The sequence below is a fragment of the Sulfitobacter sp. R18_1 genome (assembly GCF_017743915.1).
Taxonomy (GTDB): Bacteria; Pseudomonadota; Alphaproteobacteria; order Rhodobacterales; family Rhodobacteraceae; genus Sulfitobacter; species Sulfitobacter faviae.
In genome coordinates, this window is sequence record NZ_JAGHRG010000008.1 from 112,871 (window position 1) to 222,504 (window position 109,634).

Annotated in this window: 116 protein-coding genes and 2 tRNA genes (1 of these 118 cut by a window edge); 61 read left to right on the forward strand and 57 right to left on the reverse strand. The window is 64.1% G+C overall.

The window, feature by feature from the left end:
- Positions 1-17 precede the first annotated feature (17 nt).
- Positions 18-599, reverse strand: a complete 582-nt coding sequence (locus J7392_RS16135) for a hypothetical protein (RefSeq protein WP_209218488.1) — start codon at positions 597-599, stop codon at positions 18-20.
- 217 nt (positions 600-816) lie between these two features.
- On the opposite strand from J7392_RS16135, the gene J7392_RS16140 reads away from it, so the two are divergent.
- The 3 genes from J7392_RS16140 (at position 817) to J7392_RS16150 (ending at position 2,917) form a co-directional block, all read left to right on the forward strand.
- Positions 817-1,110, forward strand: a complete 294-nt coding sequence (locus J7392_RS16140; RefSeq protein ID WP_067265999.1) for a hypothetical protein — start codon at positions 817-819, stop codon at positions 1,108-1,110.
- A gap of 1 nt (position 1,111) precedes the next feature.
- Complete coding sequence (locus tag J7392_RS16145) at positions 1,112-1,786, forward strand: hypothetical protein (RefSeq protein WP_209218599.1); 675 nt, start codon at positions 1,112-1,114, stop codon at positions 1,784-1,786.
- Positions 1,787-1,894: 108 nt separating this feature from the next.
- Complete coding sequence (locus J7392_RS16150; protein ID WP_067266005.1) at positions 1,895-2,917, forward strand: aspartate-semialdehyde dehydrogenase; 1,023 nt, start codon at positions 1,895-1,897, stop codon at positions 2,915-2,917.
- 78 nt (positions 2,918-2,995) lie between these two features.
- Here the strand turns inward: J7392_RS16150 and J7392_RS16155 are convergent, their stop codons facing one another.
- On the reverse strand, positions 2,996-3,646 hold the full coding sequence (locus tag J7392_RS16155; protein ID WP_209218489.1) for a carbonic anhydrase: 651 nt from the start codon (positions 3,644-3,646) through the stop codon (positions 2,996-2,998).
- A 154-nt stretch (positions 3,647-3,800) separates the two neighbouring features.
- On the opposite strand from J7392_RS16155, the gene J7392_RS16160 reads away from it, so the two are divergent.
- The 3 genes from J7392_RS16160 (at position 3,801) to J7392_RS16170 (ending at position 6,403) form a co-directional block, all read left to right on the forward strand.
- Positions 3,801-4,178: a hypothetical protein gene (locus J7392_RS16160; protein WP_209218490.1), complete on the forward strand. Its 378-nt coding sequence runs from the start codon at positions 3,801-3,803 to the stop codon at positions 4,176-4,178.
- 63 nt (positions 4,179-4,241) lie between these two features.
- Positions 4,242-5,624, forward strand: a complete 1,383-nt coding sequence (locus J7392_RS16165; RefSeq protein WP_209218491.1) for a leucyl aminopeptidase family protein — start codon at positions 4,242-4,244, stop codon at positions 5,622-5,624.
- Complete coding sequence (locus J7392_RS16170; protein ID WP_209218492.1) at positions 5,621-6,403, forward strand: NlpC/P60 family protein; 783 nt, start codon at positions 5,621-5,623, stop codon at positions 6,401-6,403. The genes J7392_RS16165 and J7392_RS16170 overlap by 4 nt, the downstream gene beginning before the upstream one ends.
- Here J7392_RS16170 and J7392_RS16175 read toward each other — a convergent pair.
- Complete coding sequence (locus J7392_RS16175) at positions 6,400-6,747, reverse strand: DUF2794 domain-containing protein (protein WP_209218493.1); 348 nt, start codon at positions 6,745-6,747, stop codon at positions 6,400-6,402. The genes J7392_RS16170 and J7392_RS16175 overlap by 4 nt on opposite strands.
- A 130-nt stretch (positions 6,748-6,877) precedes the next feature.
- Between J7392_RS16175 and paaI the strand changes: the two genes are divergently transcribed.
- The gene (gene paaI, locus J7392_RS16180; protein ID WP_067266022.1) at positions 6,878-7,315 is read left to right on the forward strand and encodes a hydroxyphenylacetyl-CoA thioesterase PaaI; all 438 of its coding nucleotides are present in this window, start codon (positions 6,878-6,880) and stop codon (positions 7,313-7,315) included.
- On the forward strand, positions 7,315-8,625 hold the full coding sequence (gene paaK / locus J7392_RS16185) for a phenylacetate--CoA ligase PaaK (RefSeq protein ID WP_209218494.1): 1,311 nt from the start codon (positions 7,315-7,317) through the stop codon (positions 8,623-8,625). The genes paaI and paaK overlap by 1 nt, the downstream gene beginning before the upstream one ends.
- 9 nt (positions 8,626-8,634) lie before the next feature.
- Here the strand turns inward: paaK and J7392_RS16190 are convergent, their stop codons facing one another.
- Positions 8,635-9,102, reverse strand: a complete 468-nt coding sequence (locus J7392_RS16190; RefSeq protein WP_209218495.1) for an I78 family peptidase inhibitor — start codon at positions 9,100-9,102, stop codon at positions 8,635-8,637.
- Between the two features lie 254 nt (positions 9,103-9,356).
- On the opposite strand from J7392_RS16190, the gene J7392_RS16195 reads away from it, so the two are divergent.
- Genes J7392_RS16195 through J7392_RS16215 form a run of 5 tightly spaced genes read left to right on the forward strand, consistent with a single transcriptional unit; the run spans position 9,357 to position 13,168 of the window.
- Positions 9,357-10,286, forward strand: coding sequence for an AEC family transporter (locus tag J7392_RS16195; RefSeq protein WP_209218496.1), 930 nt, complete (start codon positions 9,357-9,359; stop codon positions 10,284-10,286).
- A gap of 28 nt (positions 10,287-10,314) precedes the next feature.
- Positions 10,315-11,148 (forward strand): S-formylglutathione hydrolase, encoded by an 834-nt coding sequence (fghA, locus tag J7392_RS16200; protein ID WP_209218497.1) that lies wholly within the window; start codon positions 10,315-10,317, stop codon positions 11,146-11,148.
- Between the two features lie 3 nt (positions 11,149-11,151).
- Positions 11,152-11,604 (forward strand): YaiI/YqxD family protein, encoded by a 453-nt coding sequence (locus tag J7392_RS16205; RefSeq protein WP_209218498.1) that lies wholly within the window; start codon positions 11,152-11,154, stop codon positions 11,602-11,604.
- Positions 11,605-11,636: 32 nt separating this feature from the next.
- Positions 11,637-12,257 carry an HAD family phosphatase gene (locus tag J7392_RS16210; protein WP_209218499.1) on the forward strand — a complete coding sequence of 207 codons (621 nt, stop codon included), beginning with the start codon at positions 11,637-11,639 and terminating at the stop codon, positions 12,255-12,257.
- Positions 12,254-13,168, forward strand: coding sequence for an NAD(P)-binding domain-containing protein (locus J7392_RS16215; protein WP_209218500.1), 915 nt, complete (start codon positions 12,254-12,256; stop codon positions 13,166-13,168). Before J7392_RS16210 ends, J7392_RS16215 begins: the two co-directional genes overlap by 4 nt.
- Here J7392_RS16215 and J7392_RS16220 read toward each other — a convergent pair.
- A complete protein-coding gene (locus tag J7392_RS16220) occupies positions 13,165-14,406 on the reverse strand; it encodes an MFS transporter (protein WP_209218501.1) in 1,242 nt (413 codons plus the stop codon). The genes J7392_RS16215 and J7392_RS16220 overlap by 4 nt on opposite strands.
- Positions 14,407-14,529: 123 nt before the next feature.
- Here J7392_RS16220 and J7392_RS16225 point away from each other — a divergent pair, with 123 nt between their 5' ends.
- Positions 14,530-14,961 carry an Lrp/AsnC family transcriptional regulator gene (locus tag J7392_RS16225; RefSeq protein ID WP_067262523.1) on the forward strand — a complete coding sequence of 144 codons (432 nt, stop codon included), beginning with the start codon at positions 14,530-14,532 and terminating at the stop codon, positions 14,959-14,961.
- Position 14,962: 1 nt separating this feature from the next.
- On the opposite strand, the gene J7392_RS16230 is transcribed toward J7392_RS16225, so the two are convergent.
- Genes J7392_RS16230 through J7392_RS16245 form a run of 4 tightly spaced genes read right to left on the reverse strand, consistent with a single transcriptional unit; the run spans position 14,963 to position 17,926 of the window.
- Positions 14,963-15,916, reverse strand: coding sequence for an OmpA family protein (locus J7392_RS16230; RefSeq protein WP_209218502.1), 954 nt, complete (start codon positions 15,914-15,916; stop codon positions 14,963-14,965).
- Positions 15,913-16,482, reverse strand: coding sequence for a peroxidase-related enzyme (locus J7392_RS16235; protein ID WP_209218503.1), 570 nt, complete (start codon positions 16,480-16,482; stop codon positions 15,913-15,915). Before J7392_RS16235 ends, J7392_RS16230 begins: the two co-directional genes overlap by 4 nt.
- Before the next feature lie 11 nt (positions 16,483-16,493).
- Positions 16,494-17,210 (reverse strand): GNAT family N-acetyltransferase, encoded by a 717-nt coding sequence (locus J7392_RS16240; protein ID WP_209218504.1) that lies wholly within the window; start codon positions 17,208-17,210, stop codon positions 16,494-16,496.
- The gene (locus J7392_RS16245; protein WP_209218505.1) at positions 17,207-17,926 is read right to left on the reverse strand and encodes a molybdopterin-binding protein; all 720 of its coding nucleotides are present in this window, start codon (positions 17,924-17,926) and stop codon (positions 17,207-17,209) included. Before J7392_RS16245 ends, J7392_RS16240 begins: the two co-directional genes overlap by 4 nt.
- Positions 17,927-17,973: 47 nt before the next feature.
- On the opposite strand from J7392_RS16245, the gene sfsA reads away from it, so the two are divergent.
- Both sfsA and map read left to right on the forward strand, forming a co-directional pair.
- On the forward strand, positions 17,974-18,681 hold the full coding sequence (sfsA, locus tag J7392_RS16250; RefSeq protein WP_209218506.1) for a DNA/RNA nuclease SfsA: 708 nt from the start codon (positions 17,974-17,976) through the stop codon (positions 18,679-18,681).
- Between the two features lie 51 nt (positions 18,682-18,732).
- Entirely contained in the window at positions 18,733-19,563 is an 831-nt protein-coding gene (gene map / locus J7392_RS16255) for a type I methionyl aminopeptidase (RefSeq protein WP_067262503.1), read from the forward strand.
- A gap of 29 nt (positions 19,564-19,592) precedes the next feature.
- Here the strand turns inward: map and J7392_RS16260 are convergent, their stop codons facing one another.
- From J7392_RS16260 to J7392_RS16295, 8 genes are all read right to left on the reverse strand, one after another.
- Positions 19,593-20,669 (reverse strand): DUF1513 domain-containing protein, encoded by a 1,077-nt coding sequence (locus tag J7392_RS16260; RefSeq protein ID WP_209218507.1) that lies wholly within the window; start codon positions 20,667-20,669, stop codon positions 19,593-19,595.
- Entirely contained in the window at positions 20,669-21,655 is a 987-nt protein-coding gene (locus J7392_RS16265) for an imelysin family protein (RefSeq protein WP_209218508.1), read from the reverse strand. The genes J7392_RS16260 and J7392_RS16265 overlap by 1 nt, the downstream gene beginning before the upstream one ends.
- A complete protein-coding gene (locus tag J7392_RS16270) occupies positions 21,655-23,178 on the reverse strand; it encodes a di-heme oxidoredictase family protein (RefSeq protein WP_247744615.1) in 1,524 nt (507 codons plus the stop codon). Before J7392_RS16270 ends, J7392_RS16265 begins: the two co-directional genes overlap by 1 nt.
- A 70-nt stretch (positions 23,179-23,248) precedes the next feature.
- Entirely contained in the window at positions 23,249-23,734 is a 486-nt protein-coding gene (bfr, locus tag J7392_RS16275) for a bacterioferritin (protein ID WP_136720255.1), read from the reverse strand.
- Positions 23,731-23,979 carry a (2Fe-2S)-binding protein gene (locus J7392_RS16280; RefSeq protein WP_067266845.1) on the reverse strand — a complete coding sequence of 83 codons (249 nt, stop codon included), beginning with the start codon at positions 23,977-23,979 and terminating at the stop codon, positions 23,731-23,733. Before J7392_RS16280 ends, bfr begins: the two co-directional genes overlap by 4 nt.
- 63 nt (positions 23,980-24,042) lie before the next feature.
- Positions 24,043-25,305 (reverse strand): imelysin family protein, encoded by a 1,263-nt coding sequence (locus J7392_RS16285; RefSeq protein WP_209218510.1) that lies wholly within the window; start codon positions 25,303-25,305, stop codon positions 24,043-24,045.
- A 128-nt stretch (positions 25,306-25,433) separates the two neighbouring features.
- Positions 25,434-25,991, reverse strand: coding sequence for a 16S rRNA (guanine(966)-N(2))-methyltransferase RsmD (rsmD, locus tag J7392_RS16290; protein WP_209218511.1), 558 nt, complete (start codon positions 25,989-25,991; stop codon positions 25,434-25,436).
- A complete protein-coding gene (locus J7392_RS16295) occupies positions 25,988-27,193 on the reverse strand; it encodes an FAD/NAD(P)-binding oxidoreductase (RefSeq protein WP_209218512.1) in 1,206 nt (401 codons plus the stop codon). Before J7392_RS16295 ends, rsmD begins: the two co-directional genes overlap by 4 nt.
- 88 nt (positions 27,194-27,281) lie before the next feature.
- On the opposite strand from J7392_RS16295, the gene J7392_RS16300 reads away from it, so the two are divergent.
- On the forward strand, positions 27,282-27,770 hold the full coding sequence (locus J7392_RS16300) for a peroxiredoxin (RefSeq protein ID WP_209218513.1): 489 nt from the start codon (positions 27,282-27,284) through the stop codon (positions 27,768-27,770).
- A 132-nt stretch (positions 27,771-27,902) separates the two neighbouring features.
- Here J7392_RS16300 and J7392_RS16305 read toward each other — a convergent pair whose 3' ends face one another.
- The 8 genes from J7392_RS16305 to J7392_RS16340 all read right to left on the reverse strand — a co-directional run bounded on the left by J7392_RS16305 (position 27,903) and on the right by J7392_RS16340 (position 37,008).
- Positions 27,903-28,748 (reverse strand): mechanosensitive ion channel domain-containing protein, encoded by an 846-nt coding sequence (locus J7392_RS16305; RefSeq protein ID WP_209218514.1) that lies wholly within the window; start codon positions 28,746-28,748, stop codon positions 27,903-27,905.
- Between the two features lie 12 nt (positions 28,749-28,760).
- The gene (locus tag J7392_RS16310) at positions 28,761-29,069 is read right to left on the reverse strand and encodes a 4a-hydroxytetrahydrobiopterin dehydratase (RefSeq protein ID WP_209218515.1); all 309 of its coding nucleotides are present in this window, start codon (positions 29,067-29,069) and stop codon (positions 28,761-28,763) included.
- Positions 29,066-30,253 (reverse strand): GNAT family N-acetyltransferase, encoded by a 1,188-nt coding sequence (locus J7392_RS16315; protein WP_209218516.1) that lies wholly within the window; start codon positions 30,251-30,253, stop codon positions 29,066-29,068. The genes J7392_RS16310 and J7392_RS16315 overlap by 4 nt, the downstream gene beginning before the upstream one ends.
- 48 nt (positions 30,254-30,301) lie before the next feature.
- Entirely contained in the window at positions 30,302-31,063 is a 762-nt protein-coding gene (locus tag J7392_RS16320; RefSeq protein WP_209218517.1) for a glycerophosphodiester phosphodiesterase family protein, read from the reverse strand.
- A complete protein-coding gene (locus tag J7392_RS16325; protein ID WP_209218518.1) occupies positions 31,060-31,518 on the reverse strand; it encodes a RidA family protein in 459 nt (152 codons plus the stop codon). Before J7392_RS16325 ends, J7392_RS16320 begins: the two co-directional genes overlap by 4 nt.
- Before the next feature lie 84 nt (positions 31,519-31,602).
- Positions 31,603-32,913, reverse strand: a complete 1,311-nt coding sequence (locus J7392_RS16330) for an HlyD family type I secretion periplasmic adaptor subunit (protein ID WP_209218519.1) — start codon at positions 32,911-32,913, stop codon at positions 31,603-31,605.
- Positions 32,910-34,646: a type I secretion system permease/ATPase gene (locus tag J7392_RS16335; RefSeq protein ID WP_209218520.1), complete on the reverse strand. Its 1,737-nt coding sequence runs from the start codon at positions 34,644-34,646 to the stop codon at positions 32,910-32,912. The genes J7392_RS16330 and J7392_RS16335 overlap by 4 nt, the downstream gene beginning before the upstream one ends.
- A 112-nt stretch (positions 34,647-34,758) precedes the next feature.
- Positions 34,759-37,008 carry a PBP1A family penicillin-binding protein gene (locus tag J7392_RS16340; protein ID WP_209218521.1) on the reverse strand — a complete coding sequence of 750 codons (2,250 nt, stop codon included), beginning with the start codon at positions 37,006-37,008 and terminating at the stop codon, positions 34,759-34,761.
- A gap of 271 nt (positions 37,009-37,279) precedes the next feature.
- On the opposite strand from J7392_RS16340, the gene J7392_RS16345 reads away from it, so the two are divergent.
- The gene (locus tag J7392_RS16345) at positions 37,280-38,587 is read left to right on the forward strand and encodes an ammonium transporter (protein ID WP_209218522.1); all 1,308 of its coding nucleotides are present in this window, start codon (positions 37,280-37,282) and stop codon (positions 38,585-38,587) included.
- A 59-nt stretch (positions 38,588-38,646) separates the two neighbouring features.
- Here J7392_RS16345 and J7392_RS16350 read toward each other — a convergent pair whose 3' ends face one another.
- From J7392_RS16350 to J7392_RS16370, 5 genes are all read right to left on the reverse strand, one after another.
- On the reverse strand, positions 38,647-40,371 hold the full coding sequence (locus J7392_RS16350) for a histidine kinase N-terminal 7TM domain-containing protein (protein WP_209218523.1): 1,725 nt from the start codon (positions 40,369-40,371) through the stop codon (positions 38,647-38,649).
- Between the two features lie 192 nt (positions 40,372-40,563).
- Positions 40,564-41,745 carry an amino acid aminotransferase gene (locus tag J7392_RS16355; protein WP_067266822.1) on the reverse strand — a complete coding sequence of 394 codons (1,182 nt, stop codon included), beginning with the start codon at positions 41,743-41,745 and terminating at the stop codon, positions 40,564-40,566.
- Between the two features lie 33 nt (positions 41,746-41,778).
- On the reverse strand, positions 41,779-42,633 hold the full coding sequence (gene sseA, locus J7392_RS16360; protein WP_067266820.1) for a 3-mercaptopyruvate sulfurtransferase: 855 nt from the start codon (positions 42,631-42,633) through the stop codon (positions 41,779-41,781).
- Positions 42,634-42,880: 247 nt separating this feature from the next.
- A complete protein-coding gene (gene smpB / locus J7392_RS16365) occupies positions 42,881-43,369 on the reverse strand; it encodes an SsrA-binding protein SmpB (protein ID WP_209218524.1) in 489 nt (162 codons plus the stop codon).
- A gap of 47 nt (positions 43,370-43,416) precedes the next feature.
- The gene (locus J7392_RS16370; protein WP_209218525.1) at positions 43,417-44,235 is read right to left on the reverse strand and encodes a sulfotransferase family protein; all 819 of its coding nucleotides are present in this window, start codon (positions 44,233-44,235) and stop codon (positions 43,417-43,419) included.
- A gap of 170 nt (positions 44,236-44,405) precedes the next feature.
- Here J7392_RS16370 and J7392_RS16375 point away from each other — a divergent pair, with 170 nt between their 5' ends.
- Both J7392_RS16375 and J7392_RS16380 read left to right on the forward strand, forming a co-directional pair.
- On the forward strand, positions 44,406-45,983 hold the full coding sequence (locus J7392_RS16375) for a DUF5928 domain-containing protein (protein WP_209218526.1): 1,578 nt from the start codon (positions 44,406-44,408) through the stop codon (positions 45,981-45,983).
- A 100-nt stretch (positions 45,984-46,083) separates the two neighbouring features.
- Positions 46,084-46,596, forward strand: coding sequence for a PepSY domain-containing protein (locus J7392_RS16380; RefSeq protein ID WP_209218527.1), 513 nt, complete (start codon positions 46,084-46,086; stop codon positions 46,594-46,596).
- A 114-nt stretch (positions 46,597-46,710) separates the two neighbouring features.
- On the opposite strand, the gene J7392_RS16385 is transcribed toward J7392_RS16380, so the two are convergent.
- The 3 genes from J7392_RS16385 to J7392_RS16395 form a co-directional block, all read right to left on the reverse strand.
- Positions 46,711-49,218 (reverse strand): cation:proton antiporter, encoded by a 2,508-nt coding sequence (locus J7392_RS16385; protein WP_209218528.1) that lies wholly within the window; start codon positions 49,216-49,218, stop codon positions 46,711-46,713.
- Between the two features lie 76 nt (positions 49,219-49,294).
- Positions 49,295-49,924, reverse strand: a complete 630-nt coding sequence (locus J7392_RS16390; RefSeq protein WP_209218529.1) for a DUF1523 family protein — start codon at positions 49,922-49,924, stop codon at positions 49,295-49,297.
- A 128-nt stretch (positions 49,925-50,052) separates the two neighbouring features.
- Positions 50,053-50,841 (reverse strand): alpha/beta hydrolase, encoded by a 789-nt coding sequence (locus J7392_RS16395; protein ID WP_209218530.1) that lies wholly within the window; start codon positions 50,839-50,841, stop codon positions 50,053-50,055.
- 91 nt (positions 50,842-50,932) lie between these two features.
- On the opposite strand from J7392_RS16395, the gene J7392_RS16400 reads away from it, so the two are divergent.
- Positions 50,933-52,408, forward strand: coding sequence for an NAD-dependent succinate-semialdehyde dehydrogenase (locus J7392_RS16400; RefSeq protein ID WP_067266799.1), 1,476 nt, complete (start codon positions 50,933-50,935; stop codon positions 52,406-52,408).
- A 58-nt stretch (positions 52,409-52,466) separates the two neighbouring features.
- Here the strand turns inward: J7392_RS16400 and J7392_RS16405 are convergent, their stop codons facing one another.
- From J7392_RS16405 to J7392_RS16445, 9 genes are all read right to left on the reverse strand, one after another.
- Positions 52,467-52,724: a DUF6525 family protein gene (locus tag J7392_RS16405; protein WP_209218531.1), complete on the reverse strand. Its 258-nt coding sequence runs from the start codon at positions 52,722-52,724 to the stop codon at positions 52,467-52,469.
- Between the two features lie 14 nt (positions 52,725-52,738).
- Positions 52,739-53,413 carry a metal-binding protein ZinT gene (locus J7392_RS16410; RefSeq protein ID WP_209218532.1) on the reverse strand — a complete coding sequence of 225 codons (675 nt, stop codon included), beginning with the start codon at positions 53,411-53,413 and terminating at the stop codon, positions 52,739-52,741.
- A 181-nt stretch (positions 53,414-53,594) separates the two neighbouring features.
- Positions 53,595-54,101 (reverse strand): hypothetical protein, encoded by a 507-nt coding sequence (locus J7392_RS16415; protein ID WP_209218533.1) that lies wholly within the window; start codon positions 54,099-54,101, stop codon positions 53,595-53,597.
- A gap of 246 nt (positions 54,102-54,347) precedes the next feature.
- Complete coding sequence (locus J7392_RS16420) at positions 54,348-54,818, reverse strand: Hsp20 family protein (RefSeq protein WP_067268529.1); 471 nt, start codon at positions 54,816-54,818, stop codon at positions 54,348-54,350.
- 149 nt (positions 54,819-54,967) lie between these two features.
- On the reverse strand, positions 54,968-55,771 hold the full coding sequence (locus tag J7392_RS16425) for a trypsin-like serine protease (protein WP_231886460.1): 804 nt from the start codon (positions 55,769-55,771) through the stop codon (positions 54,968-54,970).
- Positions 55,772-55,846: 75 nt separating this feature from the next.
- A complete protein-coding gene (gene glcF / locus J7392_RS16430) occupies positions 55,847-57,175 on the reverse strand; it encodes a glycolate oxidase subunit GlcF (RefSeq protein WP_209218534.1) in 1,329 nt (442 codons plus the stop codon).
- A 13-nt stretch (positions 57,176-57,188) separates the two neighbouring features.
- Positions 57,189-57,557: a hypothetical protein gene (locus J7392_RS16435; protein WP_209218535.1), complete on the reverse strand. Its 369-nt coding sequence runs from the start codon at positions 57,555-57,557 to the stop codon at positions 57,189-57,191.
- Positions 57,554-58,666 (reverse strand): FAD-binding protein, encoded by a 1,113-nt coding sequence (locus J7392_RS16440; protein WP_209218536.1) that lies wholly within the window; start codon positions 58,664-58,666, stop codon positions 57,554-57,556. Before J7392_RS16440 ends, J7392_RS16435 begins: the two co-directional genes overlap by 4 nt.
- Entirely contained in the window at positions 58,663-60,114 is a 1,452-nt protein-coding gene (locus tag J7392_RS16445) for an FAD-linked oxidase C-terminal domain-containing protein (protein ID WP_209218537.1), read from the reverse strand. Before J7392_RS16445 ends, J7392_RS16440 begins: the two co-directional genes overlap by 4 nt.
- Positions 60,115-60,299: 185 nt before the next feature.
- Between J7392_RS16445 and J7392_RS16450 the strand changes: the two genes are divergently transcribed.
- A complete protein-coding gene (locus tag J7392_RS16450) occupies positions 60,300-60,656 on the forward strand; it encodes a hypothetical protein (protein WP_209218538.1) in 357 nt (118 codons plus the stop codon).
- A gap of 11 nt (positions 60,657-60,667) precedes the next feature.
- On the opposite strand, the gene rlmH is transcribed toward J7392_RS16450, so the two are convergent.
- From rlmH to J7392_RS16465, 3 genes are all read right to left on the reverse strand, one after another.
- A complete protein-coding gene (rlmH, locus tag J7392_RS16455) occupies positions 60,668-61,138 on the reverse strand; it encodes a 23S rRNA (pseudouridine(1915)-N(3))-methyltransferase RlmH (RefSeq protein ID WP_209218539.1) in 471 nt (156 codons plus the stop codon).
- A gap of 22 nt (positions 61,139-61,160) precedes the next feature.
- Positions 61,161-61,532, reverse strand: coding sequence for a ribosome silencing factor (rsfS, locus tag J7392_RS16460; RefSeq protein ID WP_067268516.1), 372 nt, complete (start codon positions 61,530-61,532; stop codon positions 61,161-61,163).
- 186 nt (positions 61,533-61,718) lie between these two features.
- Complete coding sequence (locus tag J7392_RS16465; RefSeq protein ID WP_209218540.1) at positions 61,719-63,074, reverse strand: mechanosensitive ion channel domain-containing protein; 1,356 nt, start codon at positions 63,072-63,074, stop codon at positions 61,719-61,721.
- Positions 63,075-63,352: 278 nt separating this feature from the next.
- On the opposite strand from J7392_RS16465, the gene leuC reads away from it, so the two are divergent.
- The gene (gene leuC, locus J7392_RS16470; protein WP_067268511.1) at positions 63,353-64,759 is read left to right on the forward strand and encodes a 3-isopropylmalate dehydratase large subunit; all 1,407 of its coding nucleotides are present in this window, start codon (positions 63,353-63,355) and stop codon (positions 64,757-64,759) included.
- A gap of 38 nt (positions 64,760-64,797) precedes the next feature.
- On the opposite strand, the gene J7392_RS16475 is transcribed toward leuC, so the two are convergent.
- Entirely contained in the window at positions 64,798-65,013 is a 216-nt protein-coding gene (locus tag J7392_RS16475) for a DUF2945 domain-containing protein (RefSeq protein ID WP_067268510.1), read from the reverse strand.
- An 80-nt stretch (positions 65,014-65,093) separates the two neighbouring features.
- On the opposite strand from J7392_RS16475, the gene leuD reads away from it, so the two are divergent.
- From leuD to J7392_RS16500, 5 genes are all read left to right on the forward strand, one after another.
- A complete protein-coding gene (gene leuD, locus J7392_RS16480) occupies positions 65,094-65,699 on the forward strand; it encodes a 3-isopropylmalate dehydratase small subunit (RefSeq protein WP_067268508.1) in 606 nt (201 codons plus the stop codon).
- 277 nt (positions 65,700-65,976) lie between these two features.
- A complete protein-coding gene (locus J7392_RS16485) occupies positions 65,977-66,807 on the forward strand; it encodes a hypothetical protein (protein ID WP_348540707.1) in 831 nt (276 codons plus the stop codon).
- Complete coding sequence (locus tag J7392_RS16490) at positions 66,690-67,796, forward strand: endonuclease/exonuclease/phosphatase family protein (RefSeq protein WP_209218541.1); 1,107 nt, start codon at positions 66,690-66,692, stop codon at positions 67,794-67,796. The genes J7392_RS16485 and J7392_RS16490 overlap by 118 nt, the downstream gene beginning before the upstream one ends.
- A 72-nt stretch (positions 67,797-67,868) precedes the next feature.
- On the forward strand, positions 67,869-68,975 hold the full coding sequence (gene leuB, locus J7392_RS16495; RefSeq protein ID WP_209218542.1) for a 3-isopropylmalate dehydrogenase: 1,107 nt from the start codon (positions 67,869-67,871) through the stop codon (positions 68,973-68,975).
- A gap of 189 nt (positions 68,976-69,164) precedes the next feature.
- Positions 69,165-69,241 (forward strand) — tRNA-Pro (locus J7392_RS16500).
- 43 nt (positions 69,242-69,284) lie between these two features.
- Here the strand turns inward: J7392_RS16500 and J7392_RS16505 are convergent.
- Together J7392_RS16505 and J7392_RS16510 are read right to left on the reverse strand one after the other, a co-directional pair.
- On the reverse strand, positions 69,285-70,043 hold the full coding sequence (locus J7392_RS16505) for a glutaredoxin (RefSeq protein ID WP_209218543.1): 759 nt from the start codon (positions 70,041-70,043) through the stop codon (positions 69,285-69,287).
- A 128-nt stretch (positions 70,044-70,171) separates the two neighbouring features.
- On the reverse strand, positions 70,172-71,569 hold the full coding sequence (locus J7392_RS16510; RefSeq protein ID WP_209218544.1) for a PAS domain S-box protein: 1,398 nt from the start codon (positions 71,567-71,569) through the stop codon (positions 70,172-70,174).
- Between the two features lie 217 nt (positions 71,570-71,786).
- Here J7392_RS16510 and queC point away from each other — a divergent pair, with 217 nt between their 5' ends.
- The 5 genes from queC (at position 71,787) to J7392_RS16535 (ending at position 74,902) form a co-directional block, all read left to right on the forward strand.
- Positions 71,787-72,488, forward strand: a complete 702-nt coding sequence (queC, locus tag J7392_RS16515; RefSeq protein ID WP_209218545.1) for a 7-cyano-7-deazaguanine synthase QueC — start codon at positions 71,787-71,789, stop codon at positions 72,486-72,488.
- Entirely contained in the window at positions 72,488-72,841 is a 354-nt protein-coding gene (gene queD / locus J7392_RS16520) for a 6-carboxytetrahydropterin synthase QueD (RefSeq protein ID WP_209218546.1), read from the forward strand. The genes queC and queD overlap by 1 nt, the downstream gene beginning before the upstream one ends.
- Positions 72,838-73,545 (forward strand): 7-carboxy-7-deazaguanine synthase QueE, encoded by a 708-nt coding sequence (queE, locus tag J7392_RS16525; protein WP_209218547.1) that lies wholly within the window; start codon positions 72,838-72,840, stop codon positions 73,543-73,545. The genes queD and queE overlap by 4 nt, the downstream gene beginning before the upstream one ends.
- Positions 73,546-73,560: 15 nt before the next feature.
- Positions 73,561-74,025: a preQ(1) synthase gene (queF, locus tag J7392_RS16530; RefSeq protein ID WP_067268534.1), complete on the forward strand. Its 465-nt coding sequence runs from the start codon at positions 73,561-73,563 to the stop codon at positions 74,023-74,025.
- 211 nt (positions 74,026-74,236) lie between these two features.
- Entirely contained in the window at positions 74,237-74,902 is a 666-nt protein-coding gene (locus J7392_RS16535; protein WP_209218548.1) for a L,D-transpeptidase, read from the forward strand.
- Positions 74,903-74,947: 45 nt separating this feature from the next.
- Here J7392_RS16535 and J7392_RS16540 read toward each other — a convergent pair whose 3' ends face one another.
- Complete coding sequence (locus J7392_RS16540) at positions 74,948-75,220, reverse strand: hypothetical protein (protein ID WP_067268532.1); 273 nt, start codon at positions 75,218-75,220, stop codon at positions 74,948-74,950.
- A 316-nt stretch (positions 75,221-75,536) separates the two neighbouring features.
- Here J7392_RS16540 and J7392_RS16545 point away from each other — a divergent pair, with 316 nt between their 5' ends.
- The 12 genes from J7392_RS16545 (at position 75,537) to J7392_RS16600 (ending at position 86,754) form a co-directional block, all read left to right on the forward strand.
- The gene (locus J7392_RS16545) at positions 75,537-76,757 is read left to right on the forward strand and encodes an integrase family protein (protein ID WP_209218549.1); all 1,221 of its coding nucleotides are present in this window, start codon (positions 75,537-75,539) and stop codon (positions 76,755-76,757) included.
- A gap of 212 nt (positions 76,758-76,969) precedes the next feature.
- Positions 76,970-77,230, forward strand: a complete 261-nt coding sequence (locus J7392_RS16550; RefSeq protein WP_074836601.1) for a helix-turn-helix domain-containing protein — start codon at positions 76,970-76,972, stop codon at positions 77,228-77,230.
- 5 nt (positions 77,231-77,235) lie between these two features.
- Positions 77,236-79,728: a phage/plasmid primase, P4 family gene (locus J7392_RS16555; RefSeq protein ID WP_247744618.1), complete on the forward strand. Its 2,493-nt coding sequence runs from the start codon at positions 77,236-77,238 to the stop codon at positions 79,726-79,728.
- A gap of 538 nt (positions 79,729-80,266) precedes the next feature.
- On the forward strand, positions 80,267-80,866 hold the full coding sequence (locus J7392_RS16560) for a recombinase family protein (protein ID WP_167687433.1): 600 nt from the start codon (positions 80,267-80,269) through the stop codon (positions 80,864-80,866).
- A complete protein-coding gene (locus tag J7392_RS16565) occupies positions 80,863-81,357 on the forward strand; it encodes a hypothetical protein (protein ID WP_209218551.1) in 495 nt (164 codons plus the stop codon). The genes J7392_RS16560 and J7392_RS16565 overlap by 4 nt, the downstream gene beginning before the upstream one ends.
- A 52-nt stretch (positions 81,358-81,409) precedes the next feature.
- Positions 81,410-81,703, forward strand: coding sequence for a hypothetical protein (locus J7392_RS16570; RefSeq protein WP_209218552.1), 294 nt, complete (start codon positions 81,410-81,412; stop codon positions 81,701-81,703).
- 115 nt (positions 81,704-81,818) lie between these two features.
- Complete coding sequence (locus J7392_RS16575) at positions 81,819-82,544, forward strand: hypothetical protein (protein WP_209218553.1); 726 nt, start codon at positions 81,819-81,821, stop codon at positions 82,542-82,544.
- Positions 82,544-82,804, forward strand: coding sequence for a hypothetical protein (locus J7392_RS16580; protein WP_209218554.1), 261 nt, complete (start codon positions 82,544-82,546; stop codon positions 82,802-82,804). Before J7392_RS16575 ends, J7392_RS16580 begins: the two co-directional genes overlap by 1 nt.
- The gene (locus J7392_RS16585) at positions 82,804-83,172 is read left to right on the forward strand and encodes a hypothetical protein (protein WP_209218555.1); all 369 of its coding nucleotides are present in this window, start codon (positions 82,804-82,806) and stop codon (positions 83,170-83,172) included. Before J7392_RS16580 ends, J7392_RS16585 begins: the two co-directional genes overlap by 1 nt.
- 13 nt (positions 83,173-83,185) lie before the next feature.
- Entirely contained in the window at positions 83,186-85,588 is a 2,403-nt protein-coding gene (locus tag J7392_RS16590) for a tape measure protein (RefSeq protein ID WP_209218556.1), read from the forward strand.
- A 252-nt stretch (positions 85,589-85,840) separates the two neighbouring features.
- Entirely contained in the window at positions 85,841-86,209 is a 369-nt protein-coding gene (locus J7392_RS16595) for a hypothetical protein (protein ID WP_209218557.1), read from the forward strand.
- A complete protein-coding gene (locus J7392_RS16600; protein ID WP_209218558.1) occupies positions 86,209-86,754 on the forward strand; it encodes an ImmA/IrrE family metallo-endopeptidase in 546 nt (181 codons plus the stop codon). The genes J7392_RS16595 and J7392_RS16600 overlap by 1 nt, the downstream gene beginning before the upstream one ends.
- Positions 86,755-87,193: 439 nt before the next feature.
- Here J7392_RS16600 and J7392_RS16605 read toward each other — a convergent pair.
- Positions 87,194-87,270, reverse strand: a tRNA-Arg gene (locus J7392_RS16605).
- Between the two features lie 285 nt (positions 87,271-87,555).
- Between J7392_RS16605 and J7392_RS16610 the strand changes: the two genes are divergently transcribed.
- Complete coding sequence (locus tag J7392_RS16610) at positions 87,556-88,593, forward strand: LacI family DNA-binding transcriptional regulator (RefSeq protein ID WP_209218559.1); 1,038 nt, start codon at positions 87,556-87,558, stop codon at positions 88,591-88,593.
- Positions 88,590-89,804: a crosslink repair DNA glycosylase YcaQ family protein gene (locus tag J7392_RS16615; RefSeq protein ID WP_209218560.1), complete on the forward strand. Its 1,215-nt coding sequence runs from the start codon at positions 88,590-88,592 to the stop codon at positions 89,802-89,804. The genes J7392_RS16610 and J7392_RS16615 overlap by 4 nt, the downstream gene beginning before the upstream one ends.
- On the opposite strand, the gene J7392_RS16620 is transcribed toward J7392_RS16615, so the two are convergent.
- Positions 89,801-90,496 carry an aspartate/glutamate racemase family protein gene (locus tag J7392_RS16620; RefSeq protein WP_209218561.1) on the reverse strand — a complete coding sequence of 232 codons (696 nt, stop codon included), beginning with the start codon at positions 90,494-90,496 and terminating at the stop codon, positions 89,801-89,803. The genes J7392_RS16615 and J7392_RS16620 overlap by 4 nt on opposite strands.
- 164 nt (positions 90,497-90,660) lie before the next feature.
- Between J7392_RS16620 and J7392_RS16625 the strand changes: the two genes are divergently transcribed.
- From J7392_RS16625 to J7392_RS16660, 8 genes are all read left to right on the forward strand, one after another.
- Positions 90,661-91,902 carry an FAD-binding oxidoreductase gene (locus tag J7392_RS16625; RefSeq protein WP_209218562.1) on the forward strand — a complete coding sequence of 414 codons (1,242 nt, stop codon included), beginning with the start codon at positions 90,661-90,663 and terminating at the stop codon, positions 91,900-91,902.
- A gap of 38 nt (positions 91,903-91,940) precedes the next feature.
- Positions 91,941-92,930, forward strand: a complete 990-nt coding sequence (locus J7392_RS16630; RefSeq protein WP_209218563.1) for a TRAP transporter substrate-binding protein — start codon at positions 91,941-91,943, stop codon at positions 92,928-92,930.
- Between the two features lie 76 nt (positions 92,931-93,006).
- Positions 93,007-93,531, forward strand: coding sequence for a TRAP transporter small permease (locus J7392_RS16635; RefSeq protein WP_067264971.1), 525 nt, complete (start codon positions 93,007-93,009; stop codon positions 93,529-93,531).
- Positions 93,532-93,535: 4 nt separating this feature from the next.
- Complete coding sequence (locus J7392_RS16640; RefSeq protein WP_209218564.1) at positions 93,536-94,846, forward strand: TRAP transporter large permease subunit; 1,311 nt, start codon at positions 93,536-93,538, stop codon at positions 94,844-94,846.
- Positions 94,847-94,858: 12 nt separating this feature from the next.
- On the forward strand, positions 94,859-95,794 hold the full coding sequence (locus J7392_RS16645; protein ID WP_209218565.1) for a hypothetical protein: 936 nt from the start codon (positions 94,859-94,861) through the stop codon (positions 95,792-95,794).
- Entirely contained in the window at positions 95,787-96,515 is a 729-nt protein-coding gene (locus J7392_RS16650; protein WP_209218566.1) for a carboxyltransferase domain-containing protein, read from the forward strand. Before J7392_RS16645 ends, J7392_RS16650 begins: the two co-directional genes overlap by 8 nt.
- Positions 96,512-97,543 carry a biotin-dependent carboxyltransferase family protein gene (locus tag J7392_RS16655; RefSeq protein ID WP_209218567.1) on the forward strand — a complete coding sequence of 344 codons (1,032 nt, stop codon included), beginning with the start codon at positions 96,512-96,514 and terminating at the stop codon, positions 97,541-97,543. The genes J7392_RS16650 and J7392_RS16655 overlap by 4 nt, the downstream gene beginning before the upstream one ends.
- Entirely contained in the window at positions 97,540-98,307 is a 768-nt protein-coding gene (locus J7392_RS16660) for a 5-oxoprolinase subunit PxpA (protein WP_209218568.1), read from the forward strand. The genes J7392_RS16655 and J7392_RS16660 overlap by 4 nt, the downstream gene beginning before the upstream one ends.
- Here J7392_RS16660 and J7392_RS16665 read toward each other — a convergent pair.
- Positions 98,304-99,173, reverse strand: a complete 870-nt coding sequence (locus J7392_RS16665; RefSeq protein ID WP_209218569.1) for a branched-chain amino acid aminotransferase — start codon at positions 99,171-99,173, stop codon at positions 98,304-98,306. The genes J7392_RS16660 and J7392_RS16665 overlap by 4 nt on opposite strands.
- A gap of 171 nt (positions 99,174-99,344) precedes the next feature.
- On the opposite strand from J7392_RS16665, the gene J7392_RS16670 reads away from it, so the two are divergent.
- The 5 genes from J7392_RS16670 to dxs all read left to right on the forward strand — a co-directional run bounded on the left by J7392_RS16670 (position 99,345) and on the right by dxs (position 103,767).
- Positions 99,345-99,857, forward strand: coding sequence for a MarR family transcriptional regulator (locus J7392_RS16670; protein ID WP_067264985.1), 513 nt, complete (start codon positions 99,345-99,347; stop codon positions 99,855-99,857).
- On the forward strand, positions 99,854-100,555 hold the full coding sequence (locus tag J7392_RS16675) for a response regulator (RefSeq protein ID WP_209218570.1): 702 nt from the start codon (positions 99,854-99,856) through the stop codon (positions 100,553-100,555). The genes J7392_RS16670 and J7392_RS16675 overlap by 4 nt, the downstream gene beginning before the upstream one ends.
- Before the next feature lie 109 nt (positions 100,556-100,664).
- Positions 100,665-100,907 carry an exodeoxyribonuclease VII small subunit gene (locus tag J7392_RS16680; protein ID WP_067264990.1) on the forward strand — a complete coding sequence of 81 codons (243 nt, stop codon included), beginning with the start codon at positions 100,665-100,667 and terminating at the stop codon, positions 100,905-100,907.
- An 8-nt stretch (positions 100,908-100,915) separates the two neighbouring features.
- Positions 100,916-101,797 (forward strand): farnesyl diphosphate synthase, encoded by an 882-nt coding sequence (locus J7392_RS16685; protein WP_209218571.1) that lies wholly within the window; start codon positions 100,916-100,918, stop codon positions 101,795-101,797.
- Between the two features lie 41 nt (positions 101,798-101,838).
- Positions 101,839-103,767, forward strand: coding sequence for a 1-deoxy-D-xylulose-5-phosphate synthase (gene dxs / locus J7392_RS16690; protein WP_209218572.1), 1,929 nt, complete (start codon positions 101,839-101,841; stop codon positions 103,765-103,767).
- Here the strand turns inward: dxs and J7392_RS16695 are convergent.
- The 5 genes from J7392_RS16695 to J7392_RS16715 form a co-directional block, all read right to left on the reverse strand.
- Positions 103,764-104,357 (reverse strand): exopolysaccharide biosynthesis protein, encoded by a 594-nt coding sequence (locus tag J7392_RS16695; protein ID WP_209218573.1) that lies wholly within the window; start codon positions 104,355-104,357, stop codon positions 103,764-103,766. The two genes, dxs and J7392_RS16695, sit on opposite strands and share 4 nt — an antisense overlap.
- Before the next feature lie 26 nt (positions 104,358-104,383).
- The gene (locus J7392_RS16700; protein ID WP_209218601.1) at positions 104,384-105,238 is read right to left on the reverse strand and encodes an SDR family oxidoreductase; all 855 of its coding nucleotides are present in this window, start codon (positions 105,236-105,238) and stop codon (positions 104,384-104,386) included.
- A gap of 106 nt (positions 105,239-105,344) precedes the next feature.
- Entirely contained in the window at positions 105,345-107,228 is a 1,884-nt protein-coding gene (locus J7392_RS16705; RefSeq protein WP_209218574.1) for a nucleoside-diphosphate sugar epimerase/dehydratase, read from the reverse strand.
- Between the two features lie 240 nt (positions 107,229-107,468).
- Positions 107,469-108,080: a sugar transferase gene (locus J7392_RS16710; RefSeq protein WP_209218575.1), complete on the reverse strand. Its 612-nt coding sequence runs from the start codon at positions 108,078-108,080 to the stop codon at positions 107,469-107,471.
- A 10-nt stretch (positions 108,081-108,090) separates the two neighbouring features.
- Positions 108,091-108,996, reverse strand: coding sequence for an NAD-dependent epimerase/dehydratase family protein (locus J7392_RS16715; protein ID WP_209218576.1), 906 nt, complete (start codon positions 108,994-108,996; stop codon positions 108,091-108,093).
- A 129-nt stretch (positions 108,997-109,125) separates the two neighbouring features.
- Between J7392_RS16715 and J7392_RS16720 the strand changes: the two genes are divergently transcribed.
- On the forward strand, positions 109,126-109,634 hold the 5' end (the start) of the coding sequence (locus J7392_RS16720; RefSeq protein WP_209218577.1) for a polysaccharide biosynthesis/export family protein. 610 nt of this gene lie beyond the right edge of the window; 509 of the gene's 1,119 nt are visible here — the first part of the coding sequence; the start codon lies at positions 109,126-109,128; its stop codon lies off the right edge, out of view.

The window sequence follows — 109,634 nt, forward strand, 5'->3', positions numbered from 1 at the left end:
GTCAAGGCACGTCGGATTTACCGACGCGCCAAGCTGTAACCCGAGTCGCGCAGACAGCGGGCGTCATAGCCGTAGCGCGCGCCCTCGGCGGTACTGACGCGTTTGGCGCAGTAGCGGGGCAGGCGATCGGCATAGGCGTAATTCTTTTCAAGGCAGGGCTCGCCAAACATCATGACCTTGCCCTCATCGCCCTCATAGCTGCGGAAACACTGCTGCGGCAGCAGCTTGCGGTCCACGCGCTCAGGCAGGGGGCGCACTTCGCGCTCTGGGTAAGTGGCACGGTCGCGCTCAGGGCGGGTCCAATCGCCGCGGCGCGGCGTGGGGCGCGGGTCAACATAGGGGCGCGGATGGGGCCGCTTCGAAACCGTCGGGTAATACCGGGGCGCCTCATAGACCGGCGCAGCACGGCGACGGGTCACGGTCTCGCGCTCTTTGCGCTCTTTGTTGTTGTCGTAGATCATCTTGCCCACGATCGCGACACCCGCAATCGCGGCGAGTGTGCGCAGCACCTCTTTTTCATCGGCAGCAGCCGGGCGGGCGCCAAAGGCAGTGATGGCAACCGACAGGGCGGCGATGGTAGCAATGAACTTGCGGTACATGGGTCTGGTCCCTTCTCGTTATCGGCGCGTTTCGCTGCGCCCTTGATCCTCTGCGGCCATAACTCGGGGGCCGCGTATCGGTTCGTGTGTCTGTTGGTGCCACCAAATTGGGAGGAGGGCCAAAGACAGGCAATAACAGGGGGCCGTTATCCAATAACAAGGCGCTCAAAACGCCTTGGTTATTGAATATCAGCGGGTGAAAGCGCATTAAAAACATATGAAAAACCCATGTCTCTCCTTGCTGACCGCGCTGGCGGTCATTCTGGCCCTGCCCGCCGCGGCAACAGCCGGATGCTTTGCCGATTACAAGGCCAAGCAAGACAATCCGCTGCGCCTTCACTATGGGGTGGCGCAGATCTCCGGGGCCTGTGAGCCAGCCTCCGCCGAAACCGAACTCACGCCGCGTCTTGCAGCGGAGGGCTGGACATTGTTGAATGTGCTGTCTGTTTTCGGTGACGAAGGCTTGGATCAAAGGAAAGACAGTGCAGGAACATTCTACCTCCGCTTCTGACATGCGCAGATTTGGCGGGCGTTTCGTGATCGGCGGCATCGCTGCCGTGGTCGCCGTGCTTTTGGTCGGGGCGCTTGTGCTGCTCTGGGCGCTGCCCGATGCGAACGTCTTTAACGCCCGGGTCGAGCGGATCTTTATCGAGAACGACGATCTGACCACCCAGGCCGAGATCAAGCTGCTGGAAATCCTCGCCCAGTCCGGCACCGCCTTTTCCGAGACTTTGGCCAGCTATCGCATCGTGATCGTGGTGCTCTTGGTCTTTGCCAGCGCCATGCTGATAGCGGCGATGGTGTTTCTGTTCATGCTGATCGGCTTCAACCGCCGCATGGCCCAGATCGAGCGGACGGGCATTCAAGTGAACTCTCTGCTGATCAGCCGGGAAGAGAATACCGTCTATCTCAACAACCTCGGCTTCAAACTGACCGCAGCTGCGATGGAGACGATGTCGGTCCTTGCCGAGGCGCGGATGGATGACGACGTGCTGTCGGGCTCTGAGATCGAAGGCATGATCTCGGGCCGCAGCCCCGCCGACTGTGATGAGGCCGCGGGCGCCACGCGGATCAAACGCCTGCGCGACACGCTGGGCAATCAACTGGTGTCGGAATTGCTGGTCAAGAACATCGCCCGGCGCGGCTATATGCTGGCGATCAACAAGGACGTGATCAAGGTTCTCTGACCCCGGCAAAGCACCGCCCTGCCCCGCCCGCGCGCGGCTGGCCCTAGCCAATGCCCCGCAGGCACGTTAAATGGCGTCAAATTAAATTGGACAGACTGGAGTAATCAAATGGGTTATCGCGTCGCCGTCGTCGGTGCCACAGGCAATGTGGGCCGTGAAATGTTGAACATCCTTGCGGAGCGTCAGTTCCCCGTGGACGAGATCGTGGCCCTTGCCAGCCGCCGTTCGCTCGGGACCGAGATCACCTTCGGGGACAAGACCCTGAAGACCAAAGACCTCGACACTTTCGATTTCACCGGCTGGGACATGGCGCTTTTCGCCGTGGGCTCCGAGGCGACCAAGAAATACGCCCCTGCCGCTGCCAAAGCGGGCTGCGTGGTGATCGACAACTCCTCGCTCTACCGCTACGACAACGAAGTGCCGCTGATCGTGCCGGAAGTGAACCCCGAAGACGTGCACGGTTATTCCAAGAAGAACATCATCGCCAACCCCAACTGCTCTACCGCGCAGATGGTCGTGGCGCTGAAGCCGCTGCATGACCGCGCCAAGATCAAGCGCGTCGTGGTCAGCACCTACCAGTCGGTTTCCGGCTCGGGCAAAGAGGCCATCGACGAGCTCTGGGACCAGACCAAATCGGTCTACAACCCGACCGACAATTACGAGGCCAAGGTCTATCCCAAGCAGATCGCCTTTAACGTGATTCCGCATATCGACGTCTTCCTCGAAGACGGTTCGACCAAGGAAGAATGGAAGATGGTCGCCGAGACCAAGAAGATCGTCGACCCGTCGATCAAGGTCACCGCGACCTGCGTGCGCGTGCCGGTTTTCGTGGGCCATGCGGAATCGATCAACATCGAATTCGAAGACCACCTCGATGAGGCCGAAGCCCGCGACATCCTGCGCGAAGCGCCCGGCATCATGGTAATCGACAAGCGCGAAGACGGCGGCTACGTCACGCCGGTGGAATGCGTCGGCGATTTCGCCACCTTCATCAGCCGCATCCGTCAGGACAGCACCATCGACAACGGCATCAACCTGTGGTGCGTCAGCGACAACCTGCGCAAGGGTGCCGCCCTGAACGCCGTACAGATCGCCGAGCTGCTGGGCCGCGAAGTGCTGAAAAAGGGCTGAGGTTCAGCCACAGCCTAGGAACAAGAAAGGGGGCCAAGCGGCCCCCTTTTTCATCTCTGCCATCTGTCTGCGCGAGCGTCAGACCGGCTCGAATTTCTGCGCCTTGGCGTCGTAATATTCCAAGCTGCCCTCGCCGATGTCGGTCCACAGGCCGTGTAGGCTCAGCGTGCCGTCTTCGACCTTTTCCTTGATCCACGGGAAGGTCATCAGGTTTTCGAGCGAGGTCAGCACCGCCTGACGCTCCAGCAAAAGCTGCTGCTCTGCCGGGTCTTCGACCTTTTCCACCGTCTCGTATTTCGGGCGCAGCAGGTCCATCCAGCGGCCCACGAAACTGTCTTGGTTCTCAAGCTCGGGCGCGTTGCCTTTGCACATTTCGATGCAGCCCGCCACGCCGCCGCAACTGGAATGGCCCAGCACGATCAGATGCGCGACCTTCAGCGCGTTGACGGCATATTCCACCGCCGCCGAGGTGCCGTGCTGCTTGCCATCCGGCTCATAGGGCGGGACAAGGTTGGCGATGTTGCGGTGAATAAAGAACTCACCCTGATCCGCCCCGAAAATCGAGGTCACATGCACGCGGCTGTCGCAGCAGGAGATCACCATCGCACGCGGGCGCTGCCCCTCGGCGGCCAATCGGCGATACCATGTTTGGTTCTCGGCATAGCCGGTCGCCTTCCACCCCTGATAGCGTTGCAACAGATACGACGGCAGAGCCTTGGCCTTGTCCATGTGTAAACGTCCCCTAATGCGTGATGCGGTTTTAGCGCAGATAGCGCAAATACCATACGAATTCGAGAGAAAAGGCACAATCATCGCAACCCTTTGCACACCTTCATGCGCCATATTGCCCTTAGGCCGTGGGGGCGATCGAAGGATGACTGGAATGCAACTTATGCAAATTCGCCCGACCGAACAGGTCTGCGTCGATCAAGAGCGGTTGGCGCTGCTCTATACACAACTGGGTGAGGTGGGGGCCGAAGATGTTCTCTGCCGCGCGATGGAGGAATTGGCCCTGCGCCTGTCCCATTGCAAAAGGCTGCATGAGGGCCAAGACCGCGCCGGGCTGCGCAAAAGCGTGCACCGCCTGATCGCCATCGCCGATCAAATCGGCATGGCGCTCGTCGCCCGGGTGGCGGCGGATGTGATGGTCTGTATCGACGCCGGGGATGACATCGCCACGGCGGCCACGCTGTCGCGGCTGATCCGCAGCGGCGAACGGTCGCTGACCGCGATATGGGACTTGCCAGAGATCACGATCTGATCGCTTGCGGGTGGCGATGGAAAAGGTAGGCTGCGCGCAAATCCAGATTTGCAAAGGTTTGTCATGTCCGCCGAATTCGCCGCCCCCTCCGCCAATGCCCTGCCGCTTCACGTCTTGAGCGAAACCGCGCTTGAAGGCTGGCTTGCCGATCAGCCCGGCGCGGTGCAGGCATGGGTGAAGGCCAGCGGCTTTGTGGGCGGCCTTGGTCAGGCGCTTGTCGTGCCGGGTGCCGAGGGCGCGCCGGTGATGGCACTGGCGGGCTACGGGTCCGAGGCTGCCCGCCGCCGGGGCCGCTTTCACCTCGCCGCCGCTGCGGCCAAGCTTCCTGCCGGGGATTACCGGATCGAAAGCGGCCTGCCCGAGGATCAGGCGGCGACAGAGGCGCTCGGTTGGCTGCTGGCGGGCTATCGTTTCGACCGCTACCGCGACCAGCCTGCGCTGACCGCCCGCCTCGTCGCGCCCGAGGGGGGCGACGCCGAACAGATCACCGCGCTGGCCACGGGTGAGATGCTGACCCGCGACCTGATCAACACCCCCGCCTCCGACATGGGGCCGCCCGACCTTGAAGCCGCCGCGCGCAACTTGGCCGAGCAGCATCGCGCGCAGATCGAGGTGACCACCGGCGATGCCCTGCTGGAAAACAATCTGCCGATGATCCACACCGTGGGCCGCGCCGCCGACCGCGCGCCGCGGCTGATCGACATGACATGGGGCAACGCGGGGCCAAAGCTGACGTTGGTGGGGAAAGGCGTCTGTTTCGACACCGGCGGGCTGAACCTGAAGCCCGGCGCCTCGATGGGACTGATGAAAAAGGACATGGGCGGGGCCGCCGCCGTGCTGGGGTTGGCGCATATGATCATGGCCACCGGCATGGAAGTGCAACTGCGCGTGCTGATCCCGGCGGTTGAGAACTCCGTATCCGGGAATGCCTTCCGCCCCGGCGACATTCTGACCTCGCGCAAGGGGCTGACGGTTGAGATCAACAACACCGATGCCGAAGGGCGTCTGGTGCTGGCCGATGCGCTGGCGCTGGCGGATGAGGACAAACCCGATCAGATCATCTCAATGGCGACGCTGACCGGGGCCGCACGGGTGGCCGTGGGGCCGGACCTTGCGCCCTATTACAGTGACGACGCCGCCTTCGTCTCGGCCTTGGAAAGCGCCGCTTCCGGGTCAGCCGATCCGGTCTGGCGGATGCCTTTCCACGATGCCTACGAGGCGCTGATCGAGCCGGGGATTGCCGACCTCGACAACGCGCCCAAGGGCGGCTTTGCCGGGTCGATCACCGCCGCGCTCTTCCTGCGCCGCTTTGTGACCGACAGCAAATACGCGCATTTCGACATCTACGGCTGGCAACCTGCTGACGCCCCTGCCCGCCCGAAAGGCGGCACCGGCCAAGGCACCCGCGCGATCTATGCCGCCCTGCCCGCCTTGCTGAAATCATGAGCGCCCCGCGTCTTATCCCGGACCCGGCGCTGGCGACCCAGAACCGTCCCGCGCAGGTGGCGGTGCCGGTGGCCGACCTCTGCCGCCGCCCCGACGGGCCGCGCGACCGGCAGTTGTTGTTCGGCGAGCAGGTGACCGTGCTGCATGAGGCGTCGGGCTGGGCCTATGTGCAGGCCGAGAAGGATGGCTATTGCGGCCATGTTCTGCAAAGCACCCTCGGCACCCCGCGGAAGGCCACGCATCGCGTCTGCGTGCCTGCCACCCATGCCTATCGCGACGCCGATCTAAAATCGCCGGACCTGCTGAGCCTCGGCTACGCTGCGCGCGTCACAGTCACGGCAGAGGCCAAGGATTTCGCCGAAACCCCGCAGGGGCACATTCCGCTGGGCCACCTTGCCCCCGTTGAGAGCCGAGAGGCCGACCCCGCGCAGATCGCGGCACTGTTCCTCGGCACCCCCTACCTCTGGGGCGGCAACAGCCGTTGGGGGATCGATTGTTCGGGCCTCGTGCAAGCGGCGCTGCTGGCCTGCGGCATCCCCTGCCCCGGTGACAGCGACCAGCAAGAGAAGACCGTAGGCGCCCCCGTCAACGACGCCTATCAGCGCAATGATCTGTTATTCTGGAAAGGCCATGTCGCGCTGGTGGTGGATGGCGAGACGATGATCCACGCCAATGCCCACGCCATGGCCGTGAGCTATGAAAACATCGCCGAGGCCATCGCCCGGATCGAAGCGGGCGGTGACGGCCCGGTGACGGCACATCGCCGCCCCAGCGTTTAATCCACCGCGCGGATCAGCTTGCGCTCCAACACGCGCAGCACGGCCTTCAGGTCATGGCCCCGGCGCAGCACCTGCCCGCCGGTGCCCACTACTGCATACATCCCCTGCCGGTTGCGCAGCTTGGGCCGCTTTTCGATCCGGTACAGCGGTATCTCAGCCGTGCGGCGAAAGACCGAAAAGACGGCCACGTCCTTAAGGTGCGAAATCCCGTAGTCACGCCACTCCCCCGCCGCGACCATACGCCCGTAGAGCGATAGGATCAGCGACAGTTCGGTGCGGTGGAAAGCGACCTGTTCGGCAGGGCGCTCGAAAGCCGTGATCGGCGATGGGGGCTCTATGCTCATGGCTTTACAGTTGACCCTGACGGGGGCCAAATCAAGCCCTGACATGGCCGAAAGCGCCGCTCAAAATTTCTTGAAAGCGTTACAGAATTGTGCAACCAATCTTGAAAATGAAACACAAAGGCATGACGGAATGACCCCAGACGCCCGCGCTCGCAAATGTGCCGAGGTGATGTTCGCCCGTGATTCCGCCTCGGCCGGATTGGGCATGAGGATCGACGAGGTCACCCCCGGCGGCGCGGTTTTGTCGATGTCAGTGCGCCCCGACATGCTGAACGGGCATGGGATTTGCCACGGCGGTTTCATCTTCACGCTGGCCGACAGCGCCTTTGCCTTTGCTTGCAACAGCTACAACCAGACCACTGTCGCCCAGCAGAACCAGATCACCTATCTCAGCCCCGGCCAGCCGGAGGAACGGCTGACTGCCACCGCACGCGAAGTGTCGCGCAGCGGTCGGTCGGGCATCTATGACGTGACCGTCACGGGCGAGGATGACCGTGTCGTGGCCCTGTTTCGCGGGCTGTCCCGCAGCATTAAAGGCCAGCTATTTACCGAGGAGGAGCCGACCTGATGAAAGACCTGACCCCCGCGAAGGATACGCTCGACCCGATTGAGATCGCCAGCCGTGACGAGATCAGCGCCCTGCAATTGGACCGTCTGAAATGGTCGCTGCGCCATGCCTATGACAACGTCCCTTTCTACAAGCAAAGCTTCGATGAGGCGGGCGTGCATCCCGATGATCTGAAACAGCTTTCCGATCTTTCGCGCTTTCCCTTCACGGTAAAGACTGACCTGCGTGACAATTATCCCTTTGGCATGTTCGCCGTGCCGCGCGATCAGGTGGCGCGCATTCACGCGTCCTCCGGCACCACTGGGCAGCCGACGGTGGTGGGCTATACCAAGGACGATCTGGCGAACTGGGGGCAAGTCGTCGCCCGCTCCCTACGCGCGGCGGGGATGCGCCCGGGCGACATGCTGCACAATGCCTATGGCTATGGGCTGTTCACCGGCGGCTTGGGCATCCACCTTGGCGCCGATGCGCTTGGCCTGTCGACCGTGCCGATCTCGGGCGGGATGACCCCGCGCCAAGTGCGCCTGATCGAAGATTTCGCCCCCAAGGGCATCACGGTCACCCCGTCCTACGCGCTGTCGATCTTGGATGAATTTGCCAAACAAGGCATCGACCCGCGCCAATCCTCGCTCGAAGTCGGCATCTTCGGGGCCGAGCCTTGGACCAACGCCATGCGGCAGGAGATCGAACAGGCCTTCGACATGCATGCGGTCGACATCTACGGGCTCAGCGAAGTCATGGGGCCGGGCGTGTCGATGGAATGCGTGGAGACCAAGGACGGGCTGCACATCTGGGAAGATCACTTCTACCCCGAGATCATCAACCCCGAGACGGGCGCCCCGGTCGAGGACGGCGAAATGGGCGAGTTGGTCTTCACCTCGCTCACGAAACAGGCCTTCCCGATCATCCGCTACCGCACCCGCGACCTGACCCGTCTGCTGGCGGGCACCGCGCGTTCCATGCGGCGGATGGAAAAGGTCACCGGGCGCAGCGACGACATGATTATCCTCCGCGGCGTCAATGTCTTCCCCACCCAGATCGAAGAGGCGCTGATGGCCACGCCGGGCTTGGCCCCGCATTTCCAGATCGAACTTTCGCGCCCCGACCGGATGGACCAGATGCGCGTGCTGTGTGAATGCGCTGACGCCAGCGTCACCACCGATGCCCGGGCCGCCGCGATCAAAGCGCTGTCGGCACAGATCAAACAGACCGTCGGCATCTCGGTCACGGTTGAGGTCATGGACGTGGGCGGCGTTGCCCGGTCCGAGGGAAAAGCCGTGCGTATTCTCGACAACCGCCCGAAGGGCTAGGGGAAGACCCTAGCCGCAGGTGACTTTGGCGATTTTGCCTTCCGCGTCCAAGACGATGTTGGTGCGGTTGGGATTGGCGTCCATCGTCACCGGGTCGCCCTCTGTATAGACACGCTTGGGCTCTGAGACGATGCTCGCTGCCGATTTCGGGCGACCGATCAGCCCCCACCAACTGCCCTCTTTGCAGGTGTCGGTCGGCGGCTCGGCGGTGGCAAGCTCTTCTTGCCCGCCATCTTCAGAGGGGCTGGAGCTGTCGTTCACCGCGTTGACGACCGACTCCGGCAGCGGTTTGGGTTTGGCCGGGCTGCTGGGGGTTTCGGACCGCGCCAGGGCCGAAGGCTCGGGTTCCGGCGATGGCGGCGGAGGCGGGGGTGTGGTGGCCGCAGGCGCGGGGGCCGGGATCGGGTTCTGCACCGGCGCTGTCGACAATTCAGCGCATCCGGCCAGCACTAGGGGTGCCAAGAAAACTACTCTCATATTCCAAACCTCGTTCTTCGCGTGGCGTCCATCCCGCAACAGGTAGCTCCCTGCGCCGCCCCGCCAAGGGCCGGGCGCTTTGCCCTTGCTGGAACCTGCCGATAGGACTGCTGGGGCGGCGAGATCACGGAGCCGCCCGGGGCGTTCCCGCTGGCCGCAGCCGCCTGAGCGCGCGGGTGGCGTCGATCGGTTCAGCCAAGGCCCACGCCCCTGCCCCATTGCACCCCAAGGGCGGGCTGGCTAATGCTTGAACCATGGTCGCGATCTTCCTGAAAACCCTGCCGTTCTTTGCGCTGATCGGCCTTGGCTACTGGGCCGGGCGCACGCGGTTTTTCTCTGCCGAAGCGACGGCCTATCTCACCAAATTCGTCTTCTACTTCGCCCTCTCGGCGATGCTGTTCCGCTTTTCCGCCAATCTGTCCTTGGCCGAGGTCTGGGACAGCCGCCTTGTTGCCGCCTACCTCTGGGGGACGGCCTTCGTCTATGCCATCGCCAGCCTCGTCGGATTTTTGCGCGGGCTCGATGTGGCCACCAACGGGATCGAGGCGCAATGCGCCGTGATCGGCAACACCGGCTTTCTGGGCGTGCCGATGCTGACGCTGCTCTTGGGCCCAAAGGCGATTGGCCCCGTGCTGCTGGCGCTGACCGTCGATATGATCATCTTTTCCAGCCTCATCGTGATCCTGATCACCGGCTCCCGCGAGGGGCAATTGCGGCTGGCGACGCTCAAGATCGTCGGGATCGGCCTGCTGAAAAACCCGATGATCGTCGCCATCACGCTGGGGTTTCTCTGGTCCGGCTTCGGCATCCCGATCCCCGTGCCGCTGAACGAATTTCTGGCCATCCTTGGCGGCGCTGCCACCCCCGGTGCCCTTTTTGCCATCGGCGCCTCGCTGGCCTCTAAATCCGCTGAACGGATCGAGATCGCGGGCTGGCTGAGCTTTTGCAAACTGGTGCTGCACCCGCTCTTCGTGGCCTTTGGCGCGCTGTTTCTCTTCGGCGTCGACCCGTATAAAGCCGGGGTCATCATCGCCACGGCCTCTCTCCCGGTCGCGGGCAATGTCTATATGCTCGCCCAACACTACGGCGTCGCCCCTCAGCGGGTCTCTGCCGCCATTCTCGTTTCAACCACGGTCAGTATCGTGACCGTCAGCCTTGTCGTAGGCTGGGTCTCGGCCCTGTGACACACTCAAGTTCGAAAGGAACTCTGCCATGAAAACCATCTCGGAAAACGCCTGTTTCGGTGGCACGCAGGGGGTCTACTCCCACGCCTCCGACTCCTGCGGCTGCGACATGACATTCGGCCTGTTTCTCCCCGCCGAGGCGCAGGACGGCCCGGTCCCGGTGCTGTGGTATCTCTCAGGCCTGACCTGCACCCATGAGAACGCCATGACCAAGGCGGGCGCGCAGGCTTGGGCCGCGGAGCATGGCATCGCGCTGGTCTTCCCCGACACCTCCCCGCGTGGTGAAGCTGTGGCCGATGATGACGCTTACGACCTTGGCAAAGGCGCGGGGTTCTATGTGAACGCGACCCAAGACCCTTGGGCGGCGCACTATCAGATGTGGGACTATTTGGCCGAGGAGTTGCCCTCCCTGCTGAGCGAGAATTTCGCCCTCGATATGGAGCGCCAAGGCATCACCGGCCACTCCATGGGCGGGCACGGCGCGCTGACGCTGGCGATGAACCTGCCGGGGCGCTTCCTCTCGGTCTCGGCCTTCGCGCCGATCACCCATCCGACTGCGAGCGCTTGGGGCAAAAAGCAACTCAGCGCCTACCTCGGGCCTGACGAGAGCACATGGACCAAACACGACAGCACGCTCCTGATGCGCGAAAAGGGCTTCGACGGGCCGGTGCTGATCGACCAAGGGGCGAGCGACCAGTTCCTCGACCTCTTGATGCCCGAAGCGCTGGCCGAAGCCATGGCCGCGAAACGCCAGCAGGGCAGCTTCCGTATGCAGCCCGGTTATGATCACAGCTATTTCTTCGTGGCGAGTTTCATGGAGGATCACGTCGCCTTCCATGCCGACGCGCTCTATGCGGGCTGAGCGATGACCGCGCTCTACATCGATGCCGACGCCTGCCCCGTGAAGGCCGAGGCCGAGCGGGTGGCGACACGGCACAAAATCAAGATGTTCCTCGTCTCCAACGGCGGGTTGCGCCTGTCGCAAAACCCGTTGGTGGAGGTGGTGATCGTGCCCGACGGGCCCGATGTGGCCGACATGTGGATCGCCGAGCGTTGCGGACCCGGCGACGTGGTGGTGACGGGGGACATCCCGTTGGCCGCCAAATGCGTCGAAGCGGGCGCAAGGGTGCTGAAACACAACGGCGAGGCGCTGACCGCGCGCAATATCGGCAACGTCCTGGCCACCCGCGACCTGATGGCCGACCTGCGCGCCGCCGACCCCTTCCGCCAAGGCGGCGGCAAGGGGTTTACAAAGGCCGACCGCTCCCGTTTCCTCGAAGCATTGGAGCGGGAACTGCGCGCGGCGGCGCGGGGGTAGGCCCGCGTTAAGCAATTGTTAGGGCAAGTGATATGACACCACAGGCGGTCGTTTTCGACATCGGCAACGTATTGATCGAATGGCAACCGGAGCGGTTTTACGACAGCGTCATCGGCGAAGATCGCCGCCGCGCCATGTTCGACGCCGTGGACCTGCACGGCATGAACGACCGCGTCGACAGCGGCGAGAATTTCCGTGACACGATCTATGCCATGGCCGAGGCGACGCCTGAGTGGGGCGATGAAATCCGCCTCTGGCACGACCGCTGGATCGAGATGGCGGCCCCGGTGATCGACCATTCCCTGCGGTTGAAGAATGCGCTGCAAGCGCGTGGCGTCCCGGTCTTCTCGCTCACCAACTTCGGCATTCAAAGCTATGATTTGGCCGCCACCCACTACCCTTTCCTGCGCGAATTCGACCGTGATTTCATTTCCGGCCACCTCGGCATGATCAAACCTGCGCCCTCGATCTACGAGGCCGTGGAGCAAGGCAGCGGCCTGCCGCCCGAAGCCCTGCTTTTCACCGACGACCGCGCCGACAACATCGCCGCCGCCGCCGCGCGGGGCTGGCAAACCCACCATTTCACCGGACCACAAGGCTGGGCCGACCGCCTCGTCGCCGCCGGTCTGCTGACCCGGGAGGAGGCCGCATGACCGACATCCCGAACATTTCTTTCGACGCGGGCGAGGCGCTGCTGGATTGGATTGCGCTCACCGATGCGCTGGCCGCGGGCCACGACCTGCCGAAGGCCGAGATCGGTGACACGTTCCTCTATCGTGGCAAGGACACGCTCTTGAGCCGCGCGGCGTGGATCGGCGGGCTGGGCATCGCCGTGAAATCCGCCACGATCTTCCCCGGCAATCCCGACCGGGAGGTGCCGATGGTCAACGGCGGCGTCTCGCTTTTCGATGACGAAACCGGCACGCTCTCCGCCATCGTGGACTTCCACCTTGTCACCAAGTGGAAGACCGCGGGCGACAGCCTCTTGGCCGCGCGCCGCCTTGCCCGACCGGACAGCGAGAACATCCTGATCGTCGGCGCGGGCACCCAAGGCCGGGCGCTGCACGCCGCCTATTCCGCGGCCTTCCCGCAGGCCCGCTTCACGGTCTGGAACCGGACGCCCAAGAACGCCGAGACGATGGCCGCAGAGCTCAAGATCAACGTGGCGACCGATCTGGAGCAAGCCGTGCGCGCCGCGGATATCGTTACATCCGCCACCATGTCGACCGACCCGCTGATCAAGGGCGATTGGCTGCAACCCGGCCAGCACGTCGATCTCATCGGCGCCTACCGCCCCGACATGCGCGAGGTCGACGACACGGCGCTGCTGCGCGCCCGCGTCTTCGTCGACAGTTTCGACACCACTGTGGGCCATATCGGAGAGATCAACATCCCGCTTGAGGCAGGCACCATCACCCGCGACCATCTGATTGCGGATTACTACGACCTTTCGGCCTTCACCCGGCAAAGCGATGACGAAATCACCCTTTTCAAGAACGGCGGCGGCGCGCATCTGGACCTGATGACCGCCAACCACATCCTCGAACGCTGGCGCGCGCGTTAAGCGGTCACCAGCCCCTCGAGCCGTTTCTCGCGGATCGGTAGATGCACCACGGCGCTAAAGGCGCCCACGGCCACGCCGACCCACCAGACGGCGGTGTAGCTGCCGTAGATGTCGTACATGCGCCCGCCGAGCCAGACGCCGAGGAAACTGCCCAGCTGGTGGCTGAAAAAGACGATCCCGTAAAGCGTGCCCATGTAGCGCAGCCCGTAGATATGCGCGACGAGGCCGGAGGTCAGCGGCACCGTGGCAAGCCAGAGCGCGCCCATGCCCACAGAGAACAGGATCACCGTCATCGGCGTGATCGGGAACATGATGAAGGCCGCGGCAATCACTGTGCGCCCGACATAGATCCCCGCCAGCAGGTATTTCTTAGAATAACGCTTGCCCGCCCAACCCGCCAGCAGCGTGCCCGCGATATTGGCCAGTCCAATCAGCGAGATCGCCACCGCGCCAAGCGCCGAGGTGGTGGTGATGCCGATGTTATGCAGCACACCGCCCGCAAGAATCGGGCCGCACATCTCGGTCACGAAGGCCGGGAAATGGGCGGTGATGAAGGCAAGCTGGTAGCCGCAGGAGAAAAACCCGAGGAAAATCAGCGTATAGGATGGATCGCGGAAGGCCTTGCCGAGGATCTGGCCCATCGATTCCTCAAGCTCGGCCCGGCTGGCCATCGCCGGGGCACGCATCATCGGCAGGGTGAGCAGCATCAGAAGGATCACCCCCGCGAAGCTCACGAAGGTCATCTGCCATGACATGAAGCTCAGCATCCATTCCGCCACCGGCGCGCCGAAGACTTGGCCCGCGCTGCCCGCCGCCGTGGCAATCGCCAGCGCCATTGAGCGGTTCTCGTCCGAGGCCGCCCGCCCCACCACGGCGAGGATCACGCCAAAGCCGGTGCCCGCGATGCCGAAGCCGACAAGCCAAGCGTATGTCTGGTGCTCGATCGGCGTCGCGGAATTGGCCGACAAGAGCAGCCCCACCGCATAGACCACCGCCCCGATGATAATCGCCCGCCTATCGCCAATCTTCTCGGCCAGCGCGCCAAAGATCGGCTGCCCGATGCCCCAAGCGAGGTTCTGGATCGCGATGGCGAGGGAGAATTCACTGCGCGCCCATGCGAATTCCTCGGCAATCGGAATCTGGAACACACCGAAAGAGGCCCGCACGGCGAAGCTGACCATGATGATGATACATCCGACCATCAGGACCGGGGTGAACAGGGGCGCGCGGCTTTGCATGGAAGTGTTCCTTTCCGCGGCAGATTATGGGTTTCCCGGGCGTCGTCAATTGCGCATCTGCGAAGACTGGCCAGCCCGCCCGCGCTGCCGTAAACATGGCCCCGTGCAAAAGACGGGAAGCTGATGGACGAGATCGACAACAAGATCATCGCGGAACTGCGCCGCGACGCGCGTATGTCCTATTCCGCGCTGGCCGCCACCACCGGCCTGTCGCGGGTGACGGTGCGGGCGCGGGTGGAGCGTCTGGTCAGCTCGGGCGCGATTTTGGGCTTCACGCTGATCCTGAAAGAAGACATGCGCCACAGCCCAATCCGGGGTCATACCCTGCTGGCCATCGAAGGGGCGGGCACCGACCGGATCAAACGCATTCTTGCAGGCATGCCCGCGGTGCAGGCGATCCACGCAACCAATGGCAAATGGGATTTGATTGTCGAGACGGGGACAGAGACCGTCGAAGAACTCGACAGCGTGTTGGGCCAAATCCGCCGCATTCAGGGGGTAAGTTCAAGCGAGACAAACCTGCTGCTGGCCACCCAGATGACGGTCACGACCTAGGCTATTGCACCGAGAGGACGACTACCTCGACCCGCCGGTTCTGTTCGCGCCCCGCTTCGGTCAGGTTGCTGTCGCGCGGCGCGAGATAGCCCGCGCCCTGCGCCTCCAGCCGGCCGGGGGCCACGTCATAGCGCTCAACCAACCGGTCCCGCACCGCTTCTGCCCGTTTGCGTGACAGGGCGGTATTGGCGTCCAAACTGCCCACCGCATCAGTATGACCGACCAGCGCCACCCGCAGACCCGGCTCTGCCTTGAGCAATTCGGCAAGCCGCGCGAGGGTCGCAAAGGGGCCGGGGCCAAGTGCGGAGGTGCCGGTCTCGAACTCCAACCGGTTCAGCACCAGATGCCCCTCGGCCTTCAGCACCGCCGCGAAATCCTCCGTGGCGGTGGCAAGGGGCACCGCGCCGGTTGGGGCGGGCGTGACGGGGGGGCTATCCCCCTCCGGCGCATCGCCGCTGCGGGCTTGGATGATCTGCACATAGGCCGAAGTCGCCGCCGTGCTGGCAAGGATGCTGATCGCCTCGGTCGGTGTGCCATCATCCGCCCGACGCAGGGCGGTGATGAAGTGAAAGGCGCGCAGGTTCACATACATGTTCGGCCCCGGCAGCACCTCTATCGCAAAGCGGAAATCGAACCCACCGCAGTCCCGCGCGGCGCAGTCGAGCACGATGTCAAAGCCCGCCTCGCCCAGTTGCCGCCGCAGCGGGCGCATCACCTGCAAGGCGGTCAGCCCCGGCGTGTCCATCCGCCAAGCGGCGCGGCGCACGTCGCCATCGACATTGACCCGCGCCACCTGCCCTTCGGCATAGACGCCCACGGGCGCGGCGAAGCGATCCGGCGCGGTGTTGCGTTCCGCCGTCAGCCGCGCGGTGCTGGGCAGCGCCAGTTCAAGCGCCGCCGCCGGGGCCGCCAGCAGCATCCCGGCCAGAGCCGCCGCGACGCGCGCCCGGATCATCGCGCCTGCGCGTGGTAATCGTCGTTGGGGCGCATGTCGGTGGCGCTGGCCACCCGGTTGGTCATGTTAAAGAAACCCGCCACGCTGGCGATGTCAAAGATGTCACGGTCGGTGAAGCCTACGTCGCGCAGCGCTTGACGGTCGGCCTCCTCAACCTTGGCGCTGGCCTCGGTCAGCTTGACGGCGAAATCCAACATGGCGCGTTGTTTGGCGCTGATCTTGGCCACGCGGTAGTTCATCACCAGCGCCTCGCCCAACTGCGGATCGCCCGACATTTCGCGCACCGCCGCCCCATGGGCCACGAGGCAATAGTAGCATTTGTTGACCGAAGACACCGCCACCGCGATCATCTCACGCTCAAGCTTGCTGAGCGCGCTATCGCCGAGCATCAGATCGTTATACATGCCGGTAAAGGCGTTCAGCTTGTCGATGTCAAAGGCATAGGCGCGCAGCACATTGGGCACCATCCCGAGCTTTTCCTGACAGACGTCGAAATACTTCTGCGTCGCCTCGGGCAGCGGATCGACCATCGGCAGATCAAGGGCGGTGGGCATGTCGTTGGCCATGGTCTTATCCTTCACTCGGTGCTTTGACGGTAATGATAGTGCCCGACCGGGGCAAAGCCCAGCTTGGCATAGAGCGCCTGCGCGCGGGTATTGGTATCAACGCAGAGCACCGACAGCCGCGTGGCCCCCTGCGCCTGCCCCCAATGGGCGGCGGCCCGCATCAGCCAAGTCGCCACGCCTTGGCGTTGTTGATGGGGCAGCACCTCGACCGCGTGGACCATGCAGATATCATTGTGCACCCCGGCAAAGGCCACGCCTGCGGGTTTCTCGTTCCAGCGCGCAAGGATGCCGGTCTTGGTTGCGGCACGGTCCATCACGGCAAGGCGCGCGGGGCCGACCCCGCCGGCGGCCCAGACCTCGGCCATGATCGCCAGCGGCTCCCAGATGCAAAAGGCGGTGACCGGGGGCATCGGAATATCGGTGAGGCGGGTGATCGGCAGGCTCAGCACCGTGACCGGATCGACCACGTCGTAGCCCCGCGCGGCCAGCAGCGCGTCGAGGGTATCTTCCCCCGCACGCACCATGAACAGCGGGCGCTGGTCCATCTCGCGCATCGCCGCTTCGGCGGTCGGAATGTCGGCGTCGGTTATCGCCCCGCGCGCCGTCGCCGCCGAGACCCGTTTGCCGCCGCCCTGCCCCTCGCGCAGGGTCCATGGGCCGTGCTCAAAGCGCCGCGCAGCGGGCCATGTTGCGTCGCCCGCGTCGAAAAACGCCTGCGCCTCACTCATGCGAAGGCGGCCTTAAGCTTGGTCATCGCGGCTTCGACCATCCCCGGATCGCTGCCCCGGATCACCACATGCGCGCCAAAGACGCCGTCCTTTTGAAACGGATAGCTGCCCATCGACAGATGCGGATATTCCTCGGCCAGCGCCCCCAGCGGCCCGGCGATATCGCCCTCGCCCCGGTCGATGCGCAGGGTCTCACTGATCAGCGGCTGGCCCCCGGTCAGCCCCGGCAAGACACTGGCGACCATGGCCTGAAACACCGCAGGCACCCCGGCCATCACATGCACGTTTTCGACGATGAACCCCGGCGCGGCAGAGACCGGGTTCTCGATCAGCGCGGCGCCTTCAGGGATGCGCGCCATGCGCAGGCGTGCCGCGTTCATCTCGGTCCCGGCGCGGGCGTAATGTTCCGCCAAAATCTCGCGCGCATCGTCGCGCACGTCGATGTCGCGGTTAAAGGCGGCGGCGATGCAATCGGCGGTGATGTCGTCATGGGTCGGCCCGATGCCGCCCGAGGTGAAGACATGGCTATAGGCCGAGGACAGCGCCTGCACGGCGGCGATGATCGCCCCGTGATCGTCCGAGACCACGCGCACTTCGCGCAGGTCGATCCCCACTTTCGTCAACTCCCCCGCAAGGTGATGCATATTGCTGTCACGGGTCCGGCCCGAGAGGATTTCGTCGCCGATCACGATCATCGCGGCGGTGGGGTTTGTCATGGGGCGGCTCCTTGAGGATGGCGTCCCTTCGGTATAGGCCGCGCCCCATGCGCTTTCAAACCCAACTTGTCCCCGCCCGGCTGATCCGCCGCTACAAACGCTTTCTGGCCGATTGCAGGCTGGAGGAGACGGGCGAAGAGGTGGTGGCCCATTGCGCCAACCCCGGCTCGATGATGGGACTGGCGGACCCCGGCAGTCGGATATGGCTGGAGCCGAACGACGATCCGAAGAAAAAGCTGAACTACGGCTGGCGCTTGGTGGACCATGAGAACGGCCATTTCACCGGCGTCGACACCGCCCTGCCCAACCGCGCGATGAAGGCAGCGCTGATCGCGGGTGAGGTCGCCCCCCTCGCCGCCTATACCGAGGTGCGGCCCGAGGTGAAATACGGCGAAAACTCCCGCATCGACTTCCTGCTGCGCGGCGATGGCCTGCCCGATGCCTATGTCGAGGTGAAATCCGTCACCCTCTCACGCGAAACGGGGCTGGCCGAGTTTCCCGACAGCGTGACCGCGCGCGGGGCGAAACATCTGGGCGAATTGGCGCGGATGGCGCAGGCCGGGCACCGCGCCGTGCTGCTCTATCTGGTGCAGCGCACCGATTGCACGCAGATGCGCCTCGCCACCGATATCGACCCGACCTATGCCGCCGCCTCCCAAGCCGCGCGGGCGGCGGGGCTGGAAATCTATGCCATCGGCACCCATATCACGCCCCAAGCCGTCACACTGGCGCAACCGATCCCCTTCGCGGGCTGAGCCGCTCTGGCCCTCGCCCGAAAGCCACGTTAAGTAGGAGCGAACACAAGCATGGAGAGAGCGGTGAACAACGCACACCGAGGCCGCCAGACGCGCGACGGCATTCGCATTTACGAGCCTTCCGATCATGCCGGGATGCAGGCAGCGGGCCGTCTCGCCGCCACCATACTCGACGAGATCGCAGAGCATGTCTTCCCCGGTCAAACCACCGGAGAGTTGGACCGCCTGATCGAAGAGAAGGTCAACGCCGCCGGGGCGAAATCCGCCACCATCGGCTACAAGGGCTACAAACACGCCAGCTGCATCTCGGTGAACCATGTGGTCTGCCACGGGATCCCCAGCGACAAGAAGCTGAAAGACGGCGACATCCTGAACATCGACGTGACCGTCATCGTCGATGGCTGGTTCGGCGACACCAGCCGCATGTATGTAGCGGGCAAACTGTCGCGCAAGGCCGAGCGGCTGATCAACGTGACCCACGACAGCCTGATGCGCGGGATCGACGCGGTGAAGCCGGGCAACACCTTTGGCGACATCGGCCATGCCATCCAGACATTTGTCGAAGGCCACCGCATGTCGGTCGTGACCGACTTCTGCGGTCACGGTCTGGGGCAGGTCTTTCACGCGCCACCCAACGTGCTGCACTATGGCCGCCCCGGCACCGGTGCTGTGCTTGAGCCGGGCATGTTCTTTACCATCGAGCCGATGGTGAACCTTGGCCGGGCCGAGACTAAGACCCTCGCCGACGATTGGACCGCCGTCACCCGCGACAAATCCCTCTCGGCACAGTTCGAACATTCGGTCGGCGTGACCGAAGACGGGGTGGAGATCTTCACCCTCTCGCCCGGCGGTTTGTTCCACCCGACCTACAAGACTGACTAAATGCGGCGGGGCCACGGCCCCCCGCCCGCCTATGCGTCGATGGCAACCAAATGGTTGTCCCACGCCCGTTTGGCCGTGGTCAGCCGCGACAGCGTGGCCTCTTGCAGCGACAGGATACCGCCCAGCCCATCCGTAGCGACGAAGCCGCCCCGGCCCGGTGCCAGCCCGCAGACATCCGCGCGGCGATGGCTGGCGAGGAAAGAACCTTTGTTGTCAAAGACATGCAGCCGCCCGCCGCGCGGTGACGTGATCCCGACCGTCCCGCCATCGGCGGCAAATGCCACGCTGCCCGCGTAGCCCTGCATCGCAATTTGCTCGGCCAGATCGGCCTCGGCCAAGATCGGGTCTTCCCCGCGACGATGCAGCCCCAGCAGCGGCACGCCGTCGCCCGGCTCCCCCTGCCACTGCATCGCAAAAGCCACCTGCCCGTCCGGTGCCAAGGCCAGATGACGGATCGAATTCTTATGCAGGTCATCAGGCAGCGAAACCTGCTCCAGCACTTCGCCCGCGAGGCTGATATAAGACAGATTGGGCCGCATGACGTCGATGTTCAACTTTTCCCGCCCGCTGTCGGGATGGGTTCGGATGCCTCCATTGGCCACGACCAGCACACCCTCAGACCAGCGGCGAATTTCATGGGGGCCGACCCCGCCCGAGGCGATCTCTCCGATCCGGGCATAGCCCTTGGCGCGGGACCACAGGCCGATGCGCCCTTCGCCGCTGTCGATCTCATTCTCGCTGGTGGCGAGGATGGCCCCGCCTTGCAAAAACGCCCCATGTCCGTAGAAATGCCGCCCCTCCGGCGCGTCGAGCCTGTGGGCCACACGGCCCTTCTCGCAGTCGATCACCAGCGCGAACCGGCCCGGACGGCGGGCAAAGGCGACCGCCTCGGGCGCGGTGGGATGGGCGGCAGCGGCATGGCCCCGGTCGGGCAGCGGAATGCGAAAAATGTCGTGGCCGGTCCCATCCAGCCCGAAAAGCGCATAGGCCCCCGAAGGGTCGCGCGCTGCGGCAAGGTAGGCAGGGCTGCCGGCGGCGGCCCAGCCAATCGCTGGTAAGCTCGTCGCGGCGGCGAGACCCGCAAGGAATTGGCGGCGCGAGGGCATCAATCACCGTCCGCCGAGTTGAACCCGACCGAAACGCCAAGCGCCGGGGCGATCTCAGCACTCACGGCCTCGGCAATAGCCCGCACATCGTTTTGCAGCGCCTCGACCCGGATACGGCTGATCGGATCGGCCACCCCGGCAAAAACGGGGTCTTCCAACGCACGCGCGGCGCTCAAGGCGCGGTCGAATGCGGCATCGGTCTTGGGGGTGGGCGCGTCCGACAGCGTGTCGGCCAGACCATGCAATGCTTCGAGCGACAGGACCACATTGCGCAGGCTGCGGCCCGAACGGCGCGCCTCGGCCACCTGCGGTTTGGGGGCGTCGAAACTGCCCATCGGGCGGCCCAGACGTTGGTCGGCGACGAAGTCCAGCCCGGTGGCGAGGGCGGTGTAAAGCGCCTGAGACGCCTCGCGCGGGCTGAGGAAACGGTCATTGCCCGCCTCCCCTGCGCTGCGGAGCGTGGTCGCGAAGTCCTCACGCCATGCGGTGTCGACATCCCGCCCCAGTTCCGCCAGATCGGCCGCCATCGCGCGGGCCAGTGCGCAGCTATAGCTGTCAGCCTCGTAGCCCGCGAAATCCTCGTCATAAAGCAGCCGTTCCAGTGCAAAGAGCCCGCGCGCGGCGATGGAGACTTCGGCGTAATCACCGCTTGTCGCGATCGGGTCTTCGTCGGCCACCATCCGCGCCACGCTGCGCCCCACCATGCCGCGCGTGTCGGGCCAGAAGGCGATGGCCAGCCCGCGCCCGTCTTCCTCTAGCGGTCCAAGGGTCAAATGCGCGATGCCGAGCCATGCGTCGAAAGCCTCCTGATAGGCCGGGCGCAGGGCGGCATCGGTGCAATCGGCCTGCGCCGCCGTATCAAGCGCCGCCGTGGCCGAGGCGAAACGGGCGGTGCCGGGCAGCGCGTGATCTTGGATCACCTCCTCCACCCCGGCGAGGGCGGGGGCGGCAGTCAGAAGGAAGGTGGCGGTCAGCAGGCTGCGCATCAGAGGCTCTCCAGATAGCGGATCAGGGCGTCACGGTCGGCTTTGGGCATGTCGACCACGGCATCTCGGGCGGGCTGGGCTTCGCCGCCGTGCCAGAGCACCGCTTCGAGCAGCGACCGCGCCCGCCCATCGTGCAGGAATTGGGTATGGCCGTTGACCTGCTCGGTCAAGCCGATGCCCCAGAGCGGCGCGGTGCGCCATTCGCGCCCGTTCGCGCGGCCCTCGGGGCGGTTGTCGGCCAGCCCTTCGCCCATATCATGCAGCAAAAGGTCGGTCATCGGCCAGATCAGCTGAAAGCTCTGTTCGGGCTGGTCCTCCAACCGTTCGGTCACGAATTTCGGCTGGTGGCAGGAGGTGCAGCCGACCTCATGGAACACCGCCTTGCCGCGCAGCACCTCAGGCGCGCCGACATCACGGCGGGCGGGCACAGCAAGGTTGCGGCTGTAGAAGGTCACCAGATCCAGCCCTTCGGCGTCGATCTCGGTGCCACGGTCGTCACCATCCCCATGGGGTGCCGCGCGGCAGGCGGTCTGCTCTGCCGTGCAATCGCCCCATGCCGCGTCGAAAATGGGGGAGGAAATGCCAATGTCGCCTGCAAAGGCGCTGGCGGACTGTTCGCGGATCGTCGGCGCCCCGGCTTTCCAGCCGAAACGGCCCAGCATCGGACGCGCATGTTCAAAGGACCAGACGATCTGCGCCCGGCCCGAGATGCCATCGCCATCGGCGTCCTCCGGGTCGGCCAGCGCCAAGATATCTGCCGCCGGGATCGCCTCTAGCAGGCCAAGCCCGATCATCGGCGGGGCGACGCGGGGGCTGAGCATCGCACCCTCGGCCAAGGGGCCATAGCCGAGGTCTTCGGCACTGTAGGTCGGGCGGCGCAGGCTGGCGGTCTCCCCCTCCGAGAGCGCGACTTCCACCTCTTCATAACGCACGCCGAGACGGTATTCCGCCGGATGGCCCGCCACCCCGAAATCCTGCAATTGCCCGCCATAGACCGGATCGGGCCGCGTGCGCGGGGTCTTGTCGCCGACCGAGAGTAGGAAGGCCTCGATCTCGCTCATCGCCTCTTCGGGGGGCGTGGGGACCGAAATGCGCAGGAACATCGACACCGCGTCATCCTGAGGCCCCTCGGGCGGATGGCCGCGCCCGTCTTTCAGGTGGCAGCGCTGGCAGGAACGCGCGTTGAAGAGCGGCCCCAGCCCGTCAGAGGCCAGCGTCGACGAGGGGGAAGAGACCCAGAGCTTTTTGAATAGCCCGTTGCCGACCTTGAAGTCCAACTCACGCTCAAAGGGAATGTTGCCCGAGGGCAGCGAAAACGCATCGGCATTGCCGCGCGGGCTGACCGTGGCGGCCCCTGCGGGGTTCGTTTCAAAGGGTTCGGGCTTGTCGAATTCGGTCGCGGGGGCGGTGACCTTGGCGATCCGGGCGGCCTCTTCTGCGGTGCGGGGGATCACCTTGAGATGCGGCTCCTCCAGTGCTTGCGGGGCGGCGGCGGCCATACCCGCGGCGGCCACCGTGAGCATCGGAATGAGGAATCGCATGGGGAATGCCTTGGATAAGCGGCAGGCCCGAAACCGGGCCTGCCTGTCGCGGTTACTTGCTGTCGTCTGTCGGCTTGGCCTGAAGCTGGCCATAGACGGCCTCGCCCAGTTCCGCCTGAAGCGCCAGTTGGGTTTCGAGGAAGTCGATATGCCCTTCCTCATCGGCGATCAATTCTTCGAACAGGTTCTTCGAGACATAGTCGCCCACCTGATCGCAGTGATTGCGCGCTTCGATATAGAGGGTGCGGGCCTCATGCTCGGCGGCGAGATCGGCCTCCAGACATTCCTTGACCGTTTCACCGATGCGCAGCGCGTCCAGCTTTTGCAGGTTGGGATGCCCTTCGAGGAAGATGATCCGTTCGATCAGCTTGTCGGCGTGGTTCATCTCTTCGATGCTTTCCTCGCGCGATTTATCGGCAAGCCGACCATAGCCCCAGTCTTCTTGCAGGCGGTAATGCAGCCAATACTGGCTGACCGCCGTCAATTCGCTGCGCAATGCAGCGTTGAGATATTCAATGACCTTGTCGTCGCCCTTCATGAACCTGTCTCCTTGTTTGGTTTTGCCTGACATAGAGTGGTTGTCAGCACCGGCACGGAAAAGTTGCCATTTCCGCGCATGGTAGACAAGAACAGAGGCATGCAGCCCCCACAATCGGCCGCTTTGCCCAAGGCGCGGTATACTTTGCCGGCAGTAATAACCGTGCGCGCGTCCGAGGCGCGCATCCAGTCGATGGCATTGTTGATGTCGCGATCGGTGATGTTCTGACAATGACAAACAATCATGGTGTTGCGTATTCCTTGGCTGGCCCCGGGCCGCGACAGCGCGCCCCGGGGGATAGTTTAGGATTACTGGAAGACGGCCTCCGGCGCGTCGAGGCTGTCGGAGCCTTCAAAGGCGATCTCATCACCGCCCAGAGCCGTCACCGCGCGCTCTATGGCGCGGGTCTGGTTCACCAGCGCGTCGACCGCGCCCATGATCAGCGCCTCGCCTTCGGCATTGCCGCGCTCAAGCATCATGTCATAGCTGAAACCCGCTTCGGCCGCGGTTTTGATCTGGCCCAGCTCCACCATGGAGGCGTTCAGCTTGGCGCGCAGGTCTTCGTCGACGCTGGCATCGGCACTGGCCACCAGATCGGACAGCGACGCGCCCGAGACCACACGCCCATCGACGCGCAGGTATTCGCCCAGATAGACGTTACGCACGCCCAGACCGTCGTAGTAGTGGCTGTTGTGGGTGTTGTCCGAGAAGCAATCATGCTCTTCCTCGGGGTCGTTCAACATGACGCCCAGCTTCATCCGCTCACCCGCCTGTTCGCCGTAGGAGAGCGAGCCCATGCCAGTCAGGATCGCGTCGATCCCGGCGTCTTCGTCGGCCAGCACGGCGGCGCGCGCCTCACCGCCTTCGGCCCATTGCCCGGCCATCCATTCCAGATCGCTGACCAAGAGAGCGGTGGCGGCCTTGAGGTACTGCCCACGGCGGTCGCAATTGCCGCCGGTGCAGTCGTCGCCCGCTGCGTAATCGGTCCAAGGACGGTCACCCGCGCCGTGGTCGGTGCCGTTCAGGTCTTGGCCCCAGAGCAGGAATTCGATGGCATGGTAGCCGGTGGCGACATTGGCCTCGACCGCGCCCGCCTCATGCAACTGCCCTTCGAGCAGTTCGGGCGTGATCTCGGTGGCGTCCACCTCTTCCCCGCCAAGCGTGAATGTCGGGTTGGCGATGACGTTCAGAACCGCCAGCTGGTTCTCATCCGTCTCACCGCCATAGGAGGCGTCAACATAGTCGATCAGACCTTCGTCCAGCGGCCATGCGTTTACCTTGCCTTCCCAATCATCGACGATGGCATTGCCAAAGCGGAACACCTCGGTCTGCTGGTAGGGCACGCGGGCGGCCAGCCATGCGGTTTTCGCCGCCTGAAGCGCCTCGGCAGAGGGGGAGGCGATCAGCGTCTCGACGGCGGCTTGCAGGGTCTGCGCGGTGGTCAGGCTGTCTTCGTATCCGGCCTGCGCGATGTCGGCATAGGTGTCCAGCACCTCGGCCTTGCCTTGGGCGAATGCCGGGGCGGCGGCGAATGTGATCAGCGCAATGGCCGTGGACGCTTTGAGGCGCATCGGATGTCCTTCCTTGAAAATCACCATGGTCCCGACACAGGGCGTATCGGGCCTTCGGGCAATAGGTGACTTATTTTGTCGGAAAAGACAAGGTACAACCTCAGGCGGGCTGAACCTGGGGAACCCCGTTAGTTGGTGGCCCTTTCCAGCAGGGTCACATGGGTATCGCCATATTTGCGCGTGTCGATCCGGGCGAATCCCTCAGGCGCCTGCATGGGAGCGCTTTCCTCCCAGACGACCATCGCCCCGGGGGTGAGCCAGCCGCCTTCGGCCGCCGCGGCAAGCGCCTTTTGCCCCATGGACTTGCCATAGGGCGGGTCAAGAAAAACCAGATCGAAAGCCGCCTGCGTCCACGGCCCCAGCCGCGTGGCATCATGGCGCAGCAGTTGCGTGTCCGCCACCGTGTCCAGCTTGCGCATATTCTCCCCGATCAGCCGCTGCCCGCTGCGGCCATCCTCGACGAAAGAAACCGACGCGGCGCCACGCGACAGCGCCTCGAACCCAAGCGCGCCGGTGCCGGCAAAGAGGTCCAACACCCGCGCGCCTTCGATCACGTCGTGATGGGTCAGCATCGAAAAAAGGCTTTCGCGCACCCGGTCCGAGGTCGGGCGCAGATGCGCCCCCGCGTCGCCCTTGCCAAGTGCGGCCAGCGGGCGGCCCCGGTATTTCCCAGCGATGATCCTCATGCCCGCAGCAGCGCCTTGAGGTCCGTCTGAGGGTCCGCAACCAAGGCGGGATCGGGCGATTTGCCCGCCTCAATCAACCGTTTGCCGACCATATAGCCGCGTGGATCGTTCGCCGCATCGACGGCCAGCAAAGTCTCACCGCGGTAATACCAGAAGGACGCGCTGCCCGCGCCCCGGCGGGTGACGACGCGGTCATAGCCTGCGTTTAGCCCAGCGATTTGCAGCTTCACGTCATATTGATCTGACCAGAACCACGGCTTGGCGATGTATTCCTTGCCCGCGCCGAGGATGTTTTCGGCCACGACCTCGGCCTGATCGATGGCGTTTGGCACGCTTTCCAGACGGATGCGCCCGCCGCGATAGGGAAATGAGGTGCAGTCCCCCGCCGCCCAGATACCGGGCCGGTTCGTGCGGCCCTGCGCGTCGACCTTGATGCCGTTATCGATCTCGACCCCCGCGCTGGCGGCCAGCGCGATCTCGGGCTCGATGCCGACGCCAGTGATGACGAAATCGGCGGCGATCTCTGTCCCGTCGCTCAGCCGTGCGCCGGTGACATGGCCCTCGCCCAAGAGCCGCTCCAGCCCCACCCCTTCGCGCAGGCGTACGCCGTGGCTTTCGTGCAGGGCGCGGAAATAATCGCTGGTCTCCGGCGCTGCGACCCGTTGCAGGATCCGGTCGGCCATTTCCACCAGCGTGACCTCAAGCCCCAGCTTGGCCGCGACCGCCGCCGCCTCCAGCCCGATATAACCGCCGCCGACGATCAGCACCTTCGCGCCCTTGACGAAACGCGGGGCCATGGCATCGACATCCGCCAGATCGCGCACGGTAAAGACACCCTCCAGCGCCCCGCCGATCGCGGCGGGCAAGCGGCGCGGGGTCGAGCCGGTGGCGAGCACCAGTTCGTCATAGGCGACAGCGCCGTCGGAGGTGCTCAGCACCCGCGCCTCTGGGTCAATCGCCGTGACGCGGCAGTCGGTTTTCAACGTGATCCCCTGATCGGCGTAGAATGCCTCGGGCCGGAGCAAGAGACGCTCTTGGCTCATCTCCCCCAGCAGGTAGCCTTTGGACAGGGGCGGGCGCTGGTAAGGGGGGCATGGCTCGGCGCCGATGAGGGTGATTTTCCCCTCGAACCCGCCGCTGCGCAGCTTCGCCACGCATGACGCCCCCGCCTGCCCGGCTCCGATCACCACCACATGCTGCATCTGCCATCCCCCGATTGATCTGGTCTCAGTCGCGGTCAAAGCCTATATCTGGCTCCAAGACAACCGCAATGACAGGAGAGGCTATCCCATGACGATTTCTCAAGGTTCGACGCTGCCGGACGCGAAACTGGTTCAGATGGGCGCCGATGGGCCCGAGCCGGTGCAGATGGCCGACAAGGTCAAAGGCCGCAAAGTGGTGATCTTTGCCGTGCCGGGCGCCTTCACGCCGACTTGCCACTCCGCCCATGTGCCCAGCTTCGTGCGCACCAAAGATCAGTTCGACGCCAAGGGCGTGGATGAGGTGATCTGCATTTCCTGCAACGATCCTTTCGTGATGAAGGCTTGGGGCGAGGCGACCGGCGCAACCGAGGCCGGGATCACCATGCTCGCCGACGCCAGCAGCGCATTCACCCGCGCCATCGGCATGGAGTTCGACGCCGAAGGCGCCGGGCTGGTGGGCCGGTCAAAACGCTATGCGATGCTGGTCGAGGACGGTAAGGTCACCCTCTGGCAGCCCGAAGAAAGCGCAGGCACCTGCGAGATTTCCGGCGGTGAAGCGTTGCTGGATAATATGTAAAGTGACGGGCAGCGGCTGAGCGGATCAGGCGCTGCCCTTCCAACGACCCGCCCGGTGGCACACCGGGCAACGCCCGCCCTCGCCCCGGAGGGCGATGCCCTTCGTTTCAGCAGGCAACGCCCTTCAGACGCCTTACTCCGCCGCCTGAACGATCGTGCGCGTGGGGAAGGGAATATCCACCCCGCCCTCATCCAGCGCCTCTTTGACCTTACGGGTCATATCGGCCTTGAAGGCAAAGTAATCGTCCGCGCTGCACCAGACCCGGACAAGGAAATCCACCGAACTGTCGTTGAGGTTGTTCACCTGAATGAAGGGCTCGGGATCCGTATCCGCGCGCTCATCCGACATGATTGTGCTGCGGATGATATCCTCGGCGGTCTTGAGGTTCGCGCCATAGCCCACACCAAAGGTCCACTCCGCCCGGCGCGTCGGGTTGACCGAATAGTTGGTGATCACATTGCCCCAAACCTCAGAGTTCGGCACGATGACCTGCACATTGCTGAGATCGGCCAGAACCGTGTAGTTCAGATTGATCTGTTTGATCGTCCCCATCTCGCCCGCGATCACAACGAAATCGCCGATCTTGATAGGGCGGAACAGGATCAGCATGACGCCCGCGGCCACGTTCGACAGGGTGCCTTGCAGGGCCAGACCAATCGCCAGACCCGCGGCACCAATGACCGCCACGACCGAGGTCGTCTTAACCCCGAAAGTGTTGAGCACGAACAGAACAGTGAACCCCAACACCACATAGCGCACGATGGAGGCCAGAAACTCAAACAGCATCTCATCAAGGTGCTTGTGCCGCTTGCCAAGGTTCTCAACGCGGTGCTGCAGCCAGCTGGAGATGATCCACCCCAGCAGCAAAATGACAATCGCGCCAATCACCGACCCTGCCGCACTGGCAAGGAACTCCAGCGTCAGCAGATCGGCAATCGTCTTGCCCTGCCACAACTCGGTTTCAAACAAATCTTGCATCCGGTCTCTCCGTCAGTCTTTGCCGGCCCCAAAGAGACCATCCATCTTACGCGCCAATTTCGCGTCGAGCGAGCTTAGCCCATCCACGTCATGGGTGATCAACGTTACCTCCACCCGGTTGTAAACGTTGCTCCATTCCGGATGGTGATTCCATTTTTCCGCCCAGATTGCTACCCTTGTCATCCAGCCAATGGCATCGACGAAATCACTGAACTTGAACGTCTTGTGGATCGCATCCCGGCCTTCCACCATCTCCCAGCCCGTATTGAACAGCGGCTGAAGCAGGGTCTTGCGGGTTTCGATGCTTAATCTCTCGGTCATTCTTGTTCCTCGATCGTCGTCTTTTTGAAAGGGCCGTAGTCGGTCAGCACGCTGATCTCTTCGTCCACGGCGTCGCGTTCGGCCTGCAAATACTCCCCCACGGCGGCGGCAAAGCCCGGGTCGCGCATCCAATGCAGCGACCATGTGGGCGAAGGCAGATAGCCCCGCGCGAGCTTGTGTTCGCCCTGCGCGCCCGCCTCGACACGGGCAAGCCCATGGGCAATGGCGAAATCCATGGCGCGATAATAGCACAGTTCGAAATGCAGAAAGGGGTGATGCTCGGTGCAGCCCCAGTAGCGGCCAAAGAGCGTCTCTGCCCCGATGAAGTTCAGCGCCCCGGCAACCCAACGCCCGTCACGTTCGGCCAGCACCAGCGCGATATCGTCGCGCAGGTTTTCTTGCGCGTGGTCAAAGAATTCCCGCGTGAGGTAGGGCGAACCCCATTTCCGCGCGCCGGTGTCTTGGTAGAACTGCCAAAAGGCATCCCAATGCTCGGGCGCGATCTGGTCGCCGGTGAAGGTGTGGATCGTGCCGCCAAAATCCTGCGCCTGTGCGCGTTCCTTGCGGATGTTCTTGCGCTTGCGCGAAGACAGGCTGGCGAGGAAACCGTCGAAATCCGCATAGTCGCGGTTGTGCCAGTGAAACTGCTGGCTTTTGCGGCTCATCAGGCCCAGTGCTTCGGCCCGGGCGACCTCCTGCTCGGTGCAAAAGGTCACATGGAGCGACGACAGCGCGTTGTTATCGGTCAGCTGCACCGCGCCTTGAACCAGCGCGGCGGTGCCCGCCTCTTCAAACTCGGGCCGCACCAAAAAGCGCCGTCCGGTGGCGGGGGTGTGGGGCACGGCGATCTGCAGTTTGGGGTAATACCGCCCGCCCGCGCGCTCATAGGCATGGGCCCAATTGTGGTCGAAGATATATTCGCCTTGGCTGTGCGATTTGGCATACATCGGCGCGACGGCAATCACTTGGCCCGCGATCCGCGCCACCAGATACTGCGGCTGCCAACCGGTGCCGGGGCCGACCGAGCCGCTGCGCTCAAGCGCCAAGAGGAAGCGATAGGTGGTGAAAGGGTCGCGCGGACGGCCCCCATCCTCGGCCTCGGGACAGGCGCAGGCGTCCCAATCCACTTGGCCGATCTGCACCAATTCCGGCACCACGGTAATCTCGATTTCCTGCGCGTTCATCTGAGCCTTGCCTGCCTTGGGTCCTATGTGTGGCCTCGGCCTCGCAGATCAAGGGCGCGGGCGCGGCAGATAATCCTCAAAGGTCACGTTCTGTGCCACCTTACGCGCGATCTCTTCCTCCGCTTGACTGCGGATCGTCCAGCAGAGCACCGCCGCCCCTTCAGCCTTGAGTTCCGCCACGCGGGAGCGGCTCAGATCGTCGGCCTCATGGCTGATGAAACAAGACCCGCTGTCGGCGTAATCGGGAATTTCGCGCAGCCGGTCGCAGGTCGCGGCGGGCAGCGGCCATTCATCGGGGCGATAGGCGCTGGTGGTCAGGCCGCGCGGCACTTCGGGCAAAAGCCGGGCCAGCGCACGCACCGAATGCGGGTTGAAGGACATGACCGCCAGATCACCCCGGTAGCGGCCAAGCAGTTCCGCCGCGGCGGCCTCAAGCGCACCGACATCCGGCCCCATGGCACCGTCCTGATCCTTGAACTCCACCAAGAGCGGCACGCGCCCGGCAACGAGGTCGAGGATGTCCTCAAGCGTCGGGATGCCCTCATCGCCGCCCTTCAGCGGGATCGCGGCAAGGGCACTTGCGTCGCGCAGCCGAACCGCCCCCTGCTCTTCCGTCAGCCGTTCTAACCCGTAATCGTGGAACACCATCGGCTTGCCATCGGCGCTGAGTTGCAGGTCGATCTCGATGCCTAGCCCCGCATCGACAGCCGCGCGCACGGCGGCGCGGCTGTTTTCGGGCCGTCCAGCGGCGAGGTCATGCAGCGCGCGATGCGCCAGCGGAATGTTCAAAAAGACGGCAGGAAGGGTCATTCGATCTCAAAGATGCCTTCGATTTCGACAGCGACACCCAGCGGCAGCGATGCGGCAGAAACCGCCGAACGGGCGTGACGGCCCGCGTCGCCCAACGCCTCGACCATGAAATCGGAGGCGCCGTTGATCACCTTGGGCTGGTCGGTGAAATCGGCGGTGGAGTTCACGAAGCCGGTCAGTTTCACCACCCGCTTGAGCCGGTCCAGATCGCCATCACAAGCGGCACGGACCTGCGCCAGAAGGCTCAGCGCACAGCTGCGCGCGGCGGCGGCACCGGCGTCGACATCCATATCGGCGCCCAAACGCCCGGTGATCAACCCATCCGGCCCGTTGGAGATCTGGCCCGAGACATAGACGGTATTGCCGGTGACCACGAAGGGCACGTAGTTCGCGGCGGGTGCGGGCGCGTCGGGCAGGGTGATGCCGAGATCGGCAAGGCGGGCGGTCAGGGACATGACGGGCTTCCTTTGGTTGCGGTTCTGGGCGGACGCTAACCGCCCGCCGCGCCAAGGGAAAGCCCCTTTGCCACCTGCCCCGCCTCAGCTTTCGCGGAACGCGCGGGCGAAATAGTCGGCCATCGGTTTCAGCAAATAGGCCATGGGAGAGCGCTCACCGGTGCGGATGAAAGCCTCAACCGGCATGCCGGGGAGGAGGATGGTGCCCTCCTCCAGCTTATCCGTCTCACCGGGGTTCAGCGCGATCTCGGCCCGGTAATAGCTCTGACCGGTGGCGTCATCCTCGATGGAGTCGGCAGAGACCTGCAAGACCTTGCCCACCAGTTCCGGCGTGGTGCGCTGGTTCAGTGCCGAAAGACGCAGGTTCACCTCTTGGCCCACGGCGACCTGATCGATATGAATGGTCTGCACCTGCGAGGCGATGATCAGCGGACGGTCCTGCGGGACGAGATACATCAGCGGCTCCGCCGCGCGCACGACGGAACGCGGGGTTTGCACCTGCATGCCATAGATCACCCCCGACACCGGCGCGCGGATATCAAGGCGGTCGATCTCGGCCCTAAGCGCGCGGCGCTGCTCGGCCATCTCCAACTCACGGTAGCGTAGATCACGCAGCTGGGTGATCGCCTCTTCCCGCCCAGCCGAGCGCAGTTTGAGCCGTTCGATGTCGATCTCTGTCACCCGCTCTTGCGACTGGGCCTTTTGCGCCGAAAGCTCTCCGATCTGGCCGCGCAGGCGGGCCTGTTCGCGCATGAGGGTCAGCACGGCAGAGGCCTGCGTCAGGCCCCGGTCCAGCAGCGATTGTTGGTTGGCCAATTCCTCTTCGATCAACTCCAACTGCCGCGAAAGCGCGGCCTCCTGCGCATCGACCCCGCGGATTTGCGCGTTGATCTGCGCCCGGCGTTTGCCCAATTGCTCAAGCTCCTGCGCCACGCTGACGCGGCGCGCGTCAAAGAGGTTGCGCTGCCCGTCCACCAATTCCTGCACGTCAGGGTTCGTCGCCCCGGCGGTCAGCAACTCTTCGTCAAATGTGACCGTCTCGACCTCGTCGCGCTGCGCCTCTAGCCGTCCCCGGCGGGCCATAAGCTCGTAAAGCTGCCCTTCGACAATGGCCAATTGCGAGGTCAACTGCTCCGCATCAAGCCGCAGCAGCACATCCCCGGCGGCGACGTTGTCGCCCTCATCCACGAGGATGTCGGCCACCACGCCGCCGGTCTCATGCTGGACGATCTGCCGGTTGCGGTCGACTTCGATCCGGCCCGAGGCCACGACCGCCCCGGCGATTTGGCTGGTCACCGCCCATGTGCCAAAACCGCCGAAGAGCAGGAACAGCCCGATGAACCCAAGGATCAGGGGCCGCTTCGCCGACCAGCGCTTGTCGTCACGGGCGTTCATACCACGCCCCCCGAGCGTGCGGGCGCTTTCTGGATCTCGCGGTGGTTTTGCACCATCCCGGCCAGCACCTCATCCTTGGGGCCAAAGGCTTTGCGCATGCCGTTATCCAGCACCAGCAGCGTGTCGCATTCCTGAATGGCCGCCGGGCGATGCGCCATGATCAGCACCGACCGCCCGCTGGCCTTCATCTGTCGGATCGCGTGGTTCAGCGCCTGAGAGCCGGTATTGTCGAGGTTCGAGTTCGGCTCATCCAGCACGACGATCACCGGGTCATCATACAGCGCCCGCGCGAGCCCGATGCGCTGCATCTGCCCGCCCGAAAGCCGCACCTGCCCCGCGCGGATGGGCGTGTCATAGCCTTGCGGGAATTCGAGGATCATCTCATGGGCCGCCGCCATCTTGGCCGCCTTGACCACTTTGGCGTCGTCAGGATTGGGGGAGAGCCGGGCGATATTCTCGGCAATGGTGCCGTCGAACAGCTGAACGCGCTGCGGCAGATATCCGATATGCCGCCCCAAGGTCTCGCTCCCGTAATGCTCAAGCGCGGCCCCGTCGAGGCGGATAGACCCGCCCGCAGGCGGCCAGACCCCGGTGAGCGTGCGGGCCAAGGTCGACTTCCCCGCCCCCGAGGGGCCGATCACGCCGACCGCCTGCCCCGGCTCAACGGTGAAGTTGATTGACTTGAGTGCCGCCTGTTTCTCACCCGGCGCCACGACCGTCAGCGCCTTTGCGGCGAGTTTTGCCTTTGGCTGTGGTAGGGCGGTGCGCGCGGGCTCCTCCCCCACCGCACCCAGAAGCTGCGCCAGATTGGCCCAACCGGCCCGGCCCCGCTGCACCACAGGCCATTGGTTCAACGCCAGTTCCACCGGCGCCAGCGCCCGGCCCAAGAGGATCGAGCCTGCGATCATCGCGCCCGGCGTCATCTGGTTTTTCAAGACCAGCCAAGCGCCGAGGCCCAGCATGGCGGATTGCAGAAACAGCCGCAGCGTCTTGGTCATCGCGGTGAAAGTGCCGCCCACGTCGGTCGATTTCACCTGCTGCGCCAGCGCCTGCCCCCGAGCCTGCTGCCAGCGGGTAAAGGCAGCATCGCGCATGCCCATGGCCTGCACCATCTCCGCCTCGACCCTGATCTGGCCCGACATGGCATCCGCCGCCTGCCCCGAGACGCCAGCCCGGGCTTGGCTTTCGCGCGACAGCATCTGATTGGCCACCGCGATTGCCACCAGCACGGCGGCACCGCCCAAGGCCAGCCAGCCCAGCATCGGGTGGAACAGAAAGATCGCGGCAAAGAAGATCGGCGTCCATGGCGCGTCAAAGGCGGCCATCAGCACTGGGGAGGTCATGAGGCGCTGCACAGCTTCGAGATCGGCAAGGCCCGCGTTGGTTTTCACATCCGGGGCCACGGCGGATTTGCGCACCACCGCGTCGAAGACCCGCCGGTCGAGATCGGATTGAAACCGTGCCCCCACCCGCGCCATGATCCGGCCACGCGTGTAATCCAAAAGCCCCATCACCGCATAGAGAAAGACGACGAGGACCGAGAGGGCGATCAGCGTTTCCTCTGACCCTGAGCCGAGCACGCGGTCATAGACCTGCAACATATAGAGCGGGCCGGTGAGCATGAGCATATTGGCAAAAAGGCTGAACAGGGCCACCGCCCAATAAAGCCCACGGCCGCGCCTGCGCACGCGACGCAGCTCGGACAGCCCCCTGTTCACCACATCGCTTTGCATCAAACCCCTTCAACGCTGCCCGCCAAGCGCGCAGCACCTTCCCGCTTTCGGGGAATTGATAATGAGTTTGACAACCCAATGCTATTGATTTTTCGGCCCGCCCCCGACCGCCTCAGCGGTCGAGGAAGTTCGGCGCGGGCGCGCTGGCCCCGCTGCCGCTGCTGCCGCCGCCAAAGATATCGCGCAGAACCCGGTCGATCACATTGTCCGCGCCGCCGCCTTGGTTGCCACCGCCCTGCGGTTGCGGCTGTGGCTGCGGTTCGGGCTGTGCCTCGCTCAGATTGCTGGGCGGGGCGGGCGCCTGCATCGGCAACTCCTTGAGGGGCATTCCCTCATGCACGCGGCTCATGGTCTCGCGCCAGATCTCTGCGGGCAGGCCACCGCCCGTGACCCCGGTAAGCGGCGTGTTGTCGTCATAGCCCATCCAGACCCCGGCCACATAATCCGCCGAGAAGCCCACAAACCAAGCATCCTTATTGGCCGAGGTGGTGCCGGTCTTGCCCGCGAGTTGCCGCCCGCCAAACTTGGCGCGCTGGCCGGTCCCTTCAGAGATCACCTTTTCCATCATATAGACCAACTGGCGCGCGGCATCTTCTTGGATCACACGTTCGTTGATGCCGCCGCCGGTGCCCATCAACGGCTCCATCTCGCCCAGAAGGCGCAGGTCGACCAACCCATAGGGCGTCACCGATGAGCCGCCGTTGAGGATACCGGCATAGGCGCCGGTCATTTCAAGCAGGGTGCTCTCCGATGCGCCAAGCGCCAGTGCCGGGCCGGCGGCCAGATCGCTTTTGATGCCGAACTGCGTGGCGACCGAACTCACCGTTTCGCGGCCCACGCTTTCCGAGACTTTCACCGCCGGAATGTTCAACGAGCTTTTCAGCGCCTCGGTTAGGGTCACCGGCCCCTTGAAACTCTTGGTGTAGTTCTTGGGGCACCATTGCCCCGAGCCGGGAATGTTCAGGCAATAGGGCTCATCCACGATGATGTCATCGGGTGAATAGCCCAGATCGAGCGCCGCGGCATAAATGAAGGGTTTGAAAGCCGAGCCGGTCTGACGCATCGCCTGCGTGGCGCGATTGAAGGCGCCCGCGACCTTGGTCTTGCGACCGCCCACCAATGCGCGCACCGCGCCATCGGAAGACATCACCACGATCGCCGCCTGCGCCTTGGAGCCTTCGCGGACCTTATTCTCAAACACCCATTTCAAGCCTTCCTCGGCCGCGCGCTGGATGCGCTGATCGAGGGTGGTCTTGATGATCACGTCTTCGGTGGTGTTGCGGGTAAAGAATTCCGGCCCCGAGGACATGACCCAATCGGCAAAGTAACCGCCCGCCTCGGCCTCTGCCGCCTCGGACAGTTGCGCGGGATTGGCGATGGCCTCATCAGCCTCGGCGGCAGAGAGATAGCCCTGCTCTTCCATCAGGCGGATCACCGTGGCGGCGCGGCTTTGCGACCGGTCCAGATTGTTGGTGGGCGAAAGCGTCGTGGGCGCGGTCAAAAGACCGGCCAGCATCGCGCCTTCGGCGGGCGAGAGGGCCGCTGCGGGTTTGCCGAAGAACCGCTGCGCCGCGGCCTCTGCCCCAAAGGCACCGCCGCCCATATAGGCGCGGTTAAGGTAGATCGAGAGGATGTCGTTCTTAGTGTATTTCAGCTCCATCGCGATGGCAAAGAGCGCTTCCTTGGCCTTGCGACCCAAGGACGAGCGACGGCATTCCGCCTCATATTCCTTTTCCGTCATGCCGCTGCTGGGGTCATAGGGCTCGCCCAGACAGAGCAGTTTGGCTGTCTGTTGGGTGATGGTCGAACCGCCGTGGCCGGAAAGCGGCCCGCGCCCCTCGCTCAGGTTGATGCGCACAGCCGAGGCGATGCCCCGCGGGCTGACGCCCAGATGGCGATAGAATCGCTTGTCCTCGGTGGCGATGACCGCGTTTCTCAGATGTTTGGAAACCGATTCCGCCGAGACCACGCCGCCAAATTGGTCGCCGCGCCAAGCAAAGACCTCGCCCTCACGGTCGAGCATGGTGACAGAGCCGCGCGCGCGCCCGTCCAGCAGCGTTTCGAGCGGCGGGATCGTGGTGTAGATATAGCCAACGGCCAAGGCGAGGACGAGGAAGACCACAAGGCTGACACGCCATGTGATCGTCCAGATCAAGCGCCAGATCCAGCGGGCGAGGCCCGCAAAGAAACCGATGATACCGCCGCGCCGGGGGCGTTTGGGACGAGCGGCTTTGCGGCGGGCGGGCGCGGCCTTGCGCGGGGCGGGCTTGGCCTTCGCCGAGGTCTTGGCCTTTGGTTTGGCCTTACCGGGATACCGCTTGTCGGCCACCAAAGGGCGTTTGCGCTTGTTCTTGTCGGTCATAATATCGCCTGCTCGGCCCTATTTTTCGCCACTTTAGCCTGACTGCAGCGGTTTGTTTAGCGCTGCAAGGTCCAATCGGCGTCAAATGTCTGATTAATTTATAGGCAGATTCCAGCCTGCGCCTGCTTTTTAAGCGGCATTGCCAAGCAATGGCGCAAATATGGCAGGCAAACCTGTCCAAGAGCGCCTGATATCCGGTTTTCTCATGCTGCACGGGCAGCCGCCCGCTTCGGTAAGCACGCATTCGGACCCGCAGACAGGAAACGACCATATGAAACCCATCTTAATACTTCCCCTCGCAGCGGCGGTCAGCGCCCTGCCCGGGCTGGCGCTGGCACAGGACGCGGAATACGCGACGCTGGCGGATACGACCTTCATCTTCAACACCCTGCTTTTCCTGATCGGCGGCTTCCTCGTCTTCTGGATGGCGGCGGGTTTCGCCATGCTAGAAGCGGGGCTGGTGCGTTCCAAGAACGTCACCACGCAGCTGACCAAGAACATGGGCCTCTTTGCGCTTGCCGCGGTCATGTATTGGCTGGTGGGCTATAACATCATGTATCCCGGCGACGGCAATTGGACCATGGAAGGCGTCTTTGGCACCTTCGCGACCAAGGACATCAAGACCGAGATCGACGCAGGCGGCTACTCCAACGCCTCTGACTTCTTCTTTCAGCTGATGTTCTGCGCCACCACCGCCTCCATCGTGTCGGGTGCACTGGCCGAGCGGATCAAGCTGTGGCCCTTCCTGATCTTCGTGGTCGTGCTGACCGGCTTCATCTACCCGATCGAAGCGTCCTGGCAGTGGGGCGGCGGTTTCCTTTCCGCTATGGGCTTCAGCGACTTCGCCGGCTCGACCCTTGTGCACGCCGCTGGTGGTTTCGCCGCCCTCGCCGGGGCCATCGTTCTAGGGCCGCGTTTGGGTAAATACGGCAAGGATGGCCGCGTTGTGCCGATGCCGGGTTCCAACCTTGCCCTCGCCACTTTGGGCACGTTCATCCTGTGGATGGGCTGGTTCGGCTTTAACGGTGCGTCGCAGCTTGCCATGGGCACCATCGAAGACGTGGACGCCGTGGCGCAGATCTTTGCCAACACCAACATGGCCGCTGCCGCCGGTGCCGTCGCCGCGCTGATCCTGACGCAGGTGATGTACAAGAAAGTCGACCTGACCATGGTGCTGAACGGCGCGCTGGCCGGTCTCGTCTCGATCACCGCAGGGCCGCTTGACCCGACGCTGTTTGGTGCGCTTTGGATCGGTGCCGTGGGCGGTGTCATCGTGGTGCTGACCGTGCCGATGCTCGACAAGTTCAAGATCGACGATGTGGTCGGTGCAATCCCGGTTCACCTGATCGCCGGTTTCTGGGGCACGCTGGTCGTGCCGGTCTATACCGAGGGCACATCCTTCGTCACACAGATCATCGGCTTTGCCGCGGTTGGCCTCTTTGTCTTCATCGTCAGCTTCGTTGTCTGGTTGATCCTGAAAGCCGCCGGTGGCATCCGCGTCAGCGAAGAGGCCGAGATCACCGGTCTGGACATGTCCGAACTGGGGATGGAAGCCTACCCCGAGTTCGCCAAGGGCTAAGCCCCGGCGACATCGCCAAACAATCGACCGCCCGGCCAGCAATGGCCGGGCGGTTTGCGTTAGGCCACTAGAGGTAAAGAAATGGTAAAGGTCGTGCCGACACCCGGGGCGCTGACATAGCGGATGCTGCCCCCGTGCCGGTCCAGGATCTGCCGGGTGATATGCATTCCCAGACCGCTGCCATAGGCGACCTTGGTGTCGGAGCCATCGACCTGCGAGAAGGGGGCAAAGACCTGCTCTTCCGCGCCCGGGGGGATGCCACAGCCGCTGTCGCTGACCTGCACATGCGCCATGCCTTCGGACTGCTGTAGGCTGACCTCCACCTGCCCGCCCGGGGCAGAGAATTTCACCGCATTCGACAGCACGTTGCCAAAGACCTGCCCCAATCGCTCTGCATCGGCTTGGACCGTCAGCACCGCCTCGGACATCTTGCAGCGGAAGCGGATATCCTTCTCCGGTTGCAGGCTCTCCGCCCGGGCCACAGCCTTTTGCACCAACGGGGCGAGAGCGGCAGGGTGCAGGTCGATGCTGAACTCGGCACTGCTGAGGCTTTGGGTGTCGATCAGATCATTGACCAGGGTCGTCAGCGTCTCGGAACTGCCCGCGGCCTTTGCCAGCAAACGCGCCTTTTGCGCATCGCTCACCTTGGCCCCGCCTTGCAACAACAGGCCAAGCGCGCCGTTGATGACCGTCAGCGGGGTGCGCAGCTCATGGCTGACCGTGGCGAGGAACTGCGCCTGCATCTGCTCGGCGGCGATGGCCTTTTCGGCGGCGATCTTTTGCACGGTCACATCCAAAAGCGCCACGGCCCAGCCCACCTGTTTCTGCCCCGCCCCCAGAGAAATCGCATGGGCGCGCACGGCGAAATGGCGGTGGCCCAGTTGGATATCGGTCACATCGGGCAGGCTGCCATGGGCCGCGAGATAGCGGATGATCGGCCCCAACTCCCCAAAGGCGCTCAGCGGGGCCTCGGGATCGGCCTCCCGACGCAAGAGGTCGGCGGCGGCTGGATTGGTCTCGATCGCAGCGCCGCTCGGGTCGACCACGAGAACCGGATCGGTGCTGTTGTAGAACAACAGCTCTCGCGCGATTGCGTTCACGTCGATCCAGCGGTTATCGGCCACCAGCCAGACCACCAGCGTCAGCGAAAGCGCGAATGAGAAAGGCGCCGGATCGGTGTTGAACAGGGTGATGCCGCCCAAGATATAGGCCAGATTGGCCACCATGGGGATCAGCGTCGCGGCGAAAAGCTTGAGGAAAAAGCTGCGCACCGCGGGGTTGGCCGAACGCACCGCCCGCCCCGCCACGACCGCCGCCGCCATGATGACCATGTAAAGATAGGTGATCGCGATGAAGAACAGCGGGCCGTGGTCGGATTGGACATAGGCCCCCTCTGCGCTCAGCAACCACTTGGTTTCGGGGCCATAGAATTTCTCATGCCAGCCGCTCGTCACCGCGGCGAGGGTGATCAGCGCAGGCGCAAGCCCCGCGCAAAGCGGCACGAGCCATCGCGGCACCTTGGCCCCGAGCGCATATTCATAGAGGAAGAAAGCCCAGAAGGTCGGCAGCAGCACAAAGCCGATCCACGCAAGGCGGCTGACCCCAAAGGCGCAGGCGGCAGAGGTAGCGGAAAGCTCGACCCCGACCGACAAAAGCCAGAAATCCATGGCCAGAATGGCCAGCAAAAACCAATGTTTACCGGGCAGGCTGCTGTGCCCGCGCACCCAATAGCCCAACACGGTGACAAGCGTGGCTGTCACGATCACCAGCTCTACCGCTGGCAAGCTCACATCCAAGCGGATGCACTGTAATAATGATTCTAAAATTGGCCCGGCCCTGAGTTTTCACTCAAGCTATCCAAACATGCCATTTCGACCAAGTTTTGATTAAAACGGGCCAGAATAGAGGCATAGGGCGATTGTTCGGCAACAATCGAGGGGCTGTCCGGGCCGCGACATGCGCGGCCCGCTGCGCGATTAGATACCGACGTCGATGATCGCACGGGCAAGGATCGGCACGCTGTTCTGGTTCAGCCCGGCAATGTTCATACGGCTGTCGCCGACCATATAGATGCCATGTTTCTCACGCAGCGCGTCGACCTTATCCGGCGTGGTGCCAAGGCGCGAGAACATGCCCCGGTGCTGGGCGAGGAAGCCAAAGCGGTCCGACCCAGAGAGTTTCTGCAACTCACCCGCAAGCTGCTCACGCAGGCCCAGCATGGCGTTGCGAACATCCTCAAGCTCGGCCATCCAATCGGCCTTGAGCTCGTCATCGGTCAGGATGGTCGACACGATCCGCGCGCCGTGATCGGGAGGGAAGCTGTAGTTCTGGCGGTTGAGGAAGGCCAAAGTGGCTTGGTTCAGCCCCTGCGCCGCCTCGGCGGCCACCAGCATCAGGATGCCGGTCCGTTCGCGGTAGATGCCGAAGTTCTTAGAGCAGCTTGCCGCGATCAAACATTCCGGCACCGAAGCGGCCACTTTGCGCGTAGCAGCGGCATCCGCTTCTAGCCCGTCGCCAAAGCCCTGATAGGCGATGTCAATCATCGGCACGGCACCGGTGCTTTGCAGCACTTCGATCACCGCGTCCCACTCCGCGCTGTTGAGGTTCGCGCCCGTGGGGTTGTGGCAGCAGCCGTGCAGCAGGACCACATCGCCTTTCTTGGCGGTCTTGAGGTCTTCGATCATGCCGTCGAAGTTCACGCCGCCGGTCGCGCTGTCGAAATAGCGGTAGTTCACCACTTCCATGCCCAGATAGGACAGGATCGACAGGTGGTTCGGCCATGTCGGGTCAGAGACGAAAACGCGCGCTTCGGGGTTGGCCATACGCACCAGTTCAAAGGCCTGACGCACGGCACCGGTGCCACCGGGGGTGGCGGCGGCGGCAATCGCGCCGCGCGGCACGGCATCGCCTAGAACCAGCGCGGCCATCGCATTGGTATAGGTCGGATCACCTGCAAGACCGGTGTAGACCTTGGTGTCTTGGTTTTCCCAGATGCGCTGCTCGGCGGCTTTGACGGCGCGCATCACCGGGGTGTTGCCGCTGGCGTCTTTGTAGACACCGACGCCGAGGTCGATCTTCGTGTCGCGCGGGTCTTCGCGGTAGGCCTGTACAAGGGCGAGGATCTTATCGGCGGGTTGCGCCTTGAGCGTCTCGAACATTGGGTTCTCCGGTTGGAAGGTAACGGTAAAGGATTAAGCCGCGCCGGTGGCCACGGGCACTGTGGGGAACATGCCCCATTCCGCCCATGAGCCATCGTAGAGCGACCATTTGCGGTGGCCCAGCCGCTCCAGCGCCAGCGCCAGCACGGCGGCGGTGATGCCCGAGCCGCAGGAGGTGATGACGGGTTTCGACAGGTCCACGCCCGCCGCCTCGAAGATGGCGCGGGTCTCTTCGGGGGTTTTCATCGTTTTGTCGTCGTTGAGCAATTCGGTGAAGGGCACGTTACGCGCGCCGGGAATATGGCCCGCGCGCAGCCCCTCGCGCGGTTCAGGCGCATCGCCGCGGAAACGTGCTGCGGCGCGGGCGTCCACGATCTGCGGATCGCCGAGTTTGGAGGCATGGGCCACCTGTGTCACATCGCGCACCAGTTGGTTCTGGAAACGCACGGTCATATGGCGGTCGCGCGGCACGGGGGGCATGTCTTCGGTCTCGCGCCCCTCGGCCTGCCATTTCGGCAGCCCGCCATCCAGCACGGCGACATTCTCTTGCCCCATCAGGCGGAACAGCCACCAGACCCGCGCGGCGGACATCAGCCCCGCGCCGTCATAGACCACCACCTGATGCCCGTCACCCACGCCCATGGCGCGCAGCCGCGACATGAATTTCTCGATCGGCGGGGCCATATGCGGCAGGTCCGAACGCGCGTCCGAGATATCGTCGATGTCGAAAAAGCGCGCGCCGGGGATGTGCGCGGCGTCATACTCCGCCTTCGGATCGCGCCCGGCGTCGGGCAGATACCACGAGGCATCAAGGATGCGCAGGTCCGGGTCTTTCAGATGCTGAGCCAACCAATCGGTTGAAACCAATGTCTTGGGATCGTCGGCCATGGGGGCCTCCTTCGTCGCGGGCGTTGCCCATGCCTATAACCGGCGGGGGATGCTGGCAAGTGGAAGGGGGCGGTGAGGGCGTTGCCTGCCCCTGGGTTGGCGATGCTATGGGGTATTCATGCCACTTTATAGTTCAGGTTTGATGTGTGCTCGCGAAGGAGCACCCAGCCTCACCAAATCGCCTACCCCGGGGAGGGGCAGGCGATGGCCCGGCGCCTGCGGCTTGTCCCGGGCCTACGTGGCAGCCTTACCCGTGATCCTTCAACAACCGCTGCTTCTGCCGCGACCAATCACGTTTCGCCGCCGTCTCGCGCTTGTCGTGCAGTTTCTTACCCTTGGCAACGCCGATCTTGATCTTCGCCATGCCGCGATGGTTGAAATACATCACCAAAGGCACCAGCGTCATGCCCTTGCGCTGCGTCGCGTTCCACAGATCGGCCAATTCCTTGCGGCTGACCAGCAGTTTGCGCCGGCGCCGTTCTTCATGCTGAAAGGTCTTGGCCTGCTTGTAGGGCGCCACATAGGAGTTCACCAACCACAGTTCGCCATCCTCCACGGCGGCGTAGCTCTCGGCGATATTCGCCCCGCCTTCGCGCAGAGATTTCACCTCGGACCCTTCAAGGATGATGCCGCATTCGATGTCTTCTTCGATAGCGTAATCAAACCGCGCGCGGCGGTTTTCGGCGATCACCTTGTAATTCGGATCGGATTTGGAACTGGATTTGACCTGTGACATGCCAAAGCATGTAGAGCGCCCCCCGCCCCGGTGCAAGATGCTGCCGCTCAGTCACCCAGTTTGGCGTGCACCTCATCCAAATCGATCTCCCCCAGGGGGTGCTTATTGCCGGGGTTGTCGAAGTCATATTTGAACAAATCGAAGTCGCGTTTGTAGATCTCGCGCATCAGATGCATCGACAGATCATCAAAGTAATCCTCGACCGGATGCGCCCGCTTGGGCCCATGGCCCTCGCTCTCATTAAAGCGCGGGATCGCCGCCAGATCGACAGGGTGCGGCGTGTCCACGGCATCGAGCACCTGTTGCATCCCATCGTTGAACCGCTCGGTCCAGAAGATCTGGTCGTAGGTGCCGCCGTTGACGATAAAGGTGCTGACATGGCCCGAGACCGCCGACCAGTGAATGTCCGGGTCCATTGGCCGCCGCCAACGAATGGTATCGCGGGCGAACAGCAGGAAACGCCGGAAGCTCGCAATCTGGTCGAACTCCTCCTTGCCGTCCTCACCGCCTACGTCGATCCCGTATTTCTGCACCAGCAGCGGCACCAGATTGCCGCGATAGCGCCGCCCGTTGCGCTGAATGCCGCAAATCTTGTCAAAGAAAGACGACAGGATCCGCGTGTAAGGGTTGCGCACACAGGTAAAAGCATAGGACTTGCGCGCCGTCACATTCTCGGTGATCGGCCCCTGCGACCCATCCAAGGCCCATTTATGAATGCCTGACTTGGCATCATGGATGTCGCCGTCAAAGAACTCTCCATGATCGGAATAATACATGATCTGGCCGATGGTCGAACAGGCGCATTTGGGCACCACGCGGTACACCATGCTCTCACTTTCCGTCATCCATGTTCCGGGAAAACCCATGCGCGTCCTGCCTCCTGCTGGCGCTGGCTGTTTTAAGCAACAGTCAGACCTCGGTGCAAAAAAGCAAAGAAATGCTGTTTATTCAATCGGTCTTCAGGATTAACTAGGGAGGTGATCCACGACAAAAGGCCGATGCAAGCGGGCCGCGACAAGGACATTCGGTATCCTGCATGGCGAAAATTGCCTATATCCTGCTGTGCCACAAGGAACCGGAGGCCATCATCCGGCAAGCCGAGCGGCTGACCGCCGTGGGCGATTGCATGGCGATCCATTTCGACGCCTCCGCAAGCGCCGAAGACTACGCCCAGATCACCGCGGCCCTGCGCGACGACCCCAATGTCACCTTCCCGCGCAAACGCATCCGCTGCGGCTGGGGCGAATGGTCACTGGTGCAAGCCACGCTCGACACGCTCACCGCCGCGATAGAAGCCTTCCCGCGCGCCACGCATTTCTACCTGCTCTCCGGCGATTGCATGGCAATCAAATCCGCCGAATACGCGCATCGGTTCCTTGATGAGACTGACGCAGATTTCATCGAAAGCATGGATTACTTCGAAAGCGATTGGATCAAGACCGGCTGGAAAGAAGAGCGGCTGATCTATCGCCATTGGTTCAACGAACGCACGCAGCGCAAACGCTTCTACGCGATGTTCGAGGCGCAAAAGCGTCTCGGCCTGACCCGCAAGATCCCTGCCGACCTTCAGGTGCAGATCGGCAGCCAATGGTGGTGCCTGCGCCGCCGCACCGTCGAAGCGATGATGGCATTTAGCCACGAACGCCCCGACGTCATCCGCTTTTTCCGCAGCACGTGGATCCCGGATGAGACCTTCTTTCAAACCCTCGTGCGCCACCTCGTCCCCGAAGGTGAAATCGCCAATCGCAGCCTGACCTTCCTGCTGTTTTCCGACTACGGCATGCCGGTCACCTTCTACAATGACCACTATGACCTGCTGCTCGGCCAGAACCACCTCTTCGCCCGCAAAATCAGCCCCGAGGCACTGGACCTCAAACGCCGCCTCGGCCTGCTCTACGCCGCCCAAGGCGTGCCATTCCAGATCAGCGACGAAGGCCGCAACCTGTTCGATTTCCTCACCGCGCGCGGCCGCATTGGCCGCCGTTTCGCCCCCCGCTTTTGGGAGAGGGAATCCAGCCTTGGCCGCGAACGTGAACTGCTGATCATCATCGCCAAGAAATGGCATGTGGCAAAACGGCTCGTCGGACGGATACGCCAGCAAACCGGCCTCCCGGCGGTGGATTTCCTCTTCAACGAAGAAGACACCCCCCTGCCCGACCTCGGCGGCATTCAAACCACGCTGGAAAAACGCACCCACCACCGCCGCGCCCTGATGCGGATGCTCTACGACTACTACAACAGCACGCGGCTGATCGTCTGCATCGACACGTCGAACCTCGACCTGCTACGCGATTTCGCCTCGGACCGCGCGCAGGTGCGCATGCTCGAAGTCGAATGCAAACTGACCGACACCTATCTCAGTGGCCACGCCCGGCGCATTGGCCTGAGCGGCGCGCAAACTTCGCAAGAAAACCTGTCCCGCCTGCTCCCCACGATCCGCGGGAACATGCTGCATGAGGTCGACCAAATCCGCGACGCCCAATTCGCAAACTACAGCCGCCTCTCCGAATACGCCAACCCCGAAACCAACGCCGCGGCCCTCGCCCATTTCCTTAAGGTGACCGAAGACGAGGCCCGCGCAATCGTCCAGCCCGCAGGCCTCTTCGCAGATTAGCGCCGCCCGCCCCTACCGTCTGGAACAGCCCCCCGCGCCAAGCGTTGAACCAAGAACGCCGCCATGCGGCCCGACGCACCACAACGCAAGAGGTTTTTCCATGACACATAAGTTCACCGCCCTCGCCACATCGCTCCTGCTCGCCCCCGCAGCCCTCTTCGCGCAAGAGACCGCCCCTGAGGCCGAGCGCATCAGCATGTCCCAAGCCATCAAATCGGCGCAAAGCAGCATCGATGGCGGCGTGCTGGAAGCCGAGATCGAAACCGAAGGCGACGCGCTGGTCTATGAGATCGACCTCGTCCGCGGCGAATCCGTGTATGAAGTCACCGTCAATGCCGCCACCGGCGATGTGATGAAGCAGTCCGAAGAGCAACTCACCAGCTTCCTCAGCGGCCTCTTCCAAGAGGATGAGTTGCGCGCCGCTGGCACGGCCCGCGATGTGCTAATGACCGCACTGACCGAGCTTGAAGGCCAAGACAGCACATGGATCGAGGAAGTCTCGCTCGACGATGAAGATGACCGCATGGTTTATGAAGTCGAACTGACCGACGCCACCGGCGAACGCGAACTACTGATCGACGCCACCACCGGCGAAATCACCCCCGACGACTAACCCCAGCCAAAGGTGCGGCCGCCTCTACCGGCCGCACCTCCCTCACTTCATCCTTTCTCAAATACCCTGCACAACACCGCCCCCAAACGCCCCACCAGCGTTTGACGCGCCGAGCTACCCCCGCCCGCCCGAGATCAGATCCACCGGATCGATCCCGCGCTTCTCCGCACTGGCACGCACCGCCTCGCGCAGGGCCGCGCTTCGTTCCAACAGGCGGCGGAACCGGTCCTCGTCCAGAACCAAAAGCGTGGTCGGCGCGATGGCGCGCACATCCACCCGGCGGACGCGGTTCGTCAGGATCGCCATCTGGCCGAACATCTCCCCCCGCCCCAATCGCCAAGTCTGACCCGCGCTTTCCAATTCGACAGCACCTGAGGCGATGAAAAACACGCTGCGCGCGGGGCTTTCCTTGCGCAAAACCACGTCACCGATATCGACATAGCGGGTCTTGAGCGCCCGGCTCAGCCGTTTGAGCGCGCCCTCCTCCAGATCCGCAAACAGCGGAAACTGCTCGATGAAAGCGCCGCGCCGCACGGCGAGGTCAAGGCCCGGGCGCCTCTCCGCCGCGGTGCGCCGGGTCGCCAGTTCCTGCATCAAGGCGGTATAGACCTCGGCCCCAAAGAGACCGTCTTCGCGCATCAATGTATATTCACGCTCTTCCAAACGCAGAGCCGTGCGGCGGATGAAACGCCGTTCCAACTCCTCGGCATAGCCGGGGTACTGCAAGCGCAGCCCCTCCAGCGCGGTCTCGATCCCTTCGATGCGCCGCGCCAACAGGTCGTGCAGCAATTCCGCCACCCGCCGCCCGTGAATCCGGCGAATGCGACCATCGATGAAAGTGCCCAGATCCCGCAGGATCAACCGTTGCGACAGCAGCATTTCAAAGCGGTCCGCCGTCATCCGCGCCAGCGGCCCCGACACGCCGTAGCGCCCGTGCAACACCGCCGCCGCGCGAAATGTGCGCCCATAGGCCACGCTGCGCCGCGCCGCGCGTTGATAGCCGCTGCGCCCTTGGGTTCGCGCCCCCTCGATCAACCGGTCCGCATCCGAGAGCACCAGATCGGCCATCCGGGCCGAGATCGTCCGCTCGCGCACCCGTGCCAGGATCGTGTCACGCTCATGCCCCGCCAGCGCGATCAGCCCAAGCGCGATGCGGTCGCGGTCGAGGATATCGGTCGCTTCCTCCGCGGTCTTGACCGCTGTCTCAAGCCGTTCGCCAAACCGTTTCGCCTCGGAGCGCACGATGTCGCGGTTCAGGTCGTAATTCTCTGTCGTTTGGGCCACGTCCTCGCGCACGGTCTGCAGGGCCACGGCGATGACCTGCCGCGACAGCGCGTGATCGATGGGCGAGAGTTGATCGAGCCCCAACCGCCCGATGATCCAACGCAGCGTCGTACCCTGGGCCAGCAGGGTGAAGAGCGTGAAGCCGGTGGCCAAGATACCCACGATCCGCTGAATGTCATCCGGCACCCGCACGCTTTCCGTCACCGCGAGCGCCAGTGCCAGCGTGACCGCTCCGCGCAAGCCGCCCCAGAGGATCGCCACCCGATAGGGCCGCTCGACCGCGGGCGAAAGCTTCGCCGCCGTCAACAGGGGCAGCAGGCCGAAAAGGATCACCGCGCGGGCGAAAATGGCAGCCACCACGACCACGGCGATGAGAAAGAAATCCTCCAGCCGGACTTCTTCCAACAGCCGCGGGATCAGCAGAGCGGCGAGGATAAAGATCAGCGCCCCCGCCCAATGGGCCAGCACGTCCCAAAGCTCGCGCAGGTTGGTCAATGCCTGTGGCGGCAGCCGCCCCGGCGCGGTGAGGTTCAGCGTCAGACCCGCGGCCACCACGGCGATCACCCCCGAAGCGCCGACGCTTTGCTCGGCCACGATATAGGCCAGATAGGGCAGCGCGACCGAGATGGACTGCTGCGCCAATTCATGCCGCGCAAACAGCGCCATGACCCAAACCGCGATCCGCGCGCCCAGCCAGCCCACCAGCGCGCCGCCTGCGATCAGCATCGGGAATTGCGCAAGCGCACTGCCCAGTTCCGGGTCGGGAATGCCCAGCATGACATAGCCCATGAACAGGCCGAAAAGCGCGATGGCGGCGGCGTCGTTCAGCAGGCTTTCGCCCTCAATGATCCGCGCAAGCCGCCGCGGGGCCGAGATCGACCGAAAGATCGAAACCACCGCCGATGGATCCGTGGTCGAGACGATGGCCCCGATCAGCAGGCAGGCCGCCAGCGGGATCGCACTGACCCAGAACAGCGCGTAGCCGATGCTGACCGTCGCCACCACCACGGCCACCACCGCTAGCACCAGAATGGGCACCCAGTCGTCGACCATACGGCGCAGGTTCATTCCCAATGTCGCCTGAAACAACAGCGTCGGCAGGAAGACGTATAGAAAGACGTTCGACCGGATCGGCAGCCCCAGAATGGCCGCCGCCACCGGGTTCAGCGCATCCGTCAAATCAGTCCGCAAGAAAAAGGTCGCCGAGACCCCGATCAGGATGCCCAGCACCGCAAGGATCACGCTGTAGGGCAATTGCAACCGCGCCGCCAAAGGCTCGGCCAAGCCGATAACGACAAAGAGCGACGCAATGACCGTGGTGACGAGGATGATGTCCATATAGGATGGAATACCAGAATTTAGCTGAATGCGGGGCGCTTCTTGCCCCGCTCAGCGCCTGCAGTTCGTGGTGAGGTTATTTCCGCGCGCGTCGTTCGGCCCGCCAGCGGGCAAAGCGGCCCCGGCGCGCGGCGATGTCATCCTCGATCGCCTCGATCTTTGGATCCAGCCGCGCCCGGCGGAACCGCCGCCAGCGCACCCAGATCGCATAGAACAGCGCGGCGGCGAGGGTCAGCACGATGATGGTCACAAAGGGGATACCCTTGCTCGCCTCCGGCCCCTCGACCGGACGGAGCGAGATGGCATTGGGATAGATCGACAACAGCTCACTGCGCCAGCCGTAGTGTTTCAGCGCGTAATACTGTGGCGCGCCGGTGGTGCTGCGGGCATCGGCTGCCTCGGCCTGAAGGTTGGCAGTGTCGAACTTGAAATAGGGCGGCCAGCCCCAGCCGGTGTCTTCGTTGCGGTAGACCATGACATCGCCCTTGGCCCGGCGGGTCTGGATGAAAAAGACATCGCGGTTGACCGCTTGCCCGGCACTATCCGTCGATGAGCCGGACCAGAAGATCGAACTGTTGCCGAAGTCGATCCGCTTTTCATAGGTGTCCGTGACGCGAACGATATCGGTCTGCGGCAGGGTATAGTGGAAGAACGCCCCCACCAGCACCCAGACGGTCACCCAGAACACCCATTTAACGATTCTCATCTTCGGCCCTTTCCATTAGGTCGCGCGGCCGAACAGGGGCCTTTGCCCTTCTGACATAGTGTTTCCGCGGCACTGCGGCAAATGCCTTACGCGCAATAAGGCGGGACATTTGCCGCAAAATGCGGGCCTTAGCTGCCCAGCAGCGCTTTGGTCAGGCCGCTGTCGGCCTCGGCCAGCGGATCGATCACGTCGAAATGGTGCTTGCCCTCGGCCACCACATGTTTCGCACCCCAACTGCGGGCGAAATTCTCGGCCTGTTCAAGGAAGGCGGGCCGTTCCTGAGCGCCCACCCAGACGGTGACATCAACGCCGTGCGGCGGGGTCATGTTCATCGGGCTTTCGGCCTCGGCCTCGGCCTCGTCCAGCCGCAGGGTGTCGTTCATCTGGGTCTGAAGCAGCGGCGCCAGATCAGCCACGGGGGAGATCGGCACGATCCGCGTGATCCGGTCGCGCACCTCGGCCCCCAGCAGCAGCGGGTCGGTCATGCGGGCCACCAAATGGCCCCCCGCCGAATGGCCCGACAGAACGATGGTGCCCTGTGTGCGGTTCGCCACTTCGGTCAGCGCAGCGGCGACCTGCGTGGAGATCTCAGAGATACGCACATCGGGGCAAAGGTCATAAGACGGCATCGCCACGGCATAGCCCCGCGCCAGCGGACCGGCGGCCAGATGCGACCAATAGCTTTTGTCGAAAGCCTTCCAATAGCCGCCATGCACGAAGACCGCCGTGCCGCGCGACACGCCCTCGGGCTGGAAAAAGTCGAACTTTTGACGGTCCGAAGGGCCATAGCGCACGTTAAGCTGCGCCCGCGCCCCCAATGACGCGCGGAATGCCTCTGCCTCCTTTTCCCAGCGGGGCGGAAAGCCGTCGGCCCCGTCGATATAGGCAGCGTTTGCATAGGCGTCATCTAGCATCATTTGGGTCTCCCACCCCGGATTTGATCAAACTTAACTGGACAATCATACTCGTTGTTGCTTTGGAGGCTATAGAGAATAGCGGAGAGATGACATGACTGATGCTAAGACGGATCTGAAATCACTGCTGAAAGACCCCAGCCTGCTTGAAACCCGCGCCTATATCGGCGGCCAATGGGTCGAAGGCGACGACGGTACATTTGACGTGACCAATCCCGCGCGGGGCGATGTCATCGCACAGGTCGCCGACCTTAGCCGCGCGCAGGTCGCGGGCGCGATTGCCCAAGCCGAGAAGGCGCAAAAGGACTGGGCCGCTTGGACTGGCAAGGAACGCGCCGCCGTGCTGCGCAAATGGTTCGACCTGATGATGGAGAACCAAGACGATCTGGGCACCATCCTCACTGCCGAACAGGGCAAGCCGCTGGCCGAAGCCAAGGGCGAGATCGCCTATGGCGCCTCCTTCATCGAATTCTTTGGCGAAGAGGCCAAGCGCGTCTACGGCGAGATGATCCCCGGCCACCAGCGTGACAAGCGCATCATGGTGATGAAACAACCCATCGGCGTCGCGGCCTCGATCACCCCGTGGAACTTCCCCAACGCGATGATCACCCGCAAAGCCGCGCCAGCGCTGGCGGCGGGCTGTTCCTTCGTGGCGCGTCCGGCGGCGGAGACGCCGCTCTCGGCCATCGTCATGGGTGTACTCGCGGAACGCGCAGGGATCCCGGCGGGCGTGTTCAACGTGGTGCCATCCTCCTCCTCCTCCGCCGTGGGCAAGGAGTTCTGCGAGAACCCGGCGGTGCGCAAGCTCACCTTCACCGGCTCGACCGAGGTCGGGCGCATCCTGCTGAAACAGGCCGCCGATCAGGTGATGAAATGCTCGATGGAACTGGGCGGCAACGCGCCCTTCATCGTCTTCGACGACGCCGATCTTGATGCGGCGGTCGAGGGCGCGATCATGTGCAAGTTCCGCAACAACGGCCAGACCTGCGTCTGCGCGAACCGGATCTATGTGCAGGCGGGTGTCTATGACGCCTTCGCGGCCAAGCTGAAGGACCGCGTGAGCCAGATGAAGGTCGGCGACGGCCTCGAAGAAGGCACCGATCTTGGCCCGCTCATCAACCCCGAAGCCTCGGACAAGGTGCAAGAGCATATCAAGGACGCGGTCGACAACGGCGCGGAAATCATTCTGGGCAACGCCAAGGACGACATGGGCGGCAACTTCTTCGGACCCACCATCGTGACCGGCGTGACGCAGGACATGAAGGTCGCCAAGGAAGAGACCTTCGGCCCCCTCGCGCCGCTCTTCAAGTTCGAGGATGTGGATGACGTGATCGCCATGGCCAACGACACGATCTTCGGCCTTGCCTCCTATTTCTATGCCAAGGACCTCAGCCGCGTCTACAAGGTGGCCGAGGCGCTGGAATATGGCATCGTCGGCGTCAACACCGGCATCATCTCGACCGAGCTTGCGCCCTTTGGCGGGGTCAAGCAATCCGGCCTCGGGCGCGAAGGGTCGCACCATGGGATCGAAGACTATCTTGAGATGAAATACGTCTGCCTGTCGGTCTAAGCACCGGCGGAAGTTAAAGAAACGGGGCGTGCCATGGCGCGCCCCGTTTTGCATCGGACTATTGCGTGAGCCGGTCCTGTGCCAGCATCCGGCGCTCCGCCTGCGAAAGATGCGAGATCGCTTGGGCCACATCACCTTCGCAACGCTGCAACGCCCGACACCACAGCCGATGCGCAGAACGGGGCGACCAGGGCAGTGCCGCCTGCGCCAGCCATGCCCGCAGGGGCGGCGGCAGTTGGTCAAAGGCCGCCATCGGGTTCCCCTGACGGCGCCGCTGTTTCAGCCCGCTGCGCAGGTTTCGCTTTTTGCCAGTCATGCCGCGGGCCGCCCTTAATGCGCCTGCATATCCGCCGCGATCTCAGACGCGCTCAGCTCGGCGGGGAAATAGGTCGGCCAGTTGGTCAACTCTTCCAAAACCTCGGGGCGGTCGTCGCCCCAGTAGAGGTGATAGTGATCGGCCTTTTGCGGCGCGATGATATGGTCGCTGAATTGGATATATTCCGGCGCCTCGGCATCGCCGCCCTCTTTGGCAAAGACATAGCGCACGCCGCGGTTGCCCTTCTTGTAGGTCAGCACCTCATAGCCATCGCTGGCATAGCGCCCTTGCACCGGATCACCGTCCCGGAAGAAGGTCACGGCATTGCCGTCGATGGTGATGCGGTTCACATCGGTGGCATAGCCGACCTCGTAATAGGCCTTGTACTCCGCCGCCGTCTTGTCGCCGTGCTCGGCCTTGTGCTGCATCACCGCGTCCAGCGCGCCCTGCTGCAACAGCGGGTAGACCGATTGCCAGTCGCCCGCCCAATCCGACAAGGGCCGATCCTTGATCTGCGCGTCGTCAAAGTAGCCTTTGTAGATGTCGTTCTGGTCGTGGGCGTGGTCATGCGCATGGGAATGATCGTGGTCATGCGATGCCTCTTTCGTTTCGGCCACGACCGGGGCCGAAAGGGCAAGGCCCGCGCTCAGCGTCAGGAAGAATAGCGGGGATGCGGATGTTTGGGGCATGTCGTTCTCCGTGGTTTGGCCTGCATCATGATTCGATATGTTATATCATAACTAAGTCGGAGTAGCCCCGTCCTAGAGAGTTTGCAACCCGATGACCCCAGCCCGAACACGAAAAAGCCGACAGCACTTTCATGCTGTCGGCCTTCGGGCGGGGGAGAGATACGCCCTGGGGTGACCCGTCTTAGTTGGTCCGGGTCTGCGCCGCGCCGTCCGCATTCACTTGCTGGGACAGGGCCGCGGCGAATTCTTCGCCCGTCATGCCGATGAGCAGCTGGCCATCGGCGTCGACATCTTGGTCGATCTGCACGACCGCACGGTCGCTATCGGCGGCGAATTCCTCGGCCAGATCGATGGAATAGCGCATGGAACCGTCCGCTTGCGGCTCTGCGTTCGAGATGGTGCCGATGACCGTATCATCTGAGGCGACGGCCACGGTGCTGCCATCCAGCGCGATATCGGCATCCGTATCAATGTCCGAGGTCGCGGTTTGGTCGATGGACCGTTCGGTGGTCAGGGTGCCATTCGCCTCGGCCCCGGCTGTGGTGTCCAGTTCCGTGCCCGCCAGATCGGCGGTCGCATCGGTGCCGACACCCGCGTCCAGCGTCTGTGCGGCGACTGGGGCCGCCATAAGAGCGGCGACAGCCGTGGTCAGGGAAAGCTTGCGTAGGGAATTTGCATAGGTCGTCATGGTTCTTCCTTTCATTGCGCGTGCGGTACTCTGCACGCTGTTGTCCGGGCACGCCTGCCCGGTCCCCCACTCAACCCGACAGCTTTTGCTTGGTTTCACCCCGCCCCCCGCGCAGCAGAAAGCCGCCGTTTTCGCCCCTAGCCTTCGGCAGATATTCACCCACGAATGGGTCGAGCTTGGGAGGCGACCGCCCACAAAAAAGGCCCGCCAAAAGCGGGCCTTCGCAAAGCGTTGGAACGGGTACGCTTAGTTCACGGATTTGGCGTCAACCACGTCCTTGTCGATCGCCTTCACCTCGGAGGAAATGGTGATCTGACGCGGTTTCAGGGCCTCGGGCACCTGACGCTCAAGCTCGATATGCAGCATGCCATTGGCATGGGCCGCGCCGATGACCTGAACGTGGTCCGCCAGATGGAAGCGACGCTCAAAGGCGCGGGTGGCGATGCCACGGTGCAGATAGGTCTTGGCCTCATCCTCATCCGCCTTGCGGGCCGAAACGATCAGCGCCTTCTCACGCACTTCGACGCTCAGGTCGCTGTCCGAGAAACCGGCGACGGCGATCGAGATGCGATAGGCATCATTGTCGAGCTTTTCGATGTTGTAGGGGGGATAGCTGGGGGTGGCCCCATCATTTGTCAGAACCCGGTCCATCATGTTGGCGATCTGGTCGAAACCAACGCTGGAGCGGTAAAGGGGTGCGAAATCAAAGCTACGCATGTGTTCATCCTCATCAGTGAGCGATTGACATATCGGGCCTTCCACCATTGGACAGACCCGGTTTTTCAAGCGCCGAAGCCCTATTGAGGCACCTCGGCAAAGCTCATGTGGGAAAGGGTTTGCGCGCTTTCAAGTCCTGCCGCGCAGAATTACGGGCGGATGAATTTCGCCCCGGTGCCGCGCTCTTCGCCGACGCGGATGCGCTTGCCTGCGGGGTTGGAATCCAGAAACACGCCCTTGCCCGCCACCAGCTCCGCTTGCAGCAGCGCCAAAGGCGCGCCAAGCGCCGTGCCGAGCGAGACCTGCGCGCCCTCAACCTCGGCCTTGGCCGAAACGACAGAGACGATATGCGCCTCGCCTGCGACGAAACTAAAGATCGGCGCCCCGCTTGAGCCGAAATCGACCGCGCAGGAGGTCACCAGAACCCCCTCTTGCTGGGCCAGCACCTTGCAGACCTCTTGCAAAGACGGTGCCTCGGCCCGGTCGCGGGCGTAGCTGACCACGCCCACACGGTCGCCGGGGCGCGGACGCGCGGCGGTGCCGAAGGGGCGGATGGTGGTGTTGCGGATCGGGCGGGAGAGTTCCAGAAGCGCCAGATCATTGCGCACCCGGCCCGAAGAGACCTCACCGTCATAGACGTAGTCGGGATGCACCACGGCGCGGCGGATATCACGATAGGCGCCCGCGCGGCCATTGCGCCAACCGGCGAGGAACTGCACCTCACCATGGTCGATCCGGGCCTTGGTTTCGCGGTCAAACAGGCAATGCGCCGCGGTCAGCACCAGACGCGGGGCGATCAGCGTACCGGTGCAAAAGCCGGTCCCACCGATGTCGAGACGGCCCACCGCCTCCCACGCGGCGGCATCCACACCGTTGTCGAGCGCTTTGAGCGCGCTGTCTTGGGCCTGCGCCGCCGTGGCAAGGGTAAAGACGCCGAAGATAGCCGCCAACAATTGTCGCAAAATGCACCTCAAAACCATGTTTACTTGGCGGATATAGGGGAGTTGCGGCGAAAATACGGCGCAGGCTTAACGCAAACGCGGCACCTGCGCAGGCGCGTCGGGATCGCGGCTGAGCGCGGGCGGTTTCGGCCCGCCACAGGCCCAATCGAGCAGTTCGACGCTATGCACCACCGGCACCCCAGTGCCCGATCCGATCTGCATCATGCAGCCGATATTGCCCGCCGCGATCACATTTGGCGATTTGGCCTCCAAGGTCTTGATCTTGCGCTCTTTCAGCTTGGCCGAAATCTCGGGCTGCATCAGATTGTAGGTGCCCGCCGAGCCGCAGCAGAGGTGACTGTCCGCCGGTTCCACCACCGTGTATCCCGCCTGTTTCAGCAGAGTCTTCGGCGTGGCCTTGATCTGTTGCCCATGTTGCAGCGAGCAGGCCGCGTGATAGGCGACGACCATGCCCGGCGCTGCCGGTTCGGCGAAGGGCAAGTCGAGCTCTGCCAGCAGTTCCGTCACATCCTTTGCAAGGGCCGAGACCCGCGCCGCATCCTCTGCCAGCGGATCATTGCGGAACATATGGCCGTAGTCCTTCACCGTGGTGCCGCAGCCTGAGGTATTGATCACGATGGCATCCAGCCCCTTGCCGTCCATCTCGGCCCGCCATGCGCGGATGTTGCGGGCGGCGTGGGCGTGGCTCTCATCGGTCTTGCCCATGTGATGGGTCAGCGCGCCGCAACAGCCCGCCCCTTCGGCCACCACCACCTCGCAGCCCGCGCGGGTTAGCAGCCGGATCGTGGCGTCGTTGATATCGGTGTTCAGCGCCTTTTGGGCGCAGCCGGTCATCAGGGCCACCCGGCGCTGCGGCTTGCCCTTAGCCGGAAAGCTCTGCGGGTCGTCGTTGCGGCTGACCGGGGGAACCGTCTTGGGCGCCATCTCCAGCATGGCGCGCAGCCGCGCGTCGGGCATCAGCCGGGCAAAGGGCCGCCCGATCTTGGCCCCGAGCAGCGCCAGCCGAAAGCGTGTGGGATAGGGCAGAATCCGCGCCAGCATCCAGCGCAAGGCGCGTTCGCCCATGGGGCGCTTGTAGCGTTCTTCGATATAAGCGCGGGCGTGATCGACCAGATGCATGTAATGCACCCCCGAGGGGCAGGTCGTCATACAAGCGAGGCAAGACAGGCAGCGGTCGATATGCTGAACCGTCTTCGGATCCGGGTCGCGGTCGTTCTCCAGCATGTCCTTGATCAGGTAGATGCGTCCGCGCGGGCTGTCCAACTCATCGCCCAAGACCTGATAGGTCGGGCAGGTCGCCGTGCAGAAGCCGCAGTGCACACAGGCGCGTAGAATCTCATTGCTGCGCTGCGTGTCAGGATCCTGCAACTGCGCGGGGGTGAAGGTGGTTTGCATGGCGGCTCCGTTCCTATGTGCTGCGCATCAGATTGGCGAGGACGAGGCCGAACCACGGCACCGTCGTGCCCACGGCCCCCAAAACCCCGCTCCACCGGCGCATCGCCGGGCGCGGATCGGCCCGGCGCAGCGCTTGGACCACCAGCGCGATCACCCCGATCCAAGCGGCCCAGAGCGCCAAGGCGATGGCCCCCAACAGCCAAGCGCTGTCACCCCAATAGCGCAGCAGACCATAGCGCAGGGCGAGCGCGATGAGAAAGGTCACCAGCACCATCGCCGCCAAGGCGCGGATGGCCCGAAGCGAAGGCGGCACGGCGATCAGCGCCTTGAACAGAAACGGGCCGATCAGAAAGACGATGAGGAAGACCAGCACCAAAGTCATGCGCTCTGGGCCAAGGCTTCGGCGTTAAACAAGCCACGGGGGTCGAACTTGGCCCTGAGCCCCGCCGTCAACCGCGCCACCCCCGGGGCTTCGGGTTCCTGTCGGGGCAGCGTCCCCGCCGCCTCCGCCCGCAACAAGGTCGCGTGGCCGTCATATTGCCCCAAGCGCGCGCGCAGGTCCGTGCCGGGGGCCATGCGCAGCCATAGCAGCCCCCCGGCCCAATCATAGAGCCGCGCCTCCGCTCCGGCCTTAGCCGCAAGCGCCGGAGCCTCGGTCGGCCGGCAATGCAGGCGCCAGACATCCCCCGCCGCCCCATGGAAGGGCGCCACATCTCGCAGATCACGCCAGAGGGTCTCTGAGCTACCTTCTGCAAGCACCTCGATCTCGCCGCCCGTGGCGGCAAGCAAATCCTCTAACCGCCCGATCCGGTAGGTGACCGAGGTCTCGAACCCCTCCAACCGCAGGACCGTTTGGCCCTGCGCCGGGTCATGGGCCGCGCCGGTCACCTCGAAGGGGCTGCGCATGGCCAGCGCCATCGCGGCGATGGCAGCGGCGTCGTCCAGCCCGGACAGCACGAGCGTCGCGCTGGTTTCGGGTTTCGGGAGTACCTTCAGCGAGACTTCGGTCAGCGCGCCCAAGGTGCCTTGCGACCCGGCCATCAGCTTGACCAGATCATAGCCGGTGACGTTCTTCATCACCCGCCCCCCGTTCTTGATGATGGCCCCCTGCCCATCGACGAACCGCACCCCCAAGAGGAAATCCCGCGCCGCCCCAACAGCAAGCCGCCGCGGGCCGCTGACATTGGCGGCAAAGACCCCGCCGATGGTCGGCGTGCCGCTGCGGCCCATGAGCGCGCGGTGGTCCATCGGCTCAAAGGCCAGCCGCTGCCCCTCGGCGGCCAAAGCGGCCTCGATCTCGGAGACCGGCGTGCCCGCCTGCGCGACCAGCGTCAGCGCGCCCGGCTCGTAAAGGGTGATCCCCCGCAGACCGGCAAGCGACAGCGCCGCGCCCGGCCCCGCCATGCCGCGCGTATCCCCGCCGCGCAGGGAGAGGGGCGCCTCTGCGCCACGGATCGCCTCGGCCAGCTCCGCCTCGGAAGTCACCGTCACGCCGCCACCGACGCGCCGCTGCCGCGCCGCCCTTCCGTCACGTCGAGGGGGAAGACCTTGGCCGGGTTCAACAGCCATGCCGGGTCAAAGACATCCTTCACGGCCAATTGCGCTTCTAGATCGGCGGGGCCGTATTGCTCATGCATCAGATCGCGCTTCTCGATCCCGACCCCATGCTCCCCGGTCAGGCAACCGCCCGCTTCGACGCAGAGCCGCAGGATGTCGGCGCCAAAGGCCTCGCATTTCTCCAAGTCGCCGGGTTTGTTGGCGTCAAACAGGATCAGCGGGTGCATATTGCCGTCGCCCGCGTGAAAAACATTGCCGACCTTGAGGCCATAGTCATCGGACATCTCACCGATGCGGCGCAGCACCATGGGCAATTCGTTCACCGGGATGGTGCCATCAAGGCACATGTAGTCATTGATCTGCCCCATGGCGCCAAAGGCGGACTTGCGGCCCAGCCAAATCGCGGCGCTTTCCTCGGCGCTGGTGCTTTCGCGCAGTTCCACCGGGTTGTGACGGCGGGCAATCTCGGTGATCAGGGCCAGCTGGTGGTCGATCTCGGCATCCGAGCCTTCGACCTCAACAATCAGCAGCGCCTCGCACATTGGGTAGCCCGCATGGGCAAAAGCCTCCGTCGCCTCGATGCAGGGGCGGTCCATGAATTCGATCGCCACGGGCAAGACGCCGGCCTTGATGATGTCGCTGACACAGGCCCCGGCGACAGCATTATCGTCAAAGCCCATCAGCACGGGCCGGGCGCCTTCGGGTTTGGGCAGGATGCGCAGGGTGGCTTCGGTCACCACGCCCAACTGCCCCTCGGAGCCGCAGATCACGCCCAAAAGGTCCAGCCCGCCCGCGTCCATATAACCGCCGCCGATCTCGACCACTTCGCCGTCCATCATGACCATGGTGACGCCCAAAAGGTTGTTGGTGGTGACACCGTATTTCAGGCAATGCGCCCCGCCCGAGTTCATCGCGATATTGCCCGCAATGGCACAGGCCAACTGGCTGGAGGGGTCAGGCGCGTAGAAGAAGCCGTCTTCCTCCACCGCGCCGGTGACGCTGAGGTTGGTGCGCCCGGTCTGCACGCGCATAAGGCGGTTGTCGTAATCGACCTCAAGCACCTCGGCCATGCGCGCCACCCCCAGCACCACGCTATCGGCGGTGGGCAAGGCCCCTCCGGCAAGCGACGTGCCCGAGCCGCGCGGCACCACCGGCACGCCCTCCTCATGGCAGATCGCCAGAATTGACGAGACTTCTTCGGTGCTGGCAGGCAGGGTCACGGCCAAGGGGGGGCATTTATAGGCCGTCAGCGCGTCGCATTCATAGGCGCGGGTCTCATGCGCATCGTCGATCACGGCATCGCGGGGCAGCGCCGCGCGCAGCCGCGCCACGACCCGCGCCTTGCGCGCAATGATCCCGGCATCGGGTGTTGGCATCTGCATTGCGGTCCCTCCTCTGGCCCGCAGCATAGAGCCTATGGCGCGGGTTTGGCCAGTTTGCCGCGCGCCTGGTGCAATTGCACCACTAAATTGCGGCTTCAGGGTGAATTGCACTGGGCCCAACTTCCGCCTACCTTGGAACCTTTCCGAAATGCGCTATATTCAGTTCGTTGTTTTATTGGTGTCCCATGTTCAAACGTAGCCTCATTCTCGCCTTCTTGGCCTTTGCCGCGCCGGGTTTCGCCGATCCGCCCGCCATTCTGAATGTCACGGTCGATCGACAGGGCGATTTGTGGAAGTTTGACGTCACCATCCGGCACAACGATAGCGGCTGGGACCACTATGCCGACGCTTGGCGCATTCTGGACCCCAATGGGAAACCCTTGGGCACCCGCAATCTGGCACATCCGCATGTGAAAGAGCAGCCCTTCACCCGCTCCCTTTCGGGCGTGCGCATCCCCGAGGGGATGACGGAGGTCAGCATTCAGGCGCGCGACAGCGTCAGCGGCTGGTCTTCGGAATTGGTGACGATCCCGCTGCCCTGACCTACGCCCGTTCAGACCCGGTGGTAAGGCCCGCCCGAGAGGATCGCGGCGGCGCGGTAAAGCTGTTCGGCCAGCATGACCCGCACCAGCATATGCGGCCAGACCATCTTGCCAAAAGAGAGGGCATGATCCGCCTCAGCCCGCAGGCTGGGGTCGATGCCATCGGCGCCGCCGATGACAAAAGCCAAATCTCCCTGCCCGGCGTCCCGCCAATTGCCAAGCCGTTCGGCGAATGCGGGGGAGGTTTCGACCTTGCCGCGCTCATCCAGCACGCAGATCACCGCCCCTTGGGGGATCGCGCGCCGTAGCAGCACGGCTTCGGCGGCCATGCCGCCGTTCTTCTTGTCTTCCATCTCGACCACGCGCGCGGGGCCAAGGCCCAGACCGCGCCCGGTCCGGTCGAACCGGGTCAGATAATCATCGACAAGGGATTTTTCCGGACCGGCGCGAAGCCGGCCCATGGCACACATGTGAACCCGCATGACCTAGGCCCGCAAAGCGGGATCAGTGCGGTGCCGCTGTGGCCGCGTCGTCGCCGCCCAGCCACATCTTTTCAAGCTGGTAGAATTCACGCACTTCGGGCCGGAAGACATGCACGACAACGTCGCCTGTGTCGATCAAGACCCAGTCGCCGGTTTCGCGGCCTTCCATCTTGGACGTACGTCCGGTGGCGTCTTTGACGGCCTGCGCCAGCTTTTCCGAGATCGCCGAAACCTGCCGCGTGGAGCGGCCCGAGCAGATCACCATATAGTCGCCGATGGCCGTTTTGCCGCGCAGATCGATCTGCACGATATCTTCGGCCTTGTCGTCATTCAGCGAGGAAAGGATAAGCGCCAGCAGGTCGTCGCTGGTTGCGATTTGCGAGGCGGCAGTCATTGCAGCCCCATGGTCAGCAGCCTGCGCTGCGTCAACGTTAAGAGACAGGACATTGTCCTCCTTCGTAAATAGCACCATCAATGCTGAACGCTTGCCCCGGTGCCGAGCAGCCCCAATTTAGCGACCCGGGGTTTATTTTTCAATGGATCGCGTAGCCGTAGCGTTAACCACGGCGCAAATCCCCGCTCACTCAGGCATATCCCGCGATGCCGCGGCGCGCGACAGGGCCAGTTGACTGTCTTCGATGACTTTTACCTCGCGCTGCGGGAAGGGGATAGAGATGCCGTGTTTCTTGAAGGCATCCCAAAGCGCCAGATAGACATTGCCGCGAATGTTGGTCAGCCCGCCGGTCGGATCCTTGATCCAGAAGCGCAGGATGTAATCCACCGACGAATCGCCAAAGCCCACGATATGGCAAACCGGCGCCTTGTAGCTCAGCACCCGGTCGACGCCCTTGGCCGCCTCCACCGCCAGTTTGCGCACCAGATGCGGATCGTCGGAATAGGCCGTGCCGAAATAGATATCGAGCCGCACAAAGTCATTGGAGTGGGACCAGTTCACCACCTGCCCGGTGATCAGGTCTTCGTTCGGGATCAGGTATTCCTTGCCATCCCGCGTCACCACAGACGCATAGCGCGCGCCGAGCGTTTGGATCCAGCCAAAGGTCTCGCCCAGACTGATCACATCGCCGGGCTTGATTGACTTGTCGAGCAGGATGATCACGCCCGAGACGAGGTTCGACACCACCTTTTGCAGACCGAAACCAAGGCCCACGCCGATCGCACCCGACAGCACCGCAAGCCCGGTCAGGTCAATCCCCACCGCCCGCACGCCGATGAAAAACGCGAGCCCGTAAAGCAGGATTTGCACCCCCTTCACGGCCAGCACCTGCATGGAGGGGCTGATGTCTTCGTTCTTGCGGATTGTCGCTGCGGTGGTCGTGCTGACCAGCCGCGCCATGGTCAAAAGCGCGCCGACAACCACCAGCGCGGTCAGAATGGTCAGCACCGAGAGGCGGAATTCGCCCACAGTCAGCGCGACGCCGTCCAGAAACAAGGCCACATCATCGGCGACGTTCAACATGTAGAGCGTGGCATAGATCCACAGCCCCCATGTCACCATGCGCCGCAAGGGTCGGTTGCGCACCAGACGCGCGGCGAAAGCGATGCCCACATAGATCGCCGCCAACGTCGCCGCCAAACCGATGAGATAGGACCGCGACGGCCATGTCACGTTTTGCATCACCTGATAAAGCAGCCCCGCCAGCAAAGCGAACCAGATCAACCCCAAGCGCCGCTTGACCTGCACCACCACGCGCAATTGCCACTTGGACCAGCCTTCGCGGGAGCGGACCCAGTTTTGCAACATCACGCCGGTGAGCCGGTGCAACACCCACGCCAGTGCCACCAAGGCCAGCAGGATCAGGATTTGGTTTTGCCGCCAGCCGGGGCTCAGAATGCTTTCCCCAAAGCCGAGCACCCCGTCGAACAGAGCCTGAAGCGAAAGCAGAAAGTTCGAAAACGGGTGGCTTTCAGGGATCATGGGTGGCCTTTGCAGCTAGGGAGGATCACGGTCGCACAGGCTTTGCGCCGGGGCAAGATGACCCGCAGCCCACCCCCTGCCTCCAAGACGATCACGACACCTTGCGAGACTCGCTCAGGCGCTATATCCCTTGCCCCATGATACTGGTGTTTGATCTTTGCGACCGTGCGCGTCTGCGCGAACGCTTTTTCGGCGCGACGCATAGCGTTCTGGCGCGACTATAAGCCACCCCTCTCAGCCACACCCATAGCCATTCCAAACCACGGGAGAGGACCATCATGTCCCCCAAGACGCTTTACGATAAAATCTGGGACGCCCATGTCGTCCACGAAGCCGATGACGGCACCTGCTTGCTCTATATCGACCGCCATCTGGTGCATGAAGTGACCAGCCCGCAGGCCTTTGAAGGGCTTCGCATGTCGGGCCGCACCGTGCGCGCCCCGGACAAGACCATCGCCGTGCCGGACCACAACGTGCCGACCACCGAGGGCCGCGAAGACCCCGAAGCGATGACCGAAGACAGCCGCATTCAGGTCTCCGCCCTCGACAAGAACGCGCGTGAGTTCGGCGTGCATTACTACCCGGTCTCGGACGTGCGCCAAGGCATTGTGCATATCGTCGGCCCTGAGCAGGGCTGGACCCTGCCCGGCATGACTGTCGTCTGCGGCGACAGCCACACCGCGACCCACGGCGCCTTCGGCGCGCTGGCCCACGGCATCGGCACGTCGGAGGTCGAGCATGTTCTGGCCACCCAGACGCTGATCCAGCGCAAGGGCAAGAACATGAAGGTCGAGATCACCGGCAAGCTGCGCCCCGGCGTCACGGCCAAGGACATCACCCTTTCCGTCATCGGCGCCACCGGCACCGCGGGCGGCACCGGCTATGTCATCGAATACTGCGGCGAGGCGATCCGCGACCTGTCGATGGAAGGCCGCATGACCGTCTGCAACATGGCGATCGAAGGCGGCGCCCGCGCGGGCCTCATCGCGCCGGATGAGAAGACCTTCGAGTATTGCAAGGGCCGCCCCCACGCTCCGAAAGGCGCACAGTGGGAAGCGGCGATGGACTGGTGGAAAACCCTCTTCTCTGACGAGGACGCCCATTGGGACAAGGTCGTGACGCTCAAGGGCGAAGACATCGCACCGGTCGTCACATGGGGCACCTCCCCCGAAGACGTGCTGCCGATCGACGCGACTGTCCCCTCGCCCGAAGACTTCAAGGGCGGCAAGGTCGACGCGGTGAAACGTGCGTTGGAGTATATGGACCTGAAACCGGGTCAAAAGCTCACCGATATCGAGATCGACACCGTCTTCATCGGCTCCTGCACCAACGGCCGCATCGAAGACCTGCGCGCCGCTGCCGAAGTGCTGAAGGGCAAGAAGATCAAGGACGGTCTGCGTGCCATGGTCGTGCCCGGCTCTGGCCTCGTCCGGGCACAGGCCGAGGAGGAAGGGCTGGCGGACATTTTCCGCGAGGCCGGTTTCGAATGGCGTCTGGCGGGCTGCTCCATGTGTCTGGCAATGAACCCCGACCAGCTTGCTCCCGGCGAACGCTGCGCGGCCACGTCGAACCGCAACTTCGAGGGGCGTCAGGGCTATAAGGGCCGCACGCATCTCGTGTCCCCCGGCATGGCCGCCGCCGCCGCACTCACCGGTCACCTGACCGACCTGCGCGAACTGGCGTGAGCGACCGGGGCATGGATACCGGGCGCGTTGCGCAGGGCTCAGTCGGCCTTGCGCAGCTCGCTGCCGGACTTCAGCACTTCGCTGCCGTCGTCCTGTTCGATCTTATAGGCCGGTTCGTCATCGCTCGCCTTGCGGGTCACCTCGCTGCCCTGCAGCTTCAGCGTGATCTTCTGCGTGTATTTCTTGACGATCTTGCCGGTCCCGGTGCCATTGCCCCAGTCCCATTCCACCTTCGTGCCGGTTTGGTACGACATGCCATGCCTTCCTGATACACCATTTGCCTAGAACGCGCCGTCAGGCGGCGCGGTTCCCGCACTCTCCGAAGGATACCCCGATGGAAAAGTTTACAGAAATCACCGGCACCGCGGCTCCCATGCCGCTGGTGAACATCGACACCGACATGATCATCCCCAAGGTCTTTCTCAAGACGATCAAACGCTCCGGCCTTGGCGTGAACCTGTTCGACGAAATGCGCTATGACCGCGAAGGCAACGAAATCCCCGATTTCGTGCTGAACCAACCGCAATATCGCGACGCGCAGATCCTCGTGGCGGGCGACAACTTCGGCTGCGGCTCCTCACGCGAACACGCGCCTTGGGCGATCCTTGATTTCGGCATCCGCTGCGTCATCGCACCCAGCTTCGCCGACATCTTTTACAACAACTGCTTCAAGAACGGCATCTTGCCCATCGCCCTGCCGCAAGAGCAGGTCGACGTGCTGATGAAAGACGCCGAAAAGGGATCGAACGCGCGAATGACCATCGATCTGGAAGGCCAGACCGTGACCACCTCAGATGGTGAGACATTCCCCTTCGAAGTGGACGCCTTCAAAAAGCACTGCCTTCTCAACGGGCTGGACGACATCGGCCTCACGCTTGAAAAAGGTGCCGCCATCGACAGCTATGAGGATTCGCTGGGCCAAAGCCGCCCTTGGGTCTAACGCCCGGCCTGCATGATCAAACTTGTGGGCGCAAACCGCGCGCCCACAAGATGTTGCCGTCTGCCATCAAACCGCCACGGAATTGATGCAAGAAGGCACCACCCCCTCCCTCAAAATACCCCAGTATCCTGCTCTTCTCTCCGCGGAGCCTTGAGGCATGTGCGGAAAGAAGGCAAAAATTGGACCATAATGAGGCACACCCCATCAACCGGGGGCATCAAGTTGGAACAAGCACGCGGCATCGTATCGCGGCTGGCCAGTTTGAAAGGGCAGAGCAGTGATCGGACGAATGACAGGCGCGGCGACGCGTGGCCTATTGGTGGCGCTATTGATTGCCATCCCGGCGCTTCTCTTGCCGGGGGCCGATGCGGAATCCAGCCAGATCACCGTGCTGCTCGCCTGTATCGCGGCGATCCTCACCTTCATGGAATACAACGCCCGCCAGCCCGGCATCGTCGAATTTCGCGACGCGCCGCCTTTCAATCGGCTGCGCTTCATCAGCCTGCTCTTCACGATCCTCGTCCTGTCGCTTATCGCGCGGGGTCAAACGGCCCCCACCCTGCTGACCGGCGCGCTCACCGCGCTTGGCACGATACTGGGCAATGCGCTTGATTTCCCCTATTCCCCGGTGCGTCTCGTGGTTCTGATGATACCCGCCGACGCCCCTCTCGCGGCGGTCAACCTGATCCGCACGGCGGCGGGTCTGGCCTATCTGGTCTCGCTCATCGCGTTGGCGACCTTCGTGGTGCTGGTGCGCGTCATGGGCTGGCCCGCGCGCCAAGGGGCCTTCAACGTCTGGGTGAACCTGCCGCTCTTTGACCCAACGGCGGGCGGCGATGTGCTCTACCGGCTGCAACGGGACGCGCGGATCAACATCGCGCTTGGCTTCCTTCTGCCCTTCTTCATCCCCGCAGTGGTCAAGGCCACCGCCGATCTGCTAGATCCGATCTCACTGAGCAATCATCAAACCATGATCTGGACAATAAGCGCATGGGCATTCCTTCCGGCCAGTATGATCATGCGCGGCATCGCCATGGGGCGGGTGGCCGAGATGATCCACGACAAACGCCGCCGCGCCTACGCCGAAGCGCATATGCAGGCCGCCTGATCCGCTTTCTGCTGGCGCTGCTCCTGCTGACCGGCACCGCGCAGGCCGAACCGCTGCGTATCGCCACCTTCAACATAGAATTGTCGCGCAAAGGGCCGGGCCTCCTCCTGCGTGATATCCTACGCGGGGACGACCCCGCCGTCGCCTCCGTGATCGAAACCATCACCAGCGCCGATCCCGATATCATCGCGCTACAAGGCATCGACTACGATCTCGAACAGGCCGCCCTCAATGCCCTCGCCGATGCGCTCACCGCCGCGGGCGCGCCTTATCCCCACCGCTTCGCCGCGCCGCCCAATGCAGGCCGCCAAAGCGGGGTCGACCTCGACGGTGACGGCAAGCTCGGCACCCCCCGTGACGCCCAAGGCTATGGCCGCTTCTTCGGCCAAGGCGCCATGGCGATCCTCTCACGCCACCCGATCCGAGAGGCCGAGTTCCAAGATTTCAGCACCCTCCTCTGGCGCGACCTCCCCGATACACTCTACCCAATGATCGACGGTACCCCCTTTGCGGGCGCCGAAGCCCATGCCACACAGCGCCTCTCCTCCAACGGCCACTGGTCCCTGCCGATCCAAACCCCGGAGGGCCCCGTCACGCTGCTGACCTACCACGCCACCCCGCCGGTCTTCGACGGCCCCGAAGACCGCAATGGCCGCCGCAACCACGACGAAACCATCTTCTGGCTCCACCACCTCGCCGGAAAGATCGGGACGCCCCCGTCACCCCCCTTCGTCCTGCTGGGCGACGCCAATCTCGACCCGCAGCGCGGCGACGGGCGCGGCGAAGCCATTGCCGCCCTCCTCTCCCATCCCACGCTGCAAGCCCCCCTGCCGCACCGCCCCACAGTCAACTGGTCCCAAACCGGCCCAATGCGCGTGGACTACATCCTGCCCTCCCGCGACTGGCAGGTGCTCGACGCTGGCTTTATATGGCCCAAGGGCGAAAGCGCCAGCCGCCATGCCCTCGTCTGGGTCGACCTCACCCGCTGACGCCCCCCCCTATCTTGACCCTCCGGAACCCGCAGGCTACCCAATCTCCAACCGTATTTTCAGGAGTTTCCCATGGCCAACCCATCCTTGCTCATCCTCCCCGGCGACGGCATCGGCCCCGAGGTCATGGCGCAGGTCACACGCATCATCGACTGGTTCGGCGAAAAGCGCGATCTGGCCTTCGACGTAGAGCATGATCTGGTCGGCGGTGCAGCCTATGACAAACACGGCACCCCGCTGCATGATGACACGATGGCCCGCGCCCTCGAAGTCGACGCCGTGCTGCTGGGCGCCGTCGGCGGCCCAAAATACGACGACCTCGACTTCTCCGTAAAACCCGAACGCGGCCTTTTGCGCCTGCGCAAGGAAATGGACCTCTTCTCCAACCTGCGCCCGGCACAATGCTTTGACGCGCTGGCCGATTTCTCCTCGCTGAAAAAAGACATCGTCGCCGGTCTCGACATCATGATCGTCCGCGAACTGACCTCTGGCGTCTATTTCGGCGAACCACGTGGCATTTTTGAGGAAGGCAATGAACGCGTCGGCATCAACACGCAGCGCTACACCGAAAGCGAGATCGAGCGCGTTGCCCGCTCCGCCTTCGAGCTCGCCCGCCGCCGCGGCAACAAAGTCTGCTCCATGGAGAAAGCTAACGTCATGGAAAGCGGCATCCTGTGGCGCGAAGTCACCCAACGGGTGCGCGACGCCGAATACCCGGATGTCGAACTCAGCCACATGTATGCCGACAATGGCGCCATGCAGCTCGTGCGCGCGCCCAAACAGTTCGACGTGATCGTCACCGACAACCTCTTTGGCGACATCCTCAGCGACTGCGCCGCCATGCTGACCGGCAGCCTCGGCATGCTGCCCTCCGCCAGCCTCGGCGCGCCTAATGCCGATGGCCGCCCTAAGGCCCTCTACGAGCCCGTCCACGGCTCCGCCCCCGACATCGCTGGCCAAGGCAAAGCCAACCCAATCGCCTGTATCCTCAGTTTCGCCATGGCGCTGCGCTACTCCTTCGACCAAGGCGAAGAAGCCGCCCGTCTGGAAAAAGCCGTCGAACGCGCGCTGGCCGATGGCGCCCGCACCCCCGACCTGATGGGCCCCGAAGGCGGCACCCCCATCACGACCGAGGAAATGGGCGACGCCATCCTCAAAGCCCTCGACGCCAGCCTATAAGAAACCAACGCGGGGTTTCACGCCCCGCCCCTTCCCCTTCATCCTTTCTCAAATACCCTCGGGGGAGCAGCCGCAGGCTGCGGGGGCAGCGCCCCCAATTACCCTCGCTTTCCTCAAACGCCACGCAAAATCCCTGCAACTGACCAATTGCCAAAGCCGCCAAGCTGCGCTATTGCGCTGCACATCGGTCGGGCTGTAGCGCAGCCTGGTAGCGCACCTGCTTCGGGAGCAGGGGGTCGGAGGTTCGAATCCTCTCAGCCCGACCAGATACCCCCCAGCTCCCTAGGCCCAAAACTCGGATCGCTCCGCTCAGCCGTAGACCTTGAGCAGCATCCAGACCCCCATGCCCAGCATCATGACGTTCTCGGTGAGGGAGACGACCCCAAGCGGCACATTGCTCGACCCGCCGACGCAGGCGCATTTAAGCTCGCGTTTGTCGACATAGACCGCCTTGATCACCGAAACCGCGCCAATTGCGCCGATCACGATCGCCACGGGGGCCGAGAGCCAGGTCAGCGCCCCGGCGGTCATCAAAATACCCGCCAGCGCCTCCCCGAAAGGATAGACCTTGCCATAGGGCACCCACCGCTGCGCCAGCAGGTCGTAGTTCAGAAACATCGTCGAGAAGCTTTCGATATCCTGCAACTTCTGAACGGCGAGGAAACACATGGAGATCGAGATGAACCACTCAAAAGCCCGAAGTGTGAAGATGTTGCCGAATGCATACCAAGAGAGCCCCAGTGCCATCAGGAAGGCCACACCGAAAATAGCAATGACGGGCTGATAGCTGGTGTCCGATTGCTCTTCCTTGGGCTTGTCCAAACCGAAATGCACGCGCAGATCGTCGTAGCCACCGATCCGCTCCCCCTCGATGAAAGTCTGCGGCGTGGTCTCCACACCCTCTTTCGCCATGAAGGCATCGGTCTCTTCGCGGGTCGTGAGGTGGTGATCTTCGACGTGGTAGCCCTGCCGCTCCAGCAGGTCTTTCGATTTCAACCCGAAGGGACAGAGGTGTTGTTCCATCACCATCCGGTAGAGTTTCGCGGTCTTGCCCTGTCCTTCGGCCATCCTAGCCTCCTTTTGCCTTTTCAAACGACATCTCGAAGGAGGAACGAGTTTCCAGCGCAGGAGAGTTCCGCAAAGGGGTGATTTAGATCAACCGGCAACCCGGCGCAGCATCACAGGCGCGCCGCCGCTCAGGCCAGTTTTCCCAGATGCGCGGCAGGGATCGTGACGGTCCAGGTCAGAGCGTTTTCGCTGGTTACCGTTTCCGCCGCGCCATTGACCATCGCAGGCGCCAATACGGACAGAACCTTGCTCCCGAAACCGGTGGCTTTCTTGGCAGAGGGGTCAAAGGTGATGCCGGTCTCGATCCACTGGAAACGCAGCCCCCCCTTTTCGGTATGGGACCAGTGGCATTGGATATCGCCGCAGCCGTCGCTCATCACCCCGTATTTCGTGGAATTCGTTGCCAGTTCATGCAGCGCCATGCCGATCAGTTGCAACGCCTGCGGTCCCAAAGCGACAGAGGGGCCATCCACATCCACCGCCTTGGCCTGCAAATGCAAAAACGGGTCCAACTGCGCGCGCACCAGTTCGGCCAGATCCACCGAAGACCAGCCGCCATCGACCAGCAAATCGGTGGACCGGGCCAGCGCCTGAATACGGGCCCCGAAGGATTTGTTGAACTCCGCGAGAGAGGCCGCCGAACTCGCCGTTTGACGCTGCATCGCCGTGACCAGAGAAAGCATGTTCTTGGCCCGGTGGATGACCTCACGCGAGACGAGATCGCGCACCTCTTCGGCCTTGCGCGTGGCGGTCACATCATGGTGGATGTTCGAGATCGAGACGATATCCCCCGAAAGCGTCCGAATGGGCGTGCAGGCGATGGTGACATGGCGCTCGGTTCCGTCCTTGGCCACGCGCACCGCATTGAACTGGCGCAGCTTGCCGGCCATGATCTGATCGCGATACTCAAGCACCCGCGTCGGCCACTCCGGCGGATACAAAAGCTCGACCGACTGGCCCAAAGCCTCCTCTTCCGTATAGCCGTAGAGCCGCTCGGCTGCCGGATTCCAACTGATGATGCGGCCTTCCATGTCATAGGTCAGGATCGCTTCGGCCGTGGTGGCCACGAGGGCGGCAAAGGTTTCCGCCTGCACATGGGCACGTTCGATATCGTCATGGGCCATGCGGCGCGTCGTGACATTGCGGTGCTGCAACAGCAGGCAGGGCGCGCCTTGGATCGTCAAGCGGTTGGCGTTGAGTTGAAACCAGCGCCGCACCCCCGGCCCATCGCAGGGGTATTCCCCCTCAAAGGAAGTCCCGGTTTTCAGCGCTTGGCGCAGCCCCTCCAGAACCGTTTCCGCCTGCACCACGGCACCCATGGCCGCCGCTTCGCAGATGTCAAAGTAATTGGCCCCGACGTAATGCGTTCCGGCATCGCCGCCGTTCTCTTCGCAAAACAGTTTCCACGCCATATTGACCGCGACAATCTTGCCGGTGGCGTCAAGAATGACCACCTCATCGGTCATCCCCTCGATCAATTCATAATGGCTGGCGTCGAGCGTGACGCTTTGGGTGCTTTTCAACATAGCCCCACCATAGCGCGAATTCGGCATTGTCTAAAGTTAACTTAGGTTTAATCGTTAAGGCCAAAATCCTTATTTTATCGGGTTTTGGCGGAAACCCTCCTGCCTCTGCGGCGGCGGCCCGCCCGCCCGCGCGTCAGGCTTGCAATCCGCGCAAATTCTGAAATAAGCCCCGCCATCCGGTCGCAGCCTACCCGGACATCAAAACAAGGGCCCCAAAATGAAAACACTTGTCATCTGCTCAGGCGGACTCGATTCCGTGTCGCTTGCGCATATCACCGCCGAGGTGCATCACCTCACCCGGCTCGTCTCCTTCGACTATGGCCAGCGCCACCGCAAAGAGGTCGATTTCGCCCGGGCGGCGGCCGAACGGCTGGGCGTGCCTTTTCACCTGATCGACATGCGCGGCATCGGTGCGGCGCTATCGGGCTCCGCCCTGACCGACGATATCGACGTGCCCGATGGGCATTACGCCGAAGACACGATGAAGATCACCGTCGTGCCAAACCGCAATGCAATCATGCTGTCGATCGGCTTTGGCATCGCGGCGGCGCAAGGCGATGAGGCCGTGGCGACCGCCGTGCATGGTGGCGATCACTTCATCTATCCCGACTGCCGCCCCGGTTTCACCCGCGCCTTCGATGCGATGCAGCAGGCCGCGCTCGACGGCTATGCCGATGTGCGGCTGCACACGCCCTTCGTCGAGCACAGCAAGGCCGAGATCGTCCGCCAAGGCGCGCTGCACGGCACGCCCTTCACTGAGACGTGGTCCTGCTACAAGGGCGGCGCGGTCCATTGCGGGCGCTGCGGCACCTGTGTCGAGCGGCGCGAAGCCTTTCATCTGGCCGAGGTCACAGACCCCACGGTCTACGCCGACCCCGACTATTGGACCACGGCCCTCGCCGCGCGGGAGGAAGGCTGATGTTCCGTATTCGCAAGGAATTCCACTTCTCCGCCAGCCACCAGTTGAGCCACCTGCCAGACGATCATCAATGCGCGCGGCTGCATGGCCACAACTACATCGTCGTGGTCGAACTTGCCGCCGAGACGCTCACTGCCGATGGTTTCGTGCGCGATTACCACGACCTGAAACCGCTCAAGACCTATATCGACGATCACTTCGACCACCGGCACCTGAACGATGTGCTGGACGGCCCCTCCACCGCCGAGAACATGGCGAGACATTTCCACGACTGGTGCGCCGCCCGCTGGCCCGAGACCTCTGCCGTGCTGGTCAGCGAGACCCCGAAAACATGGGCGGAATACCGGCCATGACCCTGCGCATTGCCGAGATTTTCGGCCCCACCATTCAGGGCGAAGGCGCGCTGATCGGGGAGCCGACGGTATTCGTCCGCGCGGGCGGCTGTGACTATCGGTGCAGCTGGTGCGACAGCCTCCATGCCGTCGACAGCCAGTACCGCCATAGCTGGACCCCCATGTCGACCGAGGACATCTGGCGCCAGATCCGCAAGCTTTCCAAGGACCAACCGCTGACCGTCTCCCTCTCGGGCGGCAACCCGGCGATACAGGATTTCGGCCCGCTGATCCGCATGGGCAAAGCCGCGGGCTATCGTTTCGCCTGTGAGACCCAAGGCTCTATCGCGCGGCCATGGTTTGCCGATCTCGACACGCTTGTGCTCTCCCCCAAGCCGCCATCAAGCGGTGAGCGTGTCGACTGGGACGCATTCGACGCCTGCCGGACCCTCGGCGCGCAGGCGCGGCAGCAGGTGATGAAGATCGTGATCTTTGACGAGATCGACTACCATTGGGCGCGCGAAGTGCATGCCCATCACCTCGATATCCCGCTGTACCTTCAACCCGGCAACCCCGAGGTCGATCCCGCCACGCCGGTGGACCCGCAGGCGCTGGCCGACCGTTTGGGCTGGCTGACCGAGCTTGCCATGACCGATCACTGGTTCGCCCCCCGTATCCTGCCGCAGCTTCATGTCCTGATCTGGGGCAACAAGCGCGGCGTCTGACCGATGGAGACCCCCATGTCCGACGACATCTACAGCAATCTGAAACAGCTCGGCGGGGAAACCCGCATCCCCGCCAGCCCCGAAGAGGCCGAGCTAGAGCGTGTGCCGAACCCGCAGGCCGATGTGGCCTATAACGTGCGCTTCACCGCGCCGGAGTTCACCTCGCTCTGCCCGATGACCGGCCAGCCCGACTTTGCCCATCTGGTGATCGACTATGTGCCCGGCCCGTGGCTCGTGGAGTCGAAATCGCTCAAGCTGTTTCTGACCTCCTTCCGCAATCACGGCGCCTTTCATGAGGATTGCACCATCTCCATCGCCCGACGGTTGGCCGAATTCCTCGACCCACAATGGCTGCGGATCGGCGGCTATTGGTATCCGCGCGGCGGCATTCCCATCGACGTCTTCTGGCAAACCGGCCCCCTGCCCGAGGGCGTCTGGATCCCCGATCAAGGGGTGCCGCCCTACCGCGGGCGCGGCTGACCAAGCCCTCCCTACCTCCGACCCCCGCAGCATTCGGGGCGCGCGCCCACCCGCCCGCGCCCCGTTTTTTCGGTGAAAACCGTGTGTTTTAGATCACAATCTCTTCAGCAACCGCCTTCTTCCTTGAACCACCAGCGGAGAAAGGCCGTTAGTCTCTCATACACGCATACGACCCTGCCCCGCGCAGAGAGGTCAACCACGGAGCGACCACATGCTGACAAGACGTCATTTCATTCAGACCACCACGGCGCTATTTTCCAGCGCGATGGCCACCCCCCTGATGGCCCGCACCCGCCCGAGCGCGGCAGAGAAAGCCGCATGGGACGCACAAGTCACCCCAGCGGGCTTTGACCCGGCGACGAGCAACCCCTGGGGCGTGCACCCACGCTTCTTGCCGCAACGGGTCGTGGCGAATGACAACCTGCGCGTCGGTGACATCCATGTCGATGCGGTGGCACGCTATATCTATCATATCGAAGAGGGCGGAACTGCGATGCGCTACGGCGTAGCGATCGCGCGTGGCAATCTTTATGAGCCGGGCACTTATACGATCAAGCGCAAGGTGCAATGGCCGCATTGGACGCCCACCCAAAACATGATCAAGCGCGATCCCGAACTTTACGCGGGCCTTGAAGACGGCGTGCCGCCCGGCCCGGAAAACCCCCTTGGCTCGCGGGCGCTTTACCTCTTTGAAGGGAACCGCGACACCTATCTGCGCATCCACGGCACCCCGCAGCCGCAGAGCATCGGCGGCCGGGCAAGCTCAGGCTGTGTGCGGATGATCATGGCGCATATCAATCAGCTCTACCCGAATGTGCAGACCGGCTCGACGGCCTATCTCTACTCGGCGGAAGAAAGCGTTGTTGCCAGCAGCTAAGCTGGAACGAAAAACGGGGGCCGCTTGGCGGCCCCCGTTTCCATGTCAGGCTTGGCGTTTGGTGCAGATCGGATTGCCACCCACCGCCCGCAGCGGCACTAGCGTCGTCTCGACCGGGCCGTTGTGCTGATACCAATAGCAGCCATCCTCCGGCAGCAAACGCGCCGTCGACAGATCTTGGTTCGGCGCGGCAAGGCTCACCACCGCCTCCGGCAGATTGCCCACGCGGGCCGAGCCGCCCTGCGGGCCGCTCGCCGGCACCGTACATCCCGCAACGGCCAGCAAGGCCGCCCCGATCACAAAAGTTCCTGTTTTCATCAAAGCCTCTGCCATTCCTGATTATATCTGGGGCAATCTGACAGACCGGATGGGGATTTCAAGGCACAAGGGGGTGAGGTGGCCGGCAGCGCCCTACGCGCCGAATGGCGACCCCGGCAGGATTCGAACCTGCAACCTGCCCCTTAGGAGGCGACAGGCCCCAACCCTCTCCGCCCCGCGCCATCCCTTAAAACACTAGCCTAAACAGCATCTTGAGGCTACTTTAGCCCCCGACAGCCCGAGCGAACCCTACCCCCACCCGGTTCGGAAACGGTTCGAGCTTCGGGCGGAACACGGTTCGCAGAGGAGATGCGGGATGCCAGAGAAGCTGACAGAGGGGCTCATCAAGGGGCTCAAGTTCGAGGGGAAGGCCACGACAGTCCGGGACGCCAAGGTGACGGGCCTGATGGTGGCAGTGAACAAAACGGGAAAATCCTACAAGGTGCAGCGCGACCTCTGGCAGGGGCAGCGCGGGCGGCGGAAGCTGGTGAAGACCGTCCGCCACACCTTGGGCACCACCGAGGAGCTGACCTTGGAGGAGGCCCGGAACCGGGCGGCGGCGGTGATCGACCAGATCAAGCGCGGCATCGACCCGAACGCCCCGGCGGCAGACCCAGCGGCGGACGCGGGCACATGGACCGTGCGCCGCCTGTACGAGGAGTACATTGCCGACATGCGCGCCCGGGACTGTGCGGAGCGGTCGGTGGAGAACATGCTGGACCGGCTGAACCGCTACCTCTCCGGCTGGGCCGACACGCCCCTGACCGAGATCAAGCGCAGCATGGCCCGCGAGGAACACCGGCGCATAACCCGAGACCACGGCGGCCCCTCCGCCAACAAGACGCTGCGCGACTTCCGGGCCGCCTACAACTTCGCCCTGAAGGTGGTCGATGACCCAGACGCCTTGCCCGGGAACCCGGTGGCGGCGGTGACCTTCAACAAGGAGCGGTCCAGCAACCGCGTCATCATGCCCGAGGACCTGCCCGACTGGTGGGCGAAGATTCAGGCGCTGCCGAACCCGCTGCGCCGGGACATGCACACGCTCGGGCTCCTCTCGGGCCTGCGCCCCGGCACCCTCGTCTCCCTGCGCCGTGACTGGGTGCGGACGGCTGACCGGGCAATCTCCATCCCCCGGATGAAGTCGGGCCGGAGCTTCGACCTGCCCCTGTCTGGGCGCATGGTCGAGGTGGTGGAGCGCATCCTTGTGACGGGCGCAGTCCTGTTCCCGAAGTCTGAATGGCTGTTCCCCACCCGGTCGAGCAAGACGGGCGAGGTGATCGCAACGCAGGTCTGGAAGGAGAAGGCGCTGCCCAGCGACACCGGGCACATCCTCCGGCACACCTACAGGACAATTGCCCAGCGCGAGGGCATCGACCGGGTGAACGCCCGTCTCCTGCTGGACCACACCGTCCCGGGCATCGACGGGGTTTACATCCACGAGCGCGCCCTGTTCGACACGCTGCTTGCCGAGCAGGAGCGCATGACCGCCGCGATCTTCGCCCTGCTGGAACCCGAACAACAAAAGATTGCGGGTTGAATAGGGAGAAAGAGGGTTTCCCAACTGGCGCCCAAAGGGGTAACTTAGGGGCGAGACTAGGAAACCGTGTCGGCTCACCGGGGGTGCCGCGCACGGGGAGCGCCCCGCGAGAGCGAGGGGCGCGGGCCAACCGGTAGGTGAGCAAACAACTCACATAGGCCTGTCACTGAACCGACCGCCCGCCGCAGGCGGTCAGTTGTTTGGTGACGACAATGGACCAACAGACGATTGAAGCCATCGCGGAGGCCGTGACCGCGCGCATCCTCCGTGACCTTCCGCGCGGGCGTGTGCCCGTCTCCCCCGAGTACCTGACCGCTGAGCAGGTCTCCCAGATGACCGGCTTCTCGCCCAAGTCGCTGGAGGCGTACCGCGCCAAGCGCGTCGGGCCGCCGTTCCTGAAGGTGGGCCACAGCATCCGCTACCGCGCTGAAGACGTGCGTGCCTGGGTTGAAGCCGGGGGTGCGGTCGAATGAGTGCGATGGACAAAGGAAACGCCCCCAGCCGGGGGACCGGGGGCGCTCAGGAAGACAGGACCCTTGAACAGAACCGCCATCATCAACCCTGTGACCCGAGTATAGCGGGCGGGGGTGGCCGGGGCGAGGCCGGAGACTTGTTGCCGAAGCCCGAGGAGGCCGTGGCCTTCCTTGAGGGTTGGCGTCCGGGTGGGCCTTGGGTCCTGACTGCCATCTCAGTCAAGGGCGGCGGAACGCAGACCGTGACGTTGACCGACCCCGGTGAAGTCCGGCAGTGGGTCCAAGATCACAGCGGCGGTCGCTGGAACCTCTACTTCACGGTGAACGAGACCCTCGGTCCGGTGACCAGCAAGCCCAAGAAGACGGGCCTCGCCGCCGCGACCGGCCTGCATGTGGACGTGGACCCTCGCCCGGGCGAGGAGCTGGAGGCAGAGCGCGAGCGGGCGCTGAGGGTCCTCCGAGCCTACAGCCCCACGCCCACGGCCATCGTGGACAGCGGCGGCGGATACCAAGCCTTCTGGAAGGTGGAGGAGCCCGTTCCGCTGGATGGGGACCCCGCGTCCATCGAGAACCGGAACCTGAGGATTGAGGCGGACCTACAAGCCGACGCCTGCCACAACATCGACCGCCTGATGCGCCTTCCCGGAACCGTGAACTGGCCCAACGAGAAGAAGCGCCAGAAGGGGCGTGTTGCCCGGGTCGCAAGTGTCGTGGATGCGGAATGGTCGCGCACCTACCGGCTGGCCGACTTCCCCGAGGCGCAAGTGGCTGCGGCAAAGCCCGTGCGCGGCACAAAGGCTGTATCGCAGGGCTACGTCGCTGCAACTGACGTGGACTTGGAGGCTCTGAGCTTGCCGCCTCGCCTGACCGCCCTGATTGCCAACGGGCAGGACCCGGACGAACCGGGCCGCTGGGCAGATCGGTCGGACCTCGTGTTCCATGTCCTCTGCGACATGATCCGGGCCGACCTTTCCGAGGAGGTGATGAAGGCCATCATCCTTGACCCGGACTATGCGGTCAGCGCCCATGTCCTTGAACAGCCCAAGCCGGAGACCTACGCTGACCGCCAGATCCAGCGGGCACTTGAAGCGCAGCCCCGCCCCGGGCCGATCTTACACGGCAGCGCAATGGATTGGGCAAGGGCGATGCGAGATGCCCGCGCACCGCACCTGAAGCACCACCATCAGGAGTTTCTGGACTGGGACGGCGCGGCATATGTTGGCGTGGCCGACGACACGATCAGAGCCACCGCATGGGCATTCCTAGAGAGCTGCCGCGTCGAGGACAAAGACGGGAACGTGAACCCGTTCCGCCTCAAGCCCGAGGTCGTTTCTGCGGCCATCGACGCCTTGAAGGCGGTTACACACCTGCCTCCGTCGCGCGAGGAGCCGCCGCGCTGGCTTGACGGGCGCTCTGGCCCCGACCCGCTGGAATTGCTACCGACCCGCTCGGGCCTGCTTCACCTGCCGACCGGGGACCTGCTCCCGGCCACGCCTGAGTTGTTCACCCGCAACGCGCTGGACTTCGCCCATGACCCCGACGCACCCGAGCCCGCGCGGTGGCTTTCCTTCCTCCGGGAGGTCTGGCCCGATGAGGATGAGGCCGACTGCATTGAGGCGCTACAGGAGTTCATGGGCTACCTCCTGACCCCCGACACGAGCTTGCAGAAGGCGCTTCTGATCCCCGGCCCAAAGCGCTCGGGCAAGGGCACCATCGGCAGGATCATGGGCAAGCTGGTGGGTGAGGCGAACACCGTGGCACCGTCGCTGAACAGCTTCGGGCGCAGCGACTTCGGCCTTGAACCGCTGCTGGCGAAGCAACTTGCCATCGTCTCCGACATGCGCCTTAGCGGGCGGACCGACGAGGCGGCGGTGGCTGAGAACCTGCTGCGCATCACCGGGGAGGACCGGGTGAGCGTCAACCGGAAGCACAAGAAGGCGGTGGAGGTCACGCTGCGGGCGCGGTTCGTGGTGATGACGAACGAGGTGCCGAGGTTTGCGGACCGCTCGGGGGCGCTGGTGTCACGCTTCATCGTCCTGCCTATGCGGCAGAGCTTCTTCGGGCGCGAGGATTCAGGCCTGACGGCAGCGCTGATGGGCGAGCTTCCCGGGATCTTGAATTGGGCGGTTGAGGGCTGGCGGCGCGTGCGGCAGAGGGGGCGGATCACGCAGCCACAGGCAGGTTCCGCCGTTGCCATGCAGATGTCTGACCTGTCCTCCCCGATCCCCGCATTCGCCCGTGAATGGTGCGAGGTCGGGGCAGACCGATGGGTTGCCAAGGACCGCCTGTTCGCCGCCTTCCGTGAGTGGCATCGCGACAACATGGGGCAGGACTACCTCAGCAATGCCACGGTGTTCGCCCGGGACCTGTACAGTGCCATGGATGGACAGGTCCGCGACGGGAAGGGGCCGAGGCCGGGCCGCGAACCCGGCTTCAAGGGCATCGCCCTGCGGGCGGGCATCGGTGCCGGAACGTACCGGGATGAAACTCCCTTCTGAGCCGGTCTGGGATAGCGGTCCGGGATCGCCCCGGGCTGCTTGCCCAGAAAAACAGACACTTAGCGGGGCCGGTCCGACCGGTCCGGGATACCGCCTATTGTGCTCTCTGTATGTGTCTCCTTATCCCCTCTCTGTCTGATTTCCTCTAATTAAGTCGCAGATACCCCGGACCGGTCGGACCGGCCCCGGAAAACCGTGGCGGCGCTGGCGCTTACGCAACTGCGGACCTTGGACCGGTCCCGGACCGACCCCGGACCGGCCTGCCGCCGGTGTTCTGGGCTCGGGGTGCAGGGATGCAGCACCTCCACGTCCTGCGCCTCTGGAAAAAGGGACCGCCAACGGCCCGCCGCCGCCGATCTGGGCCGGAACCAGCCACCCCGAAAAGGCCATCCCGGAATGGCCGGTCGGAAGCCAGCGCCGATGGGCTCGCAGGACCCGGCCCGAGGCAACCCCCTAGCCGAACGTTTACGGGGTAGACCGCCCCACAGCGTTCACGGTACGTTCTACATATGGACAGAATGAACGGGGGAACCACAACATGAAGCGCCGCGCCGCGATCTACGCCCGGGTGAGCACCGGAGGCCAGACGCCTGACAACCAGCTTCTAAGGCTCCGGGATGTGGCGGAGAGGGCCGGTTTCCAGATCGTGGAGGAGTATGTGGACACCGCGTCCGGGGCCAGCCCCTCGCGCAGCGGGATGGACCGGATGATGAAGGACGCCGCGCGCCGCCGGTTCGACATCCTGCTTGCTTGGGACGTGTCGCGCCTTGGGCGGTCCCTGACGCAGCTTGTCGCACTGTTTGACACCCTACGCGCCCTCGGGGTGGACCTGATCCTTGAGCAGCAGGGCGTGGACACATCGACCCCGGCGGGCCGGGCGCTGATGCAGATGAGCGCCGTGTTCGCGGAGTTCGAGCGGGCCATGATCGTAGAGCGCACCAAGGCGGGGATAGAGCGTGCCCGGGCGCGTGGATCGCAGATCGGGCGGCCCCCGGCGTCTGACGCCCTGATTACCTCCATCCGGGCGCTTCGGGCTCGCGGCATGGGGATGGACAAGATTGCCCGAGAGCTGCGCTGCGGCAAGGGCCTAAGCCAGCGCATTTGCAAAGAGTACGACAAGGAGGCTGCCGAGCCATGACCGACAACAGAGACCTTCCCGCCCGCCTCGTGCCGCCCGGCTCCGGGGAGTTGGGCCGATCCCACTGGCACGTGACCGAGCTTGGCCTAGCCGTAGTCGAGGAGCTGGCCGGGCGCGGCTGCCACGTCGCCACGATTGCCCGCGCCCTCGGCATGAGCAAGGACGCCTTCAAGTCCTGCCGCGACCGCCAGCCCGAGGTTGACGACGCATACCACCGGGGCCTAGCTCGCGAGCATGACCAGCTCGTGAGCAACCTCCGCACCGCCGCCGATGACGGCAACATCGTCGCCAACATCTTCCTCCTGAAGGCCCGGCACCAGTACCGCGAGGGCGAGGCGCTTGAGGCGAACCTGAACCTGAGCGTGAACAGCGGCGGCGTCCTCGTGGTCCCGCAGCGCCAGAGCGTGGAGGAGTTCCTTGCGGAGCAGCGCGAGCGCGAGGCGAACACCATTGAGGGCGAGGTGGTGCGGGAGGCCCGGCGCGGTGACTGACAACAATAGTTCCGCCGCGCGTTGCGCACCGCGCGGCGGTATCTTCCCGCCCATGAGCGCTGAAACCACCTTCCACGTCTATGAGAACGCCGCCGGGCTCCTCTCCCGCATGGGCTACACCGCCCGGGTGGAGGACCGCTGGAAGCCGCCGGCAAACTACCCGAACCGGAGAGCCGTGGCTGCCATCGTTACGGACGCCCCGGCAATCGTGGTGGGGTACGCCGTGGCGATGGTGGCGGAGGAGCCCGAGGCGCACCTTCCCAGCACGTCCGCCCGCGCGGGCCGGGTCCCGCATGGCGAGAGCGGCGGGACGCCCTGGGCCTTCTGGCTCGACAACAACGAATAGCGCTCTGAGCCGCATGGGGCTCAAGATATAGTCTCCCTAGGACAAACGCCGCCCGCTGGAGGGCGCGCACCGAGCAAGGCGCTCAGGCACGGCGGCGACCATCAAAGGAGACCCCATGCCCGAGCCCGCACACATCCCCGAAGGCACAGCAATCCCCGATCTGACCGCGCCCCCGATGGGCAAGGCGGAGGTGATCGACTTCGCAGCAGTCGTGAGCCGCCGCGCCGAGAAGTTCGGCCAGACCATTGACACCCTCTCCGCTGGCATCGCCACGCGGGGCCGCGAGGCCGCCGACAGCCTCGCCCGGGCTGACTTCCCGCCCGAGGCGCAGGCAGAGGCCGCGCGCAAGGCTGAGGCCAAGGCCCGCAAGGAGGTTGTGACCAACAGCACCGACCGCCGGTGGGAGATGCTGAAGGAGCTGAAGGCGGCGGAGGACACCACCCGCACCACAGCCGCGCTCTTTGCCTCGCCACAGGCCGTCCTCGCCCGGGCCGGTCTGGGCACCACCGAACGCACCAACTTTGAGGCGCAGCTTGCGGGCTCCGGCCCGGCGCAGCTGATGAACATCGCCACGTTCGCCGTCGCCACCAAGAACGCGGTCCTTGGGGCCGCCCTCTGCGCGGTGTGCGAGCGGATGCCCCGGCGTGACCGTCCCTTCTCCCCTGCCGACTTGGCCGACCGCCTCGTGGGCGAGGAGACCCGGGCCGTGCAGGCAGCCGTCGAGGCCGTCCGCAATGCCGCCCAGCGCGCAATCGTCGCCAACCGCGAGTTTGAACGCGGGCGGGTCAACCCGCTGGACCGCGTGAAGGTCGCACTCAAGAGCCAGAAGGAGGCCAACTGATGCCGCTCTACCTTGTAAGCCGCCCGAAGGGGGCGGACCACCTGAAGAACACCGCCGGGATGCACGGCGCTCTGGTCGAGGCCGCAGACGCAGCCGCCGCCATCGCCGCTGCCAACGCCCTTGCGCCCCGGATGAACACGCCCTTCGCCGGGTACGATGCGACCGAGGTGGCGACCGCCGCCGCCGGAGGCTTTGAACCGGCGCTGATCCAAGGGACGGTCGTGGGCGATGCCTACAGCGGCCCGGCTCGGGGGGCGTGATGAACCCCGAGACCATCGCCGCCGCGTACCCTGACCTGTTCCCCCGCCGGGTCCAGCGCGCCCACATGGCGCTGCTGACTTGGGCGGAGGAGGCGAACCCCGACCGCTGGCCGACCCCGCCTGACGTGTGCCGGTTCGCCCGGCTCTACGGGGTGCCCCGCGCCACCTTGGGCGCGTTGGTGGGGATGCTCTCCATGCGCCACGACAGCCAGACCCGCGAGACGTGGGTGGACGCTGTACGCCGCCCGGAGGACGCCCCGCCGCACCTGATCCAGCGCCACTCCCGGGACGTGATCCGGGCCTTTGGCTGGTTCTGCGCAACCACGGACCTCGGGTGGCTCCGCCTCCCGAGCCCCACCATCCACTGAACGCGGGCTGCGCATGGCGACCGAACGCTTGGACATTGTCATCCCGCAGGGCGGGGAGCGGGTCGTCAGGCGCAACCTCGGGGCCTCCGCCCAGGCAGCGGGCCGGAGCGCCGACTTCCTCCGCCGCGCCCTGAGCGCGGCGGGGCTGGGCCTGACCGCCGGGGAGCTTCTCCGGCAGGCCGACACCTACACCCTCCTGACCAACCGGCTCCGCCTCGTGACCGACAGTGCCGAGGACCTCGCAGCGGTGAATGACGCCCTGTTCCGGTCTGCGCAGCGGACCCGGCAGAGCTACGCCGCCACGGTGGACCTGTACGCGCGCCTCGCTCGCAGCGTCCGCACCCTCGGGCTGGGGCAGCGCGAGCTTCTCGACATGACAGAGGCGGTCACACAGGCCGTCGCCATGTCGGGCGCAGACGCCCAGTCCTCCGCCGCCGCGCTGGTGCAGCTCGGGCAGGCGCTCGCGTCGGGCGTCCTGAGGGGCGACGAATTCAACAGCATCATGGAGAACACGCCCCGCCTAGCGCAGGCCATTGCGGACGGGCTGGGCGTCCCGCTCTCCGCCCTCCGGGGCTTGGCACAGGACGGCCAGCTCACCGCCGATGCCGTCACCGGAGCGCTGCGGAGGGCAGCGCCGGGGCTGGCCCGCGAGTTCGCCCAGCTCTCCCCCACAGTGGCGGAGGCTTCCACCGTCCTCGGCAACGCCCTGCTGCGCCTCGTTGGAGAAGCCAGCGCGGCAACCGGCCTGAGCGAGATGGTCGCACGGGGCCTTGTGGCCGTGGCCTACAGCCTAGACGCGGTGGCGAAGGCCGCAGCCATCGCAGCGGCGGCCCGGTTCGCCGGGGTGTTCGCCTTCCGCGCGTCCGAGGCCATCGCACTTGAGCGGGCGCTTGGCGCATCCTCGGGGGCAGCCGCCACCTTGGGCGCGGCGCTGAAGGTCGTGCAGGGGGCCGTCCGGTCTGCTTGGGCTCTGTTCGCCGCATTCGGCGGGCCGTTCACCCTTGTCGCGGCGGCGCTAGCTGGCCTCTACGCCTTCCGGGACAGCATCACCGTGACGGCAGACGGGGTGGTGAGCCTCGGGGACGTGTTCCGGGCGGTGTTCTCCCTCGCCCAAGGCTACATCGGCGGCGCGGTCGAGGGGCTAGGGGAGGCTTGGCGCACCGGCCTGTCCCGCGTCTCTGAAGGCTTGGGCGACCTGCTGGATGGGATCGTGTCCGCAGTCGGGGCCGTGGTTAGCTTCGCCCGGGACGCCGCAAACACCAACATCGGCCTGTGGGTCGGGGCCTACCGCGCCGTGGCCGCCGCTTGGGGCCTGTTCGTCCCGGCGATGCGCGACCTCGGGGCCTCCCTCGTCAACTCCCTGATCGACGCCGTGGAGGCCGCCATTGCGCGGATGCGCTCCGGCGTGGAGGGCTTCGGCAAGCTGGTCGAGGAGTACACCGGGTGGAACCCCGCCACGCCCCTGCTGGACCGCTTCCAGATTGACCTGAGCGGGCTCCGGCTCCCCGTGACCGGCGCGGCCCGCGACTTGGGCGCTGTTGTCTCTGCCGAGATGGCCGCCGCGATGGGCACCGACTACATCGGCGGGGCGGTCGGGGGCGTGATGGAGCGCGCCCGCGAGATTGCCGAGGGGCGACAGGCCCCCGGCCAGACCTCGCCCGGGCTCCTCCCGGCGGCCCCTGCCATCCCCAGCGCCCCCGCGACGGGCGGCGCGGCGATGGCGGCAGCACTGAGCCGACAGGTGGACATGCTGGATGAGATCGGCGGCGCGGCGGTCGAGTACCGCGAGGGCCTCCGGGCGCTGGACGCCCTCCTTGCCTCCGGGCGAATCACCATTGACCAGTACCGCGACGCATACCGGGACCTGCGGATTGAGTTCCTAGACGCCCAGACCACCCTTGCCGCCGGGGTGGAGCGTGGTTTCCTAAAGGTGGTCCGCGACATCGAGGACGCCGCCCAGACGATGGAGGACCTGCTTACAGGGACCTTCAAGGGGGCGGAGGACGCACTTGTGTCGTGGGTCCGGGACGGCAAGCTGGACTTCCGCGACATGATCGACCGCCTGATTGCCGACCTCGCCCGGCTCCTGATCCAGCAGCAGGTTGTCGCGCCGCTGCTCTCCGCTCTCGGGTCCGCCTTGGGCCTCGGGTTTGCGACCGGCGGAAGCTTCATGGTCCCGGACGCCCAGCGCGTCCCGCTCGCGCCGCCGCAGCCGGAGAGGCAGGCGACCGTCCGCAGCGAGGCGGCCACCGGTTCCGCGCCCGTGAAGAGCCAGAAGACAACCGTGAACGTCTACGGCGCTGACGATGATGCCGAGGTGGTTGAGAGCATCGGCCCGAACGGGCTCAAGATCATCGACGTGTACGTTGACGGCAGGACCCCCGAGAAGTCCCAGCGGCCCTATCCCCGGCACTGACCCCGAAACCGACCGTCCAAAGGGTGGCGCTTCCGGTGGACGGAAGCGCGTGGCCCTGTGGGCCGCGTCGGACGGCTCCGGCGTGACCTTTTCGGGGTGGCTGATATTCTTGTTGCACTCGCCCGGTACAGGTGAGAAACCGCGCGGGCGAAGCCGCCGAACCTGATCGGAAGAAATTATTAACCACGCAGGTTGACAGGGGCGCGGCTCTACCACATATTGATGAAGACCAACCCGTGAGGAGCAACCACTATGACCACAGAGATCGGAAAGGAGCTGCGGAAACTGCGAATTGATAGGGATGAACGCCTGTACGACATGTCCCAACGTCTTGAGAAATCGTCGGCCTTCATTTCTGCCGTGGAGCGCGGCTCCAAAAGCCCGCCCTCGGGCTTCGAAGAGCTTGTCATCGCCGCCTACCAGCTCGCCGGTGATGCAGCCAACGCCCTGCGCCGGGCCGCAGACCGGTCGCGGAAGGCATTTACGGTTGAGGCCCGCACGCCTCTGGAGCGCGATGCCGCTGGGCTGATGGCCCGCCGGATGAGCTCCAAAATGGACGCCCTGTCCCCTGATGAGCTGGAGAAAATTCTCGCAATCCTGCGCAAGGGAGACGGAGACTGATGAACGACATGTACGATTTCAGGGCTCCGGCGATGAGCTGGGCGCAGGTGGACGCCGCCGCAGACAGCGTCCGCGAGAGCTTCCGGCTCGTGGATGTGCCTTACTTCCCCGTGGTCGATGTGGTCGAGAAATTGCTGGCCAACCGGTTCGAGGAGATCAGCTTTGAAATCTGCACTCACGCGGAGATGGACGGTGCCGAAGGGCTGACTTGCCCGAAGGGAAAGTTCATCCGCATCCGCGAGGACGTGTATGACGAAGCCTGCACCGGCGGGGTACGCGCCCGGTTCACGTTTGCCCACGAGCTGGGCCACCTTCTCCTGCACACCGACGCTGAAAAGCCGCTGGCGCGGGCGCTGTCTACCGAACGGCTCAAGCCGTTCCGGTCGGCGGAGAAACAGGCCAACCGCTTCGCCAGCACGCTGCTCATGCCCATCCAGCACATCTCGCCCTTCGATGACCCGGAGGACCTGATGCAACGCTTCGGGGTTTCGCGCCCCGCTGCGGGATACCGCCTCGATGACCTGCAAAAGAAGGGGTGGGCTTAACGAATGAAGGCTCAGGTTTGCGCCCGAGCCTCCAAATGAAAATCTGAATCGTGCATCAGGGGCTTGACGATGCAGAGCCTCCCGAAACGCAAATCAGCTTCCGTGACAAGGGCCGATATAGCGCTTCTCGGGTCAAATGGCAAGATACGCCCCGAAGGAGAACGAGGGAATGGCTAAGAAGCACACACCCCCTCCGCCGGGTTATCGGTACGTGTTCCGCCCTTGGCGCACGTGTCCGAAGACCGGGCAGCGCCTCTACGCGAAAGCGTTTGGCCTGCGCGCCTGGCCGATCTTGGTTCCTGAGTGAGCCCGGGTTGACCCGATAGAAATTTGGAGCGGGCGGTGGAAACATCGCCCGCTTCGGCCTTTCTGGGCGACGGTTCGCAGCCCACCAGAACACGGTTCGCGCACAGAATATCGAGTGAAATCAAGGAGAAGATGGTGACCCCGGCAGGACTTGAACCTGCAACCTATCCCTTAGGAGGGGATTGCTCTATCCAGTTGAGCCACGGGGCCTAATTTTCACCTTCATACGGTTCGGAACACGGTTCGCGCAAGGCTGCCTTATCCCTAACCGTATGTCTCTCCATCTTCTTTCGGCCCCGGACCCTCCGCTTAGGAGGGGGCTGCTCTATCCAGTTGAGCCACGGGGCCGACAGGCTTGGGTTTAGCGCAAGCGTCTGGCGATGTCATCGGCAGATTGGCAACCGAATAACTGCGCCTCGCCGCAGGGCTGCGGCAATGCTTGATCGCGCCTCCCGCTTCGCGCTACCTATGGGTGAGGCAAACAGGAAAACCAAATTGACCACACCCCCCAAACGCCCGTTGACCCTGCGTGATGTGTCCGATGCTTGCGGCGTTTCCGAGATGACGGTCAGCCGCGTCCTGCGCAAACGCGGCGACGTGTCGGAGGCCACCCGCAACCGCGTTCTCGCCGCCGCCAAGGCGCTTGGCTATGTGCCCAACCAGATCGCCGGATCGCTGGCCAGCCAGCGCGTGAACCTTGTGGCGGTGGTGATCCCGTCGCTGGGCAATATGGTGTTTCCCGAAGTCCTGAACGGCATCAATCAGGTGCTCGAAGACACCCCGCTGCAGCCGGTCGTGGGGGTGACGGATTACCTGCCCGAGAAGGAAGAGCGGGTGCTTTATGAGATGCTCTCATGGCGGCCCTCGGGGGTGATCATCGCGGGGTTGGAGCATTCCGATGCCACCCGGGCTATGCTGCGCAATGCGGGAATTCCGGTGGTCGAGATCATGGACACCGATGGCAAACCCGTCGATGCGATGGTGGGGATTTCGCACCGCCGCGCCGGGCGCGAGATGGCGCAGGCAATCCTGCGCGAGGGCTATGAGCGGATTGGCTTCATGGGCACGAAAATGCCCCTCGACCACCGTGCGCGCAAACGGTTTGAAGGTTTTACCGAAGGGCTCGCTAAGGCGGGGGTCGAGATCGAAGACCGGGCCTTTTACTCCGGCGGCTCCGCGCTGGCCAAAGGGCGCGAGATGACGCAGGAGATGCTGAAACGCTCGCCTGACCTTGATTTCCTTTATTATTCCAATGACATGATCGGCGCGGGCGGGCTGTTGCATCTGATCGACCAAGGCATCGACATTCCCGGGCAGATCGGCCTTGCCGGGTTCAACAACGTGGAACTGCTGCAAGGTCTGCCGCGTCAATTGGCGACGATGGACGCTTGCCGGAACGAGATCGGTCAGGCGGCGGCGCGGATCATCCTCAACCAGACCCAGCCCGAGCCGGACCCGGAAATGCAGACCCAGATCACCCTGACGCCAACGCTGTCGCTGGGCGATACCCTGCGCCGCCGCCGTCAGGGGTGAGCCGCCCAAGGCTCGCCAATGCCGCCGCGCGGCGGTTGTTTCTGGCGCGTCACCTGTTGTCGGACCCGCCGCAGGGCCCGGCCAAGGGCGCGGCACTGCTCAAGCTGATCCATGATCTGGGTTTTGTGCAGCTCGACAGCATCAACACGGTGGCGCGGGCGCATGATCTGATCCTGTTCGCCCGCCGTCCGCGCTATCGCCCCGCTGCGCTTAAGCGGCTTTATGAGAAAGACCGGGCGCTGTTTGAGCATTGGACCCATGACGCCGCCGTCATCCCGATGGAATTCTACCCGCAATGGCATCTGCGCCGAACCCGCGATGCGGCCAAGCTGCTGGGCCGCTGGAAGGATTGGCAGCGGCACGACTTCGAAACACAGATGCAAAACGTGCTCGCGCAGGTCCGGGCCGAGGGCAGCGTCACCTCATCCGACGTGGGCCGCGACGAGCCGCGCAGCAGCGGGGGCTGGTGGCAATGGCATCCGTCGAAAACCGCGCTGGAATATCTGTGGCGCAGCGGCGCGCTGGCCGTGACCGGGCGCGAGGGGTTTCGCAAGCGCTATGACCTGACCGAGCAGGTGGTCCCCGCCGCGCTGCGCGACCCGGCGCATGCCCCCGACATAGAGCAGACGATCGACTGGTGCTGCGATCAGGCGCTGGCGCGCTTGGTTTTTGCCACGGCAGGGGAATTGGCCGCCTTCTGGGCCCATATCTCCCCCGCCGAGGCGCGCGGCTGGTGCGCGGCAGAACAAGCCGCGGGGCGGCTGGAGGAGATCGACATTGAGGCCGCCAACGGCAGCCTGCGCCCCGCCTTTGCCCGCCCCGGCTGGGCCGATGACCCCGCCCTTACCCGCGAACCGCCCAAACGGCTCCGGGTGCTCAGCCCCTTCGACCCCGCCCTGCGCGACCGCAAACGCGCCGCTCGGCTTTTCGGTTTCGACTACCGGATCGAGGTCTTCGTGCCCGAGGCGCAGCGCGAATACGGCTACTATGTCTTTCCGCTGCTACAGGGCGACAGGCTGGTGGGACGGGTCGATATGAAGGCGCATCGCGATCTGGACGTCTTGCACGTCACCGCGCTTTGGCCGGAACGCGGGGTTCGCTGGGGCAAGGGCCGGCAAGCGGCCTTCGAGGCAGAGCTGCACCGCCTCCTCCCGCTGGCTGGGGTGAGCCGGGTCAGCTTCACCGACGGCTGGCTGCGCGTGCCACATTAGCCGAAACGGGGCGGCAGCAGCCCTGCGTGAAACCAGTTGAGATAGCTGTGGATCGAATGCACGGGCCGCCCGTTCGCCGCCGCGATGTCGGAGGCATATGGCACCATATTCGTGCATTCCAAAAGGATCGCCCCGACATCCGCGTGGGCCTCCACCAACCGCTGCGCCGCCTGCACCATCTCGGCTCGTGCCTGCGCCACGTCGAGGTTGGGCAGATTGCCGAGGATCGTTCGGGCGAAACTACTGCCCTCCATCCCCACCACCGGGCTGCCCTCGGGCACCCCCGCCGCGCGCAGATGGGCGGGCGAAAGCGTGGCGGCGGAGATCGTCAAGATGCCCACCCTTTGCCCCGGCGGCAGGCAGGCCGCGATCTGCGCCGCCTGCTCCAACGCCGAGGCAGCGACAGGCACGCCCAGCGCTTCGGCGAGGCGAGGCCGGATCAGCGCCAAGAAGCCGCAGGTGGTGGCAATGCCGGTGCAGCCTTCGGCGATCAAGTCGCGCCCCGCGGCGATGAAAGCCTGCACAAAGGGGTCGATATCGTCGCACACGATCGCTTCAGGCGTGGCCCCCGGCACCACCGCATAGCGCACCGGGAAGTCCCAACTGCCCGCATGGCCGACATCCCCCAGAATGCGGGGAAACCGCGTGTCCAGCATGAGGATTCCCAGCCGCGCGCCCGTCTCGTTTGTCATATGCCCTCCGTTTGGGCGCAGGGTGCCTTTGCGGGCAGGGCGAGACAAGCGAAACCCTAACGATGACATTTTATCAGCATTTTGTTGACGTGATGATTTTTTGTGTAAAAGATGCCCCAAAGGAAACAAGCCATGACCCAACGCGAAATCGAAAGCCGCCACCCATGAGCCAGCATGTCGTCGTTATCGGCGCCGGGATCGTCGGCGTCTCTGCTGCGATCTGGCTGCGCCGCGCCGGGGCGGAGGTAACGCTCGTCGACCGGGCCGAGCCGGGGCGCGGCACGTCGCATGGCAACGGTGGCGTACTGGCGGCGGCGGGCGTCGCGCCGGTGACCGGGCCGCGCCTGCTGCGCAAAGCGCCCGGCATGCTGCGCGACCCCGAATTCCCGCTGTTCCTGCGCTGGCCCTATCTGCCCCGCCTGCTGCCATGGCTGCGCCGCTACATGGCCCACGCCAATGACCGCGATACCCGTCGCATCTCTGCCGGGTTGGTGCCCATCGTGAGCGACAGCGTGGCGCAGCACAAAGCCCTCTGCGCCGATCTGGGGCTGGAGGATTGGGTCCGCGACAGCGACTACTGCTTTGCCTATACCAACCGCGCGGCCTTCGAGGCTGAGGCCTACACCTGGGCGCTGCGCCGCGAGGCGGGTTTCGAGCCGGAAATCATCGAAGGCGGCGCGGTCAGGGAATTCGACCCGGCCTATGGGCCGCAGATCACCTGCATCGCACGGCTGGCCGACCACGGTTTCATCGCCGACCCCGGCGGTTATGTCCGGGCGCTGGCCAAGGCTTTCGAGGGGATGGGCGGCACCATCCGGCAGGCCGAGGTGCAGGACGTGGCGATCGCCGACGAGGAGGTCACTTCGGTCATCACCGACCAAGGCCCCCTGCCCTGCGATGACGTGCTGCTGGCGACTGGTGTCTGGTCGAAACCGCTCATGCGCAAGCTTGGGATCAATGTGCCACTGGAGTCCGAACGCGGCTACCACATCGTCTTCAAGGATGCCGAGGGCGGCCCATCGCGCCCCACCATGATGGCGGCGGGCAAATTTGTCGCCACGCCCATGGCCGAGGGGCTGCGCTGCGCCGGGATCGTCGAATTCGGCGGGCTAGAGGCGGGCGCATCCAAAGCGCCCTTGGCGCTGCTGCGCCGTCAGGCCAAGGCCGCGTTTCCCAACCTCACCGCCGAGGAAGAGATCGAATGGCTGGGGCACCGACCCGCCCCCAGCGACTCGCTGCCCCTGATCGGGCAGATCGGGACGAGCCGGGTCTATACCGCCTTCGGGCATCACCACATCGGGTTGACGGGCGGGCCGAAAACGGGCCGCCTGATCGCCGGATTGATCACGGGGCAGCCGCCAAACACGGATCTGACCCCGTATCACCCCCAGCGCTTTGACAGATAACGCCAAGCGCGCACGCAAACAAACAAGGGAGAAACCAAATGACACTGACAGCAAGACTGATGGCCGGCGCGGCGATGACCGCCCTGACACTCGGCACCGCCATGCCCGCCTTCGCGGCCGAGAAATGGGACATGCCGATGGCCTATTCGGCCTCGAACTTCCATTCCGAGAACGGCGTGCAATTCGCCGAATGCGTGACCGAAGCCACCGGCGGCGAGATCGAGATCACTGTGCATCCAGGCGGCGCACTTTTCGCTGGGGCCGACATCAAACGCGCGATCCAGACCGGTCAGGTTCAGATCGGCGAGCGTCTGCTTTCTGGCCACCAGAACGAGAACGCGGTCTTCGGCTTTGACTCCATCCCCTTCCTCGCGCCCTCTTTCGAGGCGAGCGCGCAGCTTTGGGAAGCCGCCAAGCCCAAGGTTGAATCCGTGCTGGAAGAGCAGAACCTCGTCCTGCTTTATAACGTGCCATGGCCGCCCCAAGGGCTTTACTTCAAAAAGGAAGTCGACTCGGTCGAAGACATGAAGGGCGTGAAGTTCCGCTCTTACAACAACACCACCGCGCGTCTGGCTGAATTGACCGGCATGTCGCCCGTCACCATCGAGGCCGCCGAAGTCAGCCAAGCCTTCGCCACCGGTGTCGCGGAATCGATGATCTCGTCAGGGGCCACCGGCTATGACCAGAAGGTCTGGGAAAGCCTCACGCATTTCTACGAAGTCGACGCATGGTTGCCGCGCAACTATGTGATGATCAACGCCGATGTCTGGGCCGAAGTCTCGGACGCGAACAAAGAGGCGATCACCACCTGCGCGACCGAGGCCGAAGAGCGGGGGCTGCAAGCGTCCAAGGATTACACCCAGTTCACCTATGACGGGCTGCGCGAAGGCGGCATGAACGTGGAGCCTGCCAGCGAAGAGCTGATGTCCGGCCTGCGCGAAGTGGGTGAGACCATGACGCAAGAATGGCTCGAAGCCGCGGGCGAAGACGGTCAGGCGATCGTCGACGACTACAAGGCGATGCAATAATCACGAAACCTGCGGCGGCCCGTCACCCGGGCCGCCGTTCTCATGCCCGGGCATGATTTGACGGAGGGAGAGCCGCATGAAGGCGCTGCGCAGACTATTGGACGGGCTATATACCGGGGCGGGGGCGCTTGCCGCGCTCTGTCTGGTGGCCATCCTTACCTTGATCGTGGCCCAGATGGTCGCCCGTTGGACTGGCAATGTCTTTCCGGGCGCTGCCAGCTATGCGGGCTATGCCATGGCCGGGGCCAGTTTCCTTGCCTTCGCCAATGCGCTCAACCGCGGCTCGCATATCCGCGTGTCGATCCTGCTTAACGCGCTGAGCGCGGGCGGGAAGCGGCTGCTGGATATCTGGTGTTTCGCCGTGGCGGCGGCGGTCGCGTGGTATTTCACCTATTACGCCTATTGGTTCGTCTACTGGTCGTGGAAGTTCCACGAAGTCAGCCAAGACCAAGACGCTACGGCCCTTTGGATTCCGCAATCCGTCATGGTCATCGGCGGCGGCATCCTTGCCATCGCGCTGACGGACAATCTTTTGCACCTCATCTTCAAGGGCGACCACCGCGTCACCCGCGACCTTGTCGATCAAAGCTTCGGGGAATGACGCCATGACCGAGATCTATGCCATTACCCTGTTTCTGATCGTTCTCTTCTTCCTCCTCGGCACCGGTGTCTGGGTTGGCCTCGCCCTGATGGGCGTGGCCTGGGTCGGGATGGAGCTTTTCACCACCCGCCCCGTGGGCGACGCCATGATCACCACGATCTGGGCCAGTTCCTCAAGCTGGACGCTGACCGCGCTGCCGCTCTTTGTCTGGATGGGCGAAATCCTCTACCGCACGCGGCTATCGCAAGACATGTTCCGCGGGCTGTCGCCCTGGCTCGCGAAACTGCCGGGCGGGCTGGTGCATACCAATATCGTCGGCTGCACGGTCTTTGCCGCCGTCTCGGGCTCTTCCGCCGCGACGCTGACCACCGTAGGCAAGATGTCGATCCCCGAACTGCGCGCGCGCAATTATCCTGAAAAGATGATCATCGGCACGCTGGCGGGTGCGGCCACGCTGGGGCTGATGATCCCGCCGTCGCTGGCGCTGATCGTCTATGGTGTCACGGTGAACGAAAGCATCACCAAACTCTTCTTCGCGGGCGTCCTGCCCGGCCTGCTGCTCGCGCTGATGTTCATGGGCTATGTCGCCGTCACCAGCATGCTGTCGAAGGACTGGAACCCCGATGCGGAGTCCGGGATGAGCTTTGGCGAAAAGCTGCGCAATTCGCGTTTCCTGCTGCCGGTCTTTGCGCTGATCACGGTCGTGATCGGGTCTATGTACCTCGGCTTTGCCACGGCGACCGAGGCGGCGGCCATCGGCGTCATCGGCTCCCTCACGCTGGCGCTGTTCCAAGGCTCGCTGAACTGGCACAGCTTCCGCGAGAGCTTGATGGGGGCGATGCGCACATCGGCCATGATCGCACTGATCCTTGCGGGCGCGGCCTTCCTGAAACTGTCGATGGGCTTCACCGGCCTGCCCCGCGCGCTGGCCGATGGGATCGCCGCGATGGAGCTGTCGCGCTTCGAGCTTCTGATGGCGCTCTTGGTCTTCTACATCGTGTTGGGCATGTTCCTCGACGGCATCTCCTCGGTCGTGCTGACCATGGCGGTGGTCGAGCCGATGGTGCGCAGCGCGGGCATCGATCTGATCTGGTTCGGTATCTTCGTGGTCGTGGTCGTTGAAATGGCGCAGATCACCCCCCCGATTGGCTTTAACCTCTTCGTGCTGCAAGGCATGACCAACCACGAGATGGGCTATATCACCAAGGCCGCGCTGCCGATGTTCGCGATTATGGTCTTCATGGTCTTCGTCCTGATCTGGTTCCCCGAAGTGGCCACATGGCTGCCCGAAAACCTGCGCAGCGCACCGGTTTAGCGGTGAAGGGCCATGCGCTATATGCTGAGACTGGCCTCGCGCCATGCGCGGGCCTACCTGATCGTCGGGCTGCTGGCGGGGCTGGCCCTGCCCAGCCTTGCGGCGGCGCTGGCCGGGTGGTTGCCGCAGATGGTGGCGGCCCTGCTGACGATCACCGCGCTCAGGATCGGGCACCGCGCGGCCCTTGGTGCAGTGCGCGATCTCATCTGGGGGCTGGCCTCGGTGCTGGCCTTGCAGACGCTGCTGCCCCTGCTGCTGCTGGGGGGCTTCGTGCTGGCCGGGCTGGGGCAGACCCCTGCGGCACTGGCCGTGACCCTCGCCGCGGCGGCCCCGGCGCTGACGGGCAGCGTGAACCTCGCCCTGTTGATGCGGCTCGACGCGGGGCGGATGATGCAGCTGATGGTGCTGGGCACCGCCGCCTTTCCGCTGACCGTCCTGCCGGTGCTGGCGGCCCTGCCGCAACTCGGCCCGGCCTCGGAAATCGCCCTCGCCGCCCTACGGATCTTGGCCGTGATCCTTGGCGCAACTGGGCTGGGCTTTGCCCTGCGCCATGTCTTTTTGCCCCGGCCCACCCCGTGCCAGACCGAAGCGCTGGATGGCGCATCGGTGCTCGCCTTCTCGGTCATAGTGGTGGGGTTGATGGCGGCGCTGAACCCGGCGCTGCGCAGCGATCCATGGGCCGTGGCGTGCTGGACGCTGCTGGCCTTCGCCCTAAGCTATCTGTTGCAGGCGGGCACGTTGCTGCTGACCCGGCGCGGCCCGCTGCGCGCCGTGGCCGGACCACTGGCAATCGGCGCGGGCAACCGCAATATCGCGCTGTTTCTCGTGGCGCTGCCTGCGGATGTCATCGCGCCGCTGATGATCTTTATCGGCTGCTGGCAACTGCCGATGTATCTGACCCCGGTGCTGCTGCCGCGCCTTTACGAAAGGATGCTTCGCAATGACTGACTGGCCCCGCATCCGCAGTGTCGGCCTCTCTGGCCTATTGGTCACCTTTGCCGAGAAGATGTCCGAACCCGCCAACCGCGCCGCCCTCGCCTTTCGCGCGGCGGTAGAGGAACAGGACTGGCCCGAGGTGAGCGAGACGAGCACCTCGCTGGTGTCGACCTTCGTGCAATTCGAGGTCTCCCAAGAGGCCATCACCACGATGACCGACCGCCTGCGCGGACTGCTCGAAACCCGCGGCTGGTTCGCCGAAGCCCTCCCGGCCGGGCGCAGCCTGTGGCATGTGCCCACGGTCTATGGCACCGATCTGGCCCCGCAGTTGGAGGAGGCCGCCGAGGCCGCGGGCCTCGACCCCGATGCGGCCATTGCGGAACTGTCGCAGGCGCGGGTCCGGGTGCTGACCATCGGCTTCGCCCCCGGCCAGCCCTACATGGGCGAACTGCCCCCGCATTGGGACATCCCGCGCCAGCAGGGGCTGACGAAATCGGTGCCACCGGGGTCGCTCGTCGTAGCGATCCGGCAGTTGATCATCTTCACCAATGCCTCCCCCACCGGCTGGCGGCACATCGGCCAGACGGCTTTTCGCACCTTCCGCCCGGGCAGCGATATGCCCTTTCCGCTGTCGCCGGGCGATGAGTTGATCTTTCCGTCGATCACCCGGCAAGAGTTCGACCGCATCGCCGACGACCCCACCGGCGGTGCCGAGCGGGAGGCGCTGACATGAGCGGCACGCTGACCATCCATCAAGCCGGTCCGGCCATGACCATCCAAGACCTTGGTCGCCCCGGCTATCGCGCCGTTGGCCTAACCCACGGCGGCGCGGCGGACCCGACCGCCCTGCACGAAGGGGCGGCCCTGCTGGGGCAGGATCCCAACAGTGCCGCGCTGGAGATGGCCGGCAGCGGCGGCAGTTTCGAGGTCGATCAGGACACCCGCATCGCCCTGACCGGGGCGCAGATGCAGGTGAGCATCGACGGCGAGCCGGTCGCCTGGAACGCCAGCCACCTCCTGCCCGCCGGGGCGAAGCTGACCATCGGCGGCGCGCGGGACGGGGCCTATGGCTACCTCCATGTCGGCGGCGGGTTTGACGTGGCGCCGGTGATGAACGCGCGCGCCAGCCATCTGGCCGCTGGCATCGGCGCGCTGCTGCAAAGTGGTGAGACTCTGCCGCTGGGGGTCGATAAGGGCGGCGAGGCGAACCTCACCCTGCCCCGCGACAGCCGGTTCGGGGCAGAGAAGGTGCGCATCGTGGCCTCCATGCAGACCGATGCCTTCGACGAGGCAACCCGCCAGCGGTTCACCGAAACCACCTTTCGCCGTGATCCGCGCGCCAACCGCATGGGCGCACGGATGGATCATGACTGCGAAGGCTTCGCGACCGGCGGGCAGCTCACCATCGTGTCCGAAGTCATCACCCCCGGCGACATCCAGATCACCGGCGACGGCGCGCCCTTCGTGCTGATGTGCGAATGCCAGACCACCGGCGGCTACCCCCGCATCGGCACGGTGATCCCCTGCGACCTGCCGATCGTCGCGCAGGCGCAGCCGGGTGCTGCGCTGCAATTCGCGTTCGTCGACCTCGACGAAGCGCTGGCCGCCGAGACGCGCCACCGCGCCGACCTCGCTGCCCTGCCCAAGCGCCGCCAGCCGCTGTTGCGCGACCCGGCGCGCATCCGCGACCTCTTGGGCTATCAACTGATCTCCGGCGTGGTTTCAGCCACTGCCGACCCCTTCGAGAAGGACAAGACATGACCACCGTCGATCTCAACGCCGACATGGGCGAAAGCTTTGGCCCTTGGAAAATGGGCGACGACGCGGCGCTTCTGCGCGTCGTGACCTCGGCCAATATCGCCTGTGGCGGGCACGCGGGCGACGCCGATGTCATGGCCGCGACGATGCGCATGGCCCATGAAAACAGCGTCGGCATCGGCGCGCATCCGGGGTTCATGGACCTCGCCGGTTTTGGCCGCAACCGCCTCTCAGTGCCGCGTGGCACTTTGCAGAACCAGATCCGCTATCAGGTCGCCGCGAGCGTCGGCATGGCCCGCAGCGTCGGCACGCAAGTACGGCATCTGAAACTGCACGGGGCGCTGGCGAATATGGCGTCTGAGGATGAGGAACTGGCCCGCGATCTCTATGAGGCAGCGCTCAGCGTGGCGCCCGACCTCATCGTCATGGTGCTGGCCGCCACGGCGCAGGAGGCGGCGGTGCGCTCACTAGGCTGCAAATGGGCGGGCGAAATCTTCGCCGACCGCGCTTATAACGACGACGCGACGCTGGTCGACCGCAGCAAGCCCGGCGCGGTGATCCATGACGCGGAAACGGCAGCGGCGCGGATGGTCGAGATGGTCAAGGCAGGCGCGATCATCACCGAGAGCGGCAAGCACATCCCCAGTCGGATCGACACGATCTGCCTGCATGGCGACACCGAAGAGGCCGTTCAAATCGCAACCGCCGTCCGCAAGGGCTTGCAGGACGGCGGCGTGACTTTGGCAAAGTTCAGCGGCAGCGTTTAGCTGCGCACCAGCTTTTCATAGTCCAAGGCGATCTCACGCGTCAGCGCGCCGACCTCGAAATGCCAGTCGCCGATCTGCCCCACCGGGGTCACTTCGGCGGCGGTGCCGGTGAGCCAGCACTGCTCGAAACCTTCCAGTTCCTCGGGCATGATGTGGCGCTCGTGGACCTTGATGTTCTTCCCGCGCAGCATGTCGATGACGGTCTGCCGGGTGATGCCGTTGAGGAAGCAATCAGGCGTCGGCGTGTGCACTTCGCCATCCTTGACGAAGAAGATATTCGCACCTGTCGCCTCGGCCACATAGCCGCGGTAGTCATACATCATCGCGTCCGAGCAGCCCTTCGCCTCGGCGGCATGTTTGGACATGGTGCAGATCATATAGAGACCCGCCGCTTTGGCATGGCTCGGGATCGTCTCAGGCGAGGGGCGCTTCCATTTGGAGATGTCGAGCTTGGCGCCCTTCATCTTGGCGTCGCCGTAATAGGCCCCCCATTCCCAAGCCGCGATGGCCATGCGGACCGGGTTGCGGGCCGAGGCGACACCCATGTCTTCGCCCACACCACGCCAAGCGACCGCACGCACATAGGCGTCTTGCAGACCAGAGGCGGCGAGGACTTCGGCCTTGGCAGCTTCGATCTCATCAATGGTGTAGGGGATCTCGAAGTCGATCATCTCAGCCGAGCGCTTGAGCCGTTCGGAATGCTCCCGGCTTTTGAAGATTTTGCCGTTGTAGGCGCGCTCGCCCTCAAACACCGAAGACGCATAGTGCATCGCATGGGTCAGGATATGGACATTGGCCTCGCGCCAATCCACCATTTCGCCATCCATCCAGATGTGCCCATCCCGGTTGTCATATCCGCCTGCCATGGTGTTTCCCCTCCAAATGACGCGCTATCTTTTCAAAAATTGCGCAACAATCGGCAAATGCAGACATTTAATTGCGCAAAACACGAGATTCGATAGCCTTTCACTATTGGAATGTCAACAACGCTGACGTAAACTGCTCCCCAATAGGCCCGAGAGAGAATGAGACACACTATGGCTGACGGGCGCATGATGGCCCCTAGCAGCGGCGACAGCCTGCTGTTTTTGACGGACGAACAACTGCGGCAGGGGATCGAGGCGATGTTCTTTGCCTATCGCGGTTTCACTGCCGATCCTGACCGAATTCTGGCCGATATGGCCTATGGCCGCGCGCATCACCGCGCCATCCACTTCATCAACCGCGCCCCCGGTACGACGGTGAACAACCTGCTCAATATCCTCGGGGTCACGAAACAATCGCTCAACCGTGTCTTGCGCACGTTGATTGCCGATGGTCTGGTGCAGAGCAAGGTTGGCCGCAATGACAAGCGCGAGCGGCATCTGTTCCTGACCGACGAGGGTCGCAAGCTGGAACAGGAGCTATCGGACGCGCAGCGCGCGCGGATGCGGTTGGCCTTTCGCACTGCCGGACCCGAAGCCGTGGCCGGTTTCAGAACGGTATTGGAGGCCATGATGGACCCCGAAATGCGCCAGAGCTTTGACCGGCTGCGCGAAAGCGCCCCATGAACGATCTCGACTCGCACCTGCTGGTCGTCGACGACGATGAGCGGATCCGCAGCCTGTTGAAGAAGTTCCTGATGCGGAACGGCTTTCTGGTCAGCACGGCCCGCGATGCGGCCCATGCGCGGCGGGTGCTGGCGGGGCTGGAGTTCGACCTCATCGTGCTCGACGTGATGATGCCCGGCGAAGACGGCATGGCCCTGACCCGCGCTTTGCGCGAAACCCTGCAAACGCCGATCCTGCTGCTGACCGCCAAGGGCGAGACCGACAACCGCATCGAAGGGTTGGAGGCTGGGGCAGATGACTACCTGCCCAAACCCTTTGAGCCGAAAGAACTGCTGCTGCGCATTAACGCCATCCTGCGCCGGATGCCCGACACCTCTGCCGCCGACACCGCGCCAAAAGTGCTGTCGCTCGGCGTGATCCGCTATGACATGGAGCGGGGCGAGATGTGGCAGGGCGACGATCTGGTGCGCCTCACCGCGACCGAGGTGCAGCTGATGAAGATCTTCGCCGCCCAGCCCGGTGTCGCGCTCAGCCGTGCCAAATTGGTCGAGGAATTGGGCCGCGACCGGGGGCAAGCGCAGGAACGCGCGGTCGATGTTCAAATCACCCGCCTGCGCCGTAAGATCGAGAGCGATCCGAAACAGCCGCAATACCTGCAAACCGTGCGCGGCGCGGGCTATATGCTGGCGCCGGACTGACCCCGCCCCGCCTGCTGAACCGGGCCGGTAAAATTCATCACGCAAGCCCGCTGGCAATGCGCGGCGCGAAGTTCTATTGTCGCGCGAAATTCCGACAACGAGGCGCGCAATGTCCGACACACCCGTAGAAGAGATGAACTTTGAGACCGCCATGGCCGAGCTTGAGAAAGTCTTGGGCCAGCTTGAAAACGGCAATGTCGCATTGGACGAAAGCATCGCGCTTTACGAACGCGGGGCCAAGCTGAAGGCGCGCTGCGAGACCAAGCTGAAAGAGGCCGAAGAGAAGGTCGCCGCGATCACGCTCGATGGCGATGGCAACCCGAATGGGCTGAAACCCGTCGAAGGGCTTTGACCGCCCACATGCAAGAGACCACCCCCCGTCCCTTGGCAGAGGCGCTTGCCCATGCCCGCGATCTGGCGCAAGCGCAGATCGACGCCGCGCTCGGCGCGCATGACGGCCCCGTGGCCGAGGCGATGCGCTATGCCTGCGGCGGCGGCAAGGGGCTGCGCGGCTTTCTGGTGATCGAATCCGCCCGGCTGCATGGCATCGCCCCCGGCATGGCCGCCCCGGCAGCGGCAGCCATCGAGGCGCTGCACGCCTATTCGCTGGTGCATGACGACCTGCCCTGCATGGACGATGACGATCTGCGCCGGGGCCAGCCCACGGTGCACCGCAAATGGGATGAGGCCACCGCCGTTCTGGCCGGTGACGCGCTGCAAACGCTGGCCTTTGAACTGCTCGGCCAAGCGCCCTGCCCGGCGGAGGCACGTCTGACCTTGATGACCAACCTCGCCCAAGCGGCAGGCGTCGGCGGCATGGTCGGGGGGCAAGCGCTGGATATCGCCGCCGAAACCGCCCCCGCACCGCTGTCGCTGGCCGAGATCACGGCGCTTCAGGCGGGCAAGACCGGCGCCTTGATCGAATGGTCCGCCATGGCCGGGCCACGGATGGCCGGTGCCGATGCCACCGCCCTTGGGGCCTATGCCAAACACCTCGGCCTCGCCTTTCAGATCGCCGATGACATCCTCGATGTCGAAGGCGACGCCGAAACGGTGGGCAAGGCGGTCGGCAAGGACGACGCGGCGGGCAAGGCCACTTTCGTGTCCCACCTTGGGCTGGCCGGGGCCAAGACCCGCGCCGCCGAATTGGTGGACATGGCCTGTGACGCCCTATCTGAATATGGACCAGAGGCGCAGAGCTTGCGAGCCGCTGCCGCCTTCGTTATTGCCCGCGACAGCTAGCCGGGCGGCACATGCGCCAATGCGGCACCAGAGAGGCCTCGATGAGTGACAAACCCGCCACACCCCTGCTTGATCAGGTTACCCGCCCTGCGGACCTGAAACACCTGTCCGATGCCGAACTGACCCAAGTCGCCCGCGAATTGCGGGCCGAGACGATCTCGGCCGTGTCGGAAACCGGCGGGCATCTTGGCGCGGGGCTTGGCGTGGTGGAACTGACCGTCGCTTTGCACGCGGTTTTCGACACGCCGCGCGACAAGATCATCTGGGACGTCAGCCACCAATGCTACCCGCATAAGATCCTGACCGAACGCCGCGACCGTATCCGCAGCCTGCGCATGAAAGACGGGCTCTCGGGTTTCACCAAACGCAGCGAGTCCCCCTACGATCCCTTTGGCGCGGCGCATAGCTCGACCTCGATCTCGGCGGCCTTGGGCTTTGCCGTGGGCCGCGATCTGGGCGGTGTGATCCCCGAAGGGCTGGGCGACGCGATCGCCGTGATCGGCGATGGCGCGATGAGCGCGGGCATGGCCTATGAGGCGCTCAACAACGCGGGCGACCTAAAGAAACGCCTGATCGTGATCCTCAACGACAACGAGATGTCCATCGCCCCGCCGGTGGGCGCGATGTCGAGCTACCTGAGCCGCCTCTACGCCGAAGCGCCGTTTCAGGACTTCAAAGCCGCCGCCAAAGGCGCGGTGAGCCTGCTGCCCGAGCCCTTCCGCGAAGGCGCCAAACGCGCCAAGGATATGCTCAAAGGCATGGCCGTGGGCGGCACGCTCTTCGAGAACCTCGGGTTTTCCTACCTCGGGCCGATCAACGGGCATGACATGGACCAGTTGCTGCCGGTGCTGCGCACCGTCCATCAACGCGCGACCGGGCCGATCCTGATCCACATCCAGACGCAAAAGGGCAAGGGCTATGGCCCCGCCGAAGCCGCGCGGGATCGCGGCCATGCCACGGCCAAGTTCAACGTGGTGACGGGCGAGCAAAAGAAAGCCCCCTCCAACGCGCCGAGCTACACCCGCGTCTTCGCCGACAGCCTGCTGGCCGAGGCCGCCGAGGACGACAAGATCTGCGCCGTGACCGCGGCCATGCCCGACGGCACCGGGCTAGACCTTTTCGCCGAACGCCACCCCAGCCGCTGCTTCGATGTGGGCATCGCCGAGCAGCATGGCGTGACCTTCTGCGCGGGCCTCGCCGCGGCGGGGATGAAGCCCTTCTGCGCGATGTACTCCACCTTCTTGCAACGCGGTTACGACCAAGTCGTGCATGATGTCGCAATCCAGCGCCTGCCGGTGCGTTTCGCCATCGACCGCGCGGGGCTTGTGGGCGCCGACGGGCCGACCCATGCGGGCGCCTTCGACGTGGCCTTCCTCGCCAACCTGCCCGGTTTCGTGGTCATGGCCGCCGCAGACGAGGCCGAATTGCGCCATATGGTCGCCACCGCCGCCGCCCATGACGACGGCCCCATCGCCTTCCGCTATCCGCGCGGCGAAGGGCGCGGGGTTGAGATGCCAGAGCGCGGCACCCCGCTGGAAATCGGCAAGGGCCGGATGATCCAAGAGGGCAGCAAGGTCGCGCTTTTGTCCTTCGGCACCCGTTTGGAAGAGGTCGAGAAGGCCGCCGAACAGCTGCGGGCCAAGGGCATCACCCCCACCATCGCCGATGCCCGTTTCGCCAAGCCGCTGGACCGTGAGATGATCCTCAAGCTCGCCGAAGACCACGAGGCGCTGATCACCATCGAAGAGGGGGCAGTCGGCGGCTTCGGCAGCCATGTCGCACAGCTGCTGGCGGATGAGGCGGTGTTCGACAAGGGGCTCAAGTTCCGCTCCATGGTGCTGCCCGATACCTTCATCGATCAGGCCAGCCCGGCGGATATGTATGCCGTGGCGGGGATGAACGCCGAACAGATCGCCGCCAAGGTCCTTGAAGTGCTGGGAATCGGTGACTTGGACGCGCAGCGCGCCTAACTGGCGGCGGTCAGCACCAGCAGGCCGCCCGCGACCAAGGTGATCACGACACAGACATAGCCCAAAAGCACGAAAAGCCCGTCGCGGGTGAACAGCCCAAACACCAAGAGGGCAACGGTGCCCGCCCCCAGCGATGACATCATCGGCAGCACCTCCATAAAGGGCCAACCGAGCGGGATGATCGTGACCACCACCAGCGTGATGAACCGCATCGGCCCGGTGGTGAGGAACTGAAGGCGCGGCTTGCAACGCCCGTCGACGAAAGCGCAAGGGCGGCGCAGAAAGCGCACGCAGCCGCTCAACCGATGGCCTGCCACCTCGCGCCGCAACAGAAATCGCGGCATCCATAGCCTGCGCCGCCCGGTCACCGCCTGCACGGCCAGCAGGATGATCGTCACTGCCGCAAGGGTCGAGACGCCGGGAATGCCTGATAGGGGTGAGACCAGCAGCAAGGCAACGATCAGGATCAGAGGAGTGATCGAACGGTCGCCGATCTCATGCAGCACGTCGTTGATCGACACCGCCTCCTTCTCTGCCGCGCGCTCCATGCTATCCAGCAAATGGGCCAACGTGTGTTCGTCTTGACGCATTCAGTGCCTCTGGCGGTGCCTCGGATTCAGTCTTCCGCCTCCAGCAGCGCGGCCAGACCAGAGCGGTAATCGGGATAGATCGGTTGCCAGCCCAACGCCGCCTTGGCGTGATCGTTCCGGACCTTCTTGCTCTCCGCGTAAAAGCTGCGGGCCATGGGGGTCATCTCGGCCTTGTCGAAGTCCACCGCCGGGGGCAAGGGCAGGCCCAAAAGCGCAGCGGCATGGCCGATCACATCTTGCGGCGGGGCCGGATCATCGTCACAAAGGTTATAGATCGCCCCCGGCTGCGGTTTGGCCAGCGACAGGTCCAAGGCTTGGGCGATATCCTCCACATGAATGCGCGAGAAGAGCTGCCCCGGCTTGATGATGCGCCGCGCCGTGCCTTTGCGTACCTTGGCGAATGGCCCGCGCCCGGGGCCGTAAATGCCCGCGAGCCGGAAGATATGCAGCGGCAGGCCGGGGATCGCGCCCCATGCCGCCTCGGCCTGCACCCGCGCCGCGCCGCGCCGGGTGGAGGGGGTGAGCGGTGTCGTCTCATCCACCCAATCGCCCCCATGGTCGCCGTAGACGCCGGTGGTCGACAGATAGCCGACCCACCGCAAATGGGGGACCGCTGCGGTGATTTCATCCTGCAAATCCAGCAGAACCGGATCCCCCTCCGGCCCCGGCCCGGCAGAGACCAATAGGTTGGGCACCTCTTGCAAAAGCGAAGACAGATCGCTGCCGGGCCAGAGCATCGGCTCCACCCCCGTGGCGGCAATCTCATCCAGTTTTTCGCGGCTGCGGGTCGTGCCGATGATGCGCCAGCCCTGCGGGAGCAACCGGGCCGCCAAGGCCCGCGCGCTATAGCCATGGCCAAGGGAAAGAAGCGTTTTATCCATACCGCCAAAGTGGCCCGCTTGGGCCGCAACCACAAGCGGCAAGCGATGGATTTACTCTTTCAGGAGGTCGATCCGCTGCGATCATTAGAGCCTACCCTGCACTTCGCTATGAGGACTTTCGCAACGCCTCAGGCCGGGCGAACCCTTCGACCCAGCGGTAGACCACCTGACGCGCCAGCGCTTCGTCATTCGCCACAAGCGCTTCACGGAGGTCTCGCAGGGCAGAGGCGATTTCGAGTTCGTGCAGCCCGTTTTCCCGCGCGGAATAGATTTTGGGATGGGCCGTATTGATCAGCAGACCGCTCAACGTGAGCTCTTCGGTCATCTTTTCGCCGGGGCGCAGACCGGTGATCTCAATCTCGATATCGCCATCCGGGTTGTCTTCGTCCCGCACGGTGTAGCCGGCGGTCTCGATCACCTGCCGAGCCAGTTTGAGGATCGGCACGGGTTTGCCCATGTCCAGAACAAAGACCTCGCCCCCTTGGGCCAGCGATCCGGCCTGTAGGACCAAGCGCACGGCCTCTTCGACCGTCATGAAGTAGCGCGCAACTCCGCGGTCCGTCACCGTCAACGGGCCACCGCGGCTGACCTGCTCTTGGAACAGTGGCACGACCGACCCGGAGGACCCCAGAACATTGCCAAAGCGGACCATGGAGAAGATGACACCGCCCGGGCCGCCATATTTGCGCGCCATATCCTGAATGACGAGTTCGGCAAGGCGCTTGGACCCGCCCATGATATTGGTCGGGCGCACGGCCTTGTCGGTGGATACGAGGATGAAACGCTCCACCCCCGCCCGGGCAGCCTGTTCGGCCAAAGCATGGGTGCCGAGGACATTGTTCACCAGCCCCGACAGCGGGTTCGCCTCGACCAAGGGCACATGTTTATAGGCCGCGGCATGAAGGACCACATTGACCCCGTGTTGCGACAGCACTTTGCGCAGCTGCCGGGTATCCGTCACCGTTCCCAAGACCGAAACGATTTCGATATCGCTGCCCTCGGCCAACTGGCGGATCTCCATGTCGGCGTTATAGAGGGCCAGTTCGCTCAACTCGAAAAGCACCAGTTTGGTGGGCCGACAAAGCAACACTTGGCGGCACAGTTCCGACCCGATGGAGCCCCCTGCACCCGAGACGAAAACCACTTTACCCGCATAGCTCTCGCCCCCTTCGTTGATCAAAGGGGTCACCTCATCCCGGTTCAAAAAGCGGCTCGGAGAGACGGGGGAGAGCTTGTCGACCAAAGCCTCTTCGCCGATCAGCTGCGCGAAGGAAGGGAGGGTTTGCACCTCGAGACCCAGCTTTTCCAACCGCCGAGCGATCTGGGCCTGTTTGGGGGTGCTGAGCGACGGCACGGCAAGCAACACGCGGTCGATCTGCTTTTCGACGGTAAGTTCAGCGATGCCCCGTGGGGAATAGACCGGCAGCTTCGAGACGTTGAGTCCCTGAAGCGCGATATTGTCATCAACAAAAGCAATCGGTTCGATCGTTTCATGGCCGCGCAGGGCCGAAACCAGTTGCGTCCCCGTGGTGCCTGCGCCGTAGATCAAAACGCGGCACCGCGCGTCGCCCGTCCGGTAGATTTGCAACACGATATGCAACAAGATGACCCGCGACAGCACCACCAGAGAGAAAAAGATCGCCCCGAACATCACATGCACGCCGATTGGGAAATCCAGTCCCAGAAGGGTCGCGCCCAGCAGAGATACGGCCGCAAGGGTGGTCCCGAGTATCGCGGTGCTTCCGACCGCTGCGGTCTCATAGGCGTTGAGTTGCGTGGTGCAGACCCCTAAGCGGATCGAAACGATGACGCCGACGATCAGGGTAATGGGTAGCGTCAGGGCATAATTCAACAAGGCATCGACGAAGGGTTCAGGTAGCCCGCGCACCGCCAGAGCGATGATGGCAGCTAACAGGATCAGGCAGGAGTCAAGCGTCAGCATGATCACGCGCTTTTGCCGTTTGGTCAGCGACTTGATAATGCTCAACATGCGCTGTCTCCTGTTTAAGAGTATATTAGCCGCAGCGCGACCGAAACCTATTAGTAGCTCTCTTTTGTCCATGGAGCTCTTCGAGAGCGCCAACAAGCGCAAAAACAGTAAATAGCGCTTAATGTATCACCATTCGAATCTGCATTCGCTTAAATTTTCGGCAAACAATGCCATGATTTTGGCAGAAACACCAATTCTTAGCTAATTTGCCTATCAACGCTCCGCTGACAACCGCAAGCTTTAACTGCGACGAAAGAGGTTGCTAATGGTTTGAAACACCAGATCAAAGTCGTAGCATATGCTTTGATGGCGCTGATAGATTAGATCAAGCTGCGCCTTGCGCGGGACGCAGGTGCGACAATAGACACGATCGGTTTCTGCCGCGGTCTCGCAGCGTGACAGCAGCCGTTCTTCATGTTTGTGAAACCGGATCGTGGCCAGTCCGGTCACGCCGGGCCGGGATTTCAGGACTTCGGCATAGACCTCGGGAAAACGCTCCACATATTCACGCAGCGGCGGGCGGGGGCCGACAAAGCTCAGATCTCCGCGCAGGATGTTCCACAGCTGGGGAAACTCATCCAAGCGCCGCGCCCTGAGCCATGCGCCCGTGGGGGTGATCCGCGCGGCCTTGTTGCCGCCCGACACGCCCTGATCCTCTTCGGCCACGGTCATCGTGCGCAGTTTCCAGAGCTTGAAACTCTCTTCCGGCGTTTTCATCCGTTCGGCCACATGGAAAAGTGGCCGCCCCTCTTTGACCAGCAGCCAGACCAGCAAGCCCAGCAGGATCGGCCCCAAGATGACAACGAGAAGGCTGGCGAAGAACAGATCGAAAATGCGCTTGCGCCAAGTCATTGATGGGTCTTCATCGTTTGTTCATATCCTGCTGCCATTCCTGCACCAAACCGGCGGGCGTTTGAGTTTCTGGCGTGAAATCGACGTGGCGTTCAAGTGCATTCGTATCCAGCCGCACCTCGGGAATGGCAGCGGCAGGGGCGGGTTTGGGCTCCCACGCCAACCCCGCCGCATCCAGCAACGCGCCCATTTCCACCGCGCCGGGGGCCGCGATGTTCAGAATGGGCGGCAGTTTGTCTGCTCGGCAAAGCGCGTGAAGCACCCGCGCCAAGGTCACCGGCCCGATGTAACTGCGGCTTGGCGTGCGGCCATCGGGGAAGCGATCAATCTGCATGCCCGGTCGCCAGCCGCCGAGGATCGCATCCGCCCCCGCTACGTTGCCGATCCGTAGCGCGGTGACTGCGGTCTCACCGCTGGCCTCTTGCACCGCCTTTTCCATCGCAAGCTTCTGCCTGCCGTAATCCGACAGCGGAGCGCAGGACAGTTCCTCTTGCAGCGGGCCATCCTCTGCACCGTAGACCGCCGCCGATGAGGCGACCAGAAGCCGCGGGACCCCCGCCGTTTCTGCCAGTTTCAGCGCAGCTAAGGCGAGAGTCGCGTTATCTTCCAAGGCAACACCCCCAGCCCCCGCCCGGGCTGGCGTCACACCCGCCAAAGAGATGATCGCCCTTGCCCCACGCGCGGCTGCGAGGGCTGCATCGCTTTGGCTCTCTTCCGCATTCGGCAGCTTGAAATCATAAAAGCCGGGCCGCGGCTCTCTCGACTGGCTGCGCAGCGCCTCCGGCTCTGGCCAATGGCGGCGCAGCATGCCGCCCAGCCGCCCCGTCGCGCCAAGCAAAAGCACATCGCCAGATGCCAGAACCCTGCCCGAAAGCGCATTGCCCATTGAAATCATTGACGCCATAAGTTCAGTCATTATCCTGCCGAAATAGAATTGTAATCATAGGTCGCGCAGGCAGCATTCTGCGAGACCCGTTATTTTACATTAGACATTGATCAAATACCCCGGTTTGCCGGTAAAACATTCGGAAGCGATGCGCATCTAATGAAGCACTTCAGCAAGCTGTTCCTCTCGATCCTGCTGGCATCCTCTCTCGCGGCTTGCGCAAACCTTCCGCGCGGTGCCGCCATTCAGAAAGAGGTGACACGGGCGGCGGAGACTCCAGATGCGGATATCGCTGTCTATCCGGTGACCCATGCCTTTCTGCCCCATGTCGCCCAATGGCCCCGAACCGATAGTAAGCGCCATAGTTGGATCGGCGCCAGCCGGGGGTCAAATGCCCAAGTCATCCGCCCCGGCGATCGGCTGGACCTCTTGGTCTGGGACAGCGGCGATAACTCCTTGCTGACCTCCCCGGCTCAACAAGTCGCCACCCTCCCCGGCATTCGCGTCTCGGAAAGCGGGACCATCTTCATGCCCTATATCGGCAAGATCAAAGTCTCTGGCCGCACACCGGATTCGGCCCGTCAATTGCTTCAACGGCAGCTTGAGGGAATCGTGCCCTCCGCACAGGTGCAACTGGCGATGACCGAAGGACGCGGCAATTCGGTGGA

What these genes read in the sequence shown, in the direction of transcription:
- J7392_RS16225 (WP_067262523.1), top strand. Translation starts at nt 14,530, where the DNA reads ATGGACGAGATCGACAACAAGATCATCGCGGAACTGCGCCGCGACGCG.
- J7392_RS16150 (WP_067266005.1), top strand. Translation starts at nt 1,895, where the DNA reads ATGGGTTATCGCGTCGCCGTCGTCGGTGCCACAGGCAATGTGGGCCGT.
- J7392_RS16395 (WP_209218530.1), bottom strand. Translation starts at nt 50,841, where the DNA reads ATGATGCTAGATGACGCCTATGCAAACGCTGCCTATATCGACGGGGCC.
- J7392_RS16175 (WP_209218493.1), bottom strand. Translation starts at nt 6,747, where the DNA reads ATGAGCATAGAGCCCCCATCGCCGATCACGGCTTTCGAGCGCCCTGCC.
- queC (WP_209218545.1), top strand. Translation starts at nt 71,787, where the DNA reads ATGAAAACACTTGTCATCTGCTCAGGCGGACTCGATTCCGTGTCGCTT.
- J7392_RS16170 (WP_209218492.1), top strand. Translation starts at nt 5,621, where the DNA reads ATGAGCGCCCCGCGTCTTATCCCGGACCCGGCGCTGGCGACCCAGAAC.
- J7392_RS16505 (WP_209218543.1), bottom strand. Translation starts at nt 70,043, where the DNA reads ATGGCCGAAGGACAGGGCAAGACCGCGAAACTCTACCGGATGGTGATG.
- J7392_RS16660 (WP_209218568.1), top strand. Translation starts at nt 97,540, where the DNA reads ATGACCACCGTCGATCTCAACGCCGACATGGGCGAAAGCTTTGGCCCT.
- smpB (WP_209218524.1), bottom strand. Translation starts at nt 43,369, where the DNA reads ATGTCACAGGTCAAATCCAGTTCCAAATCCGATCCGAATTACAAGGTG.
- paaI (WP_067266022.1), top strand. Translation starts at nt 6,878, where the DNA reads ATGACCCCAGACGCCCGCGCTCGCAAATGTGCCGAGGTGATGTTCGCC.
- rsmD (WP_209218511.1), bottom strand. Translation starts at nt 25,991, where the DNA reads ATGAGGATCATCGCTGGGAAATACCGGGGCCGCCCGCTGGCCGCACTT.
- J7392_RS16195 (WP_209218496.1), top strand. Translation starts at nt 9,357, where the DNA reads ATGGTCGCGATCTTCCTGAAAACCCTGCCGTTCTTTGCGCTGATCGGC.
- J7392_RS16230 (WP_209218502.1), bottom strand. Translation starts at nt 15,916, where the DNA reads ATGATCCGGGCGCGCGTCGCGGCGGCTCTGGCCGGGATGCTGCTGGCG.
- J7392_RS16310 (WP_209218515.1), bottom strand. Translation starts at nt 29,069, where the DNA reads ATGACCGAGAGATTAAGCATCGAAACCCGCAAGACCCTGCTTCAGCCG.
- J7392_RS16160 (WP_209218490.1), top strand. Translation starts at nt 3,801, where the DNA reads ATGCAACTTATGCAAATTCGCCCGACCGAACAGGTCTGCGTCGATCAA.
- J7392_RS16475 (WP_067268510.1), bottom strand. Translation starts at nt 65,013, where the DNA reads ATGTCGTACCAAACCGGCACGAAGGTGGAATGGGACTGGGGCAATGGC.
- fghA (WP_209218497.1), top strand. Translation starts at nt 10,315, where the DNA reads ATGAAAACCATCTCGGAAAACGCCTGTTTCGGTGGCACGCAGGGGGTC.
- J7392_RS16540 (WP_067268532.1), bottom strand. Translation starts at nt 75,220, where the DNA reads ATGAAAACAGGAACTTTTGTGATCGGGGCGGCCTTGCTGGCCGTTGCG.
- J7392_RS16715 (WP_209218576.1), bottom strand. Translation starts at nt 108,996, where the DNA reads ATGACTGAACTTATGGCGTCAATGATTTCAATGGGCAATGCGCTTTCG.
- J7392_RS16450 (WP_209218538.1), top strand. Translation starts at nt 60,300, where the DNA reads ATGTTCAAACGTAGCCTCATTCTCGCCTTCTTGGCCTTTGCCGCGCCG.
- J7392_RS16620 (WP_209218561.1), bottom strand. Translation starts at nt 90,496, where the DNA reads ATGACAAACGAGACGGGCGCGCGGCTGGGAATCCTCATGCTGGACACG.
- glcF (WP_209218534.1), bottom strand. Translation starts at nt 57,175, where the DNA reads ATGCAAACCACCTTCACCCCCGCGCAGTTGCAGGATCCTGACACGCAG.
- J7392_RS16345 (WP_209218522.1), top strand. Translation starts at nt 37,280, where the DNA reads ATGAAACCCATCTTAATACTTCCCCTCGCAGCGGCGGTCAGCGCCCTG.
- J7392_RS16560 (WP_167687433.1), top strand. Translation starts at nt 80,267, where the DNA reads ATGAAGCGCCGCGCCGCGATCTACGCCCGGGTGAGCACCGGAGGCCAG.
- J7392_RS16630 (WP_209218563.1), top strand. Translation starts at nt 91,941, where the DNA reads ATGACACTGACAGCAAGACTGATGGCCGGCGCGGCGATGACCGCCCTG.
- J7392_RS16595 (WP_209218557.1), top strand. Translation starts at nt 85,841, where the DNA reads ATGACCACAGAGATCGGAAAGGAGCTGCGGAAACTGCGAATTGATAGG.
- J7392_RS16145 (WP_209218599.1), top strand. Translation starts at nt 1,112, where the DNA reads ATGCGCAGATTTGGCGGGCGTTTCGTGATCGGCGGCATCGCTGCCGTG.
- J7392_RS16140 (WP_067265999.1), top strand. Translation starts at nt 817, where the DNA reads ATGAAAAACCCATGTCTCTCCTTGCTGACCGCGCTGGCGGTCATTCTG.
- J7392_RS16640 (WP_209218564.1), top strand. Translation starts at nt 93,536, where the DNA reads ATGACCGAGATCTATGCCATTACCCTGTTTCTGATCGTTCTCTTCTTC.
- J7392_RS16210 (WP_209218499.1), top strand. Translation starts at nt 11,637, where the DNA reads ATGACACCACAGGCGGTCGTTTTCGACATCGGCAACGTATTGATCGAA.
- J7392_RS16405 (WP_209218531.1), bottom strand. Translation starts at nt 52,724, where the DNA reads ATGACTGGCAAAAAGCGAAACCTGCGCAGCGGGCTGAAACAGCGGCGC.
- J7392_RS16680 (WP_067264990.1), top strand. Translation starts at nt 100,665, where the DNA reads ATGTCCGACACACCCGTAGAAGAGATGAACTTTGAGACCGCCATGGCC.
- J7392_RS16570 (WP_209218552.1), top strand. Translation starts at nt 81,410, where the DNA reads ATGAGCGCTGAAACCACCTTCCACGTCTATGAGAACGCCGCCGGGCTC.
- rlmH (WP_209218539.1), bottom strand. Translation starts at nt 61,138, where the DNA reads ATGCGGGTTCACATGTGTGCCATGGGCCGGCTTCGCGCCGGTCCGGAA.
- J7392_RS16685 (WP_209218571.1), top strand. Translation starts at nt 100,916, where the DNA reads ATGCAAGAGACCACCCCCCGTCCCTTGGCAGAGGCGCTTGCCCATGCC.
- J7392_RS16375 (WP_209218526.1), top strand. Translation starts at nt 44,406, where the DNA reads ATGGCGAAAATTGCCTATATCCTGCTGTGCCACAAGGAACCGGAGGCC.
- J7392_RS16590 (WP_209218556.1), top strand. Translation starts at nt 83,186, where the DNA reads ATGGCGACCGAACGCTTGGACATTGTCATCCCGCAGGGCGGGGAGCGG.
- J7392_RS16710 (WP_209218575.1), bottom strand. Translation starts at nt 108,080, where the DNA reads ATGACTTGGCGCAAGCGCATTTTCGATCTGTTCTTCGCCAGCCTTCTC.
- leuC (WP_067268511.1), top strand. Translation starts at nt 63,353, where the DNA reads ATGTCCCCCAAGACGCTTTACGATAAAATCTGGGACGCCCATGTCGTC.
- J7392_RS16490 (WP_209218541.1), top strand. Translation starts at nt 66,690, where the DNA reads ATGGGCATTCCTTCCGGCCAGTATGATCATGCGCGGCATCGCCATGGG.
- J7392_RS16675 (WP_209218570.1), top strand. Translation starts at nt 99,854, where the DNA reads ATGAACGATCTCGACTCGCACCTGCTGGTCGTCGACGACGATGAGCGG.
- J7392_RS16420 (WP_067268529.1), bottom strand. Translation starts at nt 54,818, where the DNA reads ATGCGTAGCTTTGATTTCGCACCCCTTTACCGCTCCAGCGTTGGTTTC.
- J7392_RS16385 (WP_209218528.1), bottom strand. Translation starts at nt 49,218, where the DNA reads ATGGACATCATCCTCGTCACCACGGTCATTGCGTCGCTCTTTGTCGTT.
- J7392_RS16135 (WP_209218488.1), bottom strand. Translation starts at nt 599, where the DNA reads ATGTACCGCAAGTTCATTGCTACCATCGCCGCCCTGTCGGTTGCCATC.
- J7392_RS16625 (WP_209218562.1), top strand. Translation starts at nt 90,661, where the DNA reads ATGAGCCAGCATGTCGTCGTTATCGGCGCCGGGATCGTCGGCGTCTCT.
- J7392_RS16320 (WP_209218517.1), bottom strand. Translation starts at nt 31,063, where the DNA reads ATGACCCTTCCTGCCGTCTTTTTGAACATTCCGCTGGCGCATCGCGCG.
- bfr (WP_136720255.1), bottom strand. Translation starts at nt 23,734, where the DNA reads ATGAAGGGCGACGACAAGGTCATTGAATATCTCAACGCTGCATTGCGC.
- J7392_RS16335 (WP_209218520.1), bottom strand. Translation starts at nt 34,646, where the DNA reads ATGCAAAGCGATGTGGTGAACAGGGGGCTGTCCGAGCTGCGTCGCGTG.
- queE (WP_209218547.1), top strand. Translation starts at nt 72,838, where the DNA reads ATGACCCTGCGCATTGCCGAGATTTTCGGCCCCACCATTCAGGGCGAA.
- leuB (WP_209218542.1), top strand. Translation starts at nt 67,869, where the DNA reads ATGGCCAACCCATCCTTGCTCATCCTCCCCGGCGACGGCATCGGCCCC.
- rsfS (WP_067268516.1), bottom strand. Translation starts at nt 61,532, where the DNA reads ATGACTGCCGCCTCGCAAATCGCAACCAGCGACGACCTGCTGGCGCTT.
- sfsA (WP_209218506.1), top strand. Translation starts at nt 17,974, where the DNA reads ATGCGCTTTCAAACCCAACTTGTCCCCGCCCGGCTGATCCGCCGCTAC.
- J7392_RS16575 (WP_209218553.1), top strand. Translation starts at nt 81,819, where the DNA reads ATGCCCGAGCCCGCACACATCCCCGAAGGCACAGCAATCCCCGATCTG.
- J7392_RS16550 (WP_074836601.1), top strand. Translation starts at nt 76,970, where the DNA reads ATGGACCAACAGACGATTGAAGCCATCGCGGAGGCCGTGACCGCGCGC.
- queF (WP_067268534.1), top strand. Translation starts at nt 73,561, where the DNA reads ATGTCCGACGACATCTACAGCAATCTGAAACAGCTCGGCGGGGAAACC.
- J7392_RS16700 (WP_209218601.1), bottom strand. Translation starts at nt 105,238, where the DNA reads ATGGATAAAACGCTTCTTTCCCTTGGCCATGGCTATAGCGCGCGGGCC.
- J7392_RS16265 (WP_209218508.1), bottom strand. Translation starts at nt 21,655, where the DNA reads ATGCGCAGCCTGCTGACCGCCACCTTCCTTCTGACTGCCGCCCCCGCC.
- J7392_RS16330 (WP_209218519.1), bottom strand. Translation starts at nt 32,913, where the DNA reads ATGAACGCCCGTGACGACAAGCGCTGGTCGGCGAAGCGGCCCCTGATC.
- J7392_RS16655 (WP_209218567.1), top strand. Translation starts at nt 96,512, where the DNA reads ATGAGCGGCACGCTGACCATCCATCAAGCCGGTCCGGCCATGACCATC.
- J7392_RS16585 (WP_209218555.1), top strand. Translation starts at nt 82,804, where the DNA reads ATGAACCCCGAGACCATCGCCGCCGCGTACCCTGACCTGTTCCCCCGC.
- J7392_RS16670 (WP_067264985.1), top strand. Translation starts at nt 99,345, where the DNA reads ATGGCTGACGGGCGCATGATGGCCCCTAGCAGCGGCGACAGCCTGCTG.
- J7392_RS16245 (WP_209218505.1), bottom strand. Translation starts at nt 17,926, where the DNA reads ATGACAAACCCCACCGCCGCGATGATCGTGATCGGCGACGAAATCCTC.
- J7392_RS16220 (WP_209218501.1), bottom strand. Translation starts at nt 14,406, where the DNA reads ATGCAAAGCCGCGCGCCCCTGTTCACCCCGGTCCTGATGGTCGGATGT.
- J7392_RS16695 (WP_209218573.1), bottom strand. Translation starts at nt 104,357, where the DNA reads ATGCGTCAAGACGAACACACGTTGGCCCATTTGCTGGATAGCATGGAG.
- J7392_RS16635 (WP_067264971.1), top strand. Translation starts at nt 93,007, where the DNA reads ATGAAGGCGCTGCGCAGACTATTGGACGGGCTATATACCGGGGCGGGG.
- J7392_RS16280 (WP_067266845.1), bottom strand. Translation starts at nt 23,979, where the DNA reads ATGATTGTTTGTCATTGTCAGAACATCACCGATCGCGACATCAACAAT.
- J7392_RS16535 (WP_209218548.1), top strand. Translation starts at nt 74,237, where the DNA reads ATGCTGACAAGACGTCATTTCATTCAGACCACCACGGCGCTATTTTCC.
- J7392_RS16400 (WP_067266799.1), top strand. Translation starts at nt 50,933, where the DNA reads ATGACTGATGCTAAGACGGATCTGAAATCACTGCTGAAAGACCCCAGC.
- J7392_RS16390 (WP_209218529.1), bottom strand. Translation starts at nt 49,924, where the DNA reads ATGAGAATCGTTAAATGGGTGTTCTGGGTGACCGTCTGGGTGCTGGTG.
- J7392_RS16155 (WP_209218489.1), bottom strand. Translation starts at nt 3,646, where the DNA reads ATGGACAAGGCCAAGGCTCTGCCGTCGTATCTGTTGCAACGCTATCAG.
- J7392_RS16580 (WP_209218554.1), top strand. Translation starts at nt 82,544, where the DNA reads ATGCCGCTCTACCTTGTAAGCCGCCCGAAGGGGGCGGACCACCTGAAG.
- J7392_RS16205 (WP_209218498.1), top strand. Translation starts at nt 11,152, where the DNA reads ATGACCGCGCTCTACATCGATGCCGACGCCTGCCCCGTGAAGGCCGAG.
- J7392_RS16295 (WP_209218512.1), bottom strand. Translation starts at nt 27,193, where the DNA reads ATGCAGCATGTGGTGGTGATCGGAGCCGGGCAGGCGGGGGCGTCATGC.
- sseA (WP_067266820.1), bottom strand. Translation starts at nt 42,633, where the DNA reads ATGGCCGACGATCCCAAGACATTGGTTTCAACCGATTGGTTGGCTCAG.
- queD (WP_209218546.1), top strand. Translation starts at nt 72,488, where the DNA reads ATGTTCCGTATTCGCAAGGAATTCCACTTCTCCGCCAGCCACCAGTTG.
- J7392_RS16260 (WP_209218507.1), bottom strand. Translation starts at nt 20,669, where the DNA reads ATGCCCTCGCGCCGCCAATTCCTTGCGGGTCTCGCCGCCGCGACGAGC.
- J7392_RS16510 (WP_209218544.1), bottom strand. Translation starts at nt 71,569, where the DNA reads ATGTTGAAAAGCACCCAAAGCGTCACGCTCGACGCCAGCCATTATGAA.
- J7392_RS16215 (WP_209218500.1), top strand. Translation starts at nt 12,254, where the DNA reads ATGACCGACATCCCGAACATTTCTTTCGACGCGGGCGAGGCGCTGCTG.
- leuD (WP_067268508.1), top strand. Translation starts at nt 65,094, where the DNA reads ATGGAAAAGTTTACAGAAATCACCGGCACCGCGGCTCCCATGCCGCTG.
- J7392_RS16305 (WP_209218514.1), bottom strand. Translation starts at nt 28,748, where the DNA reads ATGCAAGATTTGTTTGAAACCGAGTTGTGGCAGGGCAAGACGATTGCC.
- J7392_RS16370 (WP_209218525.1), bottom strand. Translation starts at nt 44,235, where the DNA reads ATGGGTTTTCCCGGAACATGGATGACGGAAAGTGAGAGCATGGTGTAC.
- J7392_RS16465 (WP_209218540.1), bottom strand. Translation starts at nt 63,074, where the DNA reads ATGATCCCTGAAAGCCACCCGTTTTCGAACTTTCTGCTTTCGCTTCAG.
- J7392_RS16165 (WP_209218491.1), top strand. Translation starts at nt 4,242, where the DNA reads ATGTCCGCCGAATTCGCCGCCCCCTCCGCCAATGCCCTGCCGCTTCAC.
- J7392_RS16325 (WP_209218518.1), bottom strand. Translation starts at nt 31,518, where the DNA reads ATGTCCCTGACCGCCCGCCTTGCCGATCTCGGCATCACCCTGCCCGAC.
- J7392_RS16355 (WP_067266822.1), bottom strand. Translation starts at nt 41,745, where the DNA reads ATGTTCGAGACGCTCAAGGCGCAACCCGCCGATAAGATCCTCGCCCTT.
- J7392_RS16665 (WP_209218569.1), bottom strand. Translation starts at nt 99,173, where the DNA reads ATGGCAGGCGGATATGACAACCGGGATGGGCACATCTGGATGGATGGC.
- J7392_RS16435 (WP_209218535.1), bottom strand. Translation starts at nt 57,557, where the DNA reads ATGACTTTGGTGCTGGTCTTCCTCATCGTCTTTCTGATCGGCCCGTTT.
- J7392_RS16545 (WP_209218549.1), top strand. Translation starts at nt 75,537, where the DNA reads ATGCCAGAGAAGCTGACAGAGGGGCTCATCAAGGGGCTCAAGTTCGAG.
- J7392_RS16650 (WP_209218566.1), top strand. Translation starts at nt 95,787, where the DNA reads ATGACTGACTGGCCCCGCATCCGCAGTGTCGGCCTCTCTGGCCTATTG.
- J7392_RS16240 (WP_209218504.1), bottom strand. Translation starts at nt 17,210, where the DNA reads ATGAGTGAGGCGCAGGCGTTTTTCGACGCGGGCGACGCAACATGGCCC.
- J7392_RS16565 (WP_209218551.1), top strand. Translation starts at nt 80,863, where the DNA reads ATGACCGACAACAGAGACCTTCCCGCCCGCCTCGTGCCGCCCGGCTCC.
- J7392_RS16445 (WP_209218537.1), bottom strand. Translation starts at nt 60,114, where the DNA reads ATGCAGATGCCAACACCCGATGCCGGGATCATTGCGCGCAAGGCGCGG.
- J7392_RS16600 (WP_209218558.1), top strand. Translation starts at nt 86,209, where the DNA reads ATGAACGACATGTACGATTTCAGGGCTCCGGCGATGAGCTGGGCGCAG.
- paaK (WP_209218494.1), top strand. Translation starts at nt 7,315, where the DNA reads ATGAAAGACCTGACCCCCGCGAAGGATACGCTCGACCCGATTGAGATC.
- J7392_RS16285 (WP_209218510.1), bottom strand. Translation starts at nt 25,305, where the DNA reads ATGCGCCTCAAAGCGTCCACGGCCATTGCGCTGATCACATTCGCCGCC.
- J7392_RS16555 (WP_247744618.1), top strand. Translation starts at nt 77,236, where the DNA reads ATGGACAAAGGAAACGCCCCCAGCCGGGGGACCGGGGGCGCTCAGGAA.
- J7392_RS16410 (WP_209218532.1), bottom strand. Translation starts at nt 53,413, where the DNA reads ATGCCCCAAACATCCGCATCCCCGCTATTCTTCCTGACGCTGAGCGCG.
- J7392_RS16340 (WP_209218521.1), bottom strand. Translation starts at nt 37,008, where the DNA reads ATGACCGACAAGAACAAGCGCAAACGCCCTTTGGTGGCCGACAAGCGG.
- J7392_RS16415 (WP_209218533.1), bottom strand. Translation starts at nt 54,101, where the DNA reads ATGACGACCTATGCAAATTCCCTACGCAAGCTTTCCCTGACCACGGCT.
- J7392_RS16300 (WP_209218513.1), top strand. Translation starts at nt 27,282, where the DNA reads ATGACGATTTCTCAAGGTTCGACGCTGCCGGACGCGAAACTGGTTCAG.
- J7392_RS16235 (WP_209218503.1), bottom strand. Translation starts at nt 16,482, where the DNA reads ATGGCCAACGACATGCCCACCGCCCTTGATCTGCCGATGGTCGATCCG.
- J7392_RS16190 (WP_209218495.1), bottom strand. Translation starts at nt 9,102, where the DNA reads ATGAGAGTAGTTTTCTTGGCACCCCTAGTGCTGGCCGGATGCGCTGAA.
- dxs (WP_209218572.1), top strand. Translation starts at nt 101,839, where the DNA reads ATGAGTGACAAACCCGCCACACCCCTGCTTGATCAGGTTACCCGCCCT.
- map (WP_067262503.1), top strand. Translation starts at nt 18,733, where the DNA reads ATGGAGAGAGCGGTGAACAACGCACACCGAGGCCGCCAGACGCGCGAC.
- J7392_RS16645 (WP_209218565.1), top strand. Translation starts at nt 94,859, where the DNA reads ATGCGCTATATGCTGAGACTGGCCTCGCGCCATGCGCGGGCCTACCTG.
- J7392_RS16270 (WP_247744615.1), bottom strand. Translation starts at nt 23,178, where the DNA reads ATGCTCACGGTGGCCGCCGCGGGTATGGCCGCCGCCGCCCCGCAAGCA.
- J7392_RS16380 (WP_209218527.1), top strand. Translation starts at nt 46,084, where the DNA reads ATGACACATAAGTTCACCGCCCTCGCCACATCGCTCCTGCTCGCCCCC.
- J7392_RS16315 (WP_209218516.1), bottom strand. Translation starts at nt 30,253, where the DNA reads ATGAACGCGCAGGAAATCGAGATTACCGTGGTGCCGGAATTGGTGCAG.
- J7392_RS16705 (WP_209218574.1), bottom strand. Translation starts at nt 107,228, where the DNA reads ATGTTGAGCATTATCAAGTCGCTGACCAAACGGCAAAAGCGCGTGATC.